Here is a 111762-nt window from a genome sequence, read left to right as displayed (position 1 = left end):
CTGAAAGCTGCCAGTCAGCCGAGTGTACAGCTGGTTGAATGAACCGGCGCCGCTGAGCAGACCGCCTGCATTCGTTACGGTACTGGTTGCGCCCTGGACGGTCCCGATTACAGGGCTGGCGGCGCCCTGCGCATACTCGAACGCCTCGCCAACGGCGCCACTGGCTTCGCCCAGCATGGTGAGCGCTTCGTCAGCAACGAAACCGGCCGTGCCGAGCACGCTCCACTCTTCCTCGAACTCGACCAGTGCCTCATGTTGCACCTGGTCAGCTGTGGCGTTGACTGCGGCGCCTGGTAGCGTCTGGCTATCTGGGCGCGGCGTTTCGCCAGCCTCGGCGAAGTTCTGAGTAATGCGGGCCAGGCCGCCCTGTTCAGTGCTCTCCTCGACGCTATAGTCGCCCAGCACGACAACATCCAGCTCACCATAAAAGGGGTGGATGAGCGTACCAGGGCCCCAGGCTTCCAGCGCCTCGATCAGCTGGTCACGCTGGGCCATGTAGTCCGGCCCGATTACGGTCATGGACAGGTTGAACTGGCGCGCCTTGCGGCCCATGTCCTGGGTGCTCGGCACGTCGCGCAGGGGGTACTCGTCCAGCACGGTACGGCGACCGCCCGTGCGGGTACTGTTTTTCAGGTGAAACGACACGCCACGGAATGCGCCGGGCCGATAGTCATCGCGCCAGGCCATCAGCTACCCGCTCCGGTACGGCCGGTGAGCACGCGCATCTCCAGATCATCCTGGGGCTTGAGCTGGGTGACCTTGGCCTTCTGGTCGCCCTCGATGCGGATGGTGAGCTCGGACGCGGCCTTGTTCGCAGCGATCGCGCTGCGGGCACTTTCGCTGAACGGAGAGATGGCGTGCGCAACCGCTTCGCCGATGGCATCGCCCAACGCGGTGCCATCGATCAGGTAATCGCTGAGCAGTGTGCCGACGCCATAGCCGGCCGCGCCTGCGCCTGCGACTGCCGCACCTGCGGTGGCCATGGCGCCCGCACCGAAGGACGGGAGAGCTGATAGCGGCGCGCCGCCCAGCAGGGCCAGCGTGGTTTTCAGTTTGCTGAAGGTCTTCGGGCCAACCACGTCGCCTGCAGTTCCGGCCAGCTTCTCGGCAATGCCAAGCTTGCCACCAAGTCCATCAGGCATGTTGACGACGAACACGGGTTGCACGCCAGCCGCTTCTTCCAGTGCCTTGCCGGTGGCCACGCCTGCAGCGGTGCTGCCGAGCTTGCCAGCCAGACCCTGGATCGCCTTACCGCCGTAACGTGCCGCGCCGAAGATGCCCGCCGCGCCGAGGGCGCCACCGACCATGATGTCGGTGCCATCCAGGCCGAGGCCACCATTGTCCTTACTGTCGAGGCCGAACTTGATCGCCTCGCTGACGGCGTCATTGATCGGTTTGGCGAAGCCATCCGCGGCTTCGCGCAACGCACCCTTGAGGCGGCCGGTCTGGTCCACCGCGTTGCCGATTGCCTCGGGCAGGTCGCGGGCGATGGTGCCGCCGGCGGAGGTAATGTCGCCGAAGACGTCACTCAGTTTGCCGAGGGAAGCGCCATCGAGCAGCGTCTTGAGGCCGCGCTGGGTGTCCAGATCGGTCTTGCCGAATGCGGCATTGATGAACTTGAAGCGCTGGGCGTCGGTGCCCAGCTTGTCGTACTTGGCCTTGATCTCTCCGATCACTTCCAGGGCATCACGGCGGGTGCCTTCAGCGTCGAAGAACTTCACGCCGGTCGCCTTGGACGCCGACTTCATGTAGTTCGCGTTGGTGAATACGCGCAGGGTGCTGTCGGTCAGTGTGGCGAGGCGCTCGGCGTTTGGCTCGACAAGTGACAGCGTCTCGACCAGCGCGAGGGTCTGGTCCAGGCTGAGATTGGATGACTTCGCATTGCTGCCGATGCGGGCGAAGATATCCGGCAGGTTCTCCAGCTCGGCGTTACCGGCACGGCCTGCAACCACCATCTTGTCCAGCAGCAGCCGAGCCTCCTCGGTGTTGCTCAGGTCGATATCGAACTGCTTACTGGCCACGCCCATCGCCTTGGCCAGCGCATCGGCGTTGGTCTTTGCCACCGCCAGGGTTTCGGACATGGGGGCGACAGTGGCGGTGGCCTCGGCCATGCTCAGACCGCCTGCGATCAGCGCATCGACGCCACCCTTGAGTTCGTCCGCGCCCTGGCCGGTGGCAATCTGCGCACCGAGCAGCTCCTTACGCAGGCGCCCGGCTTCGTCTGCAGTTGCCCCGGCGGTGAGCTGCAGCTGCTTGAGGTCTTTGTCCAATCGCGCCGACTGCATGCCTGCGGCGATCGCTGACACGCCGATGCCCAGCTGAGCCAACTTACCCTCAACCGAACCTGCGAAGCGGCCCAGCGCAGCCAGCTCGCCCTTGGCGGCGTTGCCGAACTTGCGCAGGCCACCTTCGCCTTTGTTCAGCCCACCCATAAGGCGGCTGACATCGGCGCTGATGCGCATGGCCAGGTTGAGGTCAGTTGTGCTCATTTTTTCTTCGTCAGGTTGCCGATGTAGTGGTGGAACTCACGGGGTGGCAGGGCGTTTATCTCGTCGCGCGACCAGCCGTGCCGCAGTGCAATCAGCTGGACGGCGTCCCAGTGCTGGCGGAGCCGTTCGGCTCGTCGTTTCCCAACTTGTCCAGTTCCAGCTGGGCGGTGCGCAGGGCAACGAAGTCGCTACGCTTGCGGATCATCGAAACCACGAACGGGCCCGAAAACTCGCGGCCGCTGGCGTCGGTGACCTTCACCAACTGACGCACGGCCAGCTGGGCTGCGTAGTGGATCTGGTTGCCGGCGCCGCCGGACTCGACCTCGGCTTCGATCATGTCGCCAAGCAGGGCTTCGCGCATGACGAAGCTGGTGTAGCGCACGCCGGTGATATCCAGGCCGTGAGGCAGCGTGCCGGTGGTAGTGATCTTTTGCATGAATGCTCCTTACAGCTGCTCGGCCGGCTGGCCGCTGATGGTGATGGCCACGTCGCGGCCGACGCTGATGGTGTTGGTGGTGAACGCCTCGCGGATGACCCACGACTGACCGGTGTCGCTCTCGAACACCACGTTTGCGTCGACCAAGTCGCGCAGTTCCTGCACGGCAAGATCCTGGGTGAGCGGGACGGTGCAGCTGAGCTCGGGCGCGGTGGTGGCTTCGAAGTAGCCAACCGAGCCGTCGTCGAGCGGCTCAGCGGTGCGACCAGTACCGCCCAAGTTGAGGGTGGCGCCTTCCTTGGTGCGCAGGCGCTTGCCGTTGTAGCTGATGGTGGCGCGGCCGTGATGCTTCATAGGGCCTCCTTACAGGCGGTACTGGACGGCGGCTGCGAAGATGTCGAACTGGTTGACCAGGTTCGGCGGCAGCACGGCGTTCATACGGTTGGGGTTCTGGGTGGAGCGCTTGATCAGCAGGTCGCGCTTGAAGCCTGCGACGTCTTCGATCAGCCCATCCTCGGTGGCGAGCTTGATCGCCTCGGCAATGAGGGTGGCGCGCACGGTGGTGGGTGTTGCATAGGCTTGGCCCGGTACCGCGACGTCACCCAGCTTGTGACGCGGGTAGTCACGCGCTACGGCTGCGTTGAAGCGGAAGCGCACCAGGTCGACGGTCCACTTGGTTTCCAGGCGCAGCAGGCTGATATCCGGCAGGCCAAAGCTGTTGCTCTGGTAGTTGGTGATGATGGTCTCGATCAGTACCTGGCCGCCCTGGTCGACAGTGAAGGTGCTGATGCCATCGAACAGCGCCAGGTTGCGCTCCGGACGGGTGAAGCGGCTCTTCTCCGGTGGTGGCAGCACGCCCGGCAGCGGCAGGCTGCGGAATGGCCGCGCAGGGTCATTGGCTCCGGATGATTCGGCGACCGTCGCCCAGACAGCCGCGACGACCCACGGCGGCGTGGGCATGTCGTACATGCCAAACGTGCTGATGTGCGGCGAGTTGCGGCTGTTGCCCCAGGTGGTGAGCGCGGCATGGTTGCCCACCTTGGCGTTGAACACGTGCCCGGTGAGCGGCTCCATCGGGCCGAAGCGATCGGTCATTTCCTCTTCCAGGGCGACCAGGTTGGGGCCGTCCAGGTAGGGGCAGACGATGCTGTAGTACTGGGTACCGGCGATCGCATCGATCACCGAGACGATGCTCGGGTTGGCTGCGCCGCCCGACATGGCGGCGATGGCCACCGTGAGGCCGGCCGGGGTCTGCTCGCCGTAGTAGTTGGCGCGCACGTCCAGGTCGTTGCCGGTTTCGCCCTTCCAGCGGCAGGTAAGCGTCACCACGCCCAACGCGGCCGAGGCGGTTACCGGTAGGTCACCGTTGGCGTTGATGGTGTCGGCCAAGCGGGTGGCCAGGGTGGCGACGGTTTCGCCGGCAACCACAGCGATGCGCACCTGGGCGCCGCCGATATACAGCGCAAGGATGCCGGTGAGGGTCGGTGTGCCGGTAAAGGTGACGGTGCCAGCGGCGGCGACGCCGGCTGCATCGTCATCGAGCGCGATCGCCCAGATGTCGACGTAGTCATCGGCTTTGCGCGCTGCTGCGGCCATGCCGTGGAGCATCGAGCCCTGCCCGAACGCCTTCGCGGCCTGGTCACCGGCTTGGCTGCCGAGGCGAGTGGCGATCAGCGCCGACACGTCACCATTGGCCAGTCGCTGGCCGACCAGGAGCAGACGGCGCTCCATAATGGCGCCACCGCCAGCGGCCTTGCTGGGGTCGATCTCGATATAGATGCCGGGTACGCGAATGTTGTCCGGGATCTCGTTGAAGCTGACGTTCTCGGCCATGGGTTACTCCTTGGCTGCCGCAGGCTTGGTGGCTTTGGGCTGGGTGCCCTCGGTTGCTGGCGTGGCCGCTTGAGGCGGTTCACCCTCGGCTACCGATTTGTCCGCGATACGGCGGCGCCAGTAGCTGTCGAGCATCACGTGGTCGCCCTCGGCCTTGAGGTGGCCACCGAGCGGATGGCGGACCTTGAGGCCCTCGGCTGGCACCAGATAAACGGGTTTGCTCATATCCCCTCCTGCGGGTTGATGTGCGATTGCAGATCCGGCGCCGGGGCGGCGTGGTCTTCGTTGACCCAACGCTCACGGTCTTCAGCTGTGGCGAGGGGCGATATGTCAAAGTCGGAGTGAAATTCGAGGAACTCGCCCAGGTTCACGGCATCCTTTTGCGGGGGGTCGGTGTCGGCCTGGATCTGCAACAGGGCTATCTGCAGGCCCTGGTCGCGGAACTGGCTGTCATGCAAGAACTGGTAGCGGGTGACCTGCCAGCTGGCGTCCGCGGTTTGCCCGCCATGTAGCTCGGCTATCGCCGCATCGAGCATCTGGTACAGGCCAACCGTTTTGCCGTCACCACGTCGAGCGGCCTGATGACCACGGGCATTCCGGGCAACAAGGACAACCACGAATTGCGGCGTAGCGATGGCTTGGCTCAGGGTGCCGTCTGCTGCGACGACATAGGCCGCCGGGGCGTCGAGCCCCCAGCGCTTGACCAGATCGCTGTCAGGCGTATCCGGCAGGCTGTCGACAACCTTCAAGCGCAGGCCAAGCTCGCTGCCCTTGAGCAGGTCGACCAGCTGGGTCTCCAGATCGCCAAGCATCAGGCACCTCCCGGCGCGCCACGGCGCACTAGATCGCTGAGGTGATTGCTGACCAGGTCGAGGATGTCCTGACGGTCATCGTCGGAAAGGCCGAGGTACGGACGCGCTGGTATCTCGACCTGTTTGGCGGTGCGCCAGCCGATGCCGGGGATGGCGAAACGCAGCCCGCCCGAGCCCTTGGCTTTGATCGTGCCGCCGAACTGGTGAATGGCGGCGTAGATCCGGTTGACGCCCCAGACAGCAGACTTCTGATTGACGTAGCTGCCAACCGAGTCGCCCAGATGGCCGTCCTTGGTCAGGGTCTTGCCGCCGTTGAGCTGGGCACGGAGGCTCGGCTTCCAGCGCTGACCGTCGGGGGCGGTCTGGCTGCGGAAGCGGGCACGGGTGCTGCTTTCACCGAGAAAGGCGATGTCCTCCAGGAGCGGCGTCGGGTCACCGCCAACGCGGCGGATCTGCTGGAACAACCGCTGCACCTGTGGCAGGTTGTGGGCGATGCGGATGCTGACGGCCATCAGATGAAGCCTCGGCTGCTGTCACGGGCGAATACCAGGCCGGCGCTGACCATCTCCGCGCCGGCCGAGGGCTGCGCGATCGCGCCGCTGTCGGTCGGGCCGAGCTGGACCTTGCCGGTGGCCACGCTCTCCAGGAACTTGATGGAGTCCTTGTAGAGGGTGGTGATCTGCTCAGTGGCCGCGTCGTCGTAAAGGAAGTAGCGGGCCAGTTGGCCGGCGATGCGTTCGAGCACCTCCGGCGCGTTGCTGAGCGGGAGCTGGTAGCGCCCGCCCAGATAAGTGTTGATGGTCTGTTCGGCGTCCTGCAGGGCGCGATCGACCCTGGCCAGCGCCTGCCCGGCTGCTGTCTGCTCTTCGGGGGAATAGGCAGACAGGTCATCACCGGCAGCGGCTTTGGTCAGCAGCTCGCCATAGACCATCGGCGGGATGCTGGCGTCGGCACGCTGGGCGATCTCTTCGGCGCTGTAACGCTTCAGAAACTGGGAGGCGCTGGCGTACATCAGGCGTTACCTTCCGTGTTGTCCTGGTCACCCTGAGTGCCGCCGGTACCGCCCGCCGAATTTGCATTGGCTTTGGCATCGTCGGCAGTCGGAGCAGCCGGTTCCGTGGGTTCGGTTGCGGCCTGGGCCTTGGCCAACTCGGCGAGCTTGGCATCAGCCTCGGCGGTCGCCGGGAACTGCGCCTGGGTTACGCTGAGCATCGGCTCGGCCTCGATCGCGTCCAGCTGCGCCTGGGTCAGGTTCTCCAGGAGCAGGCCGGAGCCTTCAGGGGTGAAGCTGAAACCGGCGCGGCGGAAGGTCGGTGGTAGGCTGCGGACGAAGATGCCATCCAGCAGCTCGGGCTCGGCGCCGCTAACCACCACATACTTTGCCGGGGTTGGCTTTGTTGACGGTTTGGTCGTGCGCTTGGCAGGTGCTCTAGCCATTTCAGAACCCTCCCTTATGCGCCGGTGCCGGTGGAACCGAAGGCGAGCTGCCAGAAGCCGTAGCCAGCTGCAGCGCGTGCTTCGGCGCCGAACTTGTACTTCTTCAGGTTGAACACGTCCTCGGCTTCGGGGTTGGTCTGTGAGACGAACACCGGCTTCTTGCGTGGCTGGTAGACGAACGGCTTGACCGGCTTGCTGGTGTCGAGCAGGAACCAGGCGGTGTCGGACTCGATGCGCCCATCGACCACCAGTTCAGCGGTGCCCTTGTAGGGGTTCGGGTTGCCGTCGGCCAGCTTGGCGTCGGTCAGGAGCGCGCGGGCTGTGTCTTCCAGGGCCGGGCTGACAACCAGCACGGTGGGCGTGATGTTCAGGGAGCGGCCTTCTTCGTCCTTGAACAGCTTCATGCCAGTGCGCGCGGTGCCGTAGCCGGCCTTGGCCGCTGCCAGGGTGGCGTTGGAGAGCGCTGCGGTGATCTTGTTGCTTACCGAGTTGCCGCCCACTGGGTGGTCGGTGTCGAAGAAGTACTGGCCGTCATAGCAGAGCTTGACGAAGCCGCCGTTGACCGCCTCGTAAACCAACTCATCAGGCAGCTGAGCGGCCGAGTAGCCGGCCATCTGCGCCTGGGGCTGGTAGATGCCCAGCTGGTCATCTTCGATGTGGTTGCGGTCGACCTCGACGGTGGCTTCGAAGTCTTCGTTGACCACGACGTACTTGTAGGCTTCCAGCGCCTTGGCGACCTTGGCGCCGATCCAGCGACGCATCTTGGGGAAGTTGCTCAGCCAGGTGTAATCGTTCTGCCCGCTGTTGGACGGAACCTCCATGGCGATCTTCTGCCAGGTGCTGGGGGCCGCTTCGAAGGCTTTGTTGAAGGTGGTCTTCAACGCCAGGAATACGGCGGCGAGGGCTGCTTTATTGATGAGCATATTCGGGAAACTCCTTATTCGATCCAGACGCCGTCGGACTCGATGCCGACGATGCGCCCAGCGGCGGAACGGGTACCGGTGCCGTCAGTGGCGGCCAGGGTCTGGTCGTCGACGATGTAGGCTGTTTTGCCTTGGTGGGCCTGGGTGATGGATCCGTCATTGCCCCACTTGAAGGCATTGAGGCGGCGGACCAGGACGGTGGCCGCACCATCGGCGCCGCTGCTGTTGTCCACTGATTCCTCAGCGCGGCCGAGGTAGGTCAATCCGACGGCGGTGCTACCGGGTGCGGCAAAACCGGTGGCGGTGGCCACAACGATCGCGCCGGCATAAACGACGGTGTTGGTCGCGGCCGGGACGCCGATGACCTCGGCGTTCTTGAGTGGGGTGTTGCGGTCGCGGGTGAGAGCGGGCATGGGGGCTCCTTACGCTTTCAAAGTGGCGAGGTAATCCGCCGGCTCGACGCCCATGGCCTTGCATACGGCCAGGGCTTCGGTGTCCAGCTGCTCGACGGTGGCAGGGGGTTCGGACTGGTGGCGGTGGGTCTGCTGGCCTTTGAGCGCGGCGATCGCCGGGGTTTGCTCCAGGTAGGTCTTGAGCGCGGCGACGTCTTTCTTGCCGAGGTCGCTCGCCCACTTCTCCTGAGCTGGCAGCAGGCGACCATCGGCCAGGCCGGCTTTCACCAGCTCGCCAACTTCGCCTTCAACTTGGCTGGTCTTGAGCGCAGCGATGTCCTGTTTGAGCGACTCGACGACGCTGAGCGGAACGAATTTCGAGGGGTCCGGCTGACCTTCAGTCTTGGTCGCAGCCAGGGCGGTTTGCAGTTCGCCCACCTTGCCAGCGTCGGCCTTGAGCACCGTCAGGGCGGTCTGGATGTCTTCTTCGCTGGCGTCTGTGGACAGACCCAGCAGTGCAATCAGCGCTTCTTTGTTCACACTTTGGTTCTCCTTTGCGGATGTGGCGGCCGGGTCGGCCAGTTCGAAACGGGCAGCCGCCAGCGCCGGCAGGGAGGCCATGCCGTCGAGTGCGGGATAGTTGGTAAGCGCGACGTGCAGCAGGTTGAGGACTTCGCCGGTCTGCATGTCGTAGCTGAAGACGGGGCTCAGGTAGCGGTATTCCTTGGCCGCGATGAAGCCAGCGGCTTTCTCCGTCCACTGCACTTGGGTGGCGAACAGGCCGAGGCCTTCGCGCCATTCCAGAACGGTGCCCTGGAACCAGCCGGCGGCGGGCGCGGGCTGGCCGTTGGTCTCGCTGTTGAGGGTCTGGTGTTCGTAGTCGATGACGAGATCGGTAGCGCGAGCGGCCACCAAGGCGATCAGCCGGGCGGCGATCTGCGCGTCGATATACCAGTGACCGGCCGTCACGTCCCGAGGCCGCCCGTCACGCGCCTTGAAAGCGCCGGCTGGGAACAGCTGGATGGCGGCACCCTCCGAGCGAATCTCGAACGTGCAGGCGGCGATGGCAGAGGTGGGGGCGTGTTGTGTCTTCATGCCGCCAGTGTCGGCGGCATGAGCAGGGGGTTACAGGCTGACGGGGTTCAGTGGGTTTTTGCGATTTCTCTCAGGCGCCGTAAGCCTTTGTTGGTTAGCACCCAGAACTGTTGACCTTGCGGCCCGGGGACCGGGGTAGCCATGCCCCCACTTTTTAGCATGGAAAGATAAAGCCTGACCGTATCAATCTTCTCGTACATAGCTTGGGCGCGAATTGCCTGTGTCGTAACGAAATTAGGCCCGACGGCTGCAATCGCTACTAGTACTTTGTCGGGTCCAGGCAAAGCGGTATCCGGCGGAATCTGATGGGCGATCAGTGTGGCTGACGCAATAGAGGAGCTAGATGCCGGGTGAGCATCCTCGATCTCCGCCACGACGCTGCCCTGACCTACGGTACCTGTTAACGATTCGCCATGAAGTGCGGCGGTCTTGATCGCTTCTCGAATTTGTTCAGCCTTGACCGGTTGGCTAGGGGTTTGGTCTCCCGCTGTTGCGCGACGTTGGCCACGTATAAAGTCGGCAAGGAAAACGATAAGAAGAAAGGCGATGGCGATAATCGCGGAGAGATACCAATCGCTTTTCAGCACATCAGGTGTAATCCAGTCTAAACCGAGGGCATAAATCAGCCCGGTGTGGAGCAGCAGCAACACCACCGATGTATTAAGAATCCCAGCGGGAATCGTGACCTCAGCGCGACACAGTGAAATAAATTTTTTGGCTACTCGTGCAGGACGTAGCATCCACCGCTTGATTGCTTTCCGTTCTTCCACAATCAATCCAACAATCAAGCCGCCTATGATCGTCATCGCCCACTGCGTGATATTTAGATCCATCCTTTGCTAGCCATCGCGTCATTCAGATGGCTCAATGATATATCAAGCACCGTTAGAAGGCCGTTAGAAGCGCTCACAGCATCCAAGAACTATCAAAGCCAGCGCCTGATAGCGATTAGCGCTTTGTGCTTCGTATGGGCGCTGCGCTTGCTTGGCTTGGCCGCTCACCGGAACATTCGAGCCAAGCTCCGAACAACCACTTCCGATTCGGCTTGGTGAATGGTCAGCTGCAGTATCGACCCATCTGCCTGCTCGACCACATAGAGCAGGCTACCGTCCGCCTGCAGGTTGGGTATGGCACGGTCGACAATCATTTGCACCAGGGCGTAATCCTCGACGAGTATCGTCGGCTGGTTGGCGAGCTGCTCGGCTAGAACCGCTTCGGTCAGGGTGACGACCGATGTCTTGGCACCAACGCGATCGGCAACGTTCTGGCCTAACAAGCCAACGGGAAAGCTACCGGCCGGTTTGCGGTGCCACTCGGCAAAGGCCTGACCGGTGACCAGGTCGGCGATGCTGGCACGTGCGAGGGCAGCCGGTGCTGCGGCGACCTTGTCGACCAGGTGCTGGCTCAGGCTGGCGCGACGCCCACCTGGTGGATAGTGGAACGCTGGGTGGACGCCCTTCGGGATCTGCTGCACTTCACCGGTACGCTTGTTAACGAAGGGGACGCTGGGCACCTTCGGCGACTCGCTGACCTCGATGCCTTGGCGCTGCAGCTGGCCCGCCGTCATCGGGATGACTCGGCACTTGCAGCCCCATTCCTTGACCGGCATATGGCTCTGCCAGAATGGATCATCCACCGAGAGCACCAGGCCGTCCCAGGCGCTGTGCTGCAGGCGGGGGTTTTCCGAGTTGCCGCCGTCGTACTGCAGGTAGGGAAACGCGGCCTTGCGGTCCTGGATGCGCTGCCATTGGCCTTCGCTGTGGGCGGTGCGCAGGTTGGTGTCATAGATAACTTTGAGCCGGCGCGGGCTGCCCAGCTGGACGTCGCGCACCTCACCGGTCAGCGGATCCAGCCGATCCTGCCGGCCCCACCAGCCTTTCGCCTGCAGGGTGGGCATAAGCCGCTTCTGGAAGTCCTGCAGCGTGGTGCCTTCGGCCAATGCCCGGTCGACCTCGGCGCGGATGTCCTGGAGCAGATCGAGCTGCATGGCCTTGGCCACGGTGAATGCGGACTGATGCTGCGCCTGCCAGACGTCGCGGTAGTCGAAGCCAACAGCGAAGCCCTTCTGGCGGAAGTACTCGATGGCCTCCGCCGGTGGTAGCGCGACCAGGTCGACCATCAGACCGCCCCAGTCCGGCCGGCCAGGGTGCCGGCGAACATGCCTTGGGCGATAAGCTCGGCGAACTGGCTGGCGTCCAGCTGGGGGATGACCTCGGGCAGACGATCGCGAAATTCTTCCAAGCTTTTACAGCTGGCGAGCAGCTGCTGCACCGGCGCGACCAGTTCGACCACGGGCTCCCAGTCGTTGGCGAGCTGCTCGGCCAGATCGTCGATCGGGTCGTTGTCCGGCTTGCTCTTGAGCGCGGCAACGCGGGTGGCGGCAGTGACCGGCTCGGCCTGCGCGCCAGTGCCAAGCACGGCGTCATCTTTGCCCGGCAGCGGAATGCGCAACTTGTCGTGTGCCCAGCTGACCGGGATCTGCATGCCGGCCTCGACTAGCTTGGGCAGTGCTTCGGCGTAGGTGCCGAGATCTTCCGCTTCGACAAGGTCGAACTGGAAGCGTGGCAAGCGGCGGGGGTCGCGCTCGCCGCCCTTGTTCAGCACCAGGAGCGGATAGAGAAGGTACTGGCGCAACGTGGTGGCGACCTGTTTGGCATCGGCCTTGAGCAGGTCGTGGCGCACTTCGTTGTGTACTGCGCCCAAGGCGTTGGTGCTGCTCTTGCCGTCGGCCTGGCTGGTGAGCGTGCCGCCGAGGATGGCCTTGGACATGCTCTTCTCGGCCCACTGCACCATCCAGTCGAACGGGTCGTGCTGGCCCTTGGCCGCTTCCTTGAAGTCGATCGCCATGTCTTCGGGGATGATGCCGGCCGCGTTGTGGCCGATGTTGACTACGGCGCGCAGCAGGGTGGCTTTTTCGTCTGCAGTTGCGCCGCTTGGGTATTTGCCCAGGCGGACCGGCAGGCCATAGATCTCCAGGAACTCGGCGAGATCCCGGACGGCGTAGTTCTTGAACAGGTACGGCCAAGCCAGCACACGATACAAGCCGCCGCGCGCGACATAGCCGGACTTGGCCTTGTGCTGATGCATGATCCAGCCGAACGGCTGCAGGGGCTCGCCCTCGGCACTGCCATCGCGTAGGCGCAGTTCGGAGCGGGTGGCTGGATCCAGCTGGAACCAGGACGCCTCGCGGTAGTTGAACGCCTTGGGCATCCACTCGCGGCCGTACCGCTCCCATTCCAGCTCGATGCCGGCAAAGCCTTTGCCGATCGCATCGAGCATGTCGAACAGCAGGTCCTCGAAGTCGGGCAGATCCTGAAGTACTTCGTTCAGCCAGTCGGCCTCGGCCTGCTCTGCGGCGCTCGGGTTGCGTGGTGGGACCACCGCCCAGTCGACAGTGGTCAGCGCCCGGCGGCGCTTGCCGATCTCGGCGAGCAGGTGCGCATCTTTCTCTTCCATGTCTTGGAACAGTTCGCACTGGGCCTTGATGTCGCCTTGCTCGGCGGTTCGGAGGATGCCGGCCAGCTTGGGCGGTGTGAGCCCGTTGGATGGATGCTCGGCGAATTCCTGCTGCAGCTGGCCGAGGCGAGAGGTCTGTTGTTCGCGCAGGGTGCTCTGTTCGATGGGGTGACCGTGGATGTCTACGATTGCCATGGGCATCTATTCCTGGAGGGCTACCAGGCGCCTTGCCAGGTGCCGGGTTGATCGTCGTCGCACTCAATCCAGCGATCGGCACGGGGCGGTGCGGGGGTGTATTCGATGGGGGCGGCCGGACTGCGGCTGGCGGCGTACGCCAGCACGCCCGCGACGGCGGCATCGCCGTGGCGCTTGCCGCCGCCTTTCTCGGTGGTACGGGTATCCGGTACGCGCGGTACGCCTTTGACGACCTTGAGCGCGCGATAATCGTCGACGGTATCCTTGTCGGCCGGCAGGTCGTGCAGAGTGCCGTCCTCGAGCGCGGCCTTGAACGGGGGCATGTTGTCGCGGTACCAGCCCTCGGTGAGCATCACCTGGTCGATGCGGCTGTGGCCGTACTTGACCGCTGCCGCCTCGGCGATCGCCTGGCCGTTGCCTCGGGCATCGTTCTTGCCACCGAGGAAATTGGGCAGCCGGTCGACGACGAAGAACAGGATCTGTTCCTGCTGCTTGAACGGCACGTTGCGTAGTTCGACCTGGAAGGGCTGGCGGCGGCGCAGATCCTGCTCCTGTAGCAACGGGACGATGACGGACAAGTCACCGCTGCGGCCGAAGTCCATGCCGTAGAAGCTTCGCGCCTCGCGCGGCAGGGATGCCAGCAGCGGCAGCAGCTCACGTTCGCACCAGGACAACGAGTCAGCCAGCCGCATGTGCTCGGCAATGGTCTCGTAGCCCTGTGGGTAGGCCAGGCGCAGCACGGGCACGTCGCGACTGGTGCGCTGCTCCAGGAGCGCGAGCGACAGGTAGGCGCCGCCACCCTGGCTGGGCACGCAGTCGAGTTCCTCCTCGGCGGCATCGCCGTAGAAGTCGTACACATCTTGGACCCAGGCGGCTTGCTCCTCTGCCGACCAAGGGATGGCCTTGCGCAGGCAGACCCGCTCATAGAGCCCTTGCTCGACGGCCTCACGGAAGGTCGAGCGGAACAGCAAGCCCTTGCGCTTACCGGCGCGGATCTCCTCGATCAGCTCATTGAACGGGTTATCGGTGCCATCGTGGGTGCTGATGACATGCACCTCACCGCCCCAGATCAGAAGCGCTAGCGCCGCCTTGAGCAGCTCGGCTAGGTCTTGGTGGAACGCTGCCTCATCGATCACCACCACGCCCTGGCGACCGCGCAGGTTGGATGGGCGGCTGGTCAACGCGGTGATCCGGAAGCTTGAGGGGAAGCTGATGGTGTAGGTCTTGATGTGTTTGTCTGGATCCTCGTCCGGCCAGATGCCTTCTTCGATCTCGCCGGCCGCATAGTTGAACGCGCGCGCCCACATGGCACAGGCCTGGATGTATTCGACGGTCATGTCCTGGTTGTAGCCGAGATAATAAACAGTCTGACCCTTGGCCTCGCGACTGGCGGCCGCGACCAGGACGTTATCCGCGGCCTCGGCCCAGGTCAGGCCGATACGGCGAGACTTTTCTGCGACTTTGAGCGGGGAGCGCAGGCCGATCCAGTCCTTCTGATAATCAAGCAGGACTGCGGGGATATCGATGGTGGCGGTATTGTCGAGGATCGCCGGGACGGTCATGGATTAACACCGTTGCTGGCGCTAATCTGATCGCCGTTATCACTCTTACAGGAAACGCTTCCATGATGGATTGGGTCATGGGTGCCTATGGGGGCATCAAAGCGGCTACGGATATCACGCAGAGCATGCTCACGCTCAAAACGGATGCGGCGGTAACGACGAAGGTGGTCGAGCTGAATGGGGTGCTGCTTGGACTGCAGGGGCAACTGAACAGCGCCCATGCGGAACATACGGCGCTCGCGAGCCGCATACGCGACCTTGAAGCCGAAGTTACTCAATTCAAAAACTGGGAAGAGGAGAAGGAGCGCTATCAGCTCCACAAGTTTCCAGCAGGCACACTCGGATATCGAATAAAGCCAGCGATGCAGGGCGCCGAACCGCCGCATGATTTGTGCGCCAATTGCTATCAGAACGGCGTCAAGTCGATCCTGCAAGCTTGCGAGGATGGTTGGTATAACGCGCTGAAATGTCATCCCTGTGGCTCCGTGATACGCACTGATAAGATTCAGAGCGGCGGCTCTGGAATAGCTATTTCTGACTACGACCCGTACGGACCAAGGGGTTATTGACCAACTCATCACCCTGCGACTCCAAGAATTTCCCGCCGGATCTCGGCAACGGTGGACGCGTCGAGGCCACCTTTCTTGGCGATCTTCTCGACCTGACTGGCGGCGGCTTCTGCTTTGGTACGCACTTCGGCCTGCCACTTCTTTTGCACGACACTGGCGCGGCCAAGCTCGGCGACAGCCTTGGCTATCTTGGGTAGGTCGATAGGTTTGCCGTCAGTCATCAGCAGCTTGAACAGGTGTTCCTGGACGAGGCGCATCAGCGCTTCGTTGACGGCGCCTTCCTCATCCGGCGCGGCGGCCACCACGGCACGGGCCTGCTCGCTGGCCATCTTCAACGCCGACAGGCGCTCTTCGAAGTTCTGCCCGTAGCTGTGCAGCGCTGACTTGCCGATGCTATAGCCACGCTCGGCCAGCTCCGCTGACAGCGATTCATAGCCGCTGAAGTTGCTTTCAACCAGGCTCTGATCCAGCCATGCCTTAACCTCGGCCGGCAGGGTGGTTACCTTGCTGCGCGGCGGCATGTCAGCTCCAGTACTTTTCAGGACGAGCAATGCCGGGGCGGCACTCGACGGTGTACTCGGCGATGTCGACGCCGTAGTGGGTCAGGCCGCAAATCCACGGACCGGATGGCTGCTTGACCAGCGTGACCAGGCTGCGATGCTCCAGGTAATCCAATTCCCGCCGCAACTCCAGCGGCGTGCAGTCGGGATAGATGCCCTGGATGGTCGAGAGCACGACGGCTTCATGCGGATCCACGGGGCGGGATTTGTTCAGGGTCAGCAGGATGTACCAGCGCAGGGTTTCCCGGCGGGCTTTGTCGGCATCAATCATGGCGCGCTCCTTTGAGCAGGACGTTTTCAAACTTGAGGGCCAAGCCGTCGAGCTTGGCCTCGATCACCGACTGGCCACGGACCCAGTCTTCACGGCGGACGTATTCGAGCGGCAGGTCGGCCTGGAAGCGCATGAAGGCACGCTCCAGTTGCTTGACCGTTTCGGCTTCCTTGTCCTGGCGATCGAGCAGCTTGGCGAAGCTCTCTTCCCAGTGTCGGCTGGCACTCTGGCGGGCGGCGTCCTGGGCGGCGAAGCGGTCGGCCAAGCGCTTTTCGAACTGACCGAGCAGCAGCTTGACCAGGCCGGTGACGATGCCGACGAAGATGCTGAGCAGCCCTGTGGCCCAGCCGATCAGCTGGCTTAATTCGAGTTCCATAGTCATTGCGTGCCGGTCTCCCTGGCGCTGAGCAGGCCGGTCACTTGGCTGGCGAGGGACCGGGCCCAGCGCCCGTAGTCCTGGGCGTGGGCGAGGATGTCGGCCGGGGTGACGCCGCTTTCCAATAGCTCGGCGTCAGTGCCGGGGGCGGCCCAGGGGGCCGGGCCAGCAGGGCCGGTAACGGGGCCTGCCAGGGCTCCGGGCACACCGAGGGCGGCGTTGTAGTCGCGCAGCCAGCCAACAGTGAATACGCAACGAGGAATAGGCTCAGGCGCAGCGGCAGGCTCCGGCCGATAGGTGCTGGTGACATGGGGGATGCGTTCCTGGATGGGCTGCTGTTCGGTACCGAGACGATCGAGCGCGGCGAACATCTGCTGTTCGGCCAGGTTGGCTCGGGTGACCTGCTGCTGCAGGCTGACGTTGTTGGCTTCGGCCGTCTCGCTGGCCTGCATGGCGTGCTTTTCCTTGAGGTCGCTGAGGCTGGCGGCGCCCAAAGCTTCGGCGTGTCGATAACCGAAGCCGTAGGCGATTCCGCCTGCAGCGGACGCGCACACCATGCAGGCCAGCAAGCCCAAGGTTAGGCCGCTGGGCAAGGGAGAACTCAGGCGCTCAAGCATGCTTGGTCCTCCGGCGGTTGCGTGCTTTGCGAGCGGCACGGCGGGCGGCGGCGATGCCGGTCTTGCCGACACGGATAGGCGGCAGTGGCGTCTGGTACCGACAATTTGGCACCCACATGCGCGGGGCGCCGAAGAGGTTGTCGAGCCATGCCCAGAGACGACGGATCATGCGCGGACCCCCTGGGTGGTCACCACGCGCAGCATGGCGTTGACCACAGGCAGCGCGACGGCAACGGCGGTATAGAGGCTGACCGGCAGGTGCGGTTGCAGCAGGCCGGTGCTGGCCTCCAGCGCGACCAGGCCGGCCACGATCGCGTTGAACCACAGCGTTCGGCTGCGGCTCCAATGCTTGCAATCAGCCATGGCGCACGCCCTCCAAGATGCCGGCCAGGGCGAGGCCTTCTGCAACCAGCGCATCGCCGTACCAGTTGCCACCTGGCAGCGGGCCCTGGCCGTTCTCATGGCGCACGATGGCTTTCACCAGGGCCGTCGCGGTGGCGTAGTCGTAAACGTCGACGATCTCATCGTCCGGACCGATCCCGAGCGATTTGGCAACGGCTTTGGCATAAGCACCCGTGTTGTTTTCATGCGCGGGGGCCCAGCGCTCGATGATCTCCCTGACGCTGTCGATGCGGCTGCCGTCGCGGGCACGGCGTGCGTCTTGGTAGGTGATCAGCGTTCGGGCTATGGCGCGGATGCCCCAGACCGGATGGCTGAAGACGATGAACCGCGAATCAGCTGATTGGTCGATGGCCATGCCTTGCCAGCGCGTACCGTTGCGCTCCAGGTTGCCGGGGTTGTAGTTGCGAATGCCGCGAGGCTGGCGTGCGGTCATGCCGATTCCTTATTGCCGATGGCCGCACGCAGCTCGGCCAGGCGCGCGCGACCGACCTCCGGGCTGGATTGGCGGAGGGAGGAGATGCGTCTGGTTGGGATCAGGGGTGCCGGATCGACGGCAGCGGCGCGGCGGTGCATCTCGCGATGCTCGACCAACTGCTTGGCGCGCTGCTCGGCCTTGGCCAGGCCCGACTTGGCCATCTCACGGGCGAGGCTGCGCAGCTCGACTGGGCACGCCGTGAAGATCTGGCGCTGCCGCTCGACGTCGCCATAGGCATCGATGATGGCCTGGGCGAAGTCACGCGCGTGGCGAAGGGGGCGAGTGGTGGTGGCTTGTTTCTTCATGCCGCCATGTTCGGCGACGGCGGGATGTCAGGGCAGAATGAAGGGGTTCAGTAGATACAAGAAGCCCCGCACTTGGCGGGGCTGGGCTGGGCGAAGGTTAAAGAATCTGTGCTTCAACGTAAAACTCGCTTTCTTCCTGGTTGTTCCACTTGATGTAGAACTGCAGGTCATCCTCACCAGCCGTAGTAACCAGTGTCGCCGAGCAGGAACGCAATTGCGATTGCTCGTTGAAGCCTTGCTCTTCAACCTCCTTCAGGCTGACGAACTTGATACCGGCGAGTTTCACGCTCGGCATGTCGCCAATGATGGTGGCAACCAGCTGCTCGGCATCAGAGCTGGTGCACGATGGCAGTGCGGTCGCCATAGTCCCGACCACGGTAAGTACGGCCCATGCGGCGCCAACCCCGCCCAGTATGGCGGCTTTCCCAGTACGCCCACCAACCTGGACCGGATGATCCTTCGCTTTTTCAATCAGGCTACGTCGCTTGATGAGGTAAACCGGGAACGCGATGATCCACAGCAGCAATGTCAGCACGCCCCATGCGCCGGCCGACAGATTAATGAACCCTTTCCCTTCTGTCTTACCGATGCCGTTACTGGTTGCATCCATGTAGACCCAAACCGCAGACGCCGCTACAACCAGCACGAATATTGTGTTCAACATTGCAAGCTCCTTGCCCTAAATTAAAGCCCCGCTTGGCGGGGCTTGTCTTTTACTTCCTTGTATTGATGGCGTAAAGCCTTCAGTGAAACAGATCGCCGGTTGCCTCGGGTGACGGCTGTTTCAGTATCTCCCAGACTCTCCGATCGCTGAGCTTGTAGCTGCGGGCCAGCTCGGCGACCAAGGTATTAGCTGACACGCCTTCGCGCACGCCCTGGACGTACTGGCGGTTGATCTCCAAGTCACGCAGGCGGCGGATGGCGGCTTCGCACTTGGGGATGTACAGCGGCACGCTGCCCCATTGCTCGGCCATGATGGTGGCTGCGCGCTCACCGATCACTTCCTTCAAGGCTTCGTGCCGGATGATGCCCAGCCGTCGCACGCCCTTGGCGACTGGCCAGGTGGTCCCGCCCAATTCATCGACCAGGCGCTGGGCAGCGGGCAGGCCGATGGCCTCCGCGATATCCAAAAGTTGCTTTGGCAGCAGCTCTTTGACCTGGTCGATTTCCATTAGGTGGGCTTCCCGTGGCGCTTGGCGTCATACACAAAGGCGGCGACCAGACGTTGCAACTGGCCACTATCGAGCCATTCTACCCGTTCGACCTTGAACATACGCAACGCCATCGCGTCGGCGTATGCCCAGGGGCGATTCGCTTCAGCCAGGAAGGCCTCGATCTTGCCGACTAGGGATGCTCTGTCTTGTGCTGGCTTTGGCACTGATCGGCCTGCCTTTTTTGCAGGCTTGGGCTTGAAGCCAAGGCGCTCGAACTCAGCCAGGACGGCACCGATCTGGCGCGGGCTCAGCTCTTTGGCCGAGCGCACGCCGGCCACGCGGGCCAGCAATGCGCGGTACGTGTCGTCATCAAGCCCCAGCTGGCTTTTGGCAATGTGGATCTTGGCGAGACTGCTCACAGTGGGTTCCTCGGGTTCATTGCCTCGGCGAACGCAGCCGGATCCCGGCGGGCCATGGCGGCCATGTAGCGAATGGCGAGGGTGATGGCCTCACCCGTCTCGGCGTAGCCGCCAACCTGCTGCATCGCGTCGAGGTCGCGGCGGGTGCCGCCGTAGATCTCGAACTTGATCTTCTCGGCTCCAACCTGCTCGCGGCGGAGCTGCTTGCGATCGCGCCTTGCTTGCTGGCGTGCGGCGTTCTGCTGGCGGATCCGTTCGGCCTTGCGCTCGTCAGTCATGGGCGAGTCTCCAGCAGCTCGGCCGCCATCCTGCAGAGGTCAACAGGGAGCAGATAACTGGCCGCTTCGACCTCATAGGCAAAGCTCTCAATAACGGCGTAGGCGAAACAGGGGTAGGCGGCTGGCTCGGCCGGTACGTTGTAGGCGTGGCGGATGCTGACGCCAGCGAGCCTCTCGGCCCACTCGCACCAATCGGCTCGGTTTCGTAGCAGTTGCATGGTGTCCTCGGCTGCTCATCAGTACCGGGCAACCACGCCCGGCAGACCGTCGCCCCGGTGAGGGGGCTAGGTTTCGCTCAGTGCAATGCCAGGGGCGCCTGGCCATCCACGCCATGGTTGAGCTGGACGCCTGTGGCGGCGCGGATTCCATTGGCTGCGTCATTGATCGCGCGATTGCTCAACTTGCCCTTGGTGGCGTTGCGGTCGTTGGCCTTACCGCTTTCCAGTTCGGGGTGATGCTTGCGGATGTATGCCTCAACGGCTGCCGATGGCGCCTGGCTGCCCGCGAATTCCTGAACCTTGGTTCTAACCGACCATACCCACGCATCGCAGAAGACGTCGGCGCGGCGGGTCTTGGTCGCCGTTTTGCAGCGCTTCAGCGTGTCGGCGATGTAGTCGCGGCGGGCCTGCCTCACCTGCCGCAGCAGCACGGTCATGGCGTAGCCCGCTATCTCGGCCATCTCGCCGATGAATGACCAGTCGCCGGGGCCGGCGATAAAGATGACGCGGCAGCTGTAGGCTCGCGCTACGGTGCCGGCCAGATTGGCCTCCCACTGCGGCGGGTTCACCTTCGAGCCGCTGCGCGCACCGACTTCCAGCACGTCGGCTATCAGTACGTCAGCTTCGCCGACCTGGTACTTCTCCATCAGTGCACGCGCCTGGCGCATGGCTGCGGCGGACTCGTGCGGGTTGCTGCTTGCGGCGAGCCGCAGGCACTTCTTAATCTTTTCCAGGGCCTTCTTGTGATCCATTGCTTCCTCGGCTGCTCATCAGTACCGGGCCACCACGCCCGGCAGACCGCCCCGGCCGGGGCGGTTTCGCTTAGTTGAGGGTGTCCAGGAGCGACTTGGCCGGGGTGAACTTCACGCCGTACTTGGCGGGAATCTCGATCACCTCACCGGTGCTGGGATTGCGACCAGGGCGGGCGGCTCGATGGCTGGCCTTGAGTTTGCCCAGGCCCGGCAGCGGTACGTCGCCGCCGTTGTGCAGGGTGCGTGCCGCAACCATGGAGTAGCGCACCAGGACGGCATCGACCTGGGTTTTGCTGATGGGTGTGCCGCTCGCACCCAGTTCCTGGGTGATGGTTTCGATCAGGGCTTGTTTGGTCAGGGTCATGGTGTTGCTCCTTAGTGGATCGTGGTGTTGGGGTTGGCGGGTGCGTTGCGCTCGGCCTTGCAGCGCTCGCACTGGCACGGCTGCAGCTTTTCCAGCGCGACCTTGGCCAGCAGCCGTGGGGCGATGCCGAGCAGCCCCTGGGTCAGCGCGTTGGCGGTGCTATCTGCTACGGCGGGGCCTGCCATCTGGATCGACACGCCGTCGTCTTCGTCTTTAATGGTGATCGTGTACTCGGCCATGGGGCCTCCTAGCGCTGGCGGACGGTGATGTTGTAATCGCGGCAGAGCTGCCGAACCTTCTTCTCACTCAGGTTCAGCTGCTCGCCGATGCGCTTGGGCGGGTGCCCGACCATGTCCTTGGCCATAACCTTGCCGGCCAGTTGGGCATCGCTGAGTTGCACCTGGTCCGCCTCTGGCTGAGCAGCTACCGCTGACGGCTCCGGCAAAACACGCAACGTCTCGATCGGAACAGGAAAGGCCGAAAGCGCCTTCGCGTGCTCGAACAGGTGGGCGTAGACCGGCGTCTTCGCCGGGTTGATGACGAACGCCGGATAGCTGTCTTTCATCTGATTGCCGACGGCCTGGATCTGGCCGCCCTTGGCGAGAAACGCTTCGGTGGCTTCGGCCAGGCGCTGGCTTTCTGTCTCCAGATGAGCTGGACACGTAGGCAAGGCATTTACGCTGGGTTGGTGATAGCGCTGCATGTCAGCATCCCTCCTTCCGGTCGAGTGAAGCGCTTTGGCGCGACGCAGCGAACCGAGACGGAAACCAGTCGCAAACCTCGTCAGCCGGGATATGCCCGAACATCAGAGTGCAGCGGCGACAATGCACGCAGTCACCGCAGGTCTTGCCCTCCGGCAGATCCATTCCATCTTCGGGCCGCTTGCCGCGCCGGTATGGTTCGCGTTCTTCGATCATGGCCATCTCACACCCCCGCGATGTCGAGGCTGATGGGCTGGTACTGGTCGGTGTCGCCCAGGCGCTCATAGATGCGGATGTAGGATTTCGAACCGACCACCTGGCAGGCCTCGCCGATGGCCTTCATGGCGCGCTGCCAGCGCTCGTCCCCGATCTCCAGGCGACGCAGGGCGAGGACGCGGGCGGTGCGGATCTCGCCCTTGGTGTCGGCGCGGAAGGCGTCGTTGACCAGCGTGACGACTTCGGGACGGGCGCCCTCGGTCCAGTCGCGCAGGCATTCGTCGATCAGTGCGCGTGCCGCCTGCAGGCGCTCGTCCAGGACGATGCTTTCCTGTACGGCCAGTTGAATCTTGTAGCGGCCGTCGAAGCTGAGCAGGGTGACGTTGCCCTTCTTGCCGCCGACGCGGGCGCCGTATTCCTCGAAGCTCATTTCGATGAAGGCCTTGATGTCACCGAAGGCGACCTGCTTGAACTCGCGTAGCTCGCTGCTCAGCTCGCTGGCACGGTCGACCAGGTGACGCACCAGGCGGTCGCGCTCCTGGTCGATTGGCTTGATCAAGCTTTCCGGGATCAGGTGGCCCTGGCCGTTTTGCCGGAACCCGGCGGGTATCTGTTGAATGGTCATGCGGTGTTGCTCCTAGTGTGTGGTTGCCCATTCTTCGGGGCGGGTGTAGCTGATGGCTTCGCGCCATTCGAGGGTTACGCCCATGAACTGGACGGTGTACTTGGTGCTGCCAGCGCTGGCGGAACGGGTGAAGCCGTCCACCAGGCGCTGTTGGAGCAGCCGACGGCCACCCTCTGCGTCGATGGTCAGGCGGTTACCGGTCGGGTCGAAGTGGTTGAGGCGGACCTCCAGGCGGCGCAGCGTGCGAGCGGCGTCGTTGAAGGCGCGCAAGGAGCCGGCTAGCAGGGGCGTTAGGACTTTCAGCGGCTTTTCACTGATGCTGGCGTGCATGGGCCGACTCCTTGCTGTTGCAGGTAGGGTTGTTCGTGCAGTGCTGGCAGGCGCGCCAGTGCTGCATGGCCATTGGGTTATGCGTTGGGGCGGGCCTTTCGCGGAATGTTTGGCACTGGATGAGCGTGATGGTCGATTCCAGGGCCGGGCAGTCCAGCTGGCCCAGCGCATCGAGCACACGGCGTTCAACGCCGGCCGTGCTGTTGGACGGGTAGCAGTTGCGCAGGGCCGTACTGACGGTGGCGCGGTTCATGCCGATGCGGCGCGCCGCGACGGTCATGTTGCTGCGCTCGACTTCGGCCGCTAGCAGGCCGATCCACAAGGGCGGCTCGCCGCCCCAGGCTTCTTCAACTGTTTGGCGGATGGCGGTCATGCCTGGGCTCCTTCCGTTTGGCTGTAAACAACTGCGCCAAGATTCGGGTCGTACAGCTGGCCGATGCGCTGAATCATCGGGGCGCGAGGGCCGGTGTACTTGCCTGGTGCCAAGCGATAGCGCGCAGTGCGCCCTCGCGGGCCGCTCGCGGCTGCTGAAATCTCGATGACATAGCCGGCGCGATGGAGCCAGAGCAGATAGCTGGACGCGGTCCGTTGCGTTGTCTTCGCCGAGACGGAGGCCTGCGCCGCCAGCTCATCGGCGGACACCTCGCCGAGGATCCGCAAACTGCGCCACATGGCTTCGGTACCCATGCCGATCACGCTGGGCTTGCCGGAGCGAGTGATAGGAGGCGCTTCGACGCCGCAGTCTTTGATCAGCTCCAGGAACTGCTCTTTTCCTCGGGTTGCCTTTTCCCCTGCGATCCCGATGAAGCCGGCGCGCTGCAGCCCTTGGATGCAGTAGCGGGTCGTCTCCAGGTCCAAGTCGACGGCCCAGGCGATTTGCTGGACGGTGAACGGCCGCCGCTCGCCCCGTACGGCTTCCCAGATCAGCTGGCGATTGTCTTTGGTGCCCTTCATCTCCAGATGAATAGGCTTACGGCCAGCCATTACGCGCGCCTCCGAGCTGGCGCCTCGCCGGTAAACCAACCCCGCCCGAGCTGTTTCCACTGCTGGAGATCGACGGCGTCAAGGCCGATGGCTTCGGCCTCGGAGTAGATGCGGTAGAGGTTGACCGCCACGCGGCGCAGGCAACCGTGGACCGCTTTGCGCAGATCCTCCAGCAATGCATCTTCGATCTGCAGCTTCGGATAACTGGCGGCAGCTAGTGCCTGCATGTCTTCAAGAGTGGCTGGCTGCGCAGGTACCCATTCAAGTACTCGGTTGTGCAGCCGCTCCAGCTTGGCCAGGCTGGTCGGGACGCGCTCTTCACCGATTAAGACCAGGGTGCCTTGGCTCGCGTTGTAGATATCGGTCAGTACGTTGGCCACCGCCTTGTCCAGCAAGTACTGGACGTCGTCGATGATCAGGGGTCGGCCGCTGCGCGACAGCTGCTCGGCGACCTGGTCGACCATGTCGGAAAGGGTGCGCCCCGGTAGCACCGACATTTCGCGCAGGATCGCCTGCAAGAATGCCTTCTTGCTCCAGGTGTCCCGGCATTCGACGTAGTAGGCGCGGTAGCGGTTGGCCGCGAAGGCGGCACCGACGCTCTTACCGAGTCCACTTGCGCCATACATGGCGACCAGCCCCGGCAGTCCCATCGGCCGTGATTGCGCACGTTCGATGGCACTGGCTAGAAGACCTACGTTTGTAAGTGCAACGATTTTGCTAACACTCATACTGCTCTCCTTGTGGCCTCCCCCGAGGCCGGTTGTGTTACGCGCGGGCCTGTTGGCTTGGGTCCGCGTCGAACAAATCTTTCATTGATTGCCACTCTTGCCGGCTCGGGTAATGCGCGTGCCAGCGGGCTTCCCCGGTGGTCAGCTCAGCGCCCGTTTGGGTCTTCGCTTCCAGTTCTTTCCACAGGCGGTAGCGGGCAACGCTATCGCCGGGCAGCTGGAAGTCGATGGCGGTTGGTGCGAGATCGATGGCGAACTGGCGGGCAGCGGCCATCTGCTCGCCGCTGAGCTGGGCGGATGGCGCCGAGGTCGGTGCGATCATTTCCACTCGCTTGCCGGTGAGCGTTTCGAGTTTGTCCAGGGCGCGTTTCATCTGGCCTTGCTCGCGCTTCTCATAGGCTTGCTCGATCAGCGGCTTGGGCATGTAGTCGCTGGCGTTGCCGTCAAGCAGTGCCTCGCCGAGCAGCTCGCCTTCCAGCGTTCTTACCCAGACACGCGAGGCGTCGCGCACGTCGTAGGCCACCCGGATCTCTTCGCCGTGCAGATCGCGCAGCGCGTCCAGGAAGTAGCGCTGGTTGGCCCAGGTGACTTCGCCACGGCGTGTCGGGCGGATGACTTGCGGCCGCATCAGGTCGTGAACCAGCTCGGCTGGAGCCAGCATCGGTTCCCAGCCTTCGGCCCGCGCCGCTTCCCAGGCCTCGTTGGGGCTCATGGGGCGCAGCTTGCCGGTCTCTGGATCGCGGATCTTTTCCAGGCCCCGGTGGGGCCGGTCGTTGTAGGCCTCGATCTCGAACTCGACGCCGGACATGAACTCGCTGAACGTGGGCAGCAAACGGGTGGTGCCGGTCTCGCGGAGCTGCTTGCGGCTGACGCGGTGCACCTTGGTACCGGCGTGCTTGTCCATGTCGGCGCCGATGTAGCTGGTGAGCTTCTTGGCTGCGTTGACCCATATGGTCTGGTGGACGCGCTCGATCAGCCCTCGCGCCTGGCTGTTGTATGGCAGGGCATGGGTCATGGTGCCGCCGAGGCGATCGACCACTTCACGCACCGCGCTGTTGGCGAAGCCGGATCCGTTGTCGACGTAAAAGATGGCGAACATGCCGCCGCGTGTGATGGCGTCGCGCAGGGCGTCCATCACACCGATGGTCGACTCGGCTTCGCCGATCGAGATGCCGAGTATCCGGCGCGTGGCCACGTCGATGACGGTGGTGGTTTCGGGGCGGTACGGCTTGCCGGTGCGCGGATTCAATACTTCGGCATCGAACTTGTGGCCGTCTGCGGTGAAGACATCGCACGGGAACATGTTCTTGGTGGTGCGGCGGCGAAATGGCTGCAGCGCCTTGAGTTCCTGAGGCGTGCGTCGACCCGCCTCGCGTGCTTCGGGACTCAGTTTGTTGAGGAAGCGACGCACCTGGTGAATGCTCGGGCGCTCGCCCTGGCACTTCGCGGAGAACTCGGCATAGCTGGCTTCAACGCTGGGCTTGGTCGGCCGTTGAAAGCAGCGCAGGAAGTCCTTCGCCCAATCCGGCACGCCCATATCTTTGCCGCCACGTTCCGGCGCCAGGCCGGTTTCACCCTGCTTGCGGTAGTCACCCAGCCAACGCTTGAGTGTCCGCTCGGAAAGGCTGCGGTCGTTGGTCTTCCTATCATTGGCGCGGACCAGCAGCTCGGTCAGGTACGGGCTGAGTTGGTCGTTTTTGGCTAGGTCAACTAGCGCCAGGATCGCCCGCTGTTGGCTGATGGTCTGGCTCATACGCTCGATCTCACGCACGAAGGCGAGGCGAGCTGTCATGACTGAGCGTTGCTTTTCGTTTAAGCGTGATGCGTTTTTCGCGTCACGCTGTGTCGATTCTTGCTGTTCGGATGCGGCAGGAGGTGCCTCGCTGGCGACCGAGGCGGCGATCAGTGCGGCCTGGGTTTCGGATGGCAGCACGGCGAAGGCGTATTCAATTGCTTTGCTGCCGAGGCGGCGTTGGCCTTCCCAGCCGTTGCGTTCAGCAAGCTTGCGAATACCGCGCTCGGTTCCGGGCATTCCTGGCTTCCCAGCCAGCTCTTGCGCTGTGTACCAATTACGCATGATCAGGGTTCCTTTCTGCTCTTGCTAACGTGTTCAAGCTCACGCATTGCGTTATGCTTTTGCGCATACAAAGCGGCGGTTTCGGATCTGCTCGGGCGCTCCCGTACTGGGGTCGATTCATCGATCCAGCGATCCGGCCAGATGTCGATTGGGCGCATACCGAGAGCCTTAGCTATCGCTCGCTCCATCCTTGGGTAGGGCTGCCGCTTTACGTTGTTCATGGCATTGCGAACCACACCAAGGCCGCGTGCGAGTTCGGCTAATGAGCTGTTATTGGATCGCAGCTGCCATTTGATCCACTCCCAACGCTTCAGCGGGTCGTGGGGAACTTTTGACTTTTTCATGCCTGATTCCAAGTTTCGGGCCTTACCGTTTTCGGGTTTCTAACCTGTTCTTGGGAATAGTATCGTCCCGAAAATAGGAACAAGCAAGCCGTATTCGGTAGTTCCGATTCTCTTTTTTGCGTGCGCCCCTCTCTTTTGCGGGATTTAGTAGGAAAAACAATGGCATACAAAGAATCGGAACAAGATTCGCCAGCGGAACAGGCGGTTCCGTTTGTTATCGAAGGAATGGGAACCCGAATTTCGGCCGTGGCGGATTTGTATTCGTCCCGAAAACGGGCTGCTCAGGCGGCTGGTGTGGCTTTGTCGTCGCTGCAGCGGTGGATTGCTGAAGAAGGGACGCCGGCGATTGATTCCGTTGCACGGCTCGCCTATAGCAAAGGCGTGTCGTTGGACTGGATCGCTACGGGTACCGGTGGCATGTACCGAGGTGCGAAGGCTGACGAGCCAGAGGAATCAGATGATCCTTACGCGTATATCCCGCTGTACGACGCCCGGTGCAGCGCAGGGCATGGGTCCTGGAACGAGCGCTGCAAGGTTCTGACCCGACTGGCGTTCACTCGATACTCGCTGCGCAAGAAAGGCCTGAACCCAGCGACCCTGTCAGCGCTGCGCAACGATGGGGACTCGATGTCCGGCATGATTGAGGACGGCGACACCGTCATGATCGACGAGAGCCGGAACACCCTGGAGGGCGAGGGCGTATATGTGGTGCTGCTGGATGAGCATTTGTACGCTAAACGCTTGCAGCGCCAGTTCGACGGGGCGATCCACGTCATCAGCCACAACAAGGACTACCGGGACATGATTGTGCCGAAGGCCAGGCTGGATGAGCTGCAGATCGTGGGTCGAGCGGTATGGGCTGGTGGCTGGCTGATATAGCTCACTACCTGGTGAGTTACCGAATGCCAAAGAGCCCGCTAAATCGCGGGCTCTCGCTTTAAATCGTCCTGATCTCGCTTAGCGCTGCTTTGGCACTGGCCCGTCTGTCGGGCCGCCCGGTGAACCCGCGCCGCGCCTGGGCTCCAGTGTCACCCGGCTTTATCCGGATTCTTCCGGCAGGCCTCCCCCCCCAGTGCCATACCTAACACCTCCTCACAAGTTGGTAAGGGACGGGCCTGTTTGACCCACACGTTCGGGGGTTGCTGCTAAGGAGCGCTTTTAAGCGGTCTCAACGCTGTACGCGGTCCGTCGCAGGCGGCTTCGGATTGTCGAGCCGGCTCCGTTAGCGAGCAGTAACGGTGCTTAGTTATTTGATCGAAACCTCGTTGATGGCATTTTGACATGTCAAGCCTTGCTCACATTGATTAGAATCCGTGCGTTCAAAAATGACGACGTCGGGATTGACGGACTTTGGGCACGAGAAGCGGAAGCTTCATGCACTGCGAAAGCACATCGACGAGCGGCTGGCTCTCGAGCAGTGCGGTGCGCGACTGAGCAACCACCACGCAATAGGCAGCGTTGAGGGATCAGCGAAAATCGATCTGCCTAAGGACCGGAACCATGACCGATGCACGCCCTGAGCGCCGCGTGAATTACGTATTGCGTCGACACATCGACTGTTTGCTCGATTCGGGCGGTACGCTGACAGGGCGCTCCCCCATCACATTAACGCTCCAAGGCTGCACACTCGCCGTGCGAAATGGAGTGCTGTCCAACGACAGTGGGCTTCGAGACTTGGTTGCGGCCATCGCTAGCCATGTTTGGCCCGCTCCCCATCTACGCCACATAGCCATCGAGATCTGTCTAGGGCACCTGGGACAGCCCATCGAACCACGCAAGGACAGTTAAGAACCCCGGCTGGCATGTCTTGGTGGTTAGCGAAAATCGGCGGCAAATTTTTTTTTTGTGATTCAGTTCTCGTCTGGACTAGAATCATCCGTCTAACGGACGGTGGCCTATTGCTATGGAACAGCAACAAGACAAACGCACGCTCCATTTCCTTCGAAAGCACATTGATGAGCTGTTTGCCGGCGGAGCGACCATGGTCGCGCGAGATCCGGTGACCCTGCTGTACGAAGGCCAGACACTGAGGGTCAAGCAAGGAATGCTCGTTGGCTACTCCGGTCTGCTCGATCTCATCGAAGTGGTTTCCGATGCCGAATGGCGGGACGCTCAGCAGCAACTCTACGCTCAAGAACTGGACGAGGCGGTCCGATCGCTTGAGGGGCAGTCTGGCCCGAATGGTATGGGGCAGCCGGTGAGCGATAGCTAAACCAATCGCCTTCCATCCCTGCGAATAAATATCCAGGCGAAGAAACGCAGCGGACAGGAGCTGATCAGAGAGATATGGGTGCGCACTGCATCCCTATATTTTGAAGGGGCTTTCCATGCTCGATCAGACTTCGTGCCAAGGTTTCATCCCGCCTTATATCCTCAAGCACATCATTGATAACGGCTCGGAGCGTCAGCGTGAGCGGGCCTTGGGGACGCTCGCTCACGTGCGCCACCTGTTGCCCAATCCGGGGCCGCCCAACCGCCAGCCAACACCGAGCGTGCTGCCCGAGCGCGGTCGGCCGGGGGAACCGCGGCGCAGCATTCACGATGCCCAGCAGCAGATGGTGCTGCCGGGTGCGCTGGCACGGATCGAAGGCCAGCCGCCGGTCGCCGACGCGGCGGTTGACGAGGCCTACGATGCGCTCGGAAAAACTCATGAATTCTTCTGGCAAGTGTTCGCTCGGGACTCGATAGACAATCACGGCTTTCCGCTAATCGGGACGGTGCACTACGGCGTGGAGTACGAGAACGCCTTCTGGAACGGCGCTCAGATGGTCTTCGGCGATGGTGACGGCGAGATTTTCAATCGCTTTACCCTGTCGCTGGATGTCGTGGCTCATGAGCTGGCCCATGGCATTACCGAAAGTGAGGCGGGGCTGGTCTACTTCAACCAGTCCGGCGCCTTGAACGAATCGATGTCCGACGTGTTCGGCGTGCTGGTCCGGCAGTTCAGTCTCAAGCAGACGGCGGACCAGGCCGATTGGCTGATCGGCGCCGAGTTGCTGACCGACAAGGTGCAGGGCGACGCCCTGCGCTCGATGGCCAACCCGGGCAGCGCCTACGACGATCCGTTGCTGGGCAAAGACCCGCAGCCCGGGCACATGCGCGACTTCATCGACACTCGCGACGACAACGGAGGTGTGCACCTGAACTCCGGCATTCCCAACCGCGCGTTCTACCTGGCTGCTACGGCAATCGGCGGCTACGCCTGGGAAAAGGCGGGGCGCATCTGGTACGACACCCTATGTGACCGCCGCTTGGCTAACGATGCGGATTTCGCCGCCTTCGCCCAGCTCACACTGGATAATGCGGCGAAGCGCTTTGGCGCGGGCGAAGTGCAGTCAGTCCAGCAGGCCTGGGTCGAGGTTGGCGTATTAGCGAACGAGGAGGCTCCATGAGACAGCTACCGCCATTGGGCAAGGACGCCACCGTCCGTCTGTCGCGGCAGGGCGGCCTTGCCGCGATGCAGGCGCTCAGTCGGCCACGCGAGATCGATTTCGCCAGTTGCGACGAACAGCAGCGAGGGCAGATATGTTCCGTGCTGGAAGGTTGTCTGCCTCTAGCGACGAGCGCCAGCGGGCAGGGCGACCGCCGCTATTACCAGATCGAGCTGCGTTATCGGAAGAACGAGCGCGACGACGAAATGGTTCTTCAGATCCCCGAGGAGCAGGCGCCCGGTGAGCTGGTGCTGCTCTGGGACAAGGGCGAGGTGCTCTGAGCGCGATTTGGCCGCAGCCGCCGCCGCGGCGCTAGAATCGTTGCCCTTGACTTCGAGGAGCCTGCTTCATGTCTAAGTTGCCATCCATTGCATTCGCCGGCATCGGCCTGATGGGCCTGCGCATGTGCCGTCGGTTGCTTGCCGCCGGCTTTCCATTGACGGTCTGGAACCGCTCGCCCGAGAAATGTGCGCCTCTCATCGAGGCCGGCGCGCGGCAGGTGGACACACCCGCCGAGCTCTGTGCTGCAGCCGATGTGGTGCTGTTGTGCCTGGCCGATACCGCGGTGGTGCGTGAGGTGGTGTTCGGCGCTGACGGCGTCGTCGAGGGCGCGCGGGCGGGGCAGGTGCTGGTCGATCATTCCAGTCTGGAGCCGGCCGCCACGCGTGCCATGGCGGTCGAACTGGAATCGCGCAGCGGCATGCGCTGGGTTGACGCGCCGGTGTCGGGTGGTACGGCCGGCGCTGAGGTGGGGAGCCTGGCAATCATGGCCGGTGGGCGCGACGAGGATGTCGAGCGGGTGCGACCGGTATTGGCGCACCTGGGCCAGCGACTGACGCACATGGGCGATGTCGGTGCCGGCCAGGTGACCAAGGCCTGTAACCAGATGATCGTGGCGTGCAATGCGCTGGTCATCGCCGAAGTGGTGGCGCTGGCCGAGCGCTCCGGCGTCGATGCCAGCCTGATCGCGCCGGCACTGGCCGGTGGCTTCGCGGATTCCAAACCGCTGCAGATTCTTGCGCCGCAAATGGCCCGCAGCGAATTCGAACCGGTCAAATGGCATGTGCGAACCCTGCTCAAGGATCTCGACACCGCCGTGCAGCTATCCCGTGAAGATGGCAGCGCCACGCCGATGACCGGCTTGGCCGCGCAGTTGATGCGCCTGCATGGCAGTCAGGGCCATCTCAAGAGCGATCCCTCCACACTGGTGAGGATGTTCCGGGAGCAAAGCCGATGAAGATTGCTGCCAACCTGTCCATGCTGTTCAGCGAACTGCCGCTCGCCGAGCGCATCATGGCTGCTCGCGTGGCCGGATTCGAGGGTGTGGAGATCCAGTTTCCTTACGAATTGCCGGCGATCCATCTTAAAGAATTGCTCGAGCGCGCCGGCCTGACGCTGGCGCTGATCAACCTGCCAGCCGGTGACTTCATGGAAGGTGGCCCTGGTCTGGCCGCGGTACCCGGCCGCCAGGAAGCCTTTGATGCGGCCTTGCAGGAAGCGCTGACCTACGCGGCCATGGCGCGGCCGGCGTGCGTCAATGTGCTGCCGGGTCGGTTGGCTGACGGCGTCTCCCGCGATCAGGCGCTGACAACCCTGGTGGAGAACCTGCACAAGAGCGCTGAGGCGTTTGCCCTGCTCGGCATCCAAGTCGTCTGCGAGGCGATCAATCCGCTGGATATGCCAGGCTTTCTGATCAACACGCCGGAGCATCTGCAGGAGTTGCTGGCGCGCGTCGCTCATCCCAACTGCCTGGCGCAGCTGGATATCTACCACATGGCTCGACAAGAGCTGGACATTGCCGCCGGCATCCAGCTGCTGGGCTCGTGCATCGGGCATGTGCAATTCGCCGATTGCCCTGGACGCGGTGCGCCCGGCACCGGCTCGGTGGGGTTCGGACCTCTGATCGATGCGTTGCGGGCGGTGGGCTATGACGGCTGGCTGGCGGCCGAGTATCGACCCGAAGACACGGACACGACCGCCAGCCTGGGTTGGCTGGAAGGGTGGCAACAGCGCTGAATCGCCGCATCGGCCGGCATAAGCGCAGATGATGGTGACAGACAGGCGCGCGAATGAACTCTAGAGTTGGCTCCCGAGGATCGGTCGGGATACGGCCGGGGCATAACAATAAAACGAGAGCGACGTCATGCAGCCATCCACCCAAGCCGCGAACGCCTGGCGCGTCCTGTTCCTGCTGTTTCTGGCCAACCTGTTCAATTTCTTCGATCGCACCATTCCGGCCATCATCGCCGAGCCGATCCGCCTGGAATGGAACCTCAACGACTTCCAGTTAGGCCTGATCGGTACGGTGTTTACGATCATCTACGCGATCGCCGGTGTTCCGCTGGGGCGAATGGCCGATCTCGGCTCGCGACGCAAGATTATGGGGTGGGGCCTGACTGCGTGGAGCGGGCTGACGGCCATCAACGGGCTGGCCTGGAATTTCTGGAGCTTTCTGCTGGTGCGCATGGGCATCGGCATCGGCGAGGCCAGCTATGCGCCGGCCGCCAACTCGCTGATCGGCGACCTGTTTCCGGCAAACAAGCGCGCACGGGCGATGGGCATCTTCATGCTTGGCTTGCCGCTTGGGCTGTTGTTGGCCTTCTTCACCATCGGTTCGATGGTCGAGTACTTCGGCAGCTGGCGTGCGCCATTCTTCATCGCCGCAGTGCCTGGGCTCGTGCTGGCGCTGTTCATTTTATTCGTCAAGGAACCCCAGCGCGGGGCCGCCGAGACGGTGAAGGTCTCCCAAGAGCCGGTACAGCAGCCGGTACGCAAGGTGCTGGCGATTCGCACCTTCTGGTGGCTGGTGCTGGCTGGGCTGGCGTTCAACTTCGCCACGTACGCCTGCAACGCGTTCATGGTGCCGTTGCTGATGCGCTATCACGCCGTGCCGCTGGTCGAAGCATCGATCGCCACCGGCGTGATCGTCGGGCTGACCGGTCTGATCGGGCTGACCCTCGGCGGCTGGCTTGCCGACCAGATCCACCAACGTTTCGCCCGTGGTCGGCTGATCTTCGCCGCCATCAGCATGGCGATCGCCACCCTCGCGACCGGCTATGCGCTGCTCGCCGGGCGGATTGACGTGGGCGTGTTCGTTGCGGTGTTCAGCATCGGCTGGCTGTTCTCCTACAATTTCTATACCTGCGTCTACACCGCCATCCAGGACGTGGTCGAGCCGCGTCTGCGCGCCACCGCGATGGCACTGTTCTTTGCCGGCCTGTACCTGCTCGGCGGTGGCATGGGCACGGTGGTGGTAGGGCTGTTGTCGGATCATTTTGCCGAAGCAGCAATGCTCGCCGCTGGCGCCAGCGAGATGAGCGAGCTGTTCCGCGCGGAGGGCCTGCACGGCGCCATGTACCTGATTCCGGCCTCGCTGCTGCTGACCATGGTGTTCCTGTTCCAGGCCTCGCGCACCTTCTGTCACGACTCCAAGCGCATGACAGACGGCATGACTGACTCCGCCGCGGCTGCAGAGGCGGCGCTGGCCTGACCACACCAGCCAGGTGCCGCAGCGGCACCGTTGCACCTGGCTCGGCTTGAATCGCATCAAAACGACGATTGACCGACATTTGGCTGCTGGCTCGCATAAACTGCGCGGCCGTTTTTGGCAGTCCGGACCGCTCATGCACAACCCGTCACCCGCCCGCGCCTGCGGCATCGATTTCGGTACCTCTAATTCCACCGTCGGCTGGTGGCGACCCGCCAGCGAGCCGCTGATCACGCTTGAGGACGATCAGCACACCCTGCCATCGGTGGTGTTCTTCAACGCCGAAGAGCGGCGTCCTGTCTATGGGCGTCTGGCTCTGTCCGAATACCTTGAAGGTTACGAAGGGCGGCTGATGCGCTCGCTCAAGAGCCTGCTGGGCTCCAAGCTGTTGAAGAGCGAAACGACGGTGCTGGGCAGCGCGATGCCATTCAAGGAAATCCTCGGGCTGTTCCTCGGGACGCTCAAGCAACGCGCCGAGATTCAGGCTGAGCGTTCGTTCGACGAGGTGGTGCTGGGTCGCCCGGTGTTCTTCGTCGACGACGATCCGCAGGCGGACAGGGAAGCGGCGGATACGCTGGCCGCGGCGGCGCGGAAGATCGGTTTCAAAGACGTGTCGTTCCAATACGAACCCATCGCCGCGGCGTTCGACTACGAGTCGCGCATCGAGCAGGAAGAGCGGGTGCTGATCGTCGATATTGGTGGCGGTACTTCGGACTTCTCGCTGGTGCGGTTGTCACCGCAACGCCGTCACATCGATGATCGCCAGGAAGACATCCTCGCCACTTCGGGCGTGCACATTGGCGGTACCGATTTCGACAAGCAGCTCAGCCTGCAGGGTGTGATGCCGCTGTTCGGCTATGGCAGCCGGATGAAAAGCGATGCGCCGATGCCCACCAGCACGCACCTCAACCTCGCCACCTGGCACACCATCAACGCGGTGTATGCGCCGGCCTCGCTGCGCGCGCTGCAGAGCATGCGCTACGACATCGTCGACCCCACCGGGATCGATCGCCTGTTCAGCCTCATTGAACAACGCGCCGGGCATTGGCTGGCGATGCAGGTGGAGCACGGCAAGATCGAACTGACCGAGCAGGCCCGCCATATCATCGACTTCGCGCGGATCGAAGCGGGCCTGCAGGCGAGTCTGACCCGCGACGGCTTTGAAACGGCCATCAATCCGCTTCTCGAACGAATCCGTGGCAATGTCAGTCAATTGCTGGCCAGTGCCGGATTGAAGCACGAGGACATCGATACGGTGTTCTTCACGGGTGGCTCCAGTGCGATTCCGGCGCTGCGCCAGAGCGTCGCCAGGCTGCTGCCAAGGGCACGTCATGTCGAAGGCAACCGTTTCGGTAGTATCGGCAGTGGCTTGGCCATCGAGGCGAAGAAACGCTACGGTTGATTGCCTGAGTGCCTGCCCTGCATAGCGCTCGGGCCTGTTCGGGAGTCGTCATGGGCTACAAACTGCGTCCAAAGGACCCTGCCGCCGAGGTGCGCAAGGTCGCTCGGCAGCGCATCGACAAGGCCATTGAAGCACTGAGTGTTCCGCCCGAGGAACGCGCCGAAGGCGTACATCAGGCGCGCAAGCGCTTCAAGGAGCTGCGTGCGCTGCTGCGCCTGGTGCGCAAGCCGCTGGGCGACGAGTTCAAGCACGAGAATCGACGGTTACGCGATCTCGGCCGGGCGCTGGCCGAATCGCGCGATGCCACCGCCATGCTGGAAAGCTGGGATGTGCTGATGCAGTGCTTTGCCGAGCGGTTCGACGAGCCTGATTTCAAGGAGACACGCCAGCGTTTGCAGGCCAGGGCTCTCCAGGCTGAGGGCCACGCCGCCGACCTAGACGACCGCATCGCGCAGGCTATCTCGGAATTACACGCCGCCAAGACCTGCATCGATAGTTGGCCGCTGGACGCCACGGGCTTCGAGCTGCTGGCCGCTGGGGTAGAGCGCACCTATGCCGATGGCTGCTCCGAGTTGGCGAAGGTCAAGCTGGAACCGAGCGACGAGCAGCTCCATCAATGGCGCAAGCGGGTCAAGGATCACCGGTATCAGACGCGGCTGCTGACACCCAGCTGGCCCACGTTGATGGGGCTGCGCGCTGACGCGCTCAAGCGCTTGGCCGATCAGCTTGGCGATGACCATGATCTGGCGATGATGCAGGAGTTGATGCGGACGCAGCCGCAACTTTTCGGTGATCAGCCCTTGCTCGAAAGACTCGGTCCGGCGATCGCCGAGCGCCGCAGCGAACTGCAGCGCACAGCGCTGAGACTGGGTGATGAGCTCTATCGCGAGGCACCCAAGGATCTGGCGGCGCGCTGGCAACGTTACTGGGACGCCGCCGAGGACTGACCGGCGGCGTTGCAGGCCGATCAGGCGGCTCGGCTGTTGATCTCGTGGATATTCAGCATCTTTTCCAGCTCGGTGCGGATGAAAGCGTCTTCACAGCCCGGTAGGTATTCACGCAGTTTTCGAATCACCCACTGCTGGCCCTTATCGACGAATGGCAGGCGCTCCTCCAGCGATTCGATGGCCATGGCCTTGCCATAGAATGCACCGGTCTCGCGATTGGGCTCGATGCCCAGATGAGTGAGGCAATTGAGCACTAGCCTGCAGCTATCGACTTCGCCTTGGCGGATCTGCTCGAGCAGCTTCCGCTGCGCCGGATCTTCGCATTGTTGCAGGCTCTCACCAGCAACCTTGGCGCCGGCGCGCTCGGCACTCAGCAAGTCCTGGAGCAGTTTCGCTTCGCCTTCGGCAGTGTTCAGGTGGTTCCGGTCACTCATGCTCGATCTCCTAGCCGTGGGAAACGGCGCACGGCTGCAGGCAGCGTGCGCCGGGAACGGACGCGTCGGGTTCAGAGTTTCTTTGCGGACACGATCTTCACCGGCGTCAGCGGAACGTTCTGCATCATGCTGCGGTTGCCCGTCGGCACCTGGGCGATCTGGTCGACCACGTCCATGCCGCGCACAACCTTGGCAAACACCGCGTAGCCGAAGTCGCGGCTGCCGTGGTCGAGAAAGTCATTGTCGCGGTGGTTGATGAAGAACTGGCTGGTGGCGGAATTGACGTTCTGTGTACGGGCCATCGCGAGGGTCCCACGAACATTGTGCAGGCCGTTGTCCGCTTCATTCTTGATCGGTTCGCCAGTCTCTTTCTGGTCCATTCCTTCGGTGAAACCGCCGCCCTGGATCATGAAGCCGGGAATTACCCGGTGGAACACAGTGCCATCGTAGAAGCCGCTTTCCACGTAGCTAAGAAAGTTTTTCACGCTGATAGGCGCCTTCTCGGCCTCCAGCTCGATTTCGATTTCACCCATGCTGGTGTTCAGCAGCACGTGCGGGTTGTCTGCCGCCAGCAGGTTTCCGGCGAGCAACAGTGAACAGGCGGCGAGTACGAGTCGTTTCATGGTGTGGTCCTGGTGAGGGTGGAAGCCTGGGGCGGGCTGTCATTGGCAGGCTGCGATTGCGCATCGTACGTCTTGATCAAGTCGATGAGAATCTGCGTTGCCGGGCCGAGCGGTTTGTTCGGGTTGGTGTAGAGGTAAAACAATGGGCGGCGAATGCTTCCTTGGATCAATGGCAACGGCTTGAGTACACCTTCGGCCAGCTCGCGTCCGATCATGTGCCGCGGCAGCCAGGCGAAGCCTAGCCCACTGCTGACGAAGCCTACTGAAGTAGCCAAGCTGCCAACGGTCCAGCGCTGTTCGGCGCCCAGCCAGCCGCTGTCACGTGGCTGCCGCTGGCCGGAGTCGCGCACCACGATCTGCATCTGGCTCTGCAAGTCCTGCACGCTGAGCTTGCGTCGCAACTGGTGCAGGGTGTGGTCGGCGTGGGCCACCGCGATGAACTCGACGGTGCCCAGCTCGGCGCCGAGGTAACCGGTGATGTCCAGGCCGCTGATGGCCAGATCGGCGGTGCCGTCCTTGAGCACATCCTCGACGCCGGACAGGACCTCTTCGCGCAGCCGCACTCGACACCCACGACTCTGCGGCATGAACGCAGTCAAGGCGCGGATCAGCTTGGCGTTAGGGTAGGCGGCATCCACCACCAGGCGAACCTCGGCTTCCCAACCCTGCTCCATGTGATGGGCTAACTCCTCGAGCTGCCCGGCCTGGAGGACCAGCTGCCGCGACCGCCGTAACAGCACCTCGCCGGCATCGGTGAGCACCGCCTTGCGTCCATCGATCCGCAGCAGCGGCACGCCCAGCTGCTCCTGCATGCGAGCCACGGTGTAGCTGACCGACGATTGCGAGCGATGCAGCATTTCGGCGGCTTGGGCGAAGCCACCATGGTCGATAACCGCTTGCAGGGTTCGCCATTGATCGAGGGTTACGCGTGGCATCTTCATTCCATTGCTTTCCTGTTGCGTCTGTCTGATACGCTGGCACGCCTTCACGAGGAGCCCGCACAACAATGAAAAGAATCTGCATCGCCGTGCTTGCGGTCGCCATCATCCCACTGAGCGCCCTGGCCGTCAGCTATCCGGTGGAGGTTGAGCAGGAGCTCAATGGCGCCGAAGTGCTCGCCACGACTGAAACCATAGACCGGGACATGGCGGGCCTGGTGCTGCAAAACTTCGGTGATCGTCCAGTCGAGTGCACGGCCGTGTTTCGTAACGGGCCAGAATCCCCGCGTACCCGTCGCACCACGCTGGATGCTGGCGAGCGCAAGCCGCTGACCGCCAAGTTCAAGCGCGATGTGATTCGTTTGCGAATCAAGCTGACCTGCGAGCCGCAGTAACTTGCCCATGGAATCCTCTTGACCGGGCCATCGGGGCGCACCGCCAGACGCGGCTGATCGGCAGCGCGGCCCGGCGCCAGCCGCATCTGCCGCTCCTCAGGTCAAGGCCTGAGACAGGTCGCGCTGCACAAAGCCGCCTCTCCGGCGGCTGGACGCGTTAATCTATGCGACGTTTTTTCGATCTTGAGGTATCCCCCTTGTTTGACCAATTCGCCCTGCACGAACGCCTGCTCAAGGCAGTCGCCGAACTCAAATTCGTTGAGCCGACGCCGGTGCAGGTGGCGGCTATCCCTCCGGCGATCGAGGGGCGTGACCTGCGCGTGACGGCTCAGACCGGCAGTGGCAAGACCGCGGCGTTCGTGCTGCCTATGCTCAATCGGCTGATTGGCGATGCGGTGGTACGCACAGACGTGCGCGCGCTGATCCTGTTGCCGACCCGGGAGCTGGCCCAGCAGACCCTCAAGGAGGTCGAGCGCTTCTCTCAGTTCACCTTCATCAAGTCGGCCATGATCACTGGCGGTGAAGACTTCAAGGTCCAGGCCGCGATCCTGCGCAAGGTGCCGGACATCCTCATCGGCACACCTGGGCGGATGATCGAACACCTCAATGCCGGCACGCTGATCCTGAAAGATGTCGAATTGCTGATTCTCGATGAAGCCGATCGGATGCTCGACATGGGCTTTGCCGAGGATGTGCAGCGGCTGGTCGGCGAATGCGCCAAGCGACAGCAGACCCTGCTGTTCTCGGCCACCAGTGGCGGTGCGGCCCTGCGCGAGATGGCCGCCAGCGTCCTGCGCGATCCGCTGCATCTGCAGCTCAACCGCGTCAGCGAGCTTAACGAAGGCACTCGTCAGCAGATCATCACCGCCGAGAGCACCGAGCACAAAGAGAAGCTCGTGCACTGGCTGCTGGCCAACGAAACCTATAAGAAGGCTGTGATCTTCACCAACACCCGGGTGCAGGCGGATCGGCTCTATGGCCGGCTGGTCGCGGAGGGTGTGAAGGCCTTCGTGCTGCATGGCGACAAGGATCAGAAGGACCGCAAGCTGGCCATTGACCGGGTCAAGGAAGGCGGCGTCAAGGTACTGGTTGCTACTGACGTGGCGGCACGCGGGCTGGATATCGAGGGCCTGGATCTGGTGATCAACTTCGACATGCCGCGTTCGGGCGATGAGTACGTGCATCGTATCGGTCGCACGGGGCGCGCGGGTGCCGAAGGGCTGGCGATCTCGCTGATCTGCCACAACGACTGGAACCTGATGTCGAGCGTCGAGCGCTACCTCAAGCAGCGATTCGAGCGCCGGGTCATCAAAGGTTTGAAAGGCAGCTACGGTGGGCCCAAGAACCTGAAGGCTTCAGGCAAAGCGGCGGGCACCAAAAAGAAAAAGGACGACAAGAAAAAGGACGACAAGAAAAAGGGCGTCGACAAAAAGGCCAAACCGGCCGGCAAGCCGACCGCCAAGCGGCCGAAGAACGCCAAGCGCGACGAACCGGCCTCGCAGATCGTCAGCCAAGACGGCTTGGCGCCGCTACGACGCAAGAAGCCCGCTGCGGAATAAACCCATCGAAGGGGTGGCGTCGCTACCCCGTTCTTCGCCTGTTTATCAGCGCTTCTCGGCCGGTGCGATATCGGCCTGCTTTTCCGCCTGCTCAACGTGCTCGATGCGCTTTTCGTAGGCTTCGCATTCGCTGCCCAGCTGCTCGGCAGTCTGCTTGACCTCCATATCCCGCAACTCCTGATTGATCTCCGCGGCCCGCTTCGGATCGTTTTCAGTCAGCGCGTTAACGCGATCGGCAAGTTCCTTGGCCTTGGCCGTTATCTCGTCAGTGGTGCATTCGGCAGCAAACACCGGCTGGCTTGCCAGCAGGGCAAGGGTCAAGGGGATCATCAGGCGTTTCATGGCGCGCTCCTTTGTAGGTCGATCTGTTTGGTGGATCATCCCGGACGCGCTTTAGTTCAGCCGTTCCCGTTGCGCTGGGGATCGAACCATGCCGCCGCCGGCAGGGTCCGTATTAGCAAGAGCCGCCACGCTGACGCGGTGCAACAGGAGAGGGTCATGACCTATAACTGGGATCTAATGCTGCGCCTGCTGCGAGAAGCGCAGAAATCCGGCAACGAGAGCTTCGTGCCGCGTCAGTACGCTGACGAGCATGCCATTGCCATGGAGGAAGCCGGGCAGCCGCTGCCTAACCTCGATTCACTCAAGGCCGAGGCGCAGAATTATGAAAGCCTGCTGTTTGAAGGCGGTTTCGTGGTGACTCGCCCACAAGAGCAGGGCGGCAATGGCGAGAACTTCGTCCTGAGCGAGCGTGGCACGCGGTTGCTGCATATGCTTGAAGGGGGGGGCGGCGGTACCGCGTATCGCCAGCGCCTGGACGAGAAAGGAGGTGCGGCGCTGACGCCAGAAGTCTTCGACGGGCTGGCGTCAGGCTGAACGATACGCCCCGCAAATGCGGGGCGCTGTTTCGATTTAAAGCAGAGGGCCGATGGTCCCGCAGGATTTGTTCGCTGCGTGCTTCTGCAGAATCGGCAGCTGCGGGCGCGGGCTGCCGCTTTTCACGTCAAGCGACAGCGCATACTCGCCCCACCAGGGACCCGCCGCCCAGTAAGTGCTGGGGATGCAGTTCTGGTTGAGATACTTCAGCAGGTTATCGGTTGCCACGATGGCCGAGGGTGAAAAATCCGGCGCACCGTGTTCGCCGATGAAGCCGCGAAGCCGGTTCTTTCTCAGCCACTCGACGAAGGGCTTGGCCCGGTTCACGCCGGTCATCGGATCATAGATGGCCGAGCGATTCGCATAGGTGCCGGAGTAGTCCTTGTCCAGGTACAGATGAGCTTCATATACCAGGTTGTTCTTCGGGTCGCGCATCCACGGATCAATGGCCAGTTGGGTGTTGTAGGACGGCCAGTGGAAGGCGCTCGACCAACGGTCACCGGAGACATAGATCCAGCGATTCTGGTCGATGCCGCGAATTGCCCGGGCAGCCGCCAGTGCCGCGGCGGGCCACTTGCCATTGGTGGAGTGGGGCTCGTTCATCAGCCCGTAGCCGTACACTGCCGGATGGTTGGCAACCTTCTGCACGATACGGCGCCAGCCATCAGCGAACGCGCTGATCGGAACGTCAGTCGAGGCGATCAATTTGCCGTAGTAACGGTAGTAGTTATGCATGTCGAGAATGACCTGCATGTTGTATTTCTGTGCATGGTTCAGGGTGGTCAACAGCCGACCGAGTTCGGCGGCGTTGAGCTCGCCATTGAGTTTCGGCTGGATGCGCTCCCAGCGAAACGGCAGGCGGATCAGCTTCAGGTTGAGGTCAGCGTAACGCTTGAAGTTGGCCTCGCTCGGGTAGATGTAATGGATTTGATGCTGGCCGGGTAGCCCAGCGTATTCGCCGAATTCCGCGCCAGCCAGATTGACCCCGACCAGATGGATCGGATTGGCCGGTGCTGCGTCGGTGCCTGTCGCCGGAGCGGTACTTGTACCGGTGCTCGGCTGGGTGAAGTCGGTGCTGCTCACCGAAACGGTTCGCGGATACCCAACGAGCATTCCATCGATGGTGCCGCCATCAAGCATTACAGTCATGTTGTCGCCGGAGTGGTAGACAACCTTCACGGTCAGGACCTGCCCGTTGGCGAACCGCACCTTCGCGCCCTTGTGATAGGCCGTTTTGTTGGCCGCGCTGGCTTTCACCGAAATGCCGGTGGAGCGATAGACGCCGTTGACGAAATCGGTGCCGTTGAACGAGTTCAGAGCCGTGACCAGCGGTGCGGAGGTTGCCGGTGTGCTGGTCGATGGTGCATCCGCCACTGGCGCGCTAGGTGCGGTCGGAGCGGTCGGTGTGCTTGGCGCGGTAGAGGTCGTTGCGGCGAACAGTTTGTTCGGATAGCCAAGTGCGCCGCTGAGGGCGCTGCCAGAGAGCATGACGCTCATGTTGCGGCCGGAAATGTACACAGCCGTGATGGAGCGAGTCTGGCTGTTTGCGAGCTTCACCGAGGCGCCGGGCTTGAATACCGAGCGGTTGGTGGTCGTCAGCGGGATCGAGAAGCCTGCCGACTTGCGCCATACGCCGTTCAGCCAGTCACTGTTGGTGTAATTGTTAATAGCGCTGCTGTGCGCGGTTGTCGTGCTCGGCGTCGGCGTCGGCGTGGATGTTGCCGGTGGCGTGCTGGAAACCGTCGCCGAGCCCAGCACAGCAACAGTATGCGGATAGCCGGTGGCCACGGCGTCGAGCGTCGTGCCGGAAAGCATCACGCTCATGTGCGCGCCCGAGAAATAGATGACCTTCACAGTACGTATCTGGCCGTTGGCCAGTTTCACCTGCGCCTCTTTCTGGAAGGCGGCCTTGTTGGCGGTTGTCGCCGGAATCGAAAAGCCGGCGGACTTACGCCAGGTGCCCTTGTTCCAATCCGGGCTGGTGAAGTTGTTGACCTGTGCCGTCGCGATGGTCTGCACGGCGCTTGCTGCTGAGGCGGTGGTTGCACTTGCATGCTGCACAGTCGAGAAGCCGATCACTGCGGCCAGCAAAACGGCGCTTAGTGCTCCCCGTGGTACGCCCGATACTGCATTTAGGGACATTGTTATCTCCGGAACTTAATACGACAAAAGGCTGCGAGTGCCCTTTAAAAAATTGCGGAAGCATTCATGGATGATGCAACGAACGAAGCACTGACCAACGACGCCACCAACTGCGCAAACGGAGCAGGTGCGCGGCTGTGTCGCCGTACTCGCTTTTGCGTGGATAGGCTTTATATAGATCGGTCGTGGAATAGTGAAATTCTTTTGGCGCCGTAAAAACGACATCTACATTGATTTTAATTATGTAGTTCTATATCGCTACTATCTGATATTAATATGATATTATTTGCTGTTGTGCTCTAAGTAACTGATTTTTAGATAGTTCGAGAAAGAGCTAAGTATGCGGTAGGTTGTATTTGACTACATGCCGTTTCGCTTGTTGTCCCGGCTGCTCGCCAAGTTCGGCTTGAGGTGTTTGTTGCGGAATGTTTCATGGCGCTCGGGCAGCGTCCTTCTGGGGGAAATCGAACGGCCGAGCAAGCTGACGGGGCTGAAAAATAGCCAGCCATAGTCCGGCTGCGACTACGGAGTCGGGTCAATTTGCCAATGCGTTGGCGATGGTCGTTTCGAAGGCCTAGCGGTCCTGCTTCAGGCTATCGACGGTCAGCTCCAGCGCCTTGCGCATGTCCAGCCGGGCCGAGCGGCCGATGTCCTGGTTGCTCATCTGATAGCTGCGCTCGGATGGCAAGATCGGTGCGGTCAGATCGTCGGCCTCCACCGGTTCGAAATCCTTGTCGCGGCCGATGGTCAGTGCGCTGCGGCGCAGCAGCTCACGCAGCTGTTCGGGGGCGAGCTGCGGGTTGACCGAGAGCATCGCTGCAACAATGCCGGTGACCATCGGTGTGGCATAGGAGGTGCCGCAATGCACCTCGCCGCGTTTGCCCGTTTCAAGCGTTGCGGCACGGGTGCAGGCCGAAGCGGTGATATCGACGCGCATGTCGACGTTCGATGATGGCCGTTTGGTGACGTATTCCGGATGTTCCACCGGGACGTCGCGTTCCTCGTTGCGCTGGTGACCCCCGACGACCAGCAGTTGCTCGGTGATGAACGAGGACGGGAGGCGGTAATCATCCTGCCCGGAGCGGGCCGAGCCATTGCCAGCAGAATTTACTACGAGCACATCGGGGTGTTCGCGGCGTAACCAGAGGAAGAACTCTTCCAGCAATTCTTCGTAGCCGCTCATGGCGACACCGGAGCGAATCAGCGAGTCCACCTCTTCGCCCTTGACGTCCCGTGCGCCGACGCGATGGATGCCCCAACTCCAGTTCAGTACCCGTACACCATCCTCGACCAGGTTCACCGAGGCGGCGACGTTGGCGGTAATGCCGGCATCGGAGTTGCGCTCGACGATCACTTCGAAGCCGGCGCTTGCTGGTTCCAGCGCGCTCAGGAAGCCGCTGTCGCTGGGCTCCATGCTGCGGGCGGCGAGGATACCGGTGACCGTGCTGCCATGTTCGCTCGGCACGTCGGCATCTCTGGCATAGACGCAGGTGCGCGGCGCCCTGGTATCACATTCACCAATGTAAGGAGCGAACTCCGGGGCATCGAAGTCGAGGTTACGTTCGATGATGCCGATGCGCACCGGATGCGTTTCGACCGGGGCTTGCTCGGACGGCAGGCGATGACGGTAGTAATCCACAGCGTCGAGAAAGCGATTGGCAACCCATTCGCTGGTGCGCGGCTTCCTGGCCTGGTCCTGCTCGATCGGCTCCTCGGGGCCGGATTCCTCGACCACCACCGCGTCCACGCTCACCTCGTTGCCCAGACGCAACACCAGGGCATCTCGCTCGGTCAGATCCTTCACCGGCAGGCGCAGTTGATAGGTGTTGAGGGGGGCGATGGCGCCGACCACTTCGGCCCCATATTTTCGGGCCAGGCGGCGCGATTCATTCAGGCCGTCGTTATTTTCTTCGATGATCAGGCTGATCAGGTTCAGGTAAGTGTTCAGCCCATCCATGTTCTTCATCACTTCGTCAGGGCCGGCCGCCAGCACGTGGCTTCCGCCCAGCGTCAGCCACACCGGGTTGCTCTGACGTTCGCCCTGCTCCAGCCAGAGTGGGCCGCTCTGGTGCTCGCGCTTACGCAGTGTCAGGCGCAACTTGCCGTTGTCGAGTCGGGACGCATCGAGCGGCTTTCCCCGCAGCAGCAGCTTGGCATCGCCCTCACCGAGCCCGTCGCTGCGCAGGCAGAAGGTCAACTGGTCGGCTGAAAAGAGATCACCGCAACGCTGCACATCCTTAAGCCGTAACGGCACCGTCTCGGCCGTTACCGGGCTCAGGGTCAGCATCGCCAGCAGAAAACCGATCGATACGGAACGTCGCTCCGCCGTCATTGCCGACGTTGTAGGTAATGCACGCTGAACAGCGTCTGGGGATCGGTCCACTGACCGCTACAGTCGAAGCCGGCGCTGCTGGCGAGGTTGGCGAACGACTCCAGGGTGTACTTGTAGGAATTCTCTGTATGCAGGCTTTCGCCGGCATCGAAATGGAACCGCTGGCCTTCGATAGTCACATCCTGCGCCTCACGGCTGATCAAGTGCATTTCGATGCGTGAGTCGTTGTCGTTGAAGAATGCCTGATGAGCGAAACGTGACGGGTCGATGTCGCTGTCCAGCTCCTGACGGATGCGCTGCAGCAGATTGAGGTTGAAGGCGGCGGTCACCTGGGCGCGGTCGTTATAAGCCGCTTCGAGCACGTCCCGGTCCTTGACCAGGTCGACGCCGACCAGCATGCCGCCACCCACTGGGAGAATCTCGTGCAGGTGCCCGAGCAGTTTGCGCGCTTGCAGAGGGGTGAAGTTGCCGATGCTGGAGCCGGGGAAAAATACCAGCGGGTGATGAATGGTGAAGTCGGTCGGCAGCTTCAGTTCGTCGGAGAAATCGGCGCAGGCGGCGTGAACTTCCAGCCAGGGGTAGTCCGCCGCCAGACGCTGAGTGCTGGTGAGCAAGAAGTCTTCGGAGATATCGATGCCCAGGTAGCTGACCGGACGCAGCCCTTCGAGCAGCAGGCGTACCTTGCGGCTGGCGCCACTGCCCAGCTCGATCAGATCGGTCTGCGGCCCGGCGATCCCGCGGATGTCATTTGCCGCTTCGGCGAGAATCAGCTCTTCGGTGCGGGTGAGGTAGTACTCGGGCTGCAGGCAGATTTGCTCGAACAGTTCCGAGCCGCGGCGATCATAGAAAAACTTCGGTGAGATGCGTTTCGGCGAGGCGGCAAAACCCGCCAGCGCTTCGTCACGCAGAGAGGCTTCGCGGGGCTGCTGGGTCTGATCATGGAAGTGAACCGCTAATGCCATTTCATAGCTCCCTGGCCAGGCGCAGCCCGGCGAATTGCCAGCGCATGGCCGGCTGAAAAAAATTGCGATAGGTGGCGCGGATATGGGCTTCCGGCGTGGCGCAGCAACCGCCGCGCAGGACCATCTGGCCGGACATGAATTTGCCGTTGTATTCGCCCAGACTGCCTTCCAGCGGTCGGAAGCCGGGATAAGGACGGTAAGCATCGGCAGTCCACTCCCAGACATCGCCGAACAGTTGCGCCGGTCCCTCGTGGGGTGTGTTCGCCGCGACCGGTTGCAGATGGTCGCTCTCAAGAAAGTTGCCGCGTTGTGGCTGATCCATCGCCGCGACCTCCCACTCGGCCTCCCTGGGCAACCGGGCTCCGGCCCAGCGCGCATAAGCATCCGCCTCGAAGAAGCTGACGTGGCAGACCGGGGCCTCCAGGTCTAGCGGGCGCAAACCGCCGAGGGTCATTTCATGCCAGCTGTCCTCCTGACGCTGCCAGTACAGCGGCGAATGCCACCCGCATTGCTGGATCTGCGCCCAGCCGTCGGACAGCCAGAGCTCGCTGCGTGCATAACCGCCGTCTGCGATGAACGACAGGTATTCACGATTGCTGACCAGGCGATCGGCCAGCTGGAAATCCTCGATAAACTGCCGATGCCGCGGCATTTCACAATCAAAGGCAAAACCGCTGCCGGCATGTCCGATATGGCGCACGCCGCCGGCATAGTCATGCCAGCGAGTACGATCGTTATGCAGTGCGGGCGCCGGTTTTAACTCGTCGCGGTAGACCGGATGCAACGGGTTCTGCGCGAGGATGTGCTTGATGTCCATCAACAGCAGCTCCTGATGCTGCTGTTCGTGCTGCAGGCCCAGCTCGACCCTGCGCATGATTTCGACGGCATATTGCTGCGGTGGGTTGACCAGCAGCTCGCCCATGGCACGGTCGACGTGCTGGCGAAAGCGATACACGTCCTCGACGCCTGGCCGCGAAATCAGTCCGCGTTGGGCCCGCGGGAAGGGCGTGCTGTGGGTTTCATAGTAGGAATTGAACAGGTGGTCATAAGCCGCATTGAGCGGTTTGTAGCCAGATAGGTAAGGCTTGAGCAGGAACGCCTCGAAGAACCAGCTGACATGTGCGAGGTGCCATTTCGGCGGGCTGACGTCGGGCATGCTCTGGATGAGATAGTCCTCGACTTGTAGCGGTGCGCAGATCACTTCGCTGATTGCGCGGACCTGCCGGAAACGCTGCAGCAGATAGTCCAGTTCGGCGAGTGCTGGTTGCTGTTTTAGCTGTTCTGCCAGGTTGCCCATGGGCGTCCCCCTTGTTCGATGCCTGGATATTCAATGCCAGGAACGGCCGAAAACCGCCTCTATAGCGACCCGAAGCGAGGCGCAAAAGTTTCTGCCGATGTAGATGCGAGAGCCGTTGCATGGGCTCGCTTGCGCCTTTTGATGAAAGCAGCACAACCGCGATTGCGAAAGGCGCCGTGTCGGTTACTCGGCTGCCAGCTCTGGCATCGGCCACGCGCCAGGCGTCGAACCTAGCTGTTTTCGAGCGGTGGGGTAGGGCGGATGAGAATCTCGTTGACGTCCACATGGCGCGGCTGCGAGAGCGCATAGACCACCGCTCGGCCGATGTCCTCAGGCTGCATCGCATAAGCGGGCGGCTTGTCGAACAGCGGCGTGTCGACCATCCCCGGCTCGATCAGCGTGACCCGCACGCCTGTGCCGCGCAGCTCCTCGCGCACGCTCAGGCCCATGCCGGTCACCGCCCATTTGCTGGCGCTGTACATCGAGCCGGGAATGACGAAGCGGCCGGCGGCCGAGCCGGTTAGCAGCAGGTGGCCGCGGCTGGCCTTGAGTGCTTCGATGCTGCAACGCAGGGTCAGGCCGACCCCGTAGACATTGGTCAGCAGCATTTCGCGCCAGACCTCAGGATCGGCGCCACTGAAGCCGCCTTCGCTGCCCGGTATGCCGGCATTGGCGTAGACCGCATCGAGCTGGCCGAAATGGTCCAGTGCCCGCTGCACCATGGCCTGTTGTTCGGCGTACTCCTTGACATCGCAGCGGATCGCCAACGCCCGATCCGGACCGCCGAGGTCGCTCACCAACTGTGCGAGCTTATGTTCGGAGCGCGCTGCCAGCGCCACGCGATAGCCAGCCTCGGCGGCGAGCCGGGCCGTGGCGGCGCCGATCCCGGAGGAGGCGCCGGTGATCAGAAGAACGGGATTGCTCATGGTCGTCCTCGTCTGGTCGCAGGAGAGTCAGTAGTTCGGCGGGGTTTCCGGGATGCCGGTGCCATCGGTTATGGACGGCATGGTCCAGGGCTCGAGACGCTGATCCTTGTCCTCAACGTCCAGTCGCGCCTGCTCGATGACGCTGCCAAGATGCTGCGGGTTGCTGTATTCCTCCTGCGACACGCTGGGCACACGCAGCACCTCTGTGCCGCTGCCCGACATGACGGTAAAGCCGAAACTGTCCTCATCCGGGTTGGCGCTGGTCACGCAGCCGCATGGGAGGAAGGCCTCGGTGACGAGTTGCATCGCATCATCGAGCGTCAGTGGTTGGTTACTCATGGCGTTCTCCATCGTCAGGCTGTCTGAAGTGGACCGCCGGGGAGGGCTGCCGTTTCCTGGCAAGCGACGGGCTGCGGTTGTTTAGCCTTGTAGCCGAGCCGCGGCGGCAGCATATTCAGCGCATGAAACTGACCCCCGCTCACGATGCGCTGGCCGCGTTCCATCCGGCAGTAGCCGGCTGGTTCAGTCGCAGTTTCCCCGCGCCGACCCCGGCCCAGACGCGCGCGTGGCCCCTGATCCGTTCCGGCCAATCGACGCTGGTGGCGGCGCCCACCGGCTCCGGTAAAACGCTGACGGCCTTCCTCGCCGCGCTTGATCAGCTGGTTCAGCAGGGCCTGGCCGACGGTGGCCTGCCGGACGAAACGGCGGTGCTCTACGTGTCGCCGCTCAAGGCGCTGTCCAACGATATTCATTTGAACCTGGAGCGGCCGCTGGCGGGGATTTCCGCCGAGCTGCAGCGCCTTGGGCTACCGATGCTGGAGGTTCGTACCGCGGTGCGCACCGGCGATACCCCGCAGGCCGAGCGCGCGGCGATGCGCAAGCGGGTGCCGCACATTCTGGTGACGACCCCGGAATCGCTCTACGTGCTGCTGGGCTCAGAATCCGGCCGACAAATGCTGGCGGGCGTGCGCAGCGTGATCGTCGACGAGATCCATGCGATCGCCGGCAACAAGCGCGGCAGCCATCTGGCGTTATCACTGGAGCGCCTCGAAGCCCTCTGCGCCCGGCCGTTGGTGCGAGTCGGCTTGTCGGCGACACAGAAACCGATCGAAGCAGTGGCTGACTATCTGGTTGGTGTTGGTCGCCGCTGTGAAGTCGTCGATATCGGACATGGTCGGGCGCGCGATTTGGCGCTGGAAGTGCCACCGGTATCGCTGGAAGCGGTGATGAGCAATGACGTCTGGACGCTGGTCTACGATCGCCTGGCAGCTTTGGCCGGCGAGCACCGCACCACGCTGGTATTCGTCAACACGCGGCGAATGGCCGAGCGTGCCGCGAGGCATCTCAGCGAGCGTCTCGGCAACGCCGTAGTGGCGGCGCACCACGGCAGTCTCGCGCGCGAACAGCGATTGGACGCCGAACAGCGGCTCAAACGTGGCGAGCTGAGGGTGCTGGTGGCCACTGCCTCGCTGGAGCTGGGCATCGATATCGGCGATGTGGAGTTGGTGTGCCAGCTCGGTTCGCCGCGCTCGATTTCCGCCTTCCTACAACGCGTCGGTCGTGCTGGGCATCAGGTCGGCGGTGTCTCCAAGGGGCGGCTGTTTCCCAACTCGCGCGACGACCTGATCGAGTGCACCGCCTTGCTCGACAGCGTGCGCCGCGGCGAGCTGGACACACTGATGATTCCCGTGGCGCCGCTGGATGTGCTGGCGCAACAGATTATCGCTGAGGTGTCGTGCTGCGAATGGCAGGAGGATGCGCTGCTGGCGCTGATTCGGCGGGCCATGCCGTACGCGTCGCTCAGCGAAGAGAGCTATCAGGCGTTGCTGGCGATGCTCGCCGAGGGCTACACCACTCGCCACGGCGCCCGCGGCGCCTACCTGCACCGCGACGTGGTCAACCGCAGCCTGCGCGGCCGGCGCGGCGGTCGTCTGACCGCGCTGACCTCCGGCGGGACCATTGCCGACAATGCCGACTACAGCGTGCTGCTCGAGCCGCAGGGCTTCAACATCGGTACGGTGAACGAGGACTTCGCCGTGGAAAGTTTGGCCGGTGATGTGTTCCAGCTGGGGAATACGGCGTACCGCATCATCAGGATCGAGGCGGGGCGGGTCCGGGTTGAAGATGCCCAGGGCCAGCCGCCGAACATTCCGTTCTGGCTGGGCGAAGCGCCAGGGCGCAGCAATGAGCTTTCGGCGGCCGTGGCGAGGTTGCGGGGGGAGATCGACCAGCGTCTGGCCGACGCCGAATCCCGTAGGAGCCAGCTTGCTGGCGATGCTTTTGTGCGGCCCAGGATCGCCAGCGGCCCGGCTCCTACAAAAGCGGGTGTCATCGATGCTTCCGAGGCCTCATCGAGGCTGCGGCTTGCCATCGACTGGCTTATTGACACGCTTGGCCTGCCAGAAGCGGCGGCGCGGCAGATCGTTGAATACCTGGCGCGTGCGCGTTCCGCCCTTGGTGCGTTGCCGACGCAGCAACGGCTGATCATGGAGCGCTTCTTCGACGAATCCGGCGGCACCCAACTGGTCATCCATTCGCCGTACGGCAGCCGGATCAACCGAGCCTGGGGCCTGGCGCTGCGCAAGCGGTTCTGTCGCACCTTCAACTTCGAACTGCAGGCTGCCGCGACGGAAGATGCGATCATCTTCTCGCTATCAACCAGCCATAGCTTTCCCCTCGACGAGGTCTGGCGCTACCTGCACCCCAACAGCGCGGAGGGCGTGCTGATCCAGGCGGTTCTCGATGCGCCGCTGTTCGGCGTGCGCTGGCGTTGGAATGCAACCACGGCCCTGGCACTGCCGCGCATGGCCGGTGGACGCAAGGTCCCGCCGCAACTGCAGCGGATGAAGAGTGAGGACTTGCTCGCCGCCGTCTTCCCCGATCAGGTCGCCTGCTTGGAAAACGTCGTCGGCGAGCGCGAAATTCCGAATCACCCACTCGTGGCGCAGACCCTCGATGACTGTCTGCACGACGCCATGGACAGCAAAGGTTGGCTGGCGCTGTTGCGGCGCATCGAGCACGGCGAGATCGAACTGCTGGCGCGCGATCTGCCGGCACCGTCGCCGTTGGCGATGGAAGTGCTCGGCGCGCGACCCTATGCCTTCCTTGACGATGCGCCACTGGAAGAGCGACGCACCCAGGCGGTGCTCAATCGGCGCTGGACCGATCCTGAATCCAGCGACGACCTCGGTGCGCTGGACGCCGCAGCGATCGAAGCAGTACGTGAGGAGGCCTGGCCGCAGGCGCGCAATTCGGACGAGTTGCACGAGGCTTTGATGGGGCTGGGTTGCATCGCCGAGGCCGAAGCTCGGCGCGATCCGCAGTGGCCCTCTTGGCTCAGTGAGCTGGCCCGCGGCGGTCGCGCCACTCGCGCGCAGGTCGCCCATGATCGCGCACTCTGGCTGCCCGTCGAGCGCTTGAGCTTGCTCCTGGCAATCTACCCGGCCGCGCGTTGCGAGCCGCAGCTGCGGCTGCTGCCGGGCTACGACGAGACGTTGACCGAGGAAGCGGCGCTTACGGAATTGATCAGAGCCCGCATGATCGCGTTCGGCCCATTGCCGGTAGCGCTGATCGCCAGACCGCTGGCCCTGCCGGCTTCCGCCGTGGCCCTCGCGCTGACGCACCTGGAGGCCGAAGGCTACGTGCTGCGCGGTCGCTTTACGCCTGGCGCGAGCGAAGAAGAATGGTGCGAGCGGCACCTGTTGGCGCGCATCCATCGCTACACCCTCAAGCGGCTGCGCCGTGAAATCGAGCCAGTGGAACGCGCCGACTTCATGCGATTCCTGATCGACTGGCAGCATCTTTCCGAAGCGACGCGGATGCAGGGACGTGACGCGCTAGGCCCGGTAGTCGAGCAGCTTGAAGGCTTCCAGGCCGCCGCCGGAGCGTGGGAGGGCGACCTATTGCCGGCGCGCCTGAAAGACTATGGCGGGCCCTGGCTTGACGAACTGTGCCGATCTGGACGCATCGTCTGGACGCGCCTGGCCGGGCGGATCAAGGCCAGCAGCGGGCCGGTGCGCGGCACTCCGATCGTCTTGCTGCCGCGCCGGCACCTGTCCGCCTGGTACGCGCTGGCCAGCGACGCGCCGCAGCCGGAGCTGTCCTCACGCGCGCAGCGGGTACTCGAGACACTGCAAAGTCACGGCGCGCTGTTCTTCGATGAACTGCAGCAGGACGCCCGGCTGCTGCGCAGCGAGCTGGAAGATGCGCTCGGCGAGCTGGTTGCCGTCGGGCTGGTCAATGCCGATAGTTTTGCCGGACTGCGTACGTTGCTGGCGCCGGCGGTGAAACGTTCACGCAGCAGCCGCCAGAGCCGTGGTGGCGCCTTTATCGGAGGAATGGCCGATGCCGGACGTTGGGCCTTGGTGCGCAAGGGCCCGGCGGCAACATCCGATCCTGTTCCGGCACGTCGATCACCGCTCGATCCCGAAACTCTGGAACACATCGCCATGGTGATGTTGCGCCGTTATGGTGTGGTGTTCTGGCGATTGCTGGATCGCGAAGCGGACTGGCTACCGCCATGGCGCGACCTGCTACGCGTCTATCATCGGCTCGAAGCGCGAGGCGAGATTCGCGGTGGTCGGTTTGTCGCCGGCCTGCCTGGCGAGCAGTTCGCGTTGCCGGACGCCGTCGGCTTGCTGCGCGAAATCCGCAAGCGGCCGTTGTCGGGGGAGATGATTGCAGTTTCGGCGGTCGACCCGTTGAACCAGATTGGCACCTTGCTACCCGGTGAGCGAGTGCCTGCAGTGGCCGGCAACCGCATCCTTTATCGCGATGGTGTTCCGTTGGCAGTGCTGGTGGCAGGTAAGCCAGGGTTGCTGGCGGAGCTCGATGAGGACGATCAGCGCAGGGCGCGGCAGCTGCTCGCAGTGGCGCGACGCTAGCGGTGAAAGTATCGGGAGCGTCATACCGTAAGCCGCAGTCTACGGCCTGCGTTCGCCGCGGGTCGCGCCTCCCACAGGGACGATGTGTGCCGGCTGCTTTTTGTGGGAGGCCCACCCTCGGGGCGAAGCGGGGTGGAGGCGATGCGAGGGGGTAAAAGCCTGGTTTAAGCTTGAAGCTTAAAGCTCTCAGCCTTCAACGCTTCAACCCTCCAGTCCCCCTCCGAGCCTGTCGACCGGTCAACCCGCGACCAACACCCGAATCGCCTCCAGGCGCAGCGCGGCTTTTTCCAGCATCGCCAGGCCTTCTTCACGCTGCTTGCCCAGCGCTTCGATCTCGCTGTCGCGTACGCTCGGGTTGACCGCCTGCAGCGCCGTCAGCCGTGCAAGCTCCTCGTCGAGGCTGGCTTTCAGTCGGCGCTGCGCTTCTGCGACGCGCTCGCTGTGGCGCGGAGCGATCTTGGCTTCGGCATCGGAAATCTGCACGGCCAACACGTCGCGCTGGGCCTGGACGAACTTGTTGGCGCTGGCCCGCGGCACGCTTTCCAGCTGATCGGTCAGGGTTTCGAAAGCGACTTTCGGCGCCAGGTCGTTACCGTTGGAGTCGAGCAGACAGCGCAGCGCCAGCGGCGGCAGGAAGCGGTTGAGCTGCAGCTTGCGCGGCGCCACCACCTCGCTGACGAACAGCAGCTCCAGCAGTACGGTACCGGGCTTGAGCGCCTTGTTCTTGATCAGCGCCACCGCGGTGTTGCCCATGGAGCCGGACAGCACCAGGTCCATACCGCCCTGCACCATAGGGTGTTCCCAGGTGAGGAACTGCATATCCTCACGCGCCAGTGCCTGCTCGCGGTCGTAGGTAATGGTCACGGCTTCGTCGTCGCCGAGCGGGAAGCTGGCGTCGAGCATCTTCTCGCTGGGGCGCAGGATCAGCGCGTTCTCGGAGTGATCCTCGCTGTCGATGCCGAAGGCGTCGAACAGCTCTTCCATATAGATCGGCAGGGCGAACTGGTCGTCCTGCTCCTCGATGGCCTCGACCAGCGCCTTACCCTGTTCGCCACCACCGGAGTTGAGCTCCAGCAGGCGGTCGCGCCCGGCGTGTAGGTCGGCTTCCAGGCGTTCACGTTCGGCGTGGGCTTCGTCGATGAGCTTCTGAAACTCGTCGTCGTCGCCTTCTTCCAGCTGGTTCAACAGGCGTGGGCCGAACTGATGCTGCAGGGCGTTGCCGGTGGGGCAGGTGTTGAGGAACGCATTCAGCGCTTCGTGGTACCACTTGAACAGACGTTCCTGCGGGCTGGTTTCCAGGTAGGGCACGTGTAGCTGGATGACGTGCGCCTGACCAATGCGGTCGAGGCGGCCGATGCGCTGTTCGAGCAGATCCGGATGGGCTGGCAGATCGAACAGCACCAGGTGATGAGCGAACTGGAAGTTGCGGCCTTCACTGCCGATTTCCGAACAGATCAGCACCTGGGCACCGAACTCCTCATCGGCGAAGTAGGCGGCAGCGCGATCGCGCTCGAGAATGCTCATACCTTCATGAAAGACAGTGGCCGGAATCCCGGAACGCACGCGCAGGGCGTCTTCTAGGTCCAAGGCAGTCTCGGCGTGGGCGCAGATGACCAGCACTTTGAACTTCTTCAGCATTTTCAGCGTGTCGATCAACCACTCGACACGAGGATCAAACGTCCACCAGCGGTTCTGCGCCTCGGGTACTTCCTGCTGGTGCTGAAAGCTGACTTCTGGATACAGCTCGGCGTGCTCGCCCAGTGGGAGCTCCAGGTATTCGGCCGGGCACGGCAGCGGATAGGCGTGCAGCTGGCGTTCGGGGAAACCACGTACGGCGGCGCGGGTATTGCGAAACAGCAGGCGCCCGGTGCCGTGCCGGTCGAGCAGCTCGCGGATCAGCCGGCTGCTGGCTTCGATATCGCCATCGGTGGCGGCGGCGAGCAGGGCTTCGCCTTCGGCACCGAGAAAGTTGTGAATGGTCTGGTGCGCTTCTTGCGACAGACGGCCCTCATCGAGCAGCTCCTGCACGGCCTGGGCGACCGGTTGATAGCTGGCGCTTTCCGCGCGGAAGGCCTCGAGATCGTGGAAACGGTTCGGATCAAGCAGCCGCAGGCGGGCGAAGTGGCTCTCCTGGCCCAGCTGTTCGGGGGTGGCGGTCAGCAGCAGCACGCCGGGAATGACTTCAGCCAGTTGTTCGACCAGTTTGTACTCGGCGCTGGCGTTCTCCGGGTGCCACACCAGGTGGTGAGCCTCGTCCACCACCAGCAGATCCCAGCCGGCGGCGAAGGCGGCGTCTTGAGCGCGTTCGTCATCCTTCAGCCATTCCAGCGACACCAGTGCTAGCTGGGTGTCTTCGAAGGGATTGCTGGCATCGCTTTCGATGAATCGCTCATCGTCGAACAGCGCGACCTGCAGGTTGAAGCGGCGGCGCATTTCTACCAGCCACTGGTGCTGCAGATTCTCCGGGACCAGGATCAGTACACGGTTGGCGCGACCCGACAGCAACTGGCGATGAATCACCAGTCCGGCTTCGATGGTCTTACCCAGGCCCACTTCATCGGCCAACAAGACACGCGGAGCGATACGATCGGCGACTTCGCGGGCGATGTGTAGTTGGTGCGCGATGGGCTGCGCACGCACACCACCCAGGCCCCACAGCGACGAAGTCAGCTGCTTGCTCTGGTTTTCCAGGGTGTGATAACGCAGCTTGAACCAGTTCAGCGGGTCGATCTGCCCGGCGAACAGACGGTCGCTGGCGAGACGGAACTGGATGAAGTTGGACAGCTGGGTTTCTGGCAGGGTCCGGGCTTCGTTCTGCTCGGTCAAACCGTGATAGACCAGCAGGCCGTCGACATCGTCGACTTCGCGCACGGTCATCTTCCAGCCTTCGAAATGCGTAATCTCATCTCCCGGGACGAAACGCACGCGGGTCAGCGGGGCACTGCGCGCGGCGTATTGGCGGGTCTCGCCAGTCGCCGGATAGAGCACGGTGAGCATCCGCCCGTCGAGCATCAGGATGGTCCCCAGACCGAGTTCCGCTTCGCTGTCACTGATCCAGCGTTGCCCCGGTAGATACTGCTGCGCCATGCTGCCTCCCGCTGTGAAAAAAGCGCGCTATGGTAACGGAACACTGCCGATAGAGCGACGGCAGATGCCAGCCGGATAAGGTTTGGCCCCGTTCCCATTCACGGCCGCGGCTAAACGGGAACGGACCCTGGCAGTGTAGCGTTGCTGTTAAAGTCATCAGCAGTTCAGCCGATCAACTGGTGCAGGCCCGCATGATGGGCACCGATTATCTCGGGGCTGCTTATGGGAGAGCACAGATGCTGCCAGTCATTCCGCCCGGCGCCGTTCAGGTCAACGCCCAGCAGGACGTGGTCAAGCCGCGCCCCGATATCGCACCGGTCACACCGATACAGCCGAGCGCCAACGAGAGCTCAGTGGGCCTCGAGCGCCGTCACCCGCAGGAAGCCGAGCAGATGCTGCGCGACGAGCAGCGTCGGCGGCAGCGCCGTCGTGGCTATAGTCCGCAGGAGCTGGCCGAAGGCGAAACCGCTGAACAAGACCAGGACGCGCTTGACGAATTGCCGCGTCAAGGGTTGTGGGTTGATGTCGAGGTATGACGATTCGCTCGGCGGGCAGGCCAACAGTAGCCAAATCGACCTGCCCAAGGCCGATCTGCGCTACCTGCCGCAGTGGGTCAACGCAGACATCGCCGATCGCTGGCTAGAGAGTCTGTTGACTCAGACGCCCTGGTCGCAACCGGAAATCAAACTCTACGGCCGCCGCTTCAGCGTACCGCGACTGGTCGCCTGGTATGGCGACGCGGACCTGCGGCTGCGTTATTCCGGGCTGGTCCATGAACCGCTGCCCTGGACGCCGTTGCTGGCCGAAATTCGTGAGCAGGTGCAGCTACAGGTCGGCCAGCAGATGAACGGCGTGCTGCTCAATCTGTATCGCGACGGCCAGGATGCCATGGGCTGGCACAGCGACGACGAGCCGGAATTGGGTCCGGAACCCCGGGTGGTCTCGCTCAATCTGGGCGCGACGCGGCGTTTCGATCTGCGCCGAAAGGGCACCAGCCGTATCGAGCATTCGATCGGTCTCGAACACGGATCGCTGCTGGTCATGAGCGGCCCGACGCAGCATCATTGGCAACACCAGATCGCCAGGACACGTAAGGTATCCGAACCGCGCCTTAACCTGACCTTCCGCCAGATCATTCGCGAGCCCACCTTATGAGCAGTGACGAAAAACTGATCGACTTCAGCGCCGAACGTGAAAAGCGTATTCACGACATCAAGGAAAAGCGCCTTGTCGAAATGCGCCAGGCCTTCGAGCAGGCGCTGCCGCTGGCCAAGCCGAAGAAAAAGAGCAAATCCAAACCGAAGAAGCGCTGACAGGCATTACCGCAGCGCCAGGCGTTGGCGCGGCAACTCGATTCATCGCCCCCTCCGGTCGTCGCCCTTCCTACTCTTGTTCTGTTGATCCGGATCAGCTCCCGCGGCACGTGCCGGCTGCGGACAGGGGTTGATCCCAGCTTGTCTCGGTCCGGCTGCCACCGCAGCTTGCCGTGTTCCAAAGATGCGGGCCCCAGCCGGCATAGTCGCCGTCGGCTCGTTGGTAATACAGCGGGGCCTCGTCGGGGCCGGGGTCGAGTGGCGCTGCCGAAGCAGGGCGTATGGCCAGCAATGAGCCGCCGAGAGCGAGCGCCGCCAGGCACCGGAAAGCGATCGAGCGTGTGAGCATGGTTGAGGTCCCGGTTGTTGCTCTTGTTGTACCGCCAGCCCGATGGTCGATGCGTAGAGGCCGATGCGCATCCTCCACAGGGGCTGGTCATGGGGCGTACCCGAGGGCCGTAATGACCTTGTGCCTGCACGTCGTATTGGGGCGGGCTGTAAACGACCCGATTTTTCGACTTGGCCTCTAGTATTCGACATGCTCGACGAACTTAGTTGGCTATTGCCTCCGGCGCGGCATGAATCCAGCCGGACGTGTGACCTGAACGTCGATCAGGCGGGCAAAAAAAGAGGCGCCGAGATGGCGCCTCTATGGGCCTTTCCCTGCGAGCCGATGAGCTTGCTCGCCTGGGGCAGGTGCCGCCTCAACCGATGGTGATCGGCGGCAGCTCCTTCAACTCGACGGTCTCGTCACGCCGCGGTGCCAGCACTTCCGCTTCGCCGTCCACGACCTGTTCGTCGTTCTGGTTGAAGACTCGAGTCGCGATGCGCACGCGGTTCTTCGGCAGCTTCTCGAGGATCTCCAGGCGTACGGTGAGGGTGTCGCCAAGCTTCACTGGTCGGGTGAACTTCATCGTCTGGCCCAGATAGATAGTGCCCGGGCCGGGTAGGGTGCAGGCCACGGCGGCGCTGATCAGCGCGCCGCTGAACATGCCATGGGCAATACGCTCCTTGAATGGCGTACCGGCGGCAAATTCCGCGTCGAGGTGGACCGGGTTACGGTCACCTGACATGGCGGCGAACAGCTGGATGTCCCGCTCCTCGACGGATTTTTCGAAGCTTGCGGTCTGGCCGACTTCGAGGGCGGAGTAGGGCGTGTTGCTCAGGGTGCTCATGCGTAAACCTCTGATGCGGGAACGAAAGACGCTGCGGCGACAGCATCCGCCGACAGGTCATGAGTGGCGCGGCCTCGAGGGTCGCGTTTGCGGCTGCATTCTAGAGCGCTGCGGACCCGTTGTCCCGGTTGGCTCCGGCTTTGCTGCCGTGAGCCGAGATTCACGTCGCTGATTTACTCAGTCGAACTATTGCGCGGCAATGCGGAGCTGTTAACTTCGCCACAGCCCGCCGCGAGTGGGCCAGACACTCTCAGGTAACGAGGCCAATAACAATGCAACCTGACTTCTGGAACGACAAACGTCCCGCCGGTGTGCCCAACGACGTCGATATGGGGGGCTTCCGCTCGGTGGTGGAGGTGTTCGAGCGCTCCTGCAAGACCCATGCGAACCGCCCGGCATTCAGCAACATGGGCGTGACGCTGACCTACGCCGACCTCGAGCGCTACTCGGCCGCGTTTGCGGCTTGGCTGCAGAACCATACGGACTTGCAACCGGGCGATCGCATCGCAGTGCAGATGCCCAACCTGCTGCAGTACCCGATTGCCGTTTTCGGCGCCCTGCGGGCCGGGTTGATCGTGGTCAACACCAACCCGTTGTACACCGCGCGGGAAATGCGGCACCAGTTCAAGGATTCCGGCGCGCGGGCACTGGTGTACCTGAATACTTTCGGCAAGTTGGTGCAGGAAGTAGTACCCGATACCGGCATCGAGGTGCTTATCGAGGCGCGTATCGGCGACATGCTGCCGTCGTTCAAGGGCCTGCTGGTCAATGCCGCGGTCAAGCATGTGAAGAAGATGGTGCCTGCCTACAACCTGCCGCAGGCGATCCCGTTCAAGCACGTGTTGCGCGAAGGAGGCCGCGACAGCCTCAAGCCCGCGCCACTGACGTTAGATGACATCGCAGTGCTGCAATACACCGGCGGGACCACCGGGGTGGCCAAAGGCGCCATGCTCAGTCACGGTAATTTGGTAGCCAATATGCAGCAGGTGCGCGCCAACATGCAGCAGCTGGATGAGCAGGGGCATAGCATCATAAAGGAAGGTCAGGAAATCATGATCGCGCCCTTGCCGCTGTATCACATCTACGCATTCACCGTGAATTGCATGTGCATGATGGTGACCGGCAACCACAACGTGCTGATCACCAACCCCCGCGACATCGACGGCTTCGTCAAGGAACTGCAGAAATGGCAGTTCACAGGCTTTCTCGGGCTGAATACGCTGTTCGTCGCGCTCATGTCGCATCCGGAATTCAAGAAGATCGATTTTTCCGCCCTCAAGGGCACCAACTCGGGCGGCACCGCGCTGGTCTCTGCCGTGGCCGAACGCTGGAAGGGCATGACAGGCGTTACCGTGACCGAGGGCTACGGGCTCACCGAGACCTCACCGGTTGTTTGTGCCAACCCGCATGGCGAACGGTCGCGCCTGGGTACCGTCGGCCTGCCCGTACCGGGCACGGCGCTGAAGGTGGTTGACGATGAGGGTAATGAGCTACCGCTTGGCGAACGTGGCGAGCTCTGCGTCAAGGGTCCGCAGGTAATGAAGGGTTACTGGCAACGCCCTGAAGCCACCGTCGAAGTGCTCGATGGCGAGGGCTGGCTGAAGACCGGAGACATCGCTGTGATCGATGCGGATGGCTTCGTGCGCATCGTCGATCGCAAGAAAGACCTGATCATAGTCTCCGGATTCAACGTCTATCCCAACGAGATTGAAGATGTGGTCATGGCCCACCCGAAGGTGGCCGCCTGCGCCGCCATTGGTGTCGCCGATGAAAAATCGGGGGAGGCGGTGAAGCTGTTCGTGGTACGCAGCGACGCCAGCCTGACCATCGAGGAACTGCAAGGCTACTGTCGGGAAAACTTCACCGGGTACAAGGTCCCGCGACACTTGGTGTTCCGCGATTCTCTGCCGATGACGCCGGTTGGCAAGATTCTGCGCAGAGAGCTGCGCGATCAGGCCTGACATCGTCCGGACACGCGGCCTCTCCCGTTTGCACTGCGTGACTGGCTGATCCAGGCCAGTCACTTTGTGTCTTTTTATCCCGGCTCGGCCACTGTTCGGCCCGTTTCAAAACTGCTAACCTCGATCCGCTTTTGGCCGGAATCCGGTACAAAAATTAACAAAACACAACAAAACAGCTGCTATATGCAGTAAAGCTGTCGCTTAGGAGTGGGGGGTTTCATGACCGATAACTTCTGGAAGGATAAATATCCTGTCGGGGTCGAAAGCGAGATCAATCCCGATGAGTACCAGAACATCCAGGCTGTGCTCAAACAGTCCTGCGAGCGCTTCGCGGATAAGCCGGCTTTCAGTAACCTCGGCAAGACGCTGACGTACGGTGAGCTGTACAACCTGTCCGGCGAATTTGCCGCCTATCTCCAGCAAAACACCGACCTGCAGCCGGGCGACCGGATAGCAGTGCAGCTGCCTAACCTGCTTCAGTACCCGGTGGTGGTATTCGGTGCCATGCGCGCCGGCCTGATCGTGGTCAATACCAACCCGCTGTACACCGCGCGGGAAATGGAACACCAGTTCAACGACTCCGGCGCCAAGGCGCTGGTCTGTCTAGCCAACATGGCGCATTTGGCCGAAGAAGTCCTGCCGAAAACCGGCATCAGGCATGTCATCGTCACCGAAGTCGGCGACATGCTGCCGGCGATCAAGCGCCTGCTGGTCAATGCCGTGATCAAGCATGTGAAGAAAATGGTGCCGTCGTACAACCTGCCGAAGGCCATCAGGTTCAACGATGCCATGGCGCTCGGGCGGGGAAAGACGGCCCGCGAAGTAAGTCCGGCAAGCGGCGATATCGCGGTGCTGCAGTACACCGGTGGCACGACCGGCGTTGCCAAGGGAGCGATGCTGACCCATGGCAACATCGTTGCAAATATGCTGCAGTGCCGGGCGCTGATGGGCTCGGAGCTCGGCAATGGTTGTGAAACCATGGTCGCGCCGCTGCCGCTGTATCACATCTATGCGTTTACCTTTCACTGCATGACGATGATGCTGATCGGCGCTCACAACGTGCTGATCACCAATCCTCGCGACCTGCCGGCGTTCGTCAAGGATCTCAGCAAGCATCGATTCACGGGCTTTGTCGGGCTCAATACGCTGTTCGTTGCACTGTGCAACAACGAGGACTTCCGCAAGCTGGACTTCTCTGCGCTGAAGGCAACGTTCTCCGGTGGCATGGCGTTGCAGCTGGCGGCAGCCGAGCGCTGGCAACAAGTGACCGGCTGCTCGATCTGTGAGGGCTTCGGCATGACCGAAACCAGCCCGGTGGTTTCGGTCAACCCGTTCGGCGGCATCCAGATCGGCACCATCGGTATCCCCATGCCGTCGACCCAGTGCAAGGTCATCGATGATGAAGGCAACGACCTTCCGCTCGGCGCTACCGGTGAGCTGTGTGTGAAGGGCCCACAGGTGATGAAAGGCTATTGGCAGCGGCAGAAGGCCACGGACGAGGTACTCAGCACCGATGGTTGGCTGAAGACTGGCGACATTGGCATCATCCAGAACGACGGCTATATGCGCATCGTTGACCGGAAGAAGGACATGATTCTGGTGTCCGGCTTCAACGTTTATCCCAACGAGTTGGAAGACGTACTCGCCACCCTGCCGGGTGTGTTGCAGTGCGCGGCGATAGGCATTCCGGATGAGAAATCCGGCGAGGCGATCAAGCTGTTCGTGGTTGTCAAACCGGGCGAGAGCCTGACGAAGGATCAGGTCATGCAGCATATGCATGACAATGTCACTGGCTATAAACGGCCCAAGACCGTCGAGTTCCGTGACAGCCTGCCAACCACCAATGTCGGTAAGATCCTGCGACGTGAGCTGCGCGACGAAGAATTGCGCAAACTCGGCCAGAAGTAACGGTTCAGGCCAGTGAGAGCCCCGCTTCGGCGGGGCTTTTTCGTTTCGGTGCAGGTGAGCTCGATCACGATGAGCCCGCCTATCGTCTGGTCGGACCTGAGCGGGTCCTATCCCGCATTCGTTGGACCTGACGTCATCTGGTGCGGGTCGATTTGCCTAGCGGACCTCAATTATGTTGTCGGCTAGCCGATAGCCTTGATGGTGCGATAATTTGGCGCCGTAAAACAGGCGCCTTCGCCGCCTTCAAGTTCTGCTCAGGGTCCAGCTAATGCTCTCCAGATTACGTCTGCAAACGAAGCTTCTCATCCTCGCGTTAGGTCCAATCCTCTTGCTGGCCATACTTCTCAGCGGCATCTCTGTGCTCACGCTGCAGGAATTGGCGACCAAGCAGGAGGCAGAGACACGTGCAAATCTCGTTCGGGACCGCCGCGCGGAACTGGAAAACTACGTGCAGCTTGCTCGGAAGATGATCGCCCCCATCTACGACAGCTCCGCCTCGGATGACCAAGATGCACGAGACCGTGCCGTGGCCATTCTGGAAACGCTCTCCTACGGCAAGGACGGCTATTTTTGGGGCTACGACGAACAAAGCGTGCGGGTTCTGCAGGGCAACACCAAGGACAAGATTGGGCAGAGCTTCTACGATTATCGTGACCCCAGCGGCAAGTACGCCATTCGTGAGCTCGTTCGGGCCGGGATGGATGGTAGCCGTTACGTCGATTACAGCTTTGTGCTGGGTAGCAGCACGACGCTAGTCCCGAAGATCGGTTATGCCGAGCATTTGCCGAAATGGAAAATGGTCTTTGGTACGTCTCTCAACCTGGACGGGGTAGAGCGCGACGTACAGGCAGCTCGGGAATCGTTTCAGGACGACATCAACGAACTATTGGTCGTCATGGTGGGCTCCGCCCTCGGGTTGTTGGTGCTGATTGCCCTGCTGGCGACTGCCATGAGCCGCACGCTGCTACGACCACTCATGTTGATAAAGGGCAAGCTCGATGACATGGCTTCCGGTGAGGGCGATCTGACCCACCGCCTGCCGGTTACCAGCCAGGACGAACTGGGCGATCTGGCTTCCTCGTTCAATCGCTTCGTCGATAAGATTCACGGCCTGGTTCAACAGGTTTCGAATACTACCGGTCAGCTGACTACGCTGGTTGCCAGCGTCGCCAGCCAGGCGCAGCGTTCCGAGCAGGCGATGGCAGCGCAGCGTCACGAAACCGATCAGGTGGCGACCGCGATCAACGAGATGTCGGCCGCTGCCCAGGAAGTGGCGATGAGCGCACAGCGCGCCGCCGAAGCCGCTCAGGAAGCGGATCAGCAGGGCCAGGGCGCCAAGCGAATCGTGGACGGCAGCATTCAGCAGATCCACGATCTGGTCGGCGAGCTGCGTAACAGCGGCGAATCGCTAGGCGGGCTGCAGAAAGATGTGGAAGGCATCGTAGGCGTACTTGACGTGATTCGGGCGGTCGCGGAGCAGACCAACTTGCTGGCGCTCAACGCCGCCATCGAAGCGGCGCGCGCCGGCGAAGCCGGCCGCGGGTTCGCAGTGGTCGCTGACGAGGTGCGAGCGCTCGCCAGCCGTACCCAGCAGAGTACGGTAGAAATTCAGGGCATGGTTGACCGCCTACAGAACACCACGGCAATGACGGTAACAGGCATGGGCCGTGCCGGGCAGCAGGGCGAAAGCACTCGGGCCCAGTCCAACCAGGCGGGCGAATCGCTGGATGCGATTGCCGCGCTGATCGGCACCATCAACTCTATGAACGCCCAGATCGCCAGCGCAGCCGAGGAGCAGACCGCGGTCGCCGAAGAGATCAACCGCAGCGTTCATCACATCGCCGATGCGGTTGATGGCGTGGCGCAGGAGGCCGCCGAAGGCGCTCAGACCTCCCGGGAACTCAATGGCCTGGCCGAGAATCTGCAGCGCCTGGTCGGGCAGTTCCGTATCTGACCCATCATCGACGAGGCGGGTGCAATGCCCGCCCTGTCGAGGGCTCCCGGCGGGATTTCCGTCGGGTTCCCATCAAGCCGACCAGCGGTGATGCCGTCTGGCGCAACGGTGCGAACCGAAGCGACGCAACCCAGGTCTAGGACCCTATGGCCGCGTCCGCTCTAGCGGCTGTTGATTGCCAGCGCGCCTCCCTTATGCCGTGCTGAAGCCGTTTGAGATGTCCAACTGCAGCACGCCGATGCGCGCCGCGGCCGGCTTCGCCTCCATTCTGTCGCACGCTCCGTTTTCAACGGTCGATTGTGCCGTAGGGGACGATGGCGCATGCCATTTGCGGCCTGCCCATCAATCTCGTTGCAAGGATGAGTTACCCATGCAGAAAAAAAACAATGCACGTCGGGTAGTTGCTTCTCTCGCTCTTATCGCTTCCGCTTCAGCCTTGGCTGCGCCATCAGCGGAAACGGCACGTTTCGATGATTTCTGGTCCCCCGGCAAGCCTGACCCCAGGGTGTGCCGATCGCCGTTGCTGGTAGGAACGCCGCTCGGACTACCGCGCTGCCTGCAGGCCAGTAACGTAATGAAGCATCTGGAGAACCTGCAAGACATCGCCACCCTGAATGACGGTAACCGGGCATCCGGACAGTCCGGCTACCAGGCTTCGGTCGATTACGTGCGCACCACGCTTGAACGCGCCGGCTATCGAGTCCGAGTACAGGCGTTTCCTTTCCTGGCGTTCTACCCGGTAGGGCCGGGCTCGCTGGCGGCCGTGATGCCGCAACCGGTGCAGTACGTCTGGGAGGAAGATTTCACGTATGCCGATCAGACTGATCCGGGTAACGTCACGGCGGCGGTGGTGCCGGTGGATCTTGCGCCCGGCCTGGGAAACACCTCCACCAGCGGATGTGAGCCAGCCGATTTCGCCGGTTTCCCTGCGGGGGCCATCGCGCTGATACAGCGCGGCGCCTGCCCGTTTGAGGATAAGGCGGAAAACGCTGCTGCGGCCGGAGCGGTCGGTGCGGTTATTTTCAACCAGGGCGACACCGAGGACCGTAAGGGTCTGATGGTCGCAACCCTCGGTGAGACGTATGAGGGCGGCATTCCGGTGATGTTTGCCACCTACGACAATGGCGTGACCTGGGCCCAGACCGAAGGGCTACAGCTGAGCATGAACGTCGATGTGATTCGCGAAGAGTCGGAGACCTACAACGTTCTGGCTGAAACCCGCCGGGGCAATCCCGACAACGTGGTGATGGTCGGTGCGCACCTGGACTCGGTATTCGAGGGGCCCGGTATCAACGACAACGGCTCGGGTAGCGCCGCCTTGCTGGAAATGGCCACACTGATGAGCAAGGCGCACCCGCTGAACAAGGTCCGCTTCGCCTGGTGGGGTGCCGAGGAGTCCGGTCTGGTTGGTTCGACTTACTACGTCACTCAGCTGCCGGAGGAAGAAAAACAGCAGATCAAGGCGTACCTCAACGTCGATATGATCGGTTCGCCGAACTACGCCAACTTCATCTATGACGGGGATGGATCGGATTTCGGCCTCCAGGGCCCGCCCGGTTCAGCCGCGATCGAACGGCTGTTCCGTACCTACTTCCAGCTGCGCAATGCGCCGTCGGAGGGTACGGAGATCGACTTCCGCTCCGATTACGCTCAGTTCTTCGATGACGGCATCGCGTTTGGCGGTCTGTTCACCGGCGCTGAGGGAATCAAGACGGTGGAACAATCGCAGCTTTATGGCGGCGCGGCGAACCAGCCTTACGATCCGTGCTATCACAACGAATGCGATGACCTAGGCAATATCTCCACCGAGGCGCTGGAACTGCATGGCGATGCGCTGGCCTTCACCACCAGCTGGCTGTCGCTGTCGACGAAGATGATTGATGACCAGATCGCTGCGGCGGCGGAGCAGAGCATCGGCACCCTGCGGATCCAGCAGGCTCAAGAGAGGTCCCGTTGGGGACATTGGATCAAGTAAGCGTGTAACCACCGCGCCGACTCGTCGGCGCGGTGTTCTCCGTTCGTCGGTCGTCCCATCCTGATCCGCCTTCGGCCAGCCGGCCAAATCTGCGACAATTGCGGTCCTTACGAAATCGCCTACGGCTGTCCATGACCGACGCAACGCCCGCTATCGACACCCTGTTGAAAAACCTTGACCAGGCGATGTTCGCCGACCGTCACCGCCTGCGTCGCCAGTTGCATGACTTGCGCAAGAAGTCGGGCGCAAACGCAGTCGACGAAGCACGGCTCAGCCAATGGGTCGAGCGCTTCCAGGCCTCGGTGGCCAAGGTCGAGGCGCGCCGGCAGAGCGTGCCGACCATGCGCTACGACGACCAGCTGCCGATCGCCGCCAAGCGCGAGGAGATCAAGGCCGCGCTGGAAAAGCATCAGGTGTTGGTGATTGCCGGCGAAACCGGCTCGGGCAAGACCACTCAGCTGCCGAAGATCTGCCTGGAGATCGGCCGCGGCGTGCATGGGCTGATCGGTCATACCCAGCCGCGTCGGTTGGCCGCGCGCAGTGTCGCGACCCGAGTTGCCGAGGAAATCGGCACGCCACTGGGTGAGCTGGTGGGTTATCAAGTGCGCTTCGAGGATCAGAGCAAGGAAAGCTCGCTGATCAAGCTGATGACCGACGGCATTCTGTTGGCCGAGACCCAGCATGATCGATTCCTGGAAAAGTACGACACCATCATCGTCGACGAGGCGCACGAACGCAGCCTCAACATCGATTTTCTGCTCGGGTACCTCAAGACCCTGTTGCCGCGCCGCCCGGATCTGAAGGTGATCATCACCTCGGCGACCATCGACCTCGCGCGCTTCTCCGAACACTTCAACGGTGCGCCCATCGTCGAAGTGTCGGGGCGTACCTATCCGGTCGAAACCTGGTATCGGCCTCTTTCAGCAGAAGTCGACGAAGACGGCAACCGTGTCGAGGATGACCTCACCGTCGACCAGGGCATCCTCGCCGCGCTGGACGAAATCGACGCCCATGAAAAGAGCATCGGCAAACGCCCCGGCGATGTGCTGGTGTTCTTGCCTGGCGAACGGGAAATCCGCGACGCTGCTGAGGTGCTGCGCAAGGCGAACCTGCGCTTCACCGAGGTGCTGCCGCTGTATGCGCGGCTGACCCCAGCCGAGCAACAGAAGATCTTCCGGCCCGCGGCCGGACGCAAGATTGTGCTGGCGACCAACGTCGCGGAGACCTCGCTGACCGTGCCCGGCATCCGCTACGTGATCGATTCGGGTACCGCGCGCATCAGCCGTTACAGCTACCGCGCCAAGGTCCAGCGGCTGCCGATCGAGGCCGTATCCCAGGCCAGCGCCAACCAGCGCAAGGGCCGTTGCGGGCGGGTCGAGCCGGGTATCTGCATTCGGCTCTACAGCGAGGAGGATTTTCTCTCTCGACCGGAGTTCACTGATCCGGAAATTCTGCGTACCAATCTCGCGGCGGTGATCCTGCAGATGCTGCATCTGCGCCTCGGCCAGATCGAAGATTTCCCCTTTATCGAGCCGCCGGACGGCAAGGCCATCAGCGACGGTTTCAACCTGCTGCAGGAGCTCTCGGCGGTCAACCGCGAGAACCGGTTGACCCCGTTGGGTCGGCAACTGGCGCGTCTGCCGGTTGACCCACGGCTCGGACGCATGCTGCTTGAAGCAGCGCAGCTGGGCAGCATCGCCGAGGTGCTGATCGTTGCCAGTGCGCTTTCCGTGCAGGATGTGCGCGAGCGCCCAGCCGATCGCCAACAGCAGGCCGACCAGGCTCACGCGCAGTGGAAGGACCCGGACTCGGATTTCGCTGCGCTGATCAATCTCTGGCGCGGCTTCGAGGAGCAGCGCCAGGCGCTGGGCTCCAACGCGCTGCGGACTTGGTGCCGGAAGAACTTCCTCAACTATCTACGGTTGCGCGAGTGGCGGGACGCCCACCGGCAGCTGACGCTGATCGTGCGGGAGTTGAAGCTGGGTGCCGAGCACAAGGCAAATGCCGAACCCCGTAGGAGCGAGCTTGCTCGCGAACAGGTGGCGGGTGCAAAGCTTCGCGAGCAAGCTCGCTCCTACGAAGAGCCTGCTCCCGCGAATGCCGCCCCTGCGCTCACCACCGACAAAAAGGTCAACGTCAAGCTCGCCCAGCAGACCGAAGCCAGCGAAGCGGCGCAGAAGGCCAAGAGCTACGCCGCGGTGCATAAGGCGATCCTCTCCGGTTTGCTTAGCCAGGCTGGTCACAAGACTGAGGAGGGCGATTTTCTCGGTGCCCGGCAACGGCGCTTCTGGGTCCATCCGTCCAGCGTCATTGGCCGCAAGAAGCCCAACTGGATCATGGCCGCGGAACTGGTTGAAACCACCAAGCTGTTCGCGCGCATGGTGGCGAAGGTCGAACCCGATTGGATCGAGCCACTGGCCAAACACCTGACCAAGACCAACCACTTCGAGCCGCACTGGGAGAAGAAGCGCGGCCAGGTGGTAGCGTTCGAACAGGTCACCCTGTACGGCATGATCATCGTCGCCCGCCGGCCGGTGCATTTTGGTCCCATCGACCCGTCGGCGGCGCGTGCGCTGTTCATCCGTGAGGGCCTGGTGCGCGGTGAGATGCACAGTCGTGCCAAGGCGCTGACCGCCAACCGCGAGTTGCTGGAGCTGTTCGACGAGCTGGAAGCCAAGGCTCGTCGGCGCGACATCATTGCCGACGAAGACACGCTGTTCGCCTACTACGACGCACGGTTGCCGCAGGACATCTACCAGACCGCCAGCTTCGAAACTTGGTACAAGCGCGAGAGCGCAAAAGATCCGAAGTTGCTGATGATGCGCGACGAAGACGTGCTGGCCCGCGACGCCAGCGAAGTCACGGCGGCCCAGTATCCCGACCATCTGCGCATCGGCGAGCTGCAACTGCCGTTGGAATACCACTTCGAACCCAACCATCCGCGCGATGGCGTGACCTTGCGCGTACCGGCGCCCTTGCTGCCTCAGTTGCGTGGCGAACGGCTCGACTGGTTGGTGCCGGGCTTGATCGAAGCCAAGGCGGTGGCGCTGGTGCGCAACCTGCCCAAGGCGATCCGCAAGAACTTCGTACCGGTGCCGGATTTCGTCAAGGCGGCGCTATCCAAGGTCACCTTTGGCGACGGATCGCTACCGGAGGCGCTGGGCCGCGAGCTGCTGCGCATGACCGGTGCCAGGGTGCCGGACGAGGCCTGGACGGAAGCGGCAGTGGGGCTGGAAAGCCACCTGAAGATGAACATCGAAGTGGTAGACGCACGCGGCAAGTTTCTTGGCGAAGGCCGTGATCTCGTCGAACTCACGGCGCGCTTCAACGAGGCCAGCCAGGCCGCACTGGCGCCTCCGCAGCAGAAAGCCGAACAGAAACCGGTGGAGGCCAAGGCGTTCGCCGAGGTCGCGGAAAAGGCCCAGGCGAAGATGGCCGGGCTCTCGATGACCGTCTACCCGGCACTGGTAGAAGAGAATGGCGTGGTCAAGGAGGGGCGCTTCCCGACCCAGGTCGAAGCCAACTATCAGCATCGTCGGGCGCTGCAGCGACTGCTGCTGCAGCAGCTGGCCGAGCCGGCCAAGTACTTGCGCAACAAGCTACCGGGCCTGACCGAGATGGCGTTGCTGTACCGGGACATGGGCAAGATAGACGCGCTGGTCGAGGACATCCTGTTGGCCAGTCTCGACAGTTGTGTGCTGGAGGGTCAAGCTCAGCTACCCCGCGATGGCGCCGCTTTGGCTGCCCTAGCCGAACGCAAGCGCGGCGACTGGACGCCACATGTGGAGCGTCTGTCACGCCTGGTACTGGAGATTCTCAAGCTCTGGCATGGCCTGCAGAAGCGCTTCAAGGGCAAGATCGACCTGGCTCAGGCGGTCGCTCTCAACGACATCAAGGCGCAGCTGGCCAATCTGGTGTATCCCGGATTCGTCCGCGAAACCCCGGGCGAGTGGCTGAAGGAATACCCTCGCTACCTCAAGGCGATCGAGCAGCGATTTGAAAAGATCGGCGCGCAGCTGCAGCGTGATCGCGTCTGGTCCGGCGAGTTAAGTGGTTACTGGGAGCAGTACCAGGGGCGGCTGAAGAAACATTTGCAGGAAGGCAAGCGTGACCCGGAGCTGATGTCGTACCGCTGGATGCTGGAGGAATATCGCGTATCGCTGTGGGCCCAGCAGCTGGGAACGAAGATGGCGGTGTCTGACAAGCGACTGAACAAGCAGTGGAATCAGGTCGAGCCCTGACGGTCGGGCACGACGTCACGGTGTCCGCGTCACCGAAACCTCAGAACCCCAGGAAGTTATATGGAAGGCCGGAACAGTCTGCCGGGAGTGGCCAGTTCGCTTGGAGCATCGGTGCTGTTCGCCACGTTGTATTACTACACCACGCTTCTCGATCCGTTGAACGGCCAGCAGATATACGGTTGGCGCATCCTGTTTACCGCGCCGTGTCTGGCCTTGCTCTTGCTCGGCCTGGGCCGCTGGAGTGAGGTCCGCCAGATCCTCGTGCGGGTGCCGGCCGAACCGCGGCTCTGGCTGGCACTGCCGCTGTCCTCGGTGCTGGTCAGCCTGCAGCTCTGGCTATTCATGTGGGCGCCAATCAACGGCTATGGCCTGGATGTCTCCCTCGGCTATTTCCTGCTACCGCTGACCCTGGTACTGACCGGCCGTCTGCTCTTTGGCGAGGCGATCAGCCGGCTGCAACGGCTGGCCTGTCTTTTCGCGGCGGTAGGCGTCGGCAATGAACTGTTGCTGGCCTCGTCACCGTCCTGGCCAGTGTTGGCAGTCGCGCTCGGCTATCCCTGCTACTTCGCCCTGCGCCGCTGGATCGGCACCGCCAACCTGGGTGGCCTGTGGATCGACCTCGCCATCAGCCTGCCGGTAGCCACCAGCTTCGCCCTGGCCGATCCCGACACCCTGCAGCAGCTCGTCGCGAGTCCACGTCTGCTCCTGCTGATCGTCGGGCTGGGCGCACTCAGCGCTTTGGCACTGGCATTGATGATCATTGCCGGCAAGCGCCTGAACCTGGCCGTGTTCGGCCTGCTCAGCTACGTCGAGCCGGTCCTGCTGGTCCTGGTGGCGCTATTGCTCGGCGAAAGCATCGCGCCGGATCAGTGGCTGACCTACGGCGCGATCTGGCTGGCAATCGTGGTGCTGGTGGCAGAGGGGGCGAGGGTGTTGCACAGGGGGCGGGGCTAACGCTCTATCGGAGGGCGGCTCGACCCAACGCTGGGCGTTGCATGCTTTGGCAGTCAAGTGCCTTGGGTGCATTCATTAACTAACGCCAACGGCCCCCAAGATGATCAAACTGGCGCTACCGGCGTTGCCTTCAACACTGCTAAGTACCGGCGGATGCCAGCCAGTGCCATACGTCTCCGTACCCTCCGGCTTTCAATAATGTCCCCCGCGGTGCTCCGGCAGCCGCTCGCCCTGCAACAACATACAGAATGTAGACGTTATACTATTACGTGAACTACTATTCTGTGCTTTCTAAGCCTCGCAAGAATTATCTGCTTCGAAAAAACGCTTCGGGATGACCCGGCGCAAACAGAAGCAGAGACCACTCAGCTACGGCATCACGCTTGGTCAGCCCTGCGGCGTACATTCATAAGGAACGTCATGCATTTCAGAAATAGACACCGTCTTCCGCTGCTCGCGGCGGCGATCGCCACTTGGTTGACCGTTGGCGGCAGCCCCGTCTCGGCCGATGAAAAGGTATTCGACGTTGTGGCCCCCTTCGAGATTGGCGGCCTGGATCCGGCGATTTCAGGGTTCGTATTTCAAAGGATGCAGATAACCGAAACGCTGCTGGAGGCCGATGCGAAAGGACAGCCCCTGCCTGCGCTCGCGAAGAAGTGGAGCGTCTCGGATGATGGAAAGGAATGGCGGCTGACGATCCGCCAGGGTGTCAAATTCCATGACGGCACCGATCTCACCGCCGAAGCCGCGGCGCATTCGCTGAGCGTGGCGAACACCAAGCCCGGTATGCTGCGCAGTGCCGAAATCAATGCGATTACGGCAGAACGCAATGACGTGGTCATCCGTCTGGCCGAGCCCTTCAAGCCTCTGACGGCAGTCCTGGCTCACTCCTCGACGAACATTCTGGCCACCGCAGCCTACGACGCGGACGGCAACGTTCAGAAAATCATCGCCACCGGGCCATACCAACTGACGCTGCTTGAGCCGCCGCAAAGGCTGGCCGCAGATCGCTTCGAGGATTACTGGGGAGAGAAACCCAGCATCGAAAAGACAACCTATTTGGCTGCGGGCCGCGGGGAGACTCGTTCGCTCATGGCCGAAAGCAACGGCGCCGAACTCGTCTTCCAGCTCGATCCGCCTAGCATCGCCCGTCTCAAGCGCTCCAAGGACGTACATGTACTGATGGGGCCGGTACCGCGAGTGGTGGTGCTGGCTGCGAGTGCCGGCAGCGGCGCCACCGCGCCCGCCGAGGTACGTAAAGCCATCAGCTTGGCCATACAGCGTGAAGGCATTGCGGCTGCCATATTGCGGGCTCCGGGCACCGGTGCCACGCAGATGTTTGCCGACAGCGTACCGGCCTGGCATGACGAGAGCCTTCCCGCTCTCGTCTACGATCCCGAGGCTGCGCGAGCGCTTCTCAAGGGGCAGGGCTGGACATCGGGTGCCGATGGCATCCTGCAGAAGGATGGCGAACGTCTGAGCCTCAAATTGCTCACCTATTCCGATCGCCCGGAGCTTCCGCTAATCGCGACGGCCCTGCAGGCCCAGCTTCGCGAAGTGGGCGTGGACGTTGAGGTATCGGTGGCGAACGCCAGTGCGATCCCTGCGGCACACAACGAAGGCACCCTGCAGCTGGCCCTGTATGGCCGCAACTACGCGCTGGTGCCAGACCCACTGGTCACCCTGCTTGCTGACTTCAGCGACGGCGGCGCTGAATGGGGGCCGCTTGGTTGGAACAATCCGCAATTCGAGCAAACCATGAGCGCCCTGCTGGCAAGCAATGACCCGGCTGAACAGCAGCGTTTGCGCAACCAGATCGTTGCGCTGATCCAGAACGATCTGCCGTTGATCCCTATCGCCTGGTATCGCCAGTCCATCGCTGTATCCAACGAGGTTGAAAACGCAGCGATCGATCCCTTCGAGCGCACCTTCGGCCTCAGCACGATGCGGTGGGCCGAATGATTCGATTGCTGGGCTTTCGCTTGCTGCAGGCGGTCATGGTTGCGGTGCTGGTCGGCGCTCTGACCTTCATGCTGATGACATTGCTACCGGGTGATGCGGCTTATCGGATCGCCGCGGGCCGTTACGGCTACGACATGGTCAACAGTGCTGCAGCCGAAGCGGTACGCGCTGAACTCAATCTGGACCAGCCAGTGCTGTGGCGCTTCGTGGCGTGGATCGGTGACCTGCTGACGCTGGATCTTGGCAACTCGCTGGTGACCGGAAAGCCGGTTATCGAAATGGTTGCCCACGAACTGGGAAGCTCGGTGCGCCTGGCCGTCGGTGCGGTGCTCCTGTCGTTCTTCATCGGTCCGCCGTTGGGGATCATCGCCGGGCTGCGTCCAGGCGGTTTGTTGGATCGCGGGCTTTTACTGCTGAGCACCGCGACACGTGCGATACCGCACTTCGTTCTGGGCGTGATTCTGGTGCTGATCTTTGCGGTGTCGCTGGCGCTCTTGCCATCGGCAGGCCACGGAAGCTTTGCCCACACGGTTTTGCCCACCCTCACGCTGGCACTCGGACTTGCCGCGGTCTCCTCGCGTGTTGCCCGAGACGCTACGGTGGCTATCGCATCGTCCGCTTACTACGCCTTCGGGCGCCTCAAGGGGCTCGGCTCTACCCAGGTGTTCATGCGTCACGGTCTGCGCAACATCGGCGTGCCGGTCGTGACCTACCTGGGCGTACAGCTGGTGTACCTGATTGAAGGCGTGGTGGTCGTGGAAACCTTGTTCGCCTGGCCAGGCATCGGCCACGGCCTCGTGCATGCCATCGTCCAGCGCGACGTTCCCATGGTCCAGGGCGCTGCCCTGGCAATGGGGCTGATGTTCGTGGTGCTCAATACCTGCGTCGACCTGGCCAACCACTTGATAGACCCGCGCCGGAGGGATGCATGAATCTGGAAATCGCTATTGCCGACGCCGCTCCGCAACCGCCTGCACTGTCGCGCCTGATCGGCGTTGCCATCCTGGCCCTGCTGGTGATCTTCGCCGTGAGCGTACCGCTGCTCTGGAGCCTGGATATGGCCAAGCAGGACTACTCAGCGATCCTGTCGGGCCCGGGTAGCGCTCACCCCCTAGGCACCGACCATCTCGGTCGCGACATGCTGGCGCGCCTGGCCGCGGCTATCCGCCTGTCATTAGGCCTGGCGCTGGTCAGCGTGGTTACTGCGGCCGTGCCCGGCGTGATGCTGGGCATCCTTGCCGCGTGGAAAGGCGGCATCACGGACAAGGGCCTCGGCCTGCTTGTTGAACTGTTCATGGCGCTGCCGGGCCTGCTGCTGGTTCTGCTGATCGTGGCGATCTATCCCGGTTCGTTCCTGGCCCTGTATGGCGCGGTCGCGCTGGTGCTGTGGATCGAGTATTTCCGCATGACGCGGGCTCTGTCGCGCACCGTATTGGCATCGCCGGCGGTGGCTGCTTCTCGCCTGCTGGGTTTCGGGCCGCTCTACATCATTCGTCGGCATCTATGGCCAGAGCTGGCTTCAGTCCTGATGACCATCGCTGCATTCGGAGCCGCCTCGGCCATCATGGCCATCGCGGCACTGGGTTTCGTCAGCGTCGGCGTGCGCCCACCGACTGCCGAGTTGGGACTGATGATCACTGAACTGCTGCCTTACTTTGCCGAAGCGCCGTTCATCATCGCGCTGCCCATCCTGGTGATCTTTCTCATCGTTCTGTCGCTCATGCTGATTGCCGGGGGGCGCAAGCCGTGAAATCACTGTTGAAAACCGAGGCGCTGGAGATCCGCACCGCCACCGCTCAGCTTGTGCAGCCATTATCCATCGAGCTGTACCCGGGACAGGTGCTGACCATCATCGGCGAGACCGGATCGGGCAAAAGTCTGTTCGCACAGGGCGTCGTAGGTAATCTGCCCCCGGGCTTGCATGCCCGCGGGCAGATCGAGTTTGGCAGTGGCTTCAGCGAAGAAGGCCACGCCAGCGGGCGCCGGACGCTATGGGGTCGTGACATCGCTGTGTTGCCGCAGGAGCCCTGGCTAAGCCTCGATCCAACCATGCGTGCCTTGGGACAAGTTTCGGAAACCTACCGGTACGTACGCGGCAAAGGCACGGACGAGTCGCAACGCCTGGCCCGCAAGGACATGGCCCAGATGGGCTTGGAACACGCAGAGGCGAAGTTTCCATTCGAGCTATCGGGCGGCATGGCCCAGCGCCTCGCGTTCGCCGCGACACACGCCGGCGGCGCAAAGGTAATGATCGCCGACGAGCCAACCAAAGGTCTGGATAGCGCACGAATCGGCGAAGTCGTCGACCTGCTGCAAGCCGGGCTCGCCAATGGCGGCGCGCTGCTGATCATCACACATGACATCGAGGTCGCTCGCCGGCTGGGGGGCGATGTGATGATCATGCACAAGGGCAAGGTCATCGAGAGCGGCAGCGCCGAACAGGTGCTCAGCAGGCCAGCCCATGAATACACGCGGCAACTGTTGGATGCCGATCCCAAAAGCTGGGCGCCATGTAGCCGTCCAACCTTCGAGAACGAGGTTGTGGTTCAGGTTAGCAACCTGGCGGTGGAGCGTGGCGGACACGCCTTGTTTGAAGCGCTCTCCTTCAACGTACGCCGTGGTGAAATCGTGGGTGTCACCGGTCCATCCGGCTGCGGAAAATCCACCCTGGGTGATGTCATCCTGGGTCTGATCAGCGCCCGTGAAGGCACGGTGACGACTCAGTCGGGGGCTCCCCGAGTGGCGTTCCAGAAGCTCTACCAGGACCCTGTCTCCGCATTTCCGCCGTCAGTCACCCTTGCTCGCAACCTCGCCGATCTGGTTCGCCTGCATCGCCTCGACTCGAGTCGCATCGACGTGCTACTGCGACGGCTGCGCCTGGAGCCTTCGCTCTTGAACCGCTTGCCCGGCAATGTCTCTGGCGGCGAACTGCAACGCTTCTCCTTGCTGCGCGTGCTGTTGCTCAAGCCAGTGTTCATTTTTGCCGATGAGCCCAGTTCGCGCCTCGATCTCATTACCCAAAAGGAAATGATCGAGTTGCTGGTCGAGGCAGCCAGAGAAAACGACACCGCCGTACTTCTTGTGAGCCACGACGAAGCATTGATCGACGCCGTATCGGATCAGCGCATTCGACTGGGTTCCTTGAGCCAGAGCATCAGCACAGTCGAGCACGCGGACACGCCAGCTCCGCTGCAGTCCTACCCAAGCGTGAAAAGAGCCTGAAATGACCTCACTGCCACTTCGTTCCTTGAGTCTCGCTCTTTTAGTGAGCCCGTTAGCCATGGCCGACTCGGCACAATCGAAATCCAACGGGTTCATCGAAGACAGTACCTGGAACCTGCTCAACCGCACCGTCTATGACAACCGCGAATACCGCAACGGCGGCAGCAACAGCGGTGCGCGCAACGCCTACAAGCCTCGCGCCGAGCGCAACGGCTATGCAGAAGAATGGGCCTACGGGCTGATGGGTACCCTGCAGTCAGGCTTTACTCAGGGCACAATCGGCGTGGGTATGGATGCCCATGCCTACTTCGGCGCACAGCTGGACAGCGGTGGCGGTCGTGCGGGCAAGGCACGACTGCTCGGTCTGGATAATGGTGGATATCCCAAGGATGAGTTCAGCCGCGCCGGTGCTGCGGTAAAGCTACGCCTGTCATCGACCGTTCTATCGTACGGCGAGCAGCGCGTGAAGACGCCCGTTTTCAGCTCGTCTGACAGCCGCTTACTGCCGGAAACGGCCACCGGAATCTTCATCAACAGTAGCGAGTTCGAAACGCTGCGACTCGTTGGTGGGCACTTCACCGAAAGCACCGACCGCAACGCCAGCAGTCATGACCAGGGATTCGTCGTCAACTATTCGAATGCCGAGAAAGGCGACGCGCTCGACTTTGCGGGGATGATATTCACGCCGGACAAGAACCTCAGCGCAAGTTTCTATACGTCACGTTACGAGGACACCTGGAACCGTCATTACCTGGGGGGAACCCTGGTCAAGGCGATCGATGATAACCGCTCGGTGGCGCTGAACCTGAACCTGTACCGTACCGCTGACACAGGCAAGTCACTGTCAGGCGACATCGACAACACGACCTGGAGCCTGATGTCCACCTACACCGACGGCCCGCATAGCCTCAGCCTGGGCTATCAGAAAGTCGACGGCGACACCCCGTTCGACTACGTAACCCGTGGCGCGATCTTCATCACCAACGCCGTGCATATGTCTGACTTCAATGCGCCTAACGAGCGATCCTGGCAGGCCCGCTATGACTTGGCGATGGCCGAATTCGGCCTGCCCGGTCTGGTGCTCAGCGCGGCCTACGTGCGGGGCAGCCAGATAGATGGCAGTCACGTCGACCCAACTGGGGGCTATGCCTATCTCGGTTATGGCGAAGGCGGCAAGCACTGGGAGCGCGATCTGGAAGCACGCTACGTGGTTCAGGATGGCACCGCCAAGGGCACTACAATCTCTCTGCGGCACAACGTGCATCGCAGCAATGGCGCGCAAGCGGAGCTGGATGCTGATCAGATTCGCCTGGCTGTCGAGTATCCCCTATCAGGTGTTTTCTGAATAATTGCTCGCGTACGCCGCAAACGCTCCGGTACCTTGTTCTTCAGCGTGCCAAAGGGCGTTTTGAGCGGCGAACCCGAGCTGCCGGACGGCTTGGGCGCACGTTTGCGAAGGCTTCAGAGCATTGCGTTATCGAATGACTCCACGGCTTAGAGTGGATGGCTAGCTTCCGTATATCAGGGCGCTCAGTCCGAAGCGATGCGGGTCAACGTTTCACAGCCGCTTCGATCGCTGCGATGTCGATCTTCGTCATTTTCATCATTGCGTCGAACGCACGCTTGGCTAGCGCTCGGTCAGGGTTGGTTATGGCGGCCGTCAGGGCGCGGGGTGTTATCTGCCACGACAGCCCCCACTTGTCCTTGCACCAGCCGCAAGCACTTTCCTGACCACCATTTTCGACGATGGCGTTCCATAGGCGGTCCGTTTCGGCCTGGTCGTCGGTCGCGACCTGGAACGAGAACGCTTCGCTGTGCTTGAACGCCGGTCCTCCGTTCAGCCCAAGACAAGGGATACCCATCACCGTGAACTCGACGGTCAAGACGTCATCCTGATTGCCCGCCGGATAATCGCCCGGCGCATGAAGGACAGCGCCCACGGCGCTGTCGGGAAACGTCTCGGCGTAGAAGGTCGCTGCCTCCAACGCGGTGCCGTCGTACCAGAGGCAAATCGTGTTTTTGCTGCTCATCCTGGCTCTCCAGAAAATAGGGCTGGGTAAAGGCTTCTAGCAACGCAGACAGCCAGGCCACTCGGACTGTCCGCATCGTTCGGCAAGCGTAGACCCACTTCGATTTTGCAGGCTTTTGGGAAGCCGGGCGGCTTTCGATAGCTCCCGGTGCCAGGGCACGATGACCCTTCACACGAGCCGGCTGCTCTGCACGTTGAATTCACCTGGCGGGAGCAGCCGCTCTTTGTATGCGACGGACGGGTATCAGGCGCCTTTTAGCGCCTCGTCGACGAATTCCAACCGGTCCTGTCCAAAGAACATCTCGTCGCCAATAAAGAACGTCGGTGCGCCAAATACGCCCCGGCGCACGGCTTCTTCAGTGTTTGCTTTGAGCGCGGCCTTGACGTCGTCCTCGGCGATCATCGTGCGGTAATGACGGGCATCGAGCCCTGCTGCGTCCAGCGTGGCGGCAAGCACAGCCTCATCGCCCAGATTGCGCTGTTCGGCCCAGAGCGCGCGATAGATCGCTGTCAGGTAGCGTGGAAAGCTTTCCGGCTGCTGCAGCTGATAGCCGACGGCGCCGCGCATCAGGCCGAGCGTATTGATCGGGAAATGCGGGTTGAAAGTGAACGGTACGCCATAGCGCCTGGCATAACGCTGCAGGTCCGAGAGCATGTAGCGCCCCTTGGCCGGCACGCTGATCGGCGAGGCATTTCCGGTGGCCTGAAACACGCCGCCCAGCAGCATGGGCCGGTACAGCAACTCAGCGCCGTTGCGCTCGCACAGGCCTGGCAGCTGAGTCCAGCCGAGGTAACTGGCCGGGCTGCCCACGTCGAAAAAGAACTCCACGGTCTTGCTCATATAGTGTCTCCGTCTAGGTGGTTTACCAGCGTTCGGTCCAGGGGCGCAGGTCGAGTTCGAAGGTCCAGGCGTCACGTGGCTGGCGGTACAGATGCCAGTAGTTATCGGCGATATGCTCCGGGTTGAGGATGCCGTCCTGGTCCTTCAGGGCGTAGCGCTCGGGGAAGCTGTCGCGGATGAAGTCCGTATCGATGGCGCCATCGACCACGACATGAGCGACATGGATATTCAGCGGGCCCAGTTCACGCGCCATGCTCTGTGCCAACGCGCGAATGCCGTGCTTGGCTCCGGCGAATGCGGCGAAGCCTGCCGATCCGCGCAGTCCGGCAGTCGCACCGGTAAAAAGGATCGTGCCTCGGCCGCGCGCAGCCATACGTTTGGCCACCGCCTGGCCGGTCAGGAAACCGGCGAAGCAGGCCATCTCCCAGATCTTGAAGTACTTGCGCGGGGTTTCCTCAAGGATGCTGCAGGGTACGTTGGCGCCAATGTTGAAAACGAAGGCTTCGATCGGGCCGATGTCGCGCTCGATGGCCTCGATGAGTTGCGCGACATCCTCTTCCTTGCGCGCGTCAGAGGCGAAACCGTAGGCGCGGCCGCCGTCAGCGATGATGCCGTCGACCAGTGGCTGCAGCTTGTCCGCGCTGCGTCGAGTAACGCAGGCAATGAAGCCCTCCCGCGCGAAACGCCGCGCAATAGCACCGCCAGTGGCGTCCCCGGCACCGATCACCAGGGCCACGCGATTGTTGTTATGCATGAGCTTGCTCTCTTGCTAAGCGTTCGTTAGGTAAACGAACGTTATGTTACGCTTCGCGCTTCGTCAAGCGAGCGTCATGAGGTGGTGCTGCATGCGTTACTCCGTCGGCCACAAAGAAGAAACCCGCCAGCGTCTGGTTGAAAGCAGTGGCGCTATCGCCAAGCGTGGCGGCTTTGCGACCACTGGTGTCGATGGGCTGATGAAAGCCATCGGCCTAACGGGTGGCGCGTTCTACAGCCATTTTCCCTCCAAGAACGATCTGTTCACCGAGGTCGTCCGGCGCGAGCTGTCGCAGAGCCCGATTCTGGCGCAGGACGGCAGTTTGACTGCGGATCGGCTGGAACGCTGCCTCGACAGCTACCTGAGTTTGGCTCATCTGCATAACCCCGAAGCCGGCTGTGCGATTCCTGCGCTGGGCGCTGAGATTGCTCGTGCCGATATCCAGGTGCGGGAGGAAGCCGAGCATTGGCTTTGCGCGCTGCAGCATGCCTGGGCTCAGGCGCTCGGCGACGGGGATCTAGCCTGGGCGCTGATTGCACAGTGCGTCGGGGCGTTGGTAGTGGCACGTATGTTGGTAACCGAAGATACGCAGCGCAACGTGCTCGAGGCGAGTAGAGCGATGCTCCATTCGGCGTTGGCGCAGGGCTAGCAGCCATCCAAGAAATAGGAGAGCGGGGCGTTTATCCGCCTGTTTTTCTCGAGCATCGGGCTTCACCGCAACCGAGCAATCGCTATGAACGACAGGCACGCAACGACGGTGCGGGCAGGCAAGCCGAAACGACGAGGCGCTTGTACAAGCGCCTCGTGTCTCTCGTTGTGCTTGGTGGTTTATTCCGTATCTGTGGAGCCCGTCTTATCGCCCGTAGCCCCGATCACCCGCCTCGCTGGTCGGTCTTAGAGGCCTCCATCTCGTTTCGTAGATGGCGTTCCACTCGTTTCACCTGTCCCGTCTTGCTCAACCTGAGCCGCAACAGGTCCTCGGCCAGTATGAGCTGTCCGCTGTAGTGCCGGCCCGCCTCTGTTCGAATATCCTCGATCGACTGACCTCGGTTCGGGACGCTCTGATAGCGGGCGCTGAAGTGCATCAGCACCAGACTAGGTACCTGAATCGATTCCGCGAACGCGGCGACCTGGGCGGCGGTGCTGTGACCGAAATCGGCCTTGCCAGCGTCAGCGATGGCTTGGGTGTAAGTCGCTTCGTGTACCAATAGTTGCGCATTCTGGCAGGCGTCGCGGAGCAGCTCGGGGCGATCGTTATCGCCGCCGATGACAATGCGCTGCGGTGAGCGGGTAAACAGCAGATAGTCCTTGCTGCGCAGGGAGCGGCCTTCATGTTCGACATCATGGCCGCGCATCAGCTCGCCCCAGAGAGGGCCACGGGGAATACCGTCATGGTCGAGTTTGCCGACATTCAAGCGTGGGTCGGGGCGGGTTTCGGTGAATGTATAAGCCCAGCTTGGGACTCGGTGGGAAAGGGGAGTGGCTTCGACGCTCAGCAGCCGGCTGTGCCATTCCTTGAGGGATTCGGTGGGGTAAAAATTCAGTTCGTAGGGCAGCCAGCTTTGACTCATCTCGAGCGTCGCGCGGACCCACCCTTCAATCGCTGCCGGAGCGATGATATCCAGCGGTTCCTGACGACCCGCCATGCCGGCACTGGCGAGCAGGCCGGGCAATCCGTAGCAATGGTCACCGTGAACGTGCGTGATGAAGATCGCTCGTAGGCCATGCAGCGTCAGCGGTGTACGCAGCAACTGGTGCTGGGTGGCTTCGCCGCAGTCGATCAAGTACCAGCCCTTGCCGCTGTCTTCGAGTAAACCCAGGCCGCTGACGTTGCGAGCCCGGGTCGGGGTGCCGGATGAGGTGCCGAGAAATAGCAGGTCCACGCGCTGGCTCCTTGTTTTCGTGACGTCAGTATGGCGAGTCAGATCGCGGCGGATAAGTTCACACGCGCAGAAAGCCGCCGCGACCTGCTTGCTTATTCCTTTTAGCTACTAATAAAGCACAAACTTATATTAAGAATAGCTAAACAATGCCCTTATGCTGGCCGCCATCGACACGGCCCGAAAGGCCCACTTTGGGGTTGAATGATGGAGTTTGGCGTTCTTGGCTTTGTGATCGCCGGCCTGGTGGTCGGCTTCATCGTCGGCATGACGGGCGTTGGTGGCGGATCGTTGATGACGCCGATCCTGCTGTGGTTCGGCGTCAACCCAGCTGCGGCTGTCGGCACCGATCTGCTCTATGCGGCGATCACCAAAGCGGGCGGTGTCTGGGTCCATCAGAAGAATAGCAACATCGACTGGCGCATCACTGGTTGGCTGTCGTTGGGCAGCCTGCCGGCGGCGGCGCTGATGCTCTGGGTGCTGAAGGGGCTGCATGGCGATCAGGACGCGCTCAACGCGGTCATCAAGCAATCGCTGGGCATCGTCCTGGTGCTCACCGCATTGGCTGTGCTGTTCAAGAAGCGTCTGCTTGCATTCGCATCTCGCCTGTCCGGACCAACGCCGCGCTTGTCACCTCGTGGCTTGAATGCGCTTACCGTTTTAGTCGGCCTGATCCTCGGTGCGATGGTGACGCTGACCTCCATCGGTGCCGGCGCGTTGGGTACCGTGGCCTTGTTCTTCCTCTACCCTTTGCTCACCACCCGTCGCCTGGTGGGAACGGAAATCGCCCACGCCGTGCCGCTGACGCTGGTTGCCGGCCTCGGCCACGCTGGCATGGGCAATATGGACTGGACCATCCTGGCCTATCTGTTGGTGGGTTCTTTACCGGGCATCTACCTGGGCAGCAACCTGTCCGGCAGGGTACCGGATGCCGTCTTGCGGCCCTGCATGGCGGTGATGTTGGCGACCATTGGCTATAAGCTGATCTGACCACAGCCTTTTTCGGAGGCGCGACGCACCGCGCGTTCAGTTGTGGAGATAATCGCGGTTGGCGTTGCCGAACATGCATGACGACAGCCACCTTCCGCTTCTATGCCAGGCTCAACACCTTCCTTCCAGCCGAGCGCCGTGGACAGGCGTTCAGCTGTTCGTGCGCGCAGGCCGCGACGACCAAGCATATGATCGAAGCCCTTGGCGTGCCGCATACCGAGGTAGCGCTGGTACTGGTCAATGGCAGCCCGGTTGGGCTCGAGTGGCTGATCAAGGACGGTGACCGGATCGCGGTGTATCCGAAATTCGAACAGCTGGACATCAGCACGTTGGCCGACTTGCAGCCCTTGCCGCCCGGCCCGCCGCGCTTCGTCGCTGACGCGCATCTGGGCGGTCTCGCCCGGCTGCTGCGCATGGCCGGCTTCGATACGCTCTTCGACAACCATTACGAAGATGCGGCCATGACAGAACTGGCTAACCGAGAGTGCAGGGTACTGCTGACCCGTGACCGTGCGTTGCTTATGCACCGGGTGGTGACGCACGGCTGCTACGTCTATTCGCTGAAGCCAGCGGACCAGCTGCGTGAGTTGTATGAGCGGCTGGAACTGGCCGCCCATGCGCGCCCCTTCAGCCTGTGCATGACCTGCAACGCGCCACTGCGCCAAATAGGCGAGCAGGTGGCACGTGCGCGCGTACCGCCCCGAGTGCTGGAACGCCATGAGCGGTTCATGGGTTGTGATCGCTGCGGCAGGATCTTCTGGGAGGGCTCGCACTGGCAGGACATGCGCGCCTTGCTTGATTCGCTGACCTTGGAGGAATGATTGACCGTGTGCAACCGTCTGCCTTCGGCGGCGCTACGGCATGGGGTTGCTCATCTGGCTTGGATGGCGCGCTGGTAGGATTGGTAGATGTTGTCCGGCGTCAATGCTTGGCCGCCCTGCATGGCTTGCCGTTCGCGGTCTCGGCTGATTGCACAAGCATGGAAAGCGGCCGTGGGCGGAGAGACGATGGACTGCGCCTATGCGGAAGCGCGCACCAACCGTTGGTTCGGGTCACGCTTTTCGTAGATGAAACCCATCGGTTCTCCGCCGCAGATCTAAACGTGTCAGCTCGTTATTGCGCGCTCAACTCGTTGAATCAATATCGCCCGGCTCACTGCTGCTCGCAGTTGATCATCCAGGACACGCCGAAGCGGTCTACGAACATGCCGAAACGCTCAGCCCAGAAGGTTTTCTCCAGGGGCATCACGACCTGCCCGCCATCTGCCAATCCAGCGAACACGCGCTCACATTCCGCAACGCTTTTCGGATGCAGCGAGATTGAGCAGCCCTTGATGCCTTCGTATGGACCGCCGCCACAGGCAGGGTCGCCGGGCATGGTGTCGGATGCCATCAGCTGGTAGTCGCCGAGACTCAGGCAGACGTGCATGATTCGCTCACGGTGCTCGGCAGGAAATCGCTCGCCTTCGGGCGCCTGAGCGAAGGTAATCATTTCCAGCGTGCCGCCCAGCACTTTCTGATAGAGCGTGAAGGCATCGCGTGCTTGGCCATCAAATGTCAGGTAGGGGGTGATTTTCATGGGGCGTCTCCTGTTTCGGTTACTGGGTGATCCGTGCGCGCAAGCGTTCTTCCTGCTCACGCAGCTCCGGGGTGAATTCGGCGCCGAAATCCTCGGCTTCGAATATCTGGCGAATTTCGATTTCCGAATCGCCTACGGCCGATGATGGGCAGCGCTTCACCCAGTCGACGGCGTCCTGTAGTGAGGCTGTCTGGAATATCCAGTAGCCGGCGATCAGCTCGCGGGTTTCGACGAAAGGGCCGTCCACCACCGACGGTTGCCCCTCGTTGAAGCGCACCCGTGCGCCGCGGCTGCTGGGATGCAGGCCTTCACCGCCGAGCATTACCCCGGCATTTACTAATTCTTCGTTGTATTGGCCCATGGCCGCGAGAATATCCTCACTGGGCATCACGCCCGCTTCGGTATCGCGGTTGGCCTTGATCATCACCATGAATCGCATCGTCTGGCTCCCTCATCGAATGGAAGAACAGCCTAGTCGGCGTTGCACGAATCCGCTGGCTCTGATCACTGGTCGTTTCAAGACCACGGGAATCGACAACCGCTTGCGATCTTTTTTGCAGGCAGCGTCTCTGTCCACTCAGTGCTGAACCATGCCCGCGTGGTACGTGGCGAAACATTCACGCGTCGATGGCTCCTGCCAGCCCAGCGCGCGGCAGGCCGGTAGCGCTTCATCGATGAACTGGTCGAACGCCGTTGGGGTTTCCGAGAAATCGGTGATTCGCCAGCCGCCAGGCACCGCTACGCATGAGTGAGACAGAATGCCGAGTGGCGGGCCGCTCGACGCGAGCTTTGCGCTGCGCTCGTCAAGCGTTGTTGGTCGATGTCCGGAATTCCAAGGTGGTCAGATACGGCATCGCTTGCCCTCGATCGGATGAAAAGGGGAGTGGCTTCGGCCCGGCAGATCGTGCTCAAGGTTGAGTAGATTATTTTTCAATTTGACTGCATCTAATCGTCTGCCTGGTGGGTAGTACAGGTAGCGGCACCATTGCCGCCCAATACGATCACTACCCGGAGACACGAAAATGGACGCGAAAAAGTTCCTCTGCCTGACCGGTCTGTCACTGGCACTCGGTTGCTCCGCCTCGGCATTCGCTCAGATGGATGTGCCTGAAGCCGTGCGCGTGCCGGACGGCCACAAAGTAGCCATGGAAACCGTTGGCGTCGGCCAGATCACCTACGAATGCCAGGCCAACAAAGACATGCCCGGGCAAATGACCTGGGTTTTCACGGGCCCGAAAGCGGCGCTCAACGACCGCAGCGGTAAGCAGGTCGGGACCTACTACGGCCCGCCAGCGACCTGGGAAAGCATGGACGGCTCCAAGCTGACCGGCACCCAATTGGCGATCGCACCCGCGGGCGATGGCAACATCCCACATCAACTGGTCAAGGCCAACCCCGCCGAAGGCAAGGGCGCGATGACCGACGTCAGCTACATCCAGCGGGTTGCGACCAAGGGCGGCGTAGCACCGAACAAGGCGTGTGCAGCCACCAACGAAGGCGAGCGCCAGACTGTCGATTACCAGGCTGACTATCTTTTCTGGGCCAGCAAGTGAGCTGAGTGCAGCGAGCGAAAAGCTGCTCGATATGAGCGCCGATCGCCTCTATGCTCTTCTGACGCCCCGGCTGTCTCCGCGCCGGGGTTTTTCTAACCAGACAGTGGCGGATCACGTGTCGCAACCCTCCTTGTTCGATTACGAAGCGGTTCTGCGTGCCTGTGCGCGGGGCGAACGCTCAGCATTGCAGCTGCTGTATGAACAAGAAGGCCCGCGCCTGCTCAGCGTGGTTCAGCGTATCGTGCGCGACCTGGCCCTGGCCGAGGACATCGTGCATGACGCTTTTATCCGCATCTGGAATAAAGCTGGCACTTACGACCAGACACGCGGCTCGGCCCGCGGCTGGATCTTCAGCGTGACTCGCCATCTGGCCCTCAACGCCATACGCAACGATGCCCGCCACGTCCAAATGGACCCGGACGAGGAGGCCGACACGGAACACGCCGTCATTGAGGGCTGGCAGGAGCAAACCGACGCATTCGATTGGCGAATCAACCCCGGCAAAATCGAAGCCTGCCTCGAACAGCTTGAACCGGTGCGCCGCAACTGCCTGCTTCATGCCTACGTCGACGGTTATTCCCATCAGGAAATAGCCCAGCGCCTGGGTGCGCCGCTGGGCACGGTAAAGGCCTGGATCCGTCGCAGCCTGACTGCCCTTCGTGAGTGCATCGGATGAGCATCGACCCCAGCGAATCAGGCGAGAACCTGAACGAAGTGGCCGGCGAATACGTGCTCGGCACGCTCTCGGCCTCGGAGCGGGAAGCCATCGAGCGGCGTCTGGCGGTCGAGCCCGAACTGCAGACGGCGGTGGATTACTGGGAGGCGCGACTGTTGCACCTGACCGATCTGGTCGAGCCGCAAACGCCTTCGCCACGCTTGTGGAATCGCATCCAGCGCAGCCTGGACGAGTCGAGCCGGCAAGCCGCGCCGGTGGCGCCCGGGCGTCAGTACACCTGGTGGAACAGCCTATCGATCTGGCGCGGCTTCGCTGCCGCCGGCATGGCCGCGACCCTGGTGTTGGGTGTGTTGCTGCTGACGCGTCTGTCGCCGGCACCATCGCCGACCTGGTTGGTGGTGCTCGCCACGCCGCAGGACCTGGCCCCCGGCTGGGTGGTGCAGGCCAGCAATCAGTCGCGGGAAATCGAGCTGATTCCCTTGGGCGTCACCGAGCTGCCGCCGGACAAGGCGTTGCAACTCTGGACGAAGGCCGAAGGCTGGCAGGCGCCGGTCTCCCTCGGCTTGGTCAAACCGGGCGAACCGGTGAAAATCCGCCTCGACGACCTGCCGCCGTTGCAGCCCAATCAGCTGTTTGAGTTGACGCTGGAGCAGCCGACCGGCTCGCCAACCGGCAAGCCGACCGGGCCGATCCAGTTCATCGGGCGAGCGGCCAAGGTGATCTGAAATTTCTCAACCGCGCGGTGGGATGTTCAGCCCCTTGGCGACAGCAGGCCGCGAGACGAAGGCATCCAGCACTCGCTGGACGTTGACGAACCGTTCGAATTCCACCAGCTCGCGCGCGTCGTAGAAACCCACCAGATTGCGCACCCAGGGGAAGGTGGCAATATCGGCAATGCTGTAGCGCCCGCCCATGATCCATTCGCGGCCCTCCAGACGTTTGTCCAGTACGCCGAGCAGTCGTTGGCTTTCGGCGACGTAGCGCTCAAGAGGACGCTTGTCCTCGTAGTCCTTGCCGGCGAATTTATGGAAGAAGCCCAGCTGGCCGAACATCGGGCCGATGCCACCCATCTGGAACATCAGCCACTGGATCGCCTCGTAGCGAGCCGCCGCATCCTCGGGCATGAACTGACCGGTCTTGTCTGCCAGATACAGGAGGATCGCGCCGGACTCGAACAACGCCAGCGGCTCGCCGTCTGGCCCGTTGGGGTCGAGGATCGCTGGGATCTTGTTGTTCGGGTTCAGCGACAGAAATTCTTCCGAGAGCTGGTCGTTGCTTTCGAAACTGACCAGGTGCGCCTCGTAGGGCAGACCGGTCTCCTCCAGCATGATCGACACCTTCACCCCGTTGGGCGTGGGCAGCGAGTACAGCTGCAGGCGATCCGGATAGCTGGCAGGCCATTTCTGGGTAATTGGGAAGGTGGACAGGTCGTGCATCAGTTCTCTCCGAAGGGTGAGTCGAGCATGAGAATAGCGCGCGCTGTATCGACGACGCACGTTGCCTAGGCTCAGTTCGGACAATGCCAATCCTTACTCGTTACTGTCCGATTGAGGCAACGAGTTAGCGCTGGGAGACGTGGCGCATCAAGGGCCTGGTGGAGGGCGGTAGTTGTAGAGTCCGTCAGGACGAATATCGTCTCGCGAGATACGCCAAGACCCGCAGCGTTGTAACTGAGCAACATGACGGGAGTCGTGACTGGCTTGGCATTGCCTACTCATCCACCTCAGAACTTTGCATGGGCGTTAGCCCCGGCTATGGTCTGTAATCCTTTTTTGCTGGAGCGCTGCACGTGTCTCTCACCACCGCCTACGACCCGCAAAACATCTTCGCCCTGATCATTCGAGGCGATGCGCCTTGTTACAAGCTCTACGAGGATGACGATGTGCTCGCCTTTCTCGACCTGTTTCCGCAGTCCTTCGGCCATGCCCTGGTAATTCCCAAGCGATCCGCGGCTTGTAACATCCTTGATGTGGATACCGAGGCGCTGTGCAAGGTGATGGCTGTGGTGCAGAAGCTCTCCCAGGTGATCGTTGACGAACTGCAGCCCGATGGCGTGCAGATCGCCCAATTCAATGGCGCGCCGGCGGGTCAGACGGTGTTTCACATCCATGTGCATATCGTGCCGCGTTACGCCGGCGAAGGCCTGGGCATCCACGCGGCGGGCAAGGCCGAGCCGGCGGAGCTGGAAAAGCTACAGGCGCGCCTGCTGCAGCGAATCAACCAGCACCCTGTCTGAACAGGGTTCGTCGATATCAGGGCACCGGGCGTTGCCTGTCGTTCGCTGAGAGGGGCTCAGCCCGTCGCCAGCTGGGTTAACGCATGCAGCACCAGCCCGACCAGGCCACCGACCAGTGTTCCGTTGATGCGGATGTATTGCAGGTCCTTGCCGACGCTCTGTTCCATCTGCTCGACCAGTTCGCGGCTCTCCCAGTTCTCCACCCGCTGCGCGATGTAGTGGCCGATTTTCCCGCGGTAACGCTCCAGCATCGCCGGTGCCGCAGCCATCAGCTGCTCATTGATCCAGCTGCGCATGGTGGCGTCCGCAGCCAGCGAGTCGCCGAGGCCCTGGGTCAGCTTGACGATGCGCTTGCCGATGCGCGAGTCCGGGCTGTCCAGGTCGGCCTGCAGCCAGTCGGTCAGCTCGCGCCAGAGCGTCTGGATATATTCGGTGGTGGCGGGATGGTCCAGCAACTGAGCAACGATGCGCTCGACCTCCAATCGGTAGGTCGGGTCATGCTTGAGCCGGTCGATGTACTCGGCAACATGCTCATCGAAGCGCTCACGCAGAGGGTGCTCGGGGTCGCCCGCGATTTCTGTGATCACCGCCGAGACGCCGTCGACGAACTTGTTCGCCGACCAGCCGCCTACGGCCTTTCCGAGGCCCAGATAGCGCAGGGTACGGACTTCGGCGGTAATCGCATCGGCCACCAGCGCCCGGGTATCGTCGTCCTGCAGGAGGACGTCGAGCTTGAGTAACGCCTCGTCGAGCATCGCCTGATGCTTGTTCTGGCGGGTGAGCATCTCCAATACCTGTCCGCACATGGGCGCCAGATCGACCTGACGCGCGCGCTTGATCAGTTTGGCCTGGACGAAGGCTTGCACGCGCTCGTCATGCAGCGAATCGACGCCGAACCGCGCCATACCGGTGAGCTGCTGACCCACCGCTTGGGCATTGTCTGGATGACGCAGCCAATTGGCCAGGCGTCCGCCGAGATCCAGCGCTTCCAGTTTCGCCAGCACCAGCGGTGTGGACAGAAAATGCGTGGTGATGAAAGTCGACAGGTTCTGCCCGATGCGCGCCTTGCTGCGCGGGATGATCGCTGTGTGCGGAATCGGCAGGCCGAGCGGATGGCGGAACAGCGCGGTGACGGCGAACCAGTCGGCAATGGCGCCGACCATGGCCGCTTCGGCGAACGAGGCAAGGTAGCCCCAGGCCGGGTGGCGCGGCTCCATGGCGGTCGCGATGACATATAGCAGGGCGGCCAATAGCAGCAGGAAGCCGGCAACCAGCTTCATGCGCGAAACCGGGGATTGCCAGTGGCGTTGCAGAGGGCTCATGCGATTCCTCTTGGTGGCGGCGGAGGGTGACGCGAAGGCGGAATCGGCCGGATGGCCGACGGGTCTGCCCATACAGCACAGACCCGGTTGAGCGGGAATGGGTTCGAGTGGCCGTTTGGAGTGTTTAATCCGGAGCGGTTTGCACCGCTTATTCTTCGTCGTCTTCCTCGCGCAGCAGGACGTAGGTGCCGTCGTCCAGGCGCTCGCAGACGTAAAACATCGAGATGGTGCCGTCCTGCTCGGTCACGGCGGCGTAATCATCGGCCTCGACGGTGAAGTAGCCCTTGGAGTCGGAGCCGGCCTCGCTGGCAAACACCGCCGTGAAGAACGCATCTTCGGGCATCCCGTCGAAGTAGTCGGTGCGCGCCTTGGCGTCCCAATCCGCCGGTGGTTCGAAGTTGCCTGTAATGATGACGCGGGCATCGCCCATGTCCCGCTCTTCGCCGTCCGGATCGGTTTCATGGGCACGGTAGATAGTGCAGTTAAGCGCATCCGGGTCCGCCAGGATGCTGTCGCGTGAGGGTTGGGTATTGGCAGGCATGAGGGCAGCTCCGGTCACAGGTAGGATTGCCGGCAGTGTGGTGGAGTCCTGGTGCGGCTGCAATCGCAAGATGGAAGAGTGCAGCAGATTATCCTGGCCGGCGGCGGCGTTCTGACCGCCGGCAAGCGGGTCAGCGAACGCCGTCGGGTTGGAGTTACTCCAATCCGGTAGAGCCCATTGCGTCATACAGCGAGGTTGCCATGAACGAAACCCATAAAAATCAAACCGAGCACGACAAACCCACCGAGGAGTCGCCGGATATCACCATGACCGATAGCGGCGAAAAGGAGCCAGGCGAGGACCCCGATTTCGACGACAGCGAGATAGAAAGCGGCAGCGATAATCGGGGCTAGACGACCGACCCGTCGCATCAAACCCATCATTCCCGGTGCGCCTGACGGTGCGCCCGTTCCTCCGGAGCAACCTATGGACACGTTTCACGTCAATCCGACCCCGATGGGCTGGGAGCTGACCGACCGGCAATCGCAGGAAACGGTATTGCGAACCCTGACTAAGGACGAGATGTTCGCCGAGCTCGACGCGTTCATGAAGGGCAAGACGGCTTCGGTCGAGGTCTATGATCGCCATGGTGGTCTGGAAGAAGAGAGACCTTATCCGGGCAGCAGCCATCCGGTATCGACACGCTAGAAACCGGTCGATGCATCATTTCGCACGTCAAGCGGCAAGCTGTCATACCATCATCGTTTCGCTTATCGATCGGAGCCCCCCGCATGCGCTTGCTACTCGCACTCGTTCCTCTGCTGGCGCTGGCCGGTTGTTCATCGTGGCAAGCTGATCCTGCGGAGATCAAACCGGTGCCAGAAGAGCGTTTGCGCGGCTATCAGACGCCCGTGGCCAACGGCGGGGAGCTGGTGGTGACGCGTGATTTCGGGCTGCGTGGCGGCGGGTGCTACGTGGCGGTGCTGGTCGATCGCAAGATCGCCGCGCGCATTCATGTGGGTGAGCAGGTGCGCTTGCACGTGCCGGCAGGGATGCGCATCGTCAGCATCGAATCCGATCCCGAAGACGACACGCTGTGCGGCAAGGGCAACCTTCTGCGCGAAAAGGCCGCACGGGTAGAAGCCGGCGAGGCGCTGCACTTTCGTATCAGCGCCGACAACCGTATCGGGTTCGACATCCAGCAGGTAGAAGCCAAGTAAGCCACTCCTCGATCAGGTGACAGGCGTGCCTTCGTCGAATGCCTGCGCGATGGAATAACGGCGAAACATTCTCGTTCCGGCACCACAGAACCTCGCGCATGTTTCTTGCTCCGATTTAGGCATACCGTTGTTACGTGGCCTTCAGCGTCCGTGATACACAACGGCCTACGCCAACGCGGCCCAGCGGCCGCCTGCAAGGAGTCGATGCGTGAACAAAGCCATGTCTTCCCTGATGCTCGTCGCCGGGCTTGCCCTGATCCCATCGCTGCATGCCGAGCAACGGCCGGTCTATGGTCCGCACCTCGAAGGCTTCAGTTATCCCCATCCGATCAAGCGCTTCGAGTTTTCATCCCAGCGGCAACCGCTATCGATGGCTTATATGGATGTGCAGCCAACGGGCAGGGCCAACGGGCGCACGATTGTGCTCATGCATGGCAAGAATTTTTGCGCGGCGTCCTGGCAGGAGAGCATCGCCGTACTTTCGCAAAATGGCTATCGCGTGATCGCTCCGGACCAGATCGGCTTCTGCAGCTCCAGCAAGCCTGAGGGCTACCAGTTCAGTTTCGCGCAGCTGGCGCACAACACCCGGGCCCTGCTGCGGTCGCTGGATCTCGATCAGGTCACCGTGGTCGGCCACTCCATGGGCGGCATGCTGGCCTCGCGGTTCGCCCTAAACTACCCGCAGATGGTCGAGCAACTGGTGCTGGTCAACCCCATCGGCCTAGAGGACTGGCAGGCCGAAGGTGTGCCCTATGCGCCGATCGACCAGTTGTACCAGAGCGAGTTGAAAACCGACTTCGAGAAGATCAAGGCCTATCAGAAAAAGTTCTACTACAACGGCGAATGGAAGCCGGAGTATGACCGTTGGGTAGCCATGCTGGCCGGGATGTACGCTGGGGAAGGCAAGGAAATAGTTGCCTGGAATCAGGCGCAGACATCGGAGATGCTTTTCACCCAACCGGTGATCCACGAGTTTGGAAAAATCAGCACGCCCGCCTTGTTGCTGATCGGTGGGAAGGACCGCACTGCGCCGGGTGCCAATCGTGCGCCGGATGACGTCGCACAGCGTCTGGGTAATTACCCTGAACTCGGTCGGCAGGCCGCGGCGATGATTCCCAATGCGACGCTCGTGCCGTTCCCTGAGCTGGGGCATTCACCGCAGGTCGAGGCGCCAGATGTATTCCATAAGGCGTTGCTGAAAGGGCTCAGGGCGCGCTGACTGGCACCGCGGGTAGAGCGCACCGACTCATGCTGTTGCACGGCCGTTCGACGACGCCGCTAGAGCGGCCAGACCCAGAGAATGACCGGCACGGCCACCAGCACGACCAGAAACGACAGCGGCAACCCCAGGTGCCAGTAGTCACCGAAGTGGTAGCCGCCCGGCGCCATCACCAGCGTGCTCGATTGATGGCCGATGGGCGTGAGAAAGGCGCAGGAAGCACCGATGGCCACCGCCATCAATAGCGGATCGGCAGAGGCCTCCATGCCGCGTGACAGGCTGATCGCCACCGGCGCGGCGAGTACCGCGGCGGCGGCGTTGTTGATCACGTTCGATAGCAACATCACACTGGCCATCAGTATCGCCACAGTCGCCGCTGGCGGTGCCGCCTGACCGATCTCCAGCAGGGCGTCGGCGATCAGGCGCGAGCCGCCAGTGGTCTCCAGTGCTTCACCGATGGGCAGCATGGCGGCGATCAGAACGATGATCGACATGTCGATGCTCTTGTAAATATCGCCGCTGGGCACTAGCCCGACGAGAATCATGGCCAGCGCCGCGCCCACCAGCGAAATGACTGGCGGAATCATGCCCAGCGCAATAAACGCCAGCGCAACGGCGAAGATGCCGCTGGCCAACATCACCTGGCGAGGCGCCGTGATGCGCAAGCCGCGTGATGCCAGCGGCAAGCAGCCGAGATTACCCAGCGTCGATTGCAGCTGATCTTCGCGTGCCTGCAACAGCAGAATATCGCCAGCGGCGAAGCGGATCTTGCCCAGCCGTTCGCGCAAGCGCTGACCTTGGCGCGCCACGGCGAGCACATTCACCCCGTGGCGCTCGCGCAGCGACAGGCCGGTCGCCGTCGTGCCGATCAGTGACGAGCCAGGAGCAACGATGACCTCCACCAGTGCGCGGTCACGGTGGCGATCAGTGCCGGATTCGCTGCTGTCGGTCTGCTGGTTCTGGCCTCCGTTCTGTTCCGCCCGTTTGCCGCTTTTCTCGCGTGCTTCCGCCTTGCTGTCGGCTTCGGCGGCGAGCTGCAAGTGTGTGACATCGAGAAAATTCTTGAGGCTGTCGGAATCGGCCTCCACCAGCAGCACGTCATTGTCGCGCAGCACTTCGTAGGTCGAAGGCATGGCCTGATAATGACCGTCTCGCACCAGGGCGATGACCATCACATCCGCCTCGTCGCTACCCGCAACGATCAGATCACGCAACGTGCGGCCAGCATATTTGCTGCCGGCTGGAACCGTCAGCTCGGTCAGGTAGGCGCTGATTTCGAACAGCTCCTGATCGCCGCCCTGATTCTCACGACGTGGTACCAGGCGCCAGAGGAGGACGATGAGCAACAAGCCCGCGGCAGTGATCGCCAGACCTACCGGAAGGAAATCGAACATGCGGAATGGCGCTTCGCCGACTTCACGTCGGTAGCCGGCGATGATGATGTTGGGTGGCGTACCGATAAGAGTCAGCGTGCCGCCGAGCAGCGAGCCGAAGGCCAGCGGCATGAGTAGGTAGGATGGTGAGCGCCCGCCCTGGCGTGACATCCACACGGCGACAGGCATGAACAGCGCTAGCGCGCCGACGTTATTCATGAAACCCGAGCACAGCGCGACGATGCCGGTGAGGGTCAGCACCTGAACCCAGGGCCGATCGCCGACTTTGGTGAGATGGCGCGCCAGTGAATCCACCACGCCGCTGTTGAGCAGACCGCGGCTGAGCACCAGCACCGCCGCGACGGTGATCACCGCCGGATGACCCAGGCCCATGAACGCTTTTTCGGGTGGCACGATGCCGGCCAGGGTGACGACTAGCAATGCACCGAGCGCGACAATGTCGTAGCGCCAGCGATTCCACACGAACAGGCCCAATGTCGCAGCCAGAACGGCGAATACGATCAGCTGATCGCTTTGCATGGATAACTCCGGAAGGCCGCGGCCGCAATCAGACGGAAGCGGCGAGCAGGGCGGTTGGATGGACGCGGGCGTTCGTGTGAAGCGGCGCCGCAGCGGGGCCACATTAGCCCGATGATTGACCGCTGAGCCAGCTTCGCGTTCGCGGCCATCGTTTCGCCGGAATACGAACCTGAGCGCTTCAGTTCGGCAGCTCGGCGCCCGTGCCGGTCAACGCGCTGCCTTCAGCTCCGTCATCAAACTGGCCAAAACCGATGCGAGCGGGCAAGGTTGTACGAGATCCCACGGACCGACGACCTTTATGCCCAAGCACATCCTTCTGCAATGCCGCGATGGCTATCCGCTCGCCGCGCAACTCTGGTTGCCCGCTGGCGAGGCGCGCGGCTCGGTGATCGTCAGCAGCGCGACTGGCGTGCTCGCCCGCTACTACGCGCGTTACGCCGGATTCCTGCGCGAGCAGGGCTATGCGGTGCTGACCTACGACTACCGTGGCATCGGTGGGTCGCGACCGGCGAGCCTACGTGGCTTCAGCATGCGCTGGCGCGACTGGGGTGACTATGACTTTGATGCGGCAGTGCGCTGGATGCGCGCTCGCGATTCAGAGGGTCTGCTGGTGGCGGTCGGGCACAGCATCGGCGGCTTCCTGCCTGGCTTCGCGGCGGCGGCAACGGAGGTGGATCGCTTTCTCAGCGTCGGCGCGCAATACGCCTATTGGCCGGATTACGCTTCGGCGCAGCGCTGGCAGATGTTCGCCAAGTGGCATCTCTTCATGCCAGCGGTGACGGCGCTATGCGGTTATTTCCCCGGGCGGCGCCTGGGCTGGCTGGAAGACCTGCCGGCCGGTGTCGCGCTGGAGTGGGCGTTTCGCCGCGCGCGGCTGGAAAGCAGCTATCCGTCCCACGAACGTGACGAAGTGGTACAACGCTTTGCCGCGGTCCGTGCACCGATTCTCGCGGTAAGCGTCACGGATGATGAGTACGGCACGTTGCCGGCTATCGAGCGAGGGTTGAGTTATTACCGGAACAGCGTCTGCGAACACGTGAGGCTCAGCCCCGCCGAGCTGGGTCTGGCGCGGGTCGGGCATTTCGATCTGTTCCATGAGCGCCACCGGCACGGCTTCTGGCAGGCGACCCTGGCCTGGATAGACGAGGGCCGCAATCCATGGACAACGGCTCCCGTTGAGCCGACCGAATGCCGGGCATGCTGAGCGCGGCATAGTCAGCAGATCGAGACCGGCACTGGCTGGCAGGCCGCCATTCTTTCTGGCGACCTGCGATGACGGTTTCCCTGACTAGCTTGGTCCGATCGCTGCACTGGCGCGAGGCGATTGGGTTGCAGGTCAGATCCGGAACTGCTTGACCAGTGCGCCCAGGCGGTTGCCCAGCTGTTCCAGGTTGCGCGCCGTCTGCGCGCCTTGCTGGGTCTCGTCGGCGACCTGATCGACCGAGACGGCGATCTGATGCACGCTGCGGTTGATCTCCTCGGCAACCGAGGTCTGCTCTTCGGCGGCACTGGCGATCTGCGCGTTCATGGCGTTGATGGTGCCGATCAGCTGAGCGATCGCATCCAGGGAAACGCCCGCGCGATTGGCCTGTTCGCTGCTGCTCTCGCCCGCTTCGCTGGAACGGATCATGGCGTTGACTGCGCTTTGCGTGCCTTGCTCTAGGCGATCAATCATTCCCTGGATTTCCTGAGTGCTCTGCTGAGTCCGGCTGGCCAGTGCGCGAACCTCATCGGCCACGACAGCAAAGCCTCGGCCAGCCTCGCCGGCGCGTGCCGCCTCGATCGCCGCGTTGAGCGCGAGCAGATTGGTCTGGTCGGCAATCGAGCGGATCACGCCCAGCACATTGATGATTGAATCCACGTCCTGTCGCAGATTATTGATGGACGCGCCGCTTTCCCGGATGCCCTGCACCAGCGCATGAATGCGCTGAACACTGACATCGACGACTCGCTTGGCGTCCTGGCCTTCCTGATCGGTTTGTTGCGCGGCGTTGGCAGCATTCTGCGCGCTCTGTGCCACTTCCTGCGCAGCGGCGGACATTTCATGGATGGCTGTGGCCACCTGATCGGTTTCCTGGCGCTGCTGCGCCATGGCGATCTCGGAGCGCCGCGCTTGCGCGGCCACCTCACCAACCAGCTCGGTCAGCTGAGAGGTGACCTCGACCATCTGGCTTACCATGCCGTGAATCTTGTCGACAAAGCGGTTGAACGAGGATGCCAGGTCGCCGACTTCGTCCTGGCTGGTGATCTGCAGCCGATGGGTCAGGTCGCCTTCGCCGGCGGCGATGTCGTCGAGGTTGTCTTTGATGCGCTGAATCGGCCGCACGATCGAGTTGCTCAGCGCCAGCCCGACGAGGCCAAGCGCGACCAACATAATGGCTGCCAGAACAATGGTGCTGGTGATGATCGCCTCGATTCGCTCATCGATTTGCGCCTGGATCTGCTCCAGTTCGGCGTCGATGCTATCGATGTTGATCGAGGTGCCGATGGCCAGGTCCCACTTCGGCAGGTAGTGGTTATAAGACAGCTTCGGCAGCAGCACGCTGTCGTTGCCCGGCATCGAGGAAAAATACCGTAGGTAATGGCTGCCGTCCTTCGCGGCACGTACCAGTTCGGTGTTAATCAGCATGCCCTGCTGATCGCGACGGTCCTTCATGCTGGTGCCGACGCCGTCCGGGTTGGTGCCACGAAACAGCCGGATGATGTTCGAGTCGTGGCCGTAGAAATATCCGCTGTCATCGAACTTGATACGTGACAGCCGCTCGATGGCTTCTGCGCGTGCGGCCATGTCGCCGTTGGGCGAGTTTTGGTAGAGGTCATCGATGGCAGTGAGTGCCACCTCGACGTAGCCCTTCAGCTCTTTTTTGCTCTGTGCCATGAGCCGTTCGCGCCTGTCGGCGATCTCGGCCTCGGCGCGATCGGCGAGGATCTTTGCCGTCCCGCCGCACAGGACCAGCGCGAGGAGCAGCACAGGCAGCAGCGCCAGAAGGATCATTTTCTGTTTCAGGGAGAGATGCATGGGTAACAGCCGGTGAGGAAAACAAGGTCCAGTAAGTCGACCCGAAACGGAGAAAAGTTAAGCCCCGAGGCAAAATATTTCCGTCGTGGGACGGCGCCCTGCACGCCGCTGTCTCCACATGTTTGTCTCAGACCGTTCTATCGCAGACGGTTGTCGGCGTGCTGGTGTCTACGGTGTCGTCTTGGGCAGTCCAGGCCCACCAGAACACCAGCAGGCCGGCTGCACCGGTTGCGGCGCCGATGTAGCCGGTGGCGGTCCAGCCAAGGCCGGCGCTGATGGCCAGCCCGCCGAGCCAGGGGCCGAGCGCGTTGGCGATGTTGAACGCGGCATGATTGGAAGCAGCCGCCAGTGTCTGCGCATCGGCGGCGACGTCCATCAGGTGCGTCTGCAATGCCGGCGACAGCGAGACCATGGTGCCGACGGCGAAGGCCGCCGGCAGAATGGTCCACAGCGAATGAGTGGCGAAGGGGAAGACCAGCAGCACTGCGATACTCCAGAGCAGCAACCAGGCGATCGCCTTGAAGCGCAACCGATCAAACAGCCAGCCGCCAAACAGATTGCCGACAATCCCGCCCAGGCCGAAGGCGGCAAGCCCCACCGGAATCCAGTTCTCGCTGACGCCGGTGACTTCCAACAGCGTGGGGGCCAGGTAGCTGAACACGCAGAACATGCCGGCAAAGCCGACCGAGCTGATGGCCAGCGCCAGCCACACCGGCTTGCGGTTGAAATCGCGCAGTTCGCGCAGCGGGTTGTTGTGCGGCTCGTTGCGATCGAGCGGCAGGAAGATCGCGACCAGCAGTACGGTCAGCAATGCGATCAGCCCCACCAGCCCGAACGCCCAGCGCCAGCTCAGCCATTGCCCCAGCCAGGTCGCGGTGGGGTTGCCGATCAGCATGGCGATGGTCAGCCCGGCGAGCACTCGGCTGACCGCCTGGGCGCGCTGATCCGGCGCCACCATGGAGGCCGCCACCAGCATCGCCACGCCAAAGTAGGCGCCATGGGGCAGGCCGGCCACGAAGCGGAACAGCATCAGCGAGTGGTAGTCCGGCGCCATGGCGCTGGCGAAGTTGCCCAGTGCAAAGAAGCTCATCAGCAACAACAGCAGGTGCCGGCGAAACAGCCGCGAGCCGAGAATCGCCAGTAGCGGCGCACCGACGACTACGCCCAGGGCATAGGTACTGATCACATGGCCGACCTGCGGCTCGCTGATGCCCAGCCCCTGCGCCACGTTGGGCATCAGACCCATGATGGCGAACTCGCCGGTGCCAATGGCGAAACCGCCCATGGCCAGCGCCAGCTCGATCAACAGGATAGCGCGCGGGGAAAAGCGCGGCGTCGGCGGGTTGGCGTGCGCCGTCATGGTGTACCTCGGGGATGGCGGAAAAGCGCGTGATTATCCTGTGCGGGCGGCCGGAAGGGGAGCGCTACCGCTGTCGGATCAGTAACAGAGAGCGAAGGATAGCGCGATGGTTCAAAGGCGCGCCGCGGGACTTTGGCTTCGCGACCCGTGGCGATACAGCGGTCCGGCAACCGGTGTCGGTCAGCGGGTGATCCTGCTCAACAGCGCATGGGTGTCGGTGGCACCCATCATTGCCGCGGCGGTAGCTGGCGTGGCGCCGTTGCCGTCGGCAGCGTGCGGGTTGGCGCCGTGGGCAATCAGGTATTCGACGATCTCGGTACGGTTGAACATGGCCGCCATCATCAGCGCGGTCTTGCCATCGGGCGATGCACCCTCAACGTCGGCATCATGTTCAAGCAGCAACTTGACCATCGCTAGGTCGCCCTTGAAAGCGGCGCCCGCCAGCGGCGTCTGGCCTTTGTCATTGCGCAGCTGTGGGTCGGCGCCGTGTGCCAGCAGTACGCGCGCCGCATCGAGATGGCCGTGGTAGGCCGCGAGCATCAACAGGCTGTCGCCGTTGTGGTTGCGTATGTTCGCCGGCAGGCCGCGGCCGAGCAGGTCGGCGAGGCGCGTAGCGTCGCCTTTGCGAGTGCTTTCGAACACCTGCTCAGCGAAGGCCAGGGCGGCGTCGTCCAATTCGGGCTTGGGTTGGGCAGGCTTGGTCATGGGCGGCTCCTTGATGGGGGCGTCGCCGGCGATACCCACCGGCGCGTGTTTCATTGTGACAAGCGATAGGGCAAAAGGCGCCATGGCGATCCCTATGCCCCGTATAGCCCGTTTTTATCGAATGCCCATCGTCCTGCGATTCAGAGCGTGCGCAGAAAAGCCACCAGATCGGTCTTCTCGTCTTCGGTCAGGCCGCGCTGCAATACGAGGTTGAAGAACTCGACGGTGTCTTCCAGCGTCAGCAGGCGACCGTCGTGCAGATACGGCGGCGAGTCTTTGATGCCGCGCAGCGGAAACGTCTTGATCGGACCGTCGCCTACAGCCATGACACCGTTGTACTCCTGGGGCTCGTAGAAGCGTTCGGTCTGCAAGTTATGCATCAGGTGGTCGGTGTAGTAGGGCGGGACATGGCAGCTTGCGCAGGCACCCTTGCCATGAAAGATCTGCTCGCCACGCAGCTCTTGCTCGCTGGCCCTGGCCGGATCGAGCCGGCCTTCAATATTGAGTTTAGGCGCGGGTGGGAAATCCAGCAGGGCCTGAAACTCACCCATGAAGTGCACCTGGCTGCCGCGCTCGAGCACGTTCACACCTTTCTTCGCGGCCAGCACGATGTCGCCGTCGAAATAGGCGGCGCGCTGTTCGAACTCGGTGAAGTCCTCTACCGTTTTTAGGGCGCGCTGGGAACCGAAGATCTGTTGCACGTTCACGCCGCGCAGGGTTGGCGTGTCGATGCGGTGGCGAAATTTCTGCGGGCGTACGTCGCCGGCCAGGTGCGTGGCGGCGTTGGTATGGCCGTTGGCGTGACAATCCAGGCAGGCGACGCCGGTATGCGGATGTTCGCTGCGTCGGTCATCGGTGGCGTTGAACTGTTGTTGCGGGAATGTCGTTGCCAGCAGGCGCAGGCCTTCGAGCTGCTTGGGGTTGAGGATGCCGTTGAACAACTCGAAATAGTTGCGAATATTCACCAGCTTGCCTTGGGAGACATCGCCCAGATCCGGCCGTGTAGTGAGGTAGATCGGTGCCGGAAACTCCGGCAGGAAGTGGTCGGGCAGATCGAAATCCAGATCGAAGCGAGTCAGGTCACGGCCTTCGATCCTGTTGACCTCATCGATATGGAACTGTGGAAAGACCATGCCGCCTTCCGGATGGTTCGGGTGCGGCAGGGGCATGAAACCGGCCGGAAAGCGTTGCTGCTGACGAATCTCTTCGGGGCTCAGTTGGGCCAGCTCGTCCCAGTTGCCGTCCGCCAGTTTGACCCGCACACCGGTTTGTATCGGTTTGCCACGGGCCATGGTGACGCCTTCGGCCGGTTTGTCGCTGAGGTCGTAGCGCTCCTCCAGCAACGCCATGTGTTTCTCGAGGATCGCAGGCTTGTCGGCTGACATGCGCTGCATGATCGAATCGAAATCCTCGGTGATAACCACCGGACTATAACTGGTCGGTTTGTCCCTCTCGGCGGCATGCACCACAGATACAACGGGAGTGGTGCCGAGCGCGATGGCCAGGCATGAGCGGGCTAGGGCGGCTTTCATTTTGTTGTTTTCCTGTATCGACGAGGTCGTACAGGAAGGCCTAGAGCTAAATGGAAGCCTTTGCTAAATAGGAAAAACCTATCGAAGCGATAGGTTGTTTTTAGCAAAGCCCGAACATAAGCCCACGCCAGCAATGCCGCAGGCTAGAGCGCAATGGCGAAAGGCTTTATAGCGGGCTTGCCGCTTGCTTCGAAGATTTATGACGAAACGGTTCAATCCGGCAAGGCTGCCGCTGTAGATGGGCTGTGGCAGTATTTGCGCTTTTAAAGCGACCTGTAGCCATGAAACCCGAAGATCTCCAACGCTTGGTGACCCAGACAATGCCCTACGGCAAATACAAGGGGCGTCTGATTGCCGATCTGCCGGGCAACTACCTGAACTGGTTCGCTCGGGTCGGCTTCCCGCCCGGTGATATTGGCCAGCTCCTGGCGCTGATGCAGGAGATCGACCACAACGGGCTGTCTTCCCTGCTCGACCCACTGCGGCGGCGCTAGACCTCGCGTGGACGCGCGCGAAACAAAAGAGCAGCCCCTCGCTTATTTGCCCTGCTCAGCCTGCAGCGTGGCCAACGCCGGCGCAGCGTAGATGCCGATCTCGACCGCCAAGGCCATCACCCGACCCAGGTCACAGGTATAGACGAGTACGGCCTGTAGCTCGTCGTCCAGTGGCTCGCTGAAATCCACCAGTACATAGCCGCCTTTCTCCGGGTATAGGCTGCTGAGCTGCGTCTGGATGCGGTTGAGGGCCTTCAGTGGTTCGGTCTTGGCGAGCTGCTTGGGTTTAAGCACGAAGGCAACATCTGGACCGAACGAGCCGTGGATCTGCTCGAACAGCGCCTGGTGATCATCGGCCTGGAACAGCACGGTGTCCGGCAGGCTGCCGACGACCATCCATTCGCCCAGCGGAATGGGGAAGTCGTCGTCGTAAATGATGTCCGGATTGGCCTGCAGAAACGCTTGGGGATCGGCGTAGGCTTGGGCCGCTTCGTCGGCCAACCGGTTGATCTCGTCTTCGCTCATGCAGCCCGAGCTGATCAGGCGGATCAGTTCGGCGAGTTGGTCTTTCATCGGGCAGTCCTGCTTGTTGGGTACGCAAGAATAACCGAAAGCTGTCCGCCCCCGGTTTGGTCGCTGTCCATGCGGATCGATATGCGCTGGCGGCACGGTACTCAGTCATGAAGTACCGGCCGGAATCCGTGTCGGCGTTGCCTCAGACCTGTGATCGTTTGTCTGCATTTTCAGAGCGCCGCTGCAGTTTCTATTGGGTTTTCGTGCACAATAGCGCCATATAAACGGACGCGGGATGACGATGGCGATCGGCGTTGGCCGGCATCGCTCTGTTCCGACGCCAGACAACGATCAGCCAATTTCAAGAGGAACGACTGTGCATAACGTCGTCATCAGCGGTACCGGCCTTTATACCCCCGCCAGCAGCATTTCCAACGACGAACTGGTTGAATCCTTCAACACCTACGCCCGTCGCTTCAACACCGAGCATGCCTCTGCCATCGAGGCTGGCGAGGTGCAGCCGATGCCGGAGTCCAGCTCGGCCTTCATTGAGAAAGCATCGGGCATCAAGAGCCGCTTCGTTACCGATAAAGCAGGCATCCTTGATCCGGATCGCATGGTTCCTCGTATTCCAGAGCGCAGCAATGACGAGTGGTCGATTCTCTGTGAAATGTCGGTCAAGGCCGCTCAGCAGGCGCTGGAGCGGGCCGGCAAGACGGCGGCAGATATCGATGGTGTGATCGTTGCCTGCTCGAACCTGCAGCGTGCCTACCCAGCCGTCGCTATCGAAGTTCAGGCGGCACTGGGTATCAAGGGCTTCGGTTTTGATATGAACGTGGCCTGCTCGTCAGCCACCTTCGGCATTCAGAATGCCGCCAACTCGGTGCAGTTGGGCCAGGCGCGGGCGGTGCTGATGGTCAATCCGGAAATCTGCACCGGCCACATGAACTTCCGCGACCGCGACAGCCACTTCATCTTCGGCGATGCCTGCACCGCGGTGATCGTCGAGCGCGCCGATCTGGCGACTTCCGCCTATCAATGGGATGTGGTCAGTACCAAGCTGGTGACCGAATTTTCCAACAACATCCGCAACAACTTCGGCTTCCTCAATCGCACGGCCGAGGAATACATGACCAATCCGGACAAGCTGTTCGTCCAGGAAGGCCGCAAGGTATTCAAAGAAGTCTGCCCGATGGTCGCCGAGCTGATCGGCGAGCACCTGAAGGAAAACGCCATCGAGGTCGGTTCGGTCAAGCGCTTCTGGTTGCACCAGGCCAACCTGAACATGAATCAGCTGATCGTACGCAAGCTACTCGGCCGCGACGCCAGTGCGGAAGAGGCGCCAGTGATTCTGGATACTTACGCCAATACCAGCTCGGCCGGTTCGGTGATTGCCTTCCACAAGCATCAGGACGACCTGCCCAGCGGTAGTCTCGGCGTGCTCAGCTCGTTTGGTGCGGGTTACTCGATTGGCAGCGTGATATTGCGCAGGCGCTGATTCCAGCGAGCTGGCATGAAGGGTGGGCTCGGGCCCACCCTTTTTTTACGCTCGGATTTCGTTCCAGAGGCGGCGAACGCCAGGAGCACAAACAATTCGATCATCCATTCTGACGATAAGCAGCCGTCGTTTTAGTTCCTCTTGTAATAAAAGCTTTATCAAACAGCCACTTGGCTGACACAACGGCTGGCCAAGATTCCCGCAGCACAAAGAGCCAACCTCTGTGTTCACCAACGCTGACCTTTAAGGGGAATTTTGATGATCCGTAAGCACTTCGCCGGTTTCGCCGCCAGCGCCCTCGCTCTGGCCGTTTCCGCCCAGGCTTTCGCCGGCACCGTCACCACCGATGGCGCCGATATCATGATCAAGACCAAGGGTGGTCTGGAAGTAGGGACGACGGACAAGGAGTTCTCTTTCAAGATCAACGGTCGCCTGCAAGCCGATGCTGACAGCTTCGATGGTTTTTACACTCAGAATGGTGAGCGGGCTGACGAGTCCTACTTCCGCCGCGCGCGTCTTGAAATATCCGGTGTTGCCTTCACCGACTGGGGCTACACCTTTAACCGTAACTTTAGTGACAACGCCAGCAACTGGGACGAACTGGCGATCCATTACAATGGCTGGGAGCCAATGCAGCTGTCGATCGGCCGTATCAACCCGACTTTCGGCCTGGAAGAGGCGGTCAGCTCTAAGTGGATCACCGCAATCGAGCGTTCTTCGATGTATGACCTGGCCCCTTGGCTGAACAGCCATGAAGACGGTGAAGGCATTCGCCTGCGTACCACTATGGGCATGTTCCATGGCGAAGTTGGCGGCTATCGTCAGAGCGGCAACGAAGACGAAGATGGTCAGAACAACACATCCTTCATTGCGCGTGGCGTGATCGCTCCGATCGTTCAGGCTGATCAAGTGCTGCACTTCGGTCTGAACTTTGCAACGCGTGAAGTCGAAGCCGGCTTCGAAGAAGAAATCGAGTCGCGCCTGTCGGTACGCGGCACTACCGAAGACGGTCCGAATGGCAACCGTGCCTTGTTCGGCGGCGCTGCTCTGGACGGCACCGATCAGGCCTGGGGACTCGAAGCGGCCTACATGATTGGCCCGTTCTCGGTACAGGGTGAATATCTCAACCGCACAGCGGACGGTGATGCTGCTTTAAACGGCAACGACAACGACCTGGAAGCCACCGGCTACAACGTTCAGCTTGCTTATACCCTAACTGGCGAATCGCGCAGCTACAAGCTTAACGGCGGTAAGTTCGACAAGATCAAGCCGGAAAACAAGCAGATCGGTGCATGGGAAGTGTTCTATCGCTACGACAATATCACCGTCGACGAAACCGCGATGCTTCCAGTCGGCGAAGGTGCAGCCGTGCCAGTTGCCGGTCTGACGGTCGACAACGCCGAAGCTGCAGCGAAGACCCACACCATCGGCGTCAACTGGTACGCCAACGAGGCGGTGAAAATCTCCGCCAACTACCTGAAGACCAGCGTGGATGACGTGGTCAACGCCAATGGCGACGACGATGGTGACGCCATCAGCCTGCGCGCTCAGTACGTGTTCTAACGCAACACCGCTTCATCCGTAATGCTCCCTTTCAAGCCCCATCTTCATGGGGCTTTTTTTCGTCCCGGTTACCCGCCAGACTGGCGCACATGCCTATCCAGACTTTTCCCCGGCTCGCCGACATCGATCCCGCTCGTTGGGACGCGTTACTTGGTGACCACCCGCAGCCCTTTGTACGACATGCTTTCCTGTCTTCGCTGGAGGACAGCGGCAGCGTCGGTGGGCGCTCGGGTTGGCGGGCGCAGCATCAATTGCTCAGCGATGCGCAGGGTGAATTGATCGCCGCGCTGCCGCTGTATCGCAAGGCCAATTCCAACGGCGAGTACGTATTCGACTGGGGCTGGGCCGATGCCTGCCATCGGGCCGGAATCGAGTATTACCCCAAGCTGCTTTGCGCGGTGCCGTTTTCGCCGGTGACAGGTGCGCGCTTGCTGGGTGATCGCGCGGCGGCGGGCCAGCTGCTCGATCACCTCACTGCCGGGCTTGTTGAGATGGGGCAGTCCAGCCTGCACGTCAACTTCACCGAGCCGGATGCCGACGCGATCTTTCATGGACGTGACGGCTGGCTGGAGCGCATTGGCTGCCAGTTCCACTGGCAAAACCGTGGCTACCGGGACTTTCAAGACTTCCTTGACGGCCTCACCTCGCGCAAACGCAAGCAGCTACGCAAGGAGCGCGAGCATGTGGCGGGGCAGGGGATCGAGTTCGATTGGCGCGAGGGCGACCAGCTTGGCGAGGCCGAGTGGGATTTCGTCTACGCCTGTTATGCCAACACCTACCACGTGCGTGGCCAGGCGCCGTACCTGACACGTCTATTTTTCAGCCTGCTAGCCGAGCGGATGCCCAAGGCGATCCGGGTGGTGCTGGCCCGCCAGGGCGGCCGGTCGGTGGCCATGGCCTTTAGCCTGATTGGCGCGTGCGGGCTCTATGGCCGCTACTGGGGCTGCCTCGCCGATTTCGATCGGCTGCACTTCGAGACCTGCTTCTATCAGGGCATCGATCAGGCGATTGCTGCTGGATTGCCTCGTTTCGATGCCGGCGCCCAGGGCGAGCACAAGCTGATCCGCGGCTTCGAGCCGGTGATTACGCGCTCATGGCATTATCTGGTGCATCCGGGACTGCACGCGGCGGTCAGCGAATTTCTCGAGCAGGAACGCCTGGGCGTACTGCGCTATGCCGAGGCGGCGCGTGACGCGCTGCCCTATCGGCAAGACTGAGCAGGTGCTATTTCGCCTTCGGCGCTGCGCTGACGCCTTCGAGCGTGGCAAAGGAGGTGTCCTTGGCGGTCAGCAGAAAATCACGCATGAAGGGTGAATCCAGCATGTCGGCACGAATGCCGGCAAACAGGGTGGCGAACAGGCCTTTCTCACCCAAGCGCTTGGCGGTGACATAGCCGCGCGTGCTGTATTCGTGCAGCGCCCAGTTCGGTACGCAGCAAACGCCGCGGCCTGACGCCACCAGCTGCATCATCATCACTGTGAGCTCCGAGGTGCGGACCTGGGCCGGCTCCACATCCGCCGGCTCCAAGAAGCGGGTGAAGATGTCCAGCCGATCATGTTCCACCGGATAGGTGATTAGGGTTTCGCTGGCGAGGTCTTCGGCGCGCACGTAAGGCTTGGTTGCCAGTGGATGTTGGTTGGCGACCGCCAGCAACGCTTCGTAGGTAAACAGCGGAACGTAGGTAATGCCGGGCAGCTCGATCGGGTCGGACGTCACCACCAGATCCAGGTCGCCCCGGGCCAGCGCCGGCAATGGCGCGAAGGAAAAGCCTGACGCCAGGTCGAGTTCGACTTCCGGCCAGGCATCGCGAAACTGGTCGATGGTCGGCATCAGCCATTGGAAGCAACTGTGGCACTCGATCGCCATGTGCAGGCGCCCTGCGGTGCCTCCGGCCAGTCTGGCCAGATCACGCTCGGCGCTACGCAGTTGTGGTAGCAGACTGTCCGCCAGTTGCAGCAGACGCAAACCGGCGCTGGTGAAACGCACCGGGCGGGTCTTGCGCACGAAGAGCTGAAGACCCAGGCGTTCTTCCAGTTCCTTGAACTGGTGTGACAGCGCCGACTGGGTCAGGTGTAGGCGTTCGGCCGCTTCGACGAGGCTGTCGGTCTCGCGTAGTGCATGAAGGGTTTTCAGGTGACGAATTTCCAGCATGCGGCGGGCTTCCTGCTGTTTCGGTGTCGAGGCCTGGATACGAGCGGATGCTCGATCATGGATAAGCCGGCGACTTGAACACCGCTCATCGTGATGGCAAGTGTGTCCCAGTGCGATGGCTATTGTCGAGTCCGGGCGTTCGGCGAGATGGTTCAGCCAACTCCGGGCCCGACTTACATCCAGAGGCGGCTCACCAAGTACGCCAGCACGGCAAGAAACAAGAGGGCGATCAGGACCAGCGCGCCGTCGCGCGCCATCATGCCCAGCCCGAGGAAACTCAGCGCCGCACCCGCGATGGAATTGCCGAACGGAATCAGCTCCAGCGGAGGCATGGTGGCGGCGATCAGCAGGCAGACCACTGCATTGAAATACACCGTGATGCCTTCGGTAAGGAACGTCAGGCGATGGCGCAGCATTCGATCGACCAGACGCGCGGGGCGTTTGAGAAAAGCGATGGCGCGATCATATTTACCACGCGAAGCGCAGCGTCCAAGCAACCACCGAGGTAGCCAGAAATGCTTGCGCCCCATCAGCAGCTGGAGCGCGATTAGCCCCACCATCACGGCGAAGAAGGTCGGTAGCCCGGGGATACCCGACAATGGGGAGAACACCAGCAATCCCGGCACCAGCAACAAGGCACCGAAGCTGCGGTGACCGGTCGCTTCGAGCATGCTCTCGATGGTGATCGGTTCGCCGGGTTCGCCGGCCTGGGCAAGGTGCTCAAGGAGGGTCCGGAGATTCTGCGGTTGTTCTTCGGCAATCATTTTTCGGTCGTCTCACTGCGTCTAGGTTGTTAGAGAGCAAACCGGACGAAATGTCCAACATGAATAATTCTACGGTTTGAATCAAATTAGATGAGTTTGTTTCATCGATCCCGTACGCCGACAATCCCTTCATCGAAGAACGAGATGAATTGGAGATTGTTATGGCTGTTGCTCATTCCCTGGGTTTTCCACGCATTGGCGCCGATCGTGAATTGAAGAAGGCACTGGAGGCGTACTGGAAGGGCGAGCTGAGCGAGGGCGAGCTGCGTCAGGTTGGCCGGCAGTTGCGCGCTGTCCACTGGCAGCTGCAGGCCGATGCAGGCATCGAACTGCTGCCGGTAGGCGACTTTGCCTGGTACGACCAGGTGCTGACCCACTCGTTGATGTTCGGCGTGATTCCGGAGCGGTTTAGCCCTGCCGATGGCGTTCCGACGCTGGATACCCTGTTCTCCATGGCGCGTGGCGTCACTAAGAGCTGCTGCGGCGGAGCCCAGGCGCAGGAAATGACCAAGTGGTTTGATACCAACTATCACTATCTGGTGCCCGAATTCACTGCGGACCAGCAGTTCAGCCTGTCCTGGACGCAGCTGTTCGAAGAAGTCGAGGAAGCCCGGACGCTGGGCCATGCAATCAAGCCGGTGCTGATAGGCCCACTGACCTACCTCTGGCAGGGCAAGGCCAAGGGCGATGCATTCGACAAGCTGGAATTGCTCGAACGGCTGCTGCCGATCTACGGCGAAGTGCTTGAGCGGTTGGCTGCGCAGGGCGTCGAATGGGTACAGATCGACGAACCGATTCTGGTGCTGGATTTGCCGCAGGATTGGAAGAATGCCTTCGAACGAGCCTATAACCTGTTGCAGCGTGCGCCTTTGAAGAAGCTGGTCGCGACCTATTTCGGTGGTCTGGAAGACAATCTGGGACTTGCCTCTGCGCTGCCGGTAGATGGTCTTCACATCGATCTGGTCCGCGCCCCGGAGCAATACCCGGTAATTCTCGACCGCCTACCGGCTTACAAGGTCCTTTCGCTCGGCCTGGTCAACGGACGCAACGTCTGGCGTTGCGATCTGGACAAGGCGCTGGCGGTGCTTCGGCATGCTGACGAGCGGCTCGGTGAACGGCTGTGGGTCGCACCTTCCTGTTCCTTGCTGCATACGCCGGTGGATCTGGCACGGGAAGACCAGTTGGATGCCGAGCTGAAAAGCTGGCTCGCCTTCGCTGTGCAGAAATGCTCCGAAGTCTCGATTCTGGCGCGTGCGTTGAATGCTCCGGAAGACGCCCAGGTGCAGGCTGTGTTGCAGAATGGTCGCGCCGTGCAGGCCAGCCGGGCGCAATCGCCGCGTATCCATAAGCTCGAGGTGCAAGCGCGTCAGGCTGCGATCAAGCCGCGCCATAGTCAGCGCCAGTCACCCTTTGCCGAGCGGATCGAAAAGCAGCGCGCACGCCTGGATTTACCACCGTTTCCGACCACAACCATTGGTTCGTTTCCACAGACACCGGCTATCCGCCTGGCGCGTCAGGCATTCAAGCAGGGCAGGCTGGCGCTGGTCGACTACACCGAGGCGATGCAGGCGGAGATTCGGCACGCCGTCGCGGTACAGGAGCAGCTGGGTCTGGACGTATTGGTGCACGGCGAGGCCGAGCGCAACGACATGGTGGAGTACTTCGCCGAGCAGTTGGAAGGTTACGCCTT

General features: G+C 62.2%; 115 protein-coding genes, 2 other RNA genes and 3 pseudogenes (2 of these 120 only partly in view). 46 read left to right on the top strand and 74 right to left on the bottom strand.

Translation table 11 applies throughout. From position 1 onward, the window contains the following. From H3028_RS10930 to H3028_RS10850, 17 genes are all read right to left on the bottom strand, one after another. Positions 1-687 carry the 5' portion of a DNA circularization protein gene (locus H3028_RS10930; protein WP_181297032.1) on the bottom strand. It extends 615 nt beyond the left edge of the window, so 687 of the gene's 1302 nt are visible here — the first part of the coding sequence; it begins with the start codon at positions 685-687; the stop codon falls past the left edge of the window. After that, the gene (locus tag H3028_RS10925) at positions 687-2489 is read right to left on the bottom strand and encodes a phage tail tape measure protein (RefSeq protein ID WP_181297031.1); all 1803 of its coding nucleotides are present in this window, start codon (positions 2487-2489) and stop codon (positions 687-689) included. The genes H3028_RS10930 and H3028_RS10925 overlap by 1 nt, the downstream gene beginning before the upstream one ends. Positions 2490-2580: 91 nt before the next feature. Beyond that, positions 2581-2925, bottom strand: a complete 345-nt coding sequence (locus H3028_RS10920) for a hypothetical protein (protein WP_181297030.1) — start codon at positions 2923-2925, stop codon at positions 2581-2583. A 9-nt stretch (positions 2926-2934) separates the two neighbouring features. Next, the gene (locus H3028_RS10915) at positions 2935-3279 is read right to left on the bottom strand and encodes a phage tail tube protein (protein ID WP_181297029.1); all 345 of its coding nucleotides are present in this window, start codon (positions 3277-3279) and stop codon (positions 2935-2937) included. Between the two features lie 9 nt (positions 3280-3288). Continuing rightward, complete coding sequence (locus tag H3028_RS10910; RefSeq protein WP_181297028.1) at positions 3289-4758, bottom strand: phage tail sheath subtilisin-like domain-containing protein; 1470 nt, start codon at positions 4756-4758, stop codon at positions 3289-3291. A 3-nt stretch (positions 4759-4761) separates the two neighbouring features. After that, positions 4762-4983 carry a DUF2635 domain-containing protein gene (locus tag H3028_RS10905; RefSeq protein ID WP_181297027.1) on the bottom strand — a complete coding sequence of 74 codons (222 nt, stop codon included), beginning with the start codon at positions 4981-4983 and terminating at the stop codon, positions 4762-4764. Continuing rightward, positions 4980-5570, bottom strand: coding sequence for a phage protein Gp37 (locus tag H3028_RS10900; RefSeq protein WP_181297026.1), 591 nt, complete (start codon positions 5568-5570; stop codon positions 4980-4982). The genes H3028_RS10905 and H3028_RS10900 overlap by 4 nt, the downstream gene beginning before the upstream one ends. Then, complete coding sequence (locus H3028_RS10895) at positions 5570-6082, bottom strand: phage virion morphogenesis protein (protein ID WP_181297025.1); 513 nt, start codon at positions 6080-6082, stop codon at positions 5570-5572. Before H3028_RS10895 ends, H3028_RS10900 begins: the two co-directional genes overlap by 1 nt. Beyond that, on the bottom strand, positions 6082-6582 hold the full coding sequence (locus H3028_RS10890) for a gp436 family protein (RefSeq protein WP_181297024.1): 501 nt from the start codon (positions 6580-6582) through the stop codon (positions 6082-6084). The genes H3028_RS10895 and H3028_RS10890 overlap by 1 nt, the downstream gene beginning before the upstream one ends. Further along, positions 6582-7007: an HI1506-related protein gene (locus H3028_RS10885; RefSeq protein ID WP_181297023.1), complete on the bottom strand. Its 426-nt coding sequence runs from the start codon at positions 7005-7007 to the stop codon at positions 6582-6584. The genes H3028_RS10890 and H3028_RS10885 overlap by 1 nt, the downstream gene beginning before the upstream one ends. 14 nt (positions 7008-7021) lie before the next feature. Beyond that, a complete protein-coding gene (locus tag H3028_RS10880) occupies positions 7022-7930 on the bottom strand; it encodes a Mu-like prophage major head subunit gpT family protein (RefSeq protein WP_181297022.1) in 909 nt (302 codons plus the stop codon). Between the two features lie 14 nt (positions 7931-7944). Continuing rightward, complete coding sequence (locus H3028_RS10875; protein WP_181297021.1) at positions 7945-8343, bottom strand: hypothetical protein; 399 nt, start codon at positions 8341-8343, stop codon at positions 7945-7947. A 9-nt stretch (positions 8344-8352) separates the two neighbouring features. Beyond that, positions 8353-9417, bottom strand: coding sequence for a phage protease (locus tag H3028_RS10870; protein ID WP_181297020.1), 1065 nt, complete (start codon positions 9415-9417; stop codon positions 8353-8355). Positions 9418-9464: 47 nt separating this feature from the next. Next, positions 9465-10250 carry a hypothetical protein gene (locus H3028_RS10865; protein WP_181297019.1) on the bottom strand — a complete coding sequence of 262 codons (786 nt, stop codon included), beginning with the start codon at positions 10248-10250 and terminating at the stop codon, positions 9465-9467. Between the two features lie 164 nt (positions 10251-10414). After that, positions 10415-11536 (bottom strand): phage minor head protein, encoded by a 1122-nt coding sequence (locus tag H3028_RS10860; protein WP_181297018.1) that lies wholly within the window; start codon positions 11534-11536, stop codon positions 10415-10417. Then, the gene (locus tag H3028_RS10855) at positions 11536-13068 is read right to left on the bottom strand and encodes a DUF935 domain-containing protein (RefSeq protein ID WP_181297017.1); all 1533 of its coding nucleotides are present in this window, start codon (positions 13066-13068) and stop codon (positions 11536-11538) included. Before H3028_RS10855 ends, H3028_RS10860 begins: the two co-directional genes overlap by 1 nt. Before the next feature lie 20 nt (positions 13069-13088). Beyond that, positions 13089-14630 (bottom strand): hypothetical protein, encoded by a 1542-nt coding sequence (locus H3028_RS10850; RefSeq protein WP_181297016.1) that lies wholly within the window; start codon positions 14628-14630, stop codon positions 13089-13091. 62 nt (positions 14631-14692) lie between these two features. Between H3028_RS10850 and H3028_RS10845 the strand changes: the two genes are divergently transcribed. Beyond that, positions 14693-15199: a hypothetical protein gene (locus tag H3028_RS10845; protein ID WP_181297015.1), complete on the top strand. Its 507-nt coding sequence runs from the start codon at positions 14693-14695 to the stop codon at positions 15197-15199. Between the two features lie 8 nt (positions 15200-15207). On the opposite strand, the gene H3028_RS10840 is transcribed toward H3028_RS10845, so the two are convergent. The 26 genes from H3028_RS10840 to H3028_RS10715 all read right to left on the bottom strand — a co-directional run bounded on the left by H3028_RS10840 (position 15208) and on the right by H3028_RS10715 (position 27395). Next, positions 15208-15720: a DUF3486 family protein gene (locus H3028_RS10840; RefSeq protein WP_181297014.1), complete on the bottom strand. Its 513-nt coding sequence runs from the start codon at positions 15718-15720 to the stop codon at positions 15208-15210. A gap of 1 nt (position 15721) precedes the next feature. Beyond that, complete coding sequence (locus H3028_RS10835; protein ID WP_181297013.1) at positions 15722-16030, bottom strand: hypothetical protein; 309 nt, start codon at positions 16028-16030, stop codon at positions 15722-15724. Next, positions 16023-16412, bottom strand: a complete 390-nt coding sequence (locus H3028_RS10830; RefSeq protein ID WP_159969778.1) for a hypothetical protein — start codon at positions 16410-16412, stop codon at positions 16023-16025. The genes H3028_RS10835 and H3028_RS10830 overlap by 8 nt, the downstream gene beginning before the upstream one ends. Then, complete coding sequence (locus tag H3028_RS10825; protein ID WP_181297012.1) at positions 16409-17023, bottom strand: lysis protein; 615 nt, start codon at positions 17021-17023, stop codon at positions 16409-16411. Before H3028_RS10825 ends, H3028_RS10830 begins: the two co-directional genes overlap by 4 nt. Next, a complete protein-coding gene (locus H3028_RS10820) occupies positions 17016-17192 on the bottom strand; it encodes a hypothetical protein (protein ID WP_181297011.1) in 177 nt (58 codons plus the stop codon). Before H3028_RS10820 ends, H3028_RS10825 begins: the two co-directional genes overlap by 8 nt. Further along, positions 17189-17386 (bottom strand): hypothetical protein, encoded by a 198-nt coding sequence (locus tag H3028_RS10815; protein ID WP_181297010.1) that lies wholly within the window; start codon positions 17384-17386, stop codon positions 17189-17191. The genes H3028_RS10820 and H3028_RS10815 overlap by 4 nt, the downstream gene beginning before the upstream one ends. Next, on the bottom strand, positions 17379-17858 hold the full coding sequence (locus tag H3028_RS10810) for a structural protein (RefSeq protein ID WP_181297009.1): 480 nt from the start codon (positions 17856-17858) through the stop codon (positions 17379-17381). Before H3028_RS10810 ends, H3028_RS10815 begins: the two co-directional genes overlap by 8 nt. Continuing rightward, the gene (locus H3028_RS10805) at positions 17855-18205 is read right to left on the bottom strand and encodes a hypothetical protein (protein WP_181297008.1); all 351 of its coding nucleotides are present in this window, start codon (positions 18203-18205) and stop codon (positions 17855-17857) included. The genes H3028_RS10810 and H3028_RS10805 overlap by 4 nt, the downstream gene beginning before the upstream one ends. Before the next feature lie 97 nt (positions 18206-18302). Further along, entirely contained in the window at positions 18303-18869 is a 567-nt protein-coding gene (locus tag H3028_RS10800) for a hypothetical protein (RefSeq protein WP_181297007.1), read from the bottom strand. Positions 18870-18948: 79 nt separating this feature from the next. Continuing rightward, positions 18949-19377: a Mor transcription activator family protein gene (locus tag H3028_RS10795; RefSeq protein ID WP_181297006.1), complete on the bottom strand. Its 429-nt coding sequence runs from the start codon at positions 19375-19377 to the stop codon at positions 18949-18951. Further along, positions 19377-19778, bottom strand: coding sequence for a gp16 family protein (locus H3028_RS10790; RefSeq protein WP_181297005.1), 402 nt, complete (start codon positions 19776-19778; stop codon positions 19377-19379). Before H3028_RS10790 ends, H3028_RS10795 begins: the two co-directional genes overlap by 1 nt. After that, positions 19775-20056: a hypothetical protein gene (locus H3028_RS10785; protein ID WP_181297004.1), complete on the bottom strand. Its 282-nt coding sequence runs from the start codon at positions 20054-20056 to the stop codon at positions 19775-19777. Before H3028_RS10785 ends, H3028_RS10790 begins: the two co-directional genes overlap by 4 nt. Next, positions 20053-20274: a hypothetical protein gene (locus tag H3028_RS10780; protein ID WP_181297003.1), complete on the bottom strand. Its 222-nt coding sequence runs from the start codon at positions 20272-20274 to the stop codon at positions 20053-20055. The genes H3028_RS10785 and H3028_RS10780 overlap by 4 nt, the downstream gene beginning before the upstream one ends. 5 nt (positions 20275-20279) lie before the next feature. After that, positions 20280-20353: hammerhead ribozyme type II (locus H3028_RS10775), an RNA gene on the bottom strand. Further along, complete coding sequence (locus tag H3028_RS10770) at positions 20352-21026, bottom strand: DUF2786 domain-containing protein (RefSeq protein WP_181297002.1); 675 nt, start codon at positions 21024-21026, stop codon at positions 20352-20354. Before H3028_RS10770 ends, H3028_RS10775 begins: the two co-directional genes overlap by 2 nt. 5 nt (positions 21027-21031) lie before the next feature. Further along, an RNA gene (locus H3028_RS10765) (hammerhead ribozyme type II) lies at positions 21032-21098 on the bottom strand. Continuing rightward, positions 21097-21390: an HU family DNA-binding protein gene (locus H3028_RS10760; RefSeq protein WP_181297001.1), complete on the bottom strand. Its 294-nt coding sequence runs from the start codon at positions 21388-21390 to the stop codon at positions 21097-21099. The genes H3028_RS10765 and H3028_RS10760 overlap by 2 nt, the downstream gene beginning before the upstream one ends. A gap of 11 nt (positions 21391-21401) precedes the next feature. Beyond that, positions 21402-21629 carry a hypothetical protein gene (locus H3028_RS10755; RefSeq protein ID WP_181297000.1) on the bottom strand — a complete coding sequence of 76 codons (228 nt, stop codon included), beginning with the start codon at positions 21627-21629 and terminating at the stop codon, positions 21402-21404. An 8-nt stretch (positions 21630-21637) separates the two neighbouring features. Next, positions 21638-22093 carry a hypothetical protein gene (locus tag H3028_RS10750; protein WP_181296999.1) on the bottom strand — a complete coding sequence of 152 codons (456 nt, stop codon included), beginning with the start codon at positions 22091-22093 and terminating at the stop codon, positions 21638-21640. Positions 22094-22314: 221 nt separating this feature from the next. Then, a complete protein-coding gene (locus tag H3028_RS10745) occupies positions 22315-22932 on the bottom strand; it encodes a DUF3164 family protein (RefSeq protein WP_181296998.1) in 618 nt (205 codons plus the stop codon). Between the two features lie 12 nt (positions 22933-22944). Further along, complete coding sequence (locus H3028_RS10740) at positions 22945-23262, bottom strand: hypothetical protein (RefSeq protein WP_181296997.1); 318 nt, start codon at positions 23260-23262, stop codon at positions 22945-22947. Continuing rightward, a complete protein-coding gene (locus H3028_RS10735; RefSeq protein WP_181296996.1) occupies positions 23243-23635 on the bottom strand; it encodes a hypothetical protein in 393 nt (130 codons plus the stop codon). Before H3028_RS10735 ends, H3028_RS10740 begins: the two co-directional genes overlap by 20 nt. Next, positions 23632-24246, bottom strand: coding sequence for a hypothetical protein (locus H3028_RS10730; protein ID WP_181296995.1), 615 nt, complete (start codon positions 24244-24246; stop codon positions 23632-23634). Before H3028_RS10730 ends, H3028_RS10735 begins: the two co-directional genes overlap by 4 nt. Further along, positions 24246-24974: an AAA family ATPase gene (locus H3028_RS10725; RefSeq protein WP_181296994.1), complete on the bottom strand. Its 729-nt coding sequence runs from the start codon at positions 24972-24974 to the stop codon at positions 24246-24248. Before H3028_RS10725 ends, H3028_RS10730 begins: the two co-directional genes overlap by 1 nt. 37 nt (positions 24975-25011) lie before the next feature. Next, complete coding sequence (locus H3028_RS10720) at positions 25012-27051, bottom strand: DNA-binding protein (RefSeq protein ID WP_181296993.1); 2040 nt, start codon at positions 27049-27051, stop codon at positions 25012-25014. A 2-nt stretch (positions 27052-27053) separates the two neighbouring features. Beyond that, positions 27054-27395 carry a helix-turn-helix domain-containing protein gene (locus H3028_RS10715; protein WP_181296992.1) on the bottom strand — a complete coding sequence of 114 codons (342 nt, stop codon included), beginning with the start codon at positions 27393-27395 and terminating at the stop codon, positions 27054-27056. Positions 27396-27620: 225 nt separating this feature from the next. Between H3028_RS10715 and H3028_RS10710 the strand changes: the two genes are divergently transcribed. From H3028_RS10710 to H3028_RS10670, 9 genes are all read left to right on the top strand, one after another. Next, positions 27621-28274: a S24 family peptidase gene (locus H3028_RS10710; protein WP_375154405.1), complete on the top strand. Its 654-nt coding sequence runs from the start codon at positions 27621-27623 to the stop codon at positions 28272-28274. A 1024-nt stretch (positions 28275-29298) separates the two neighbouring features. Then, a complete protein-coding gene (locus H3028_RS10705) occupies positions 29299-29607 on the top strand; it encodes a hypothetical protein (protein WP_181296990.1) in 309 nt (102 codons plus the stop codon). Between the two features lie 115 nt (positions 29608-29722). Beyond that, positions 29723-30787, top strand: a complete 1065-nt coding sequence (locus tag H3028_RS10700) for a M4 family metallopeptidase (protein ID WP_181296989.1) — start codon at positions 29723-29725, stop codon at positions 30785-30787. Next, positions 30784-31107, top strand: a complete 324-nt coding sequence (locus tag H3028_RS10695) for a protealysin inhibitor emfourin (RefSeq protein ID WP_181296988.1) — start codon at positions 30784-30786, stop codon at positions 31105-31107. The genes H3028_RS10700 and H3028_RS10695 overlap by 4 nt, the downstream gene beginning before the upstream one ends. 68 nt (positions 31108-31175) lie before the next feature. Continuing rightward, positions 31176-32063, top strand: a complete 888-nt coding sequence (locus tag H3028_RS10690) for an NAD(P)-dependent oxidoreductase (RefSeq protein ID WP_181296987.1) — start codon at positions 31176-31178, stop codon at positions 32061-32063. Next, positions 32060-32842 (top strand): hydroxypyruvate isomerase family protein, encoded by a 783-nt coding sequence (locus tag H3028_RS10685; protein WP_181296986.1) that lies wholly within the window; start codon positions 32060-32062, stop codon positions 32840-32842. Before H3028_RS10690 ends, H3028_RS10685 begins: the two co-directional genes overlap by 4 nt. Positions 32843-32969: 127 nt before the next feature. Beyond that, positions 32970-34316, top strand: a complete 1347-nt coding sequence (locus tag H3028_RS10680; RefSeq protein WP_181296985.1) for an MFS transporter — start codon at positions 32970-32972, stop codon at positions 34314-34316. 133 nt (positions 34317-34449) lie between these two features. Further along, complete coding sequence (locus tag H3028_RS10675) at positions 34450-35715, top strand: Hsp70 family protein (protein ID WP_181296984.1); 1266 nt, start codon at positions 34450-34452, stop codon at positions 35713-35715. Positions 35716-35765: 50 nt separating this feature from the next. Beyond that, complete coding sequence (locus H3028_RS10670) at positions 35766-36662, top strand: CHAD domain-containing protein (RefSeq protein WP_181296983.1); 897 nt, start codon at positions 35766-35768, stop codon at positions 36660-36662. 20 nt (positions 36663-36682) lie between these two features. Here the strand turns inward: H3028_RS10670 and H3028_RS10665 are convergent, their stop codons facing one another. From H3028_RS10665 to H3028_RS10655, 3 genes are all read right to left on the bottom strand, one after another. Continuing rightward, a complete protein-coding gene (locus H3028_RS10665) occupies positions 36683-37096 on the bottom strand; it encodes a DUF6306 domain-containing protein (RefSeq protein ID WP_181296982.1) in 414 nt (137 codons plus the stop codon). Between the two features lie 71 nt (positions 37097-37167). Then, entirely contained in the window at positions 37168-37719 is a 552-nt protein-coding gene (locus tag H3028_RS10660) for a peptidylprolyl isomerase (protein ID WP_181296981.1), read from the bottom strand. After that, a complete protein-coding gene (locus H3028_RS10655) occupies positions 37716-38660 on the bottom strand; it encodes a LysR family transcriptional regulator (RefSeq protein ID WP_181296980.1) in 945 nt (314 codons plus the stop codon). Before H3028_RS10655 ends, H3028_RS10660 begins: the two co-directional genes overlap by 4 nt. A gap of 65 nt (positions 38661-38725) precedes the next feature. Here H3028_RS10655 and H3028_RS10650 point away from each other — a divergent pair, with 65 nt between their 5' ends. After that, positions 38726-39052: a 3-phosphoglycerate kinase gene (locus H3028_RS10650; protein WP_181296979.1), complete on the top strand. Its 327-nt coding sequence runs from the start codon at positions 38726-38728 to the stop codon at positions 39050-39052. Between the two features lie 197 nt (positions 39053-39249). Then, the gene (locus H3028_RS10645; RefSeq protein WP_181297117.1) at positions 39250-40611 is read left to right on the top strand and encodes a DEAD/DEAH box helicase; all 1362 of its coding nucleotides are present in this window, start codon (positions 39250-39252) and stop codon (positions 40609-40611) included. 45 nt (positions 40612-40656) lie between these two features. On the opposite strand, the gene H3028_RS10640 is transcribed toward H3028_RS10645, so the two are convergent. Next, positions 40657-40953 (bottom strand): hypothetical protein, encoded by a 297-nt coding sequence (locus H3028_RS10640; protein ID WP_181296978.1) that lies wholly within the window; start codon positions 40951-40953, stop codon positions 40657-40659. Between the two features lie 156 nt (positions 40954-41109). On the opposite strand from H3028_RS10640, the gene H3028_RS10635 reads away from it, so the two are divergent. Then, complete coding sequence (locus tag H3028_RS10635) at positions 41110-41487, top strand: transcriptional regulator (protein ID WP_181296977.1); 378 nt, start codon at positions 41110-41112, stop codon at positions 41485-41487. Between the two features lie 36 nt (positions 41488-41523). On the opposite strand, the gene H3028_RS10630 is transcribed toward H3028_RS10635, so the two are convergent. The 6 genes from H3028_RS10630 to H3028_RS10605 all read right to left on the bottom strand — a co-directional run bounded on the left by H3028_RS10630 (position 41524) and on the right by H3028_RS10605 (position 49485). Further along, positions 41524-43629, bottom strand: coding sequence for a glycoside hydrolase family 5 protein (locus tag H3028_RS10630; RefSeq protein ID WP_181296976.1), 2106 nt, complete (start codon positions 43627-43629; stop codon positions 41524-41526). Positions 43630-44203: 574 nt separating this feature from the next. After that, the gene (locus H3028_RS10625; RefSeq protein WP_181296975.1) at positions 44204-45961 is read right to left on the bottom strand and encodes a S8/S53 family peptidase; all 1758 of its coding nucleotides are present in this window, start codon (positions 45959-45961) and stop codon (positions 44204-44206) included. After that, positions 45958-46923: an L-histidine N(alpha)-methyltransferase gene (egtD, locus tag H3028_RS10620; RefSeq protein ID WP_181296974.1), complete on the bottom strand. Its 966-nt coding sequence runs from the start codon at positions 46921-46923 to the stop codon at positions 45958-45960. The genes H3028_RS10625 and egtD overlap by 4 nt, the downstream gene beginning before the upstream one ends. Before the next feature lies 1 nt (position 46924). Continuing rightward, the gene (gene egtB / locus H3028_RS10615) at positions 46925-48220 is read right to left on the bottom strand and encodes an ergothioneine biosynthesis protein EgtB (RefSeq protein ID WP_181296973.1); all 1296 of its coding nucleotides are present in this window, start codon (positions 48218-48220) and stop codon (positions 46925-46927) included. 230 nt (positions 48221-48450) lie between these two features. Further along, positions 48451-49146: an SDR family oxidoreductase gene (locus H3028_RS10610; protein ID WP_181296972.1), complete on the bottom strand. Its 696-nt coding sequence runs from the start codon at positions 49144-49146 to the stop codon at positions 48451-48453. Positions 49147-49173: 27 nt separating this feature from the next. Continuing rightward, complete coding sequence (locus H3028_RS10605) at positions 49174-49485, bottom strand: hypothetical protein (RefSeq protein WP_181296971.1); 312 nt, start codon at positions 49483-49485, stop codon at positions 49174-49176. A 122-nt stretch (positions 49486-49607) separates the two neighbouring features. Between H3028_RS10605 and H3028_RS10600 the strand changes: the two genes are divergently transcribed. After that, positions 49608-54029, top strand: coding sequence for a DEAD/DEAH box helicase (locus H3028_RS10600; RefSeq protein WP_181296970.1), 4422 nt, complete (start codon positions 49608-49610; stop codon positions 54027-54029). Between the two features lie 237 nt (positions 54030-54266). Here the strand turns inward: H3028_RS10600 and rapA are convergent, their stop codons facing one another. Further along, a complete protein-coding gene (gene rapA / locus H3028_RS10595) occupies positions 54267-57116 on the bottom strand; it encodes an RNA polymerase-associated protein RapA (RefSeq protein ID WP_181296969.1) in 2850 nt (949 codons plus the stop codon). A 236-nt stretch (positions 57117-57352) separates the two neighbouring features. Here rapA and H3028_RS10590 point away from each other — a divergent pair, with 236 nt between their 5' ends. From H3028_RS10590 to H3028_RS10580, 3 genes are read left to right on the top strand one after another with little or no spacing between them, the layout of a single operon-like run. Then, positions 57353-57652 (top strand): aspartate-semialdehyde dehydrogenase, encoded by a 300-nt coding sequence (locus H3028_RS10590; protein WP_181296968.1) that lies wholly within the window; start codon positions 57353-57355, stop codon positions 57650-57652. After that, positions 57639-58271: an alpha-ketoglutarate-dependent dioxygenase AlkB gene (locus H3028_RS10585; protein WP_181296967.1), complete on the top strand. Its 633-nt coding sequence runs from the start codon at positions 57639-57641 to the stop codon at positions 58269-58271. Before H3028_RS10590 ends, H3028_RS10585 begins: the two co-directional genes overlap by 14 nt. Further along, the gene (locus H3028_RS10580; protein ID WP_181296966.1) at positions 58268-58429 is read left to right on the top strand and encodes a hypothetical protein; all 162 of its coding nucleotides are present in this window, start codon (positions 58268-58270) and stop codon (positions 58427-58429) included. The genes H3028_RS10585 and H3028_RS10580 overlap by 4 nt, the downstream gene beginning before the upstream one ends. A gap of 109 nt (positions 58430-58538) precedes the next feature. Here H3028_RS10580 and H3028_RS21465 read toward each other — a convergent pair. Next, positions 58539-58778 (bottom strand): annotated as a pseudogene (locus H3028_RS21465) (pullulanase-associated domain-containing protein); the annotation flags it as partial. A 355-nt stretch (positions 58779-59133) separates the two neighbouring features. Continuing rightward, positions 59134-59604, bottom strand: a complete 471-nt coding sequence (locus tag H3028_RS10570; RefSeq protein ID WP_181296964.1) for a MaoC family dehydratase — start codon at positions 59602-59604, stop codon at positions 59134-59136. A gap of 272 nt (positions 59605-59876) precedes the next feature. Here H3028_RS10570 and fadD2 point away from each other — a divergent pair, with 272 nt between their 5' ends. The 12 genes and pseudogenes from fadD2 (at position 59877) to H3028_RS10515 (ending at position 79126) form a co-directional block, all read left to right on the top strand. Continuing rightward, a complete protein-coding gene (fadD2, locus tag H3028_RS10565; protein WP_181296963.1) occupies positions 59877-61565 on the top strand; it encodes a long-chain-fatty-acid--CoA ligase FadD2 in 1689 nt (562 codons plus the stop codon). A 219-nt stretch (positions 61566-61784) separates the two neighbouring features. Further along, positions 61785-63473 (top strand): long-chain-fatty-acid--CoA ligase FadD1, encoded by a 1689-nt coding sequence (gene fadD1 / locus H3028_RS10560; RefSeq protein WP_181296962.1) that lies wholly within the window; start codon positions 61785-61787, stop codon positions 63471-63473. 268 nt (positions 63474-63741) lie between these two features. Beyond that, positions 63742-64521: pseudogene (locus H3028_RS21570) on the top strand (cache domain-containing protein); the annotation flags it as partial. Between the two features lie 150 nt (positions 64522-64671). Further along, the gene (locus H3028_RS21565) at positions 64672-65427 is read left to right on the top strand and encodes a methyl-accepting chemotaxis protein (RefSeq protein ID WP_375154404.1); all 756 of its coding nucleotides are present in this window, start codon (positions 64672-64674) and stop codon (positions 65425-65427) included. A 370-nt stretch (positions 65428-65797) separates the two neighbouring features. Next, positions 65798-67402 carry a M28 family metallopeptidase gene (locus tag H3028_RS10550; protein ID WP_181296960.1) on the top strand — a complete coding sequence of 535 codons (1605 nt, stop codon included), beginning with the start codon at positions 65798-65800 and terminating at the stop codon, positions 67400-67402. A gap of 131 nt (positions 67403-67533) precedes the next feature. Continuing rightward, the gene (hrpA, locus tag H3028_RS10545) at positions 67534-71643 is read left to right on the top strand and encodes an ATP-dependent RNA helicase HrpA (RefSeq protein WP_181296959.1); all 4110 of its coding nucleotides are present in this window, start codon (positions 67534-67536) and stop codon (positions 71641-71643) included. Between the two features lie 60 nt (positions 71644-71703). Next, positions 71704-72597, top strand: a complete 894-nt coding sequence (gene rarD / locus H3028_RS10540; protein WP_181296958.1) for an EamA family transporter RarD — start codon at positions 71704-71706, stop codon at positions 72595-72597. Between the two features lie 420 nt (positions 72598-73017). Further along, positions 73018-74559 carry an ABC transporter substrate-binding protein gene (locus tag H3028_RS10535; protein ID WP_181296957.1) on the top strand — a complete coding sequence of 514 codons (1542 nt, stop codon included), beginning with the start codon at positions 73018-73020 and terminating at the stop codon, positions 74557-74559. Continuing rightward, entirely contained in the window at positions 74556-75491 is a 936-nt protein-coding gene (locus H3028_RS10530) for an ABC transporter permease (protein WP_181296956.1), read from the top strand. The genes H3028_RS10535 and H3028_RS10530 overlap by 4 nt, the downstream gene beginning before the upstream one ends. Continuing rightward, positions 75488-76309 (top strand): ABC transporter permease, encoded by an 822-nt coding sequence (locus H3028_RS10525; protein ID WP_181296955.1) that lies wholly within the window; start codon positions 75488-75490, stop codon positions 76307-76309. The genes H3028_RS10530 and H3028_RS10525 overlap by 4 nt, the downstream gene beginning before the upstream one ends. Further along, entirely contained in the window at positions 76306-77781 is a 1476-nt protein-coding gene (locus H3028_RS10520; protein WP_181296954.1) for an ABC transporter ATP-binding protein, read from the top strand. The genes H3028_RS10525 and H3028_RS10520 overlap by 4 nt, the downstream gene beginning before the upstream one ends. Position 77782: 1 nt before the next feature. Then, a complete protein-coding gene (locus H3028_RS10515) occupies positions 77783-79126 on the top strand; it encodes an OprD family porin (RefSeq protein ID WP_181296953.1) in 1344 nt (447 codons plus the stop codon). Between the two features lie 205 nt (positions 79127-79331). Here the strand turns inward: H3028_RS10515 and H3028_RS10510 are convergent, their stop codons facing one another. The 3 genes from H3028_RS10510 to H3028_RS10500 form a co-directional block, all read right to left on the bottom strand. Continuing rightward, positions 79332-79811 (bottom strand): VOC family protein, encoded by a 480-nt coding sequence (locus tag H3028_RS10510; protein ID WP_181296952.1) that lies wholly within the window; start codon positions 79809-79811, stop codon positions 79332-79334. A 243-nt stretch (positions 79812-80054) separates the two neighbouring features. Beyond that, entirely contained in the window at positions 80055-80651 is a 597-nt protein-coding gene (locus H3028_RS10505; RefSeq protein WP_181296951.1) for a 2-hydroxychromene-2-carboxylate isomerase, read from the bottom strand. Between the two features lie 22 nt (positions 80652-80673). Continuing rightward, positions 80674-81405 carry an SDR family oxidoreductase gene (locus H3028_RS10500; RefSeq protein WP_181296950.1) on the bottom strand — a complete coding sequence of 244 codons (732 nt, stop codon included), beginning with the start codon at positions 81403-81405 and terminating at the stop codon, positions 80674-80676. A 91-nt stretch (positions 81406-81496) separates the two neighbouring features. Between H3028_RS10500 and H3028_RS10495 the strand changes: the two genes are divergently transcribed. Further along, a complete protein-coding gene (locus H3028_RS10495; protein ID WP_181296949.1) occupies positions 81497-82054 on the top strand; it encodes a TetR/AcrR family transcriptional regulator in 558 nt (185 codons plus the stop codon). 223 nt (positions 82055-82277) lie between these two features. Here the strand turns inward: H3028_RS10495 and H3028_RS10490 are convergent, their stop codons facing one another. Continuing rightward, complete coding sequence (locus tag H3028_RS10490) at positions 82278-83288, bottom strand: ribonuclease Z (RefSeq protein WP_181296948.1); 1011 nt, start codon at positions 83286-83288, stop codon at positions 82278-82280. Between the two features lie 204 nt (positions 83289-83492). Here H3028_RS10490 and H3028_RS10485 point away from each other — a divergent pair, with 204 nt between their 5' ends. Both H3028_RS10485 and H3028_RS10480 read left to right on the top strand, forming a co-directional pair. Beyond that, positions 83493-84275, top strand: coding sequence for a sulfite exporter TauE/SafE family protein (locus H3028_RS10485; RefSeq protein WP_181297116.1), 783 nt, complete (start codon positions 83493-83495; stop codon positions 84273-84275). 77 nt (positions 84276-84352) lie between these two features. Next, the gene (locus tag H3028_RS10480) at positions 84353-85096 is read left to right on the top strand and encodes a Mut7-C RNAse domain-containing protein (protein ID WP_181296947.1); all 744 of its coding nucleotides are present in this window, start codon (positions 84353-84355) and stop codon (positions 85094-85096) included. Between the two features lie 331 nt (positions 85097-85427). On the opposite strand, the gene H3028_RS10475 is transcribed toward H3028_RS10480, so the two are convergent. Together H3028_RS10475 and H3028_RS10470 are read right to left on the bottom strand one after the other, a co-directional pair. Beyond that, entirely contained in the window at positions 85428-85853 is a 426-nt protein-coding gene (locus H3028_RS10475; RefSeq protein ID WP_168425323.1) for a VOC family protein, read from the bottom strand. 19 nt (positions 85854-85872) lie between these two features. After that, the gene (locus H3028_RS10470) at positions 85873-86292 is read right to left on the bottom strand and encodes a YciI family protein (RefSeq protein ID WP_168425324.1); all 420 of its coding nucleotides are present in this window, start codon (positions 86290-86292) and stop codon (positions 85873-85875) included. A 583-nt stretch (positions 86293-86875) separates the two neighbouring features. On the opposite strand from H3028_RS10470, the gene H3028_RS10465 reads away from it, so the two are divergent. The 3 genes from H3028_RS10465 (at position 86876) to H3028_RS10455 (ending at position 88807) form a co-directional block, all read left to right on the top strand. Beyond that, positions 86876-87406 carry a DUF3455 domain-containing protein gene (locus H3028_RS10465; RefSeq protein WP_181296946.1) on the top strand — a complete coding sequence of 177 codons (531 nt, stop codon included), beginning with the start codon at positions 86876-86878 and terminating at the stop codon, positions 87404-87406. A 115-nt stretch (positions 87407-87521) separates the two neighbouring features. After that, a complete protein-coding gene (locus H3028_RS10460) occupies positions 87522-88082 on the top strand; it encodes a sigma-70 family RNA polymerase sigma factor (RefSeq protein ID WP_309109538.1) in 561 nt (186 codons plus the stop codon). Then, positions 88079-88807 (top strand): anti-sigma factor domain-containing protein, encoded by a 729-nt coding sequence (locus H3028_RS10455; protein ID WP_181296944.1) that lies wholly within the window; start codon positions 88079-88081, stop codon positions 88805-88807. Before H3028_RS10460 ends, H3028_RS10455 begins: the two co-directional genes overlap by 4 nt. 6 nt (positions 88808-88813) lie before the next feature. On the opposite strand, the gene H3028_RS10450 is transcribed toward H3028_RS10455, so the two are convergent. Further along, complete coding sequence (locus tag H3028_RS10450) at positions 88814-89518, bottom strand: glutathione S-transferase N-terminal domain-containing protein (protein ID WP_181296943.1); 705 nt, start codon at positions 89516-89518, stop codon at positions 88814-88816. A 353-nt stretch (positions 89519-89871) separates the two neighbouring features. On the opposite strand from H3028_RS10450, the gene H3028_RS10445 reads away from it, so the two are divergent. Further along, on the top strand, positions 89872-90318 hold the full coding sequence (locus tag H3028_RS10445; RefSeq protein ID WP_181296942.1) for an HIT family protein: 447 nt from the start codon (positions 89872-89874) through the stop codon (positions 90316-90318). Between the two features lie 56 nt (positions 90319-90374). On the opposite strand, the gene H3028_RS10440 is transcribed toward H3028_RS10445, so the two are convergent. Then, complete coding sequence (locus H3028_RS10440; RefSeq protein ID WP_181296941.1) at positions 90375-91640, bottom strand: DUF445 domain-containing protein; 1266 nt, start codon at positions 91638-91640, stop codon at positions 90375-90377. Positions 91641-91788: 148 nt separating this feature from the next. Then, positions 91789-92181 carry a hypothetical protein gene (locus H3028_RS10435; protein WP_181296940.1) on the bottom strand — a complete coding sequence of 131 codons (393 nt, stop codon included), beginning with the start codon at positions 92179-92181 and terminating at the stop codon, positions 91789-91791. Positions 92182-92381: 200 nt separating this feature from the next. On the opposite strand from H3028_RS10435, the gene H3028_RS10430 reads away from it, so the two are divergent. From H3028_RS10430 to H3028_RS10415, 4 genes are all read left to right on the top strand, one after another. Beyond that, positions 92382-92534 carry a hypothetical protein gene (locus tag H3028_RS10430; protein WP_181296939.1) on the top strand — a complete coding sequence of 51 codons (153 nt, stop codon included), beginning with the start codon at positions 92382-92384 and terminating at the stop codon, positions 92532-92534. Between the two features lie 73 nt (positions 92535-92607). After that, positions 92608-92829, top strand: coding sequence for a hypothetical protein (locus H3028_RS10425; protein ID WP_181296938.1), 222 nt, complete (start codon positions 92608-92610; stop codon positions 92827-92829). 83 nt (positions 92830-92912) lie between these two features. Beyond that, positions 92913-93341: a 3-isopropylmalate dehydratase gene (locus H3028_RS10420; protein WP_181296937.1), complete on the top strand. Its 429-nt coding sequence runs from the start codon at positions 92913-92915 to the stop codon at positions 93339-93341. A 232-nt stretch (positions 93342-93573) separates the two neighbouring features. Then, positions 93574-94560 carry an alpha/beta fold hydrolase gene (locus H3028_RS10415; protein ID WP_258237773.1) on the top strand — a complete coding sequence of 329 codons (987 nt, stop codon included), beginning with the start codon at positions 93574-93576 and terminating at the stop codon, positions 94558-94560. 59 nt (positions 94561-94619) lie between these two features. Here the strand turns inward: H3028_RS10415 and H3028_RS10410 are convergent, their stop codons facing one another. After that, positions 94620-96473, bottom strand: coding sequence for an SLC13 family permease (locus H3028_RS10410; RefSeq protein WP_181296935.1), 1854 nt, complete (start codon positions 96471-96473; stop codon positions 94620-94622). A gap of 298 nt (positions 96474-96771) precedes the next feature. Here H3028_RS10410 and H3028_RS10405 point away from each other — a divergent pair, with 298 nt between their 5' ends. After that, entirely contained in the window at positions 96772-97677 is a 906-nt protein-coding gene (locus H3028_RS10405; protein ID WP_181296934.1) for an alpha/beta fold hydrolase, read from the top strand. Positions 97678-97809: 132 nt separating this feature from the next. On the opposite strand, the gene H3028_RS21560 is transcribed toward H3028_RS10405, so the two are convergent. The 5 genes and pseudogenes from H3028_RS21560 to H3028_RS10385 all read right to left on the bottom strand — a co-directional run bounded on the left by H3028_RS21560 (position 97810) and on the right by H3028_RS10385 (position 103089). Beyond that, complete coding sequence (locus H3028_RS21560; RefSeq protein WP_375154403.1) at positions 97810-98565, bottom strand: methyl-accepting chemotaxis protein; 756 nt, start codon at positions 98563-98565, stop codon at positions 97810-97812. A 102-nt stretch (positions 98566-98667) separates the two neighbouring features. Beyond that, positions 98668-99468, bottom strand: a pseudogene (locus H3028_RS21555) (cache domain-containing protein); the annotation flags it as partial. Positions 99469-99619: 151 nt separating this feature from the next. Continuing rightward, a complete protein-coding gene (locus tag H3028_RS10395; protein WP_181296932.1) occupies positions 99620-100852 on the bottom strand; it encodes an MFS transporter in 1233 nt (410 codons plus the stop codon). Positions 100853-101032: 180 nt separating this feature from the next. Next, entirely contained in the window at positions 101033-101557 is a 525-nt protein-coding gene (locus tag H3028_RS10390; protein ID WP_181296931.1) for an ankyrin repeat domain-containing protein, read from the bottom strand. Positions 101558-101697: 140 nt separating this feature from the next. Next, a complete protein-coding gene (locus tag H3028_RS10385; protein ID WP_181296930.1) occupies positions 101698-103089 on the bottom strand; it encodes a cytochrome B6 in 1392 nt (463 codons plus the stop codon). Between the two features lie 281 nt (positions 103090-103370). Here H3028_RS10385 and H3028_RS10380 point away from each other — a divergent pair, with 281 nt between their 5' ends. Beyond that, complete coding sequence (locus tag H3028_RS10380; RefSeq protein WP_181296929.1) at positions 103371-103583, top strand: DUF3820 family protein; 213 nt, start codon at positions 103371-103373, stop codon at positions 103581-103583. A 42-nt stretch (positions 103584-103625) separates the two neighbouring features. Here H3028_RS10380 and H3028_RS10375 read toward each other — a convergent pair whose 3' ends face one another. Next, on the bottom strand, positions 103626-104156 hold the full coding sequence (locus tag H3028_RS10375; RefSeq protein WP_181296928.1) for a hypothetical protein: 531 nt from the start codon (positions 104154-104156) through the stop codon (positions 103626-103628). A gap of 316 nt (positions 104157-104472) precedes the next feature. Here H3028_RS10375 and H3028_RS10370 point away from each other — a divergent pair, with 316 nt between their 5' ends. The 3 genes from H3028_RS10370 to H3028_RS10360 all read left to right on the top strand — a co-directional run bounded on the left by H3028_RS10370 (position 104473) and on the right by H3028_RS10360 (position 108374). Further along, entirely contained in the window at positions 104473-105594 is a 1122-nt protein-coding gene (locus H3028_RS10370; RefSeq protein ID WP_181296927.1) for a beta-ketoacyl-ACP synthase III, read from the top strand. Positions 105595-105852: 258 nt separating this feature from the next. Beyond that, on the top strand, positions 105853-107157 hold the full coding sequence (locus tag H3028_RS10365; RefSeq protein WP_181296926.1) for an OprO/OprP family phosphate-selective porin: 1305 nt from the start codon (positions 105853-105855) through the stop codon (positions 107155-107157). 89 nt (positions 107158-107246) lie between these two features. Continuing rightward, positions 107247-108374 carry a GNAT family N-acetyltransferase gene (locus tag H3028_RS10360; RefSeq protein ID WP_181296925.1) on the top strand — a complete coding sequence of 376 codons (1128 nt, stop codon included), beginning with the start codon at positions 107247-107249 and terminating at the stop codon, positions 108372-108374. Between the two features lie 7 nt (positions 108375-108381). Here H3028_RS10360 and metR read toward each other — a convergent pair whose 3' ends face one another. Continuing rightward, positions 108382-109308 carry a transcriptional regulator MetR gene (gene metR, locus H3028_RS10355; protein WP_181296924.1) on the bottom strand — a complete coding sequence of 309 codons (927 nt, stop codon included), beginning with the start codon at positions 109306-109308 and terminating at the stop codon, positions 108382-108384. 173 nt (positions 109309-109481) lie between these two features. After that, positions 109482-110072: an exopolysaccharide biosynthesis protein gene (locus H3028_RS10350; RefSeq protein ID WP_181296923.1), complete on the bottom strand. Its 591-nt coding sequence runs from the start codon at positions 110070-110072 to the stop codon at positions 109482-109484. A 161-nt stretch (positions 110073-110233) separates the two neighbouring features. On the opposite strand from H3028_RS10350, the gene metE reads away from it, so the two are divergent. Beyond that, positions 110234-111762, top strand: partial view of a 5-methyltetrahydropteroyltriglutamate--homocysteine S-methyltransferase gene (gene metE / locus H3028_RS10345; RefSeq protein ID WP_181296922.1) — the 5' portion only. It continues 772 nt past the right edge of the window; only the first 1529 of its 2301 coding nucleotides appear in the window; it begins with the start codon at positions 110234-110236; its stop codon lies beyond the right edge, outside the window.

Source organism: Pseudomonas sp. Q2-TVG4-2 (assembly GCF_013620795.1).
Taxonomy (GTDB): domain Bacteria; phylum Pseudomonadota; class Gammaproteobacteria; order Pseudomonadales; family Pseudomonadaceae; genus Stutzerimonas.
Note: the sequence above shows the minus strand (reverse complement) of the source record. Positions and strands in the feature narration are given on the sequence as shown.

Coding starts and splice junctions, on each gene's coding strand:
- H3028_RS10925 (WP_181297031.1), bottom strand. CDS start 2,489: ATGAGCACAACTGACCTCAACCTGGCCATGCGCATCAGCGCCGATGTC.
- H3028_RS10920 (WP_181297030.1), bottom strand. CDS start 2,925: ATGCAAAAGATCACTACCACCGGCACGCTGCCTCACGGCCTGGATATC.
- H3028_RS10915 (WP_181297029.1), bottom strand. CDS start 3,279: ATGAAGCATCACGGCCGCGCCACCATCAGCTACAACGGCAAGCGCCTG.
- H3028_RS10910 (WP_181297028.1), bottom strand. CDS start 4,758: ATGGCCGAGAACGTCAGCTTCAACGAGATCCCGGACAACATTCGCGTA.
- H3028_RS10905 (WP_181297027.1), bottom strand. CDS start 4,983: ATGAGCAAACCCGTTTATCTGGTGCCAGCCGAGGGCCTCAAGGTCCGC.
- H3028_RS10900 (WP_181297026.1), bottom strand. CDS start 5,570: ATGCTTGGCGATCTGGAGACCCAGCTGGTCGACCTGCTCAAGGGCAGC.
- H3028_RS10895 (WP_181297025.1), bottom strand. CDS start 6,082: ATGGCCGTCAGCATCCGCATCGCCCACAACCTGCCACAGGTGCAGCGG.
- H3028_RS10890 (WP_181297024.1), bottom strand. CDS start 6,582: ATGTACGCCAGCGCCTCCCAGTTTCTGAAGCGTTACAGCGCCGAAGAG.
- H3028_RS10885 (WP_181297023.1), bottom strand. CDS start 7,007: ATGGCTAGAGCACCTGCCAAGCGCACGACCAAACCGTCAACAAAGCCA.
- H3028_RS10880 (WP_181297022.1), bottom strand. CDS start 7,930: ATGCTCATCAATAAAGCAGCCCTCGCCGCCGTATTCCTGGCGTTGAAG.
- H3028_RS10875 (WP_181297021.1), bottom strand. CDS start 8,343: ATGCCCGCTCTCACCCGCGACCGCAACACCCCACTCAAGAACGCCGAG.
- H3028_RS10870 (WP_181297020.1), bottom strand. CDS start 9,417: ATGAAGACACAACACGCCCCCACCTCTGCCATCGCCGCCTGCACGTTC.
- H3028_RS10865 (WP_181297019.1), bottom strand. CDS start 10,250: ATGGATCTAAATATCACGCAGTGGGCGATGACGATCATAGGCGGCTTG.
- H3028_RS10860 (WP_181297018.1), bottom strand. CDS start 11,536: ATGGTCGACCTGGTCGCGCTACCACCGGCGGAGGCCATCGAGTACTTC.
- H3028_RS10855 (WP_181297017.1), bottom strand. CDS start 13,068: ATGGCAATCGTAGACATCCACGGTCACCCCATCGAACAGAGCACCCTG.
- H3028_RS10850 (WP_181297016.1), bottom strand. CDS start 14,630: ATGACCGTCCCGGCGATCCTCGACAATACCGCCACCATCGATATCCCC.
- H3028_RS10845 (WP_181297015.1), top strand. CDS start 14,693: ATGATGGATTGGGTCATGGGTGCCTATGGGGGCATCAAAGCGGCTACG.
- H3028_RS10840 (WP_181297014.1), bottom strand. CDS start 15,720: ATGCCGCCGCGCAGCAAGGTAACCACCCTGCCGGCCGAGGTTAAGGCA.
- H3028_RS10835 (WP_181297013.1), bottom strand. CDS start 16,030: ATGATTGATGCCGACAAAGCCCGCCGGGAAACCCTGCGCTGGTACATC.
- H3028_RS10830 (WP_159969778.1), bottom strand. CDS start 16,412: ATGACTATGGAACTCGAATTAAGCCAGCTGATCGGCTGGGCCACAGGG.
- H3028_RS10825 (WP_181297012.1), bottom strand. CDS start 17,023: ATGCTTGAGCGCCTGAGTTCTCCCTTGCCCAGCGGCCTAACCTTGGGC.
- H3028_RS10820 (WP_181297011.1), bottom strand. CDS start 17,192: ATGATCCGTCGTCTCTGGGCATGGCTCGACAACCTCTTCGGCGCCCCG.
- H3028_RS10815 (WP_181297010.1), bottom strand. CDS start 17,386: ATGGCTGATTGCAAGCATTGGAGCCGCAGCCGAACGCTGTGGTTCAAC.
- H3028_RS10810 (WP_181297009.1), bottom strand. CDS start 17,858: ATGACCGCACGCCAGCCTCGCGGCATTCGCAACTACAACCCCGGCAAC.
- H3028_RS10805 (WP_181297008.1), bottom strand. CDS start 18,205: ATGAAGAAACAAGCCACCACCACTCGCCCCCTTCGCCACGCGCGTGAC.
- H3028_RS10800 (WP_181297007.1), bottom strand. CDS start 18,869: ATGTTGAACACAATATTCGTGCTGGTTGTAGCGGCGTCTGCGGTTTGG.
- H3028_RS10795 (WP_181297006.1), bottom strand. CDS start 19,377: ATGGAAATCGACCAGGTCAAAGAGCTGCTGCCAAAGCAACTTTTGGAT.
- H3028_RS10785 (WP_181297004.1), bottom strand. CDS start 20,056: ATGACTGACGAGCGCAAGGCCGAACGGATCCGCCAGCAGAACGCCGCA.
- H3028_RS10780 (WP_181297003.1), bottom strand. CDS start 20,274: ATGCAACTGCTACGAAACCGAGCCGATTGGTGCGAGTGGGCCGAGAGG.
- H3028_RS10770 (WP_181297002.1), bottom strand. CDS start 21,026: ATGGATCACAAGAAGGCCCTGGAAAAGATTAAGAAGTGCCTGCGGCTC.
- H3028_RS10760 (WP_181297001.1), bottom strand. CDS start 21,390: ATGACCCTGACCAAACAAGCCCTGATCGAAACCATCACCCAGGAACTG.
- H3028_RS10755 (WP_181297000.1), bottom strand. CDS start 21,629: ATGGCCGAGTACACGATCACCATTAAAGACGAAGACGACGGCGTGTCG.
- H3028_RS10750 (WP_181296999.1), bottom strand. CDS start 22,093: ATGCAGCGCTATCACCAACCCAGCGTAAATGCCTTGCCTACGTGTCCA.
- H3028_RS10745 (WP_181296998.1), bottom strand. CDS start 22,932: ATGACCATTCAACAGATACCCGCCGGGTTCCGGCAAAACGGCCAGGGC.
- H3028_RS10740 (WP_181296997.1), bottom strand. CDS start 23,262: ATGCACGCCAGCATCAGTGAAAAGCCGCTGAAAGTCCTAACGCCCCTG.
- H3028_RS10735 (WP_181296996.1), bottom strand. CDS start 23,635: ATGACCGCCATCCGCCAAACAGTTGAAGAAGCCTGGGGCGGCGAGCCG.
- H3028_RS10730 (WP_181296995.1), bottom strand. CDS start 24,246: ATGGCTGGCCGTAAGCCTATTCATCTGGAGATGAAGGGCACCAAAGAC.
- H3028_RS10725 (WP_181296994.1), bottom strand. CDS start 24,974: ATGAGTGTTAGCAAAATCGTTGCACTTACAAACGTAGGTCTTCTAGCC.
- H3028_RS10720 (WP_181296993.1), bottom strand. CDS start 27,051: ATGCGTAATTGGTACACAGCGCAAGAGCTGGCTGGGAAGCCAGGAATG.
- H3028_RS10715 (WP_181296992.1), bottom strand. CDS start 27,395: ATGAAAAAGTCAAAAGTTCCCCACGACCCGCTGAAGCGTTGGGAGTGG.
- H3028_RS10710 (WP_375154405.1), top strand. CDS start 27,621: ATGGGAACCCGAATTTCGGCCGTGGCGGATTTGTATTCGTCCCGAAAA.
- H3028_RS10705 (WP_181296990.1), top strand. CDS start 29,299: ATGGAACAGCAACAAGACAAACGCACGCTCCATTTCCTTCGAAAGCAC.
- H3028_RS10700 (WP_181296989.1), top strand. CDS start 29,723: ATGCTCGATCAGACTTCGTGCCAAGGTTTCATCCCGCCTTATATCCTC.
- H3028_RS10695 (WP_181296988.1), top strand. CDS start 30,784: ATGAGACAGCTACCGCCATTGGGCAAGGACGCCACCGTCCGTCTGTCG.
- H3028_RS10690 (WP_181296987.1), top strand. CDS start 31,176: ATGTCTAAGTTGCCATCCATTGCATTCGCCGGCATCGGCCTGATGGGC.
- H3028_RS10685 (WP_181296986.1), top strand. CDS start 32,060: ATGAAGATTGCTGCCAACCTGTCCATGCTGTTCAGCGAACTGCCGCTC.
- H3028_RS10680 (WP_181296985.1), top strand. CDS start 32,970: ATGCAGCCATCCACCCAAGCCGCGAACGCCTGGCGCGTCCTGTTCCTG.
- H3028_RS10675 (WP_181296984.1), top strand. CDS start 34,450: ATGCACAACCCGTCACCCGCCCGCGCCTGCGGCATCGATTTCGGTACC.
- H3028_RS10670 (WP_181296983.1), top strand. CDS start 35,766: ATGGGCTACAAACTGCGTCCAAAGGACCCTGCCGCCGAGGTGCGCAAG.
- H3028_RS10665 (WP_181296982.1), bottom strand. CDS start 37,096: ATGAGTGACCGGAACCACCTGAACACTGCCGAAGGCGAAGCGAAACTG.
- H3028_RS10660 (WP_181296981.1), bottom strand. CDS start 37,719: ATGAAACGACTCGTACTCGCCGCCTGTTCACTGTTGCTCGCCGGAAAC.
- H3028_RS10655 (WP_181296980.1), bottom strand. CDS start 38,660: ATGAAGATGCCACGCGTAACCCTCGATCAATGGCGAACCCTGCAAGCG.
- H3028_RS10650 (WP_181296979.1), top strand. CDS start 38,726: ATGAAAAGAATCTGCATCGCCGTGCTTGCGGTCGCCATCATCCCACTG.
- H3028_RS10640 (WP_181296978.1), bottom strand. CDS start 40,953: ATGAAACGCCTGATGATCCCCTTGACCCTTGCCCTGCTGGCAAGCCAG.
- H3028_RS10635 (WP_181296977.1), top strand. CDS start 41,110: ATGACCTATAACTGGGATCTAATGCTGCGCCTGCTGCGAGAAGCGCAG.
- H3028_RS10630 (WP_181296976.1), bottom strand. CDS start 43,629: ATGTCCCTAAATGCAGTATCGGGCGTACCACGGGGAGCACTAAGCGCC.
- H3028_RS10625 (WP_181296975.1), bottom strand. CDS start 45,961: ATGACGGCGGAGCGACGTTCCGTATCGATCGGTTTTCTGCTGGCGATG.
- egtD (WP_181296974.1), bottom strand. CDS start 46,923: ATGGCATTAGCGGTTCACTTCCATGATCAGACCCAGCAGCCCCGCGAA.
- egtB (WP_181296973.1), bottom strand. CDS start 48,220: ATGGGCAACCTGGCAGAACAGCTAAAACAGCAACCAGCACTCGCCGAA.
- H3028_RS10610 (WP_181296972.1), bottom strand. CDS start 49,146: ATGAGCAATCCCGTTCTTCTGATCACCGGCGCCTCCTCCGGGATCGGC.
- H3028_RS10605 (WP_181296971.1), bottom strand. CDS start 49,485: ATGAGTAACCAACCACTGACGCTCGATGATGCGATGCAACTCGTCACC.
- H3028_RS10600 (WP_181296970.1), top strand. CDS start 49,608: ATGAAACTGACCCCCGCTCACGATGCGCTGGCCGCGTTCCATCCGGCA.
- rapA (WP_181296969.1), bottom strand. CDS start 57,116: ATGGCGCAGCAGTATCTACCGGGGCAACGCTGGATCAGTGACAGCGAA.
- H3028_RS10590 (WP_181296968.1), top strand. CDS start 57,353: ATGCTGCCAGTCATTCCGCCCGGCGCCGTTCAGGTCAACGCCCAGCAG.
- H3028_RS10585 (WP_181296967.1), top strand. CDS start 57,639: ATGTCGAGGTATGACGATTCGCTCGGCGGGCAGGCCAACAGTAGCCAA.
- H3028_RS10580 (WP_181296966.1), top strand. CDS start 58,268: ATGAGCAGTGACGAAAAACTGATCGACTTCAGCGCCGAACGTGAAAAG.
- H3028_RS10570 (WP_181296964.1), bottom strand. CDS start 59,604: ATGAGCACCCTGAGCAACACGCCCTACTCCGCCCTCGAAGTCGGCCAG.
- fadD2 (WP_181296963.1), top strand. CDS start 59,877: ATGCAACCTGACTTCTGGAACGACAAACGTCCCGCCGGTGTGCCCAAC.
- fadD1 (WP_181296962.1), top strand. CDS start 61,785: ATGACCGATAACTTCTGGAAGGATAAATATCCTGTCGGGGTCGAAAGC.
- H3028_RS21565 (WP_375154404.1), top strand. CDS start 64,672: ATGGCAGCGCAGCGTCACGAAACCGATCAGGTGGCGACCGCGATCAAC.
- H3028_RS10550 (WP_181296960.1), top strand. CDS start 65,798: ATGCAGAAAAAAAACAATGCACGTCGGGTAGTTGCTTCTCTCGCTCTT.
- hrpA (WP_181296959.1), top strand. CDS start 67,534: ATGACCGACGCAACGCCCGCTATCGACACCCTGTTGAAAAACCTTGAC.
- rarD (WP_181296958.1), top strand. CDS start 71,704: ATGGAAGGCCGGAACAGTCTGCCGGGAGTGGCCAGTTCGCTTGGAGCA.
- H3028_RS10535 (WP_181296957.1), top strand. CDS start 73,018: ATGCATTTCAGAAATAGACACCGTCTTCCGCTGCTCGCGGCGGCGATC.
- H3028_RS10530 (WP_181296956.1), top strand. CDS start 74,556: ATGATTCGATTGCTGGGCTTTCGCTTGCTGCAGGCGGTCATGGTTGCG.
- H3028_RS10525 (WP_181296955.1), top strand. CDS start 75,488: ATGAATCTGGAAATCGCTATTGCCGACGCCGCTCCGCAACCGCCTGCA.
- H3028_RS10515 (WP_181296953.1), top strand. CDS start 77,783: ATGACCTCACTGCCACTTCGTTCCTTGAGTCTCGCTCTTTTAGTGAGC.
- H3028_RS10510 (WP_181296952.1), bottom strand. CDS start 79,811: ATGAGCAGCAAAAACACGATTTGCCTCTGGTACGACGGCACCGCGTTG.
- H3028_RS10505 (WP_181296951.1), bottom strand. CDS start 80,651: ATGAGCAAGACCGTGGAGTTCTTTTTCGACGTGGGCAGCCCGGCCAGT.
- H3028_RS10500 (WP_181296950.1), bottom strand. CDS start 81,405: ATGCATAACAACAATCGCGTGGCCCTGGTGATCGGTGCCGGGGACGCC.
- H3028_RS10495 (WP_181296949.1), top strand. CDS start 81,497: ATGCGTTACTCCGTCGGCCACAAAGAAGAAACCCGCCAGCGTCTGGTT.
- H3028_RS10485 (WP_181297116.1), top strand. CDS start 83,493: ATGGAGTTTGGCGTTCTTGGCTTTGTGATCGCCGGCCTGGTGGTCGGC.
- H3028_RS10480 (WP_181296947.1), top strand. CDS start 84,353: ATGACGACAGCCACCTTCCGCTTCTATGCCAGGCTCAACACCTTCCTT.
- H3028_RS10475 (WP_168425323.1), bottom strand. CDS start 85,853: ATGAAAATCACCCCCTACCTGACATTTGATGGCCAAGCACGCGATGCC.
- H3028_RS10470 (WP_168425324.1), bottom strand. CDS start 86,292: ATGCGATTCATGGTGATGATCAAGGCCAACCGCGATACCGAAGCGGGC.
- H3028_RS10465 (WP_181296946.1), top strand. CDS start 86,876: ATGGACGCGAAAAAGTTCCTCTGCCTGACCGGTCTGTCACTGGCACTC.
- H3028_RS10455 (WP_181296944.1), top strand. CDS start 88,079: ATGAGCATCGACCCCAGCGAATCAGGCGAGAACCTGAACGAAGTGGCC.
- H3028_RS10450 (WP_181296943.1), bottom strand. CDS start 89,518: ATGCACGACCTGTCCACCTTCCCAATTACCCAGAAATGGCCTGCCAGC.
- H3028_RS10440 (WP_181296941.1), bottom strand. CDS start 91,640: ATGAGCCCTCTGCAACGCCACTGGCAATCCCCGGTTTCGCGCATGAAG.
- H3028_RS10435 (WP_181296940.1), bottom strand. CDS start 92,181: ATGCCTGCCAATACCCAACCCTCACGCGACAGCATCCTGGCGGACCCG.
- H3028_RS10430 (WP_181296939.1), top strand. CDS start 92,382: ATGAACGAAACCCATAAAAATCAAACCGAGCACGACAAACCCACCGAG.
- H3028_RS10425 (WP_181296938.1), top strand. CDS start 92,608: ATGGACACGTTTCACGTCAATCCGACCCCGATGGGCTGGGAGCTGACC.
- H3028_RS10420 (WP_181296937.1), top strand. CDS start 92,913: ATGCGCTTGCTACTCGCACTCGTTCCTCTGCTGGCGCTGGCCGGTTGT.
- H3028_RS10415 (WP_258237773.1), top strand. CDS start 93,574: ATGCTCGTCGCCGGGCTTGCCCTGATCCCATCGCTGCATGCCGAGCAA.
- H3028_RS10410 (WP_181296935.1), bottom strand. CDS start 96,473: ATGCAAAGCGATCAGCTGATCGTATTCGCCGTTCTGGCTGCGACATTG.
- H3028_RS10405 (WP_181296934.1), top strand. CDS start 96,772: ATGCCCAAGCACATCCTTCTGCAATGCCGCGATGGCTATCCGCTCGCC.
- H3028_RS21560 (WP_375154403.1), bottom strand. CDS start 98,565: ATGGCGCAGCAGCGCCAGGAAACCGATCAGGTGGCCACAGCCATCCAT.
- H3028_RS10395 (WP_181296932.1), bottom strand. CDS start 100,852: ATGACGGCGCACGCCAACCCGCCGACGCCGCGCTTTTCCCCGCGCGCT.
- H3028_RS10390 (WP_181296931.1), bottom strand. CDS start 101,557: ATGACCAAGCCTGCCCAACCCAAGCCCGAATTGGACGACGCCGCCCTG.
- H3028_RS10385 (WP_181296930.1), bottom strand. CDS start 103,089: ATGAAAGCCGCCCTAGCCCGCTCATGCCTGGCCATCGCGCTCGGCACC.
- H3028_RS10380 (WP_181296929.1), top strand. CDS start 103,371: ATGAAACCCGAAGATCTCCAACGCTTGGTGACCCAGACAATGCCCTAC.
- H3028_RS10375 (WP_181296928.1), bottom strand. CDS start 104,156: ATGAAAGACCAACTCGCCGAACTGATCCGCCTGATCAGCTCGGGCTGC.
- H3028_RS10365 (WP_181296926.1), top strand. CDS start 105,853: ATGATCCGTAAGCACTTCGCCGGTTTCGCCGCCAGCGCCCTCGCTCTG.
- H3028_RS10360 (WP_181296925.1), top strand. CDS start 107,247: ATGCCTATCCAGACTTTTCCCCGGCTCGCCGACATCGATCCCGCTCGT.
- metR (WP_181296924.1), bottom strand. CDS start 109,308: ATGCTGGAAATTCGTCACCTGAAAACCCTTCATGCACTACGCGAGACC.
- H3028_RS10350 (WP_181296923.1), bottom strand. CDS start 110,072: ATGATTGCCGAAGAACAACCGCAGAATCTCCGGACCCTCCTTGAGCAC.